This window comes from Daejeonella sp. JGW-45 (assembly GCF_029360805.1).
Taxonomy (GTDB): Bacteria; Bacteroidota; Bacteroidia; order Sphingobacteriales; family Sphingobacteriaceae; genus Daejeonella.
Genome location: NZ_JARKNC010000010.1, coordinates 818,329 through 933,671 on the forward strand (window position 1 = coordinate 818,329; position 115,343 = coordinate 933,671).

Below are 115,343 nucleotides of genomic sequence, written 5' to 3' on the forward strand. Positions count from 1 at the left end.
TAAAACCAGTCTTCGCTGCCGGCGGATCTGTGACTGCCGGAAATTCGTCCCAAACTTCTGACGGAGCAGCATTCGTGCTTGTGGTTTCGGAGAGTATGCTTAAAAAGCTAAATGTACAGCCTATTGCGAGATTAGTAAGTTATGGTGTTGCTGGCGTACCGCCGAGAATTATGGGTATTGGCCCGATCGACGCGATCCCGTTGGCACTCAAGAAAGCTGGAATGAAAAAAGAACAGCTGGACCTGATTGAGTTAAACGAGGCATTTGCATCACAGTCCCTGGCCATCATCAGGGCCCTTGATCTGGATCAGGACATACTGAATGTGAACGGCGGTGCTATTGCATTAGGCCACCCGCTTGGCTGTACCGGTGCAAAGCTGTCGGTGCAATTATTTAACGAACTGAAAAGAAGAGAGAAGAAATACGGTATGGTAACGATGTGTGTAGGAACCGGGCAAGGAGCAGCGGGGATATTTGAGATGCTTTAGAGAGCAAGGAATATGGAGCAAAGAGCAAGGACTATGGCCGTTAACTATATAATTTGTAGCACGAATGAGTTTGGAGAGCAGATAATAGATTAGAAGATGTATTATGAAAATATTTATAAATGACGTATTTAATTTTCTCTCTATGCACAACTTTAGAAAGCTTGCCGTCTGGGAAAATGCAATGGTGCTTGCCAAGGATGTTTATTCGATAACTTCCACATACCCAAAAGAGGAAAAATATGGATTGGTATCACAAATTAACAGATGCTGTGTTTCAGTTCCTTCAAATATTGCAGAGGGCTCCTCCAGGTCTTCTAGCAAAGAATTCTCACACTTCATCAAAATATCATTAGGGTCTCTATTCGAATTGGAAACACAGTTGATATTATCAAAGGACTTTGGAATTATTAGCGATGAAACACTTGGAACTTTAACACCAAAAGTTGTTTCACTACAGAAAATGTTATCACAATTTTTAAAAACACTTCAGTAAATATACTAACAGAACATGTTGGAGAGATACATTTCAAATTACCTGCATTTATCCTTATTCTTTGCTCTATGTTCCTTAATCAATCAGTAACCAAATGGAAGCATTAAATAATAAATCGATCCGGGGCGGAGAATTCATCATCCGCGAGACTTCTTATAAAGATATCTTTATTCCTGAAGAATTTGATGAGGAGCAGCTGATGATCAGGAAAACCTGTGAGGATTTTCTGGAGTCCGAAGTTTATCCTAACCTGGATAGAATTGACACACAGGAAGAGGGTTTAATGGAAAGCCTGATGAATAAGGCTGGCGAACTCGGATTGCTTGCCGTGTCTATCCCGGAAGAATATGGAGGCTTTGGGAAAAACTTTAACACCTCTATGCTGGTAGCTGATTCCATCGGCCCGGGTTGTTCATTTGCGGTAGCTCTTTCCGCTCATACGGGCATCGGTACCCTGCCTATCCTGTATTACGGAAATAAGGATCAAAAAGATAAATACATACCCAAGCTGGCTTCAGGCGAATGGAAAGCGTCCTATTGCCTTACGGAACCTAATTCAGGTTCTGATGCGAATTCAGGCCGGACAAAGGCGGTGCTGAATGCTGAAGGAACGCATTATCTGATCAACGGACAGAAGATGTGGATCACCAATGGCGGTTTTGCCGATATCTTTATTGTCTTTGCCAAGATAGATGACGACAAGAACCTTTCAGCATTTATAGTTGAAAAGGAATTCGGTGGAATAACAATGAACCCGGAAGAGCATAAGATGGGGATCAAAGGCTCTTCTACCCGCCAGATTTTCTTTAACGATTGTGCTGTGCCGGTAGGGAACCTGCTTTCAGAAAGAGAAAATGGCTTTAAAATAGCGGTTAATATTCTCAATATCGGAAGGATTAAATTAGGCGTAGCGGCAATCGGTTCATCGCGGAGGGTGTTAGACCAGGCCATTAACTATGCTAATGAGCGCATTCAGTTTAATCTTCCTATTTCAAAGTTTGGCGCCATCCGTTATAAACTGGCGGAAATGGCTGCGCGGAACTTCGCCATAGAAAGCGCAGCCTATCGCGCGGGCCAAAACATTGATGACGCCTACGATAGCCTTGTCGCCGAGGGGATGGATCCGTCGAAAGCCAAGTTAAAGTCTACCGAAATGTTCGCGGTAGAGTGTGCTATTTTAAAAGTATGGGGCTCTGAAATGCTGGATTATATTGTGGATGAGGGTGTTCAGATCTACGGTGGTATGGGCTATTCAGCGGATGCTCCGATGGACCGTGCTTATCGCGACAGCCGTATCAACAGGATATTTGAGGGAACAAATGAGATCAACCGGCTGCTTATCCTTGATATGCTTTTGAAGCGTGCGCTTAAAGGCGAACTCGACCTGATGACTCCTGCTCAGGCCGTTGCCGGCGAATTGATGTCAATCCCTGATTTTGGTGAAGAGGATGACGCTCTTTTTGCAGCTGAAAAGAAGATCCTGGCTAATTTAAAGAAAGCGGGCTTAATGATTGCCGGCGCTGCAGTTCAGAAACTGATGATGACACTCTCCAGGGAGCAGGAGATCATTATGAATATCTCAGATATCATTGGCTATGTCTACGTCGCTGAATCTACAATTCTAAGGGTCGAAAAGCTGGTTAGCATGAGAGGTGAGGATGCCTGTAAAGGTCAGCTGGATATGATGCGGATCTATTTGTACCAGGCGGTCGACCAGGTCGCTGTCGCCGGAAAAGAAGCATTATACTCCTTCGCCGAGGGCGATGAATTGAGAATGATGCTCGTGGGACTTCGAAGATTTACCAAAGTTGAACCGTTTAATATCAAAGAAACGAGGCAACGGGTAGCAAAGCAATTGATTGAAGCGAATAAATACTGTTATTAAGTTGAAAGTTGAGAGATGAAAACTGAAAACTGAAAGTGGGAAACGTACCTAACGTGTAAGGTATCGGGCCAGGCCGGATATAGCTAGTCATTTCTACACCATGGTTCGATAGCAGGACACTTTCAGTTTTCCACTTTCAGCTAACAAAAAAGCACCCATGCAGCGCATACCGCGCTGCATGGGTGCTTTTTTGTTAAATAATGTTAATCCTTACTTTTTAAACTTTAAAAGGATAAATTTGCAGCTTGATAAAATTAGCACAGAATTATTATTGCATGAAATTTAGATATCTACTATTACTGATCCTTCCTCTTTTGGTGCTTGCAGCTGCGTGCGGAAAAAAATGTAACGAAGAAAAGCAGGTTAACATTGATGACTCAACTATACTTAAGTTTATAAGTGATAAAGGTATTGTTGCGCAGAAGCATCCAAGCGGTATTTATTACCAGATACTGAGCACGGGCACGGGAAATCTATCCTATACAGCAAATACAACGGTAAGTACCAAATATGTAGGTCGATTGCTGGATGGTTCTGTATTTGACGGACCAACAAGTCAGCCGATCACCTTCCAGCTGGGCGGCGTGATCACAGGGTGGCAGATCGGTATTCCGCTGATCCAAAAAGGGGGGAAGATAAGATTGCTGATCCCGTCAGGCCTGGCTTATGGATGTGATGGCCAGGGGCCAATTCCTTCCAATGCAGTTCTCGATTTTGAAGTTGAACTGGTAAACGCGACAAATTAATATAGACAATGAGGCAATTCTTTAAATATGCATTACCCGGATTCCTTTTGCTAAGCATAATAGTAGCTTGCGAAAAGGAGTACGAAACTATCGAGAGTCTTGATAGTAAAAATGTCAAAGCTTATATCCAGGCTAACAAGCTAAATGTTACTGAATATGAGAATACTGGTATTTATTATGAGGTTACGAGCCCGGGCTCAGGGCCGGATGTCGCATATTCCGATCAGATACCGCTGGTATTCACCATCAAATCTCTTGATGGCAAGTATACTTCAGTTGATACCTTTGCTTCGGGTAACAGGTACTACCAGTATCTTGGATACTTTAATCTGGAGGGTGTGCGTGTAGGTATAAAGGAGGTTCTTAAGAAAACATCCGGTAGTATCCGAATGCTTATTCCATCGCGTTTGGCATTTGGCAGGAATGGCTATGGGAATATTCCTGGCAATGCTTCACTGGATATAACCGTCCGGGTACTTAATAAAAGTAAGATCGCCGTTTATGACGATATAAGTATTCAAAAATACATGACCGCCAACAGCCTGACAGGTTTTACAAAGACTAGCACAGGACTATATTATAAGATCACAGATCCAGGTAATGGAAGTCCGATAACCATAGATTCTACAGTCGTTGCCGAATATACCGGAAAATATTTTAACGGGGTGATCTTTGATAAAACAGCTGTTGGAGCTGGGACAACTTTCGATCTTAACGGAGATATAGATGCCAGCAGTGAACCTATTCAGGGATGGAAGCAAGCTCTGCCTCTGATCAAACAGGGTGGCAGCATTCGTGTGTTAGTTCCCTCGTCGCTCGCTTATGGTTTGGAGGGCACACAATCGGGAGTTCCTGCATTTTCCTGTATGGACTTTGACATAAAAGTTACTGACGTGAAGCAGCAGTAGATTAATTCTGCATCCGGGTTCATGATCTACAAGAAGCACATTTTTATTTGCACCAATCAGCGTCCGCCGGGTGCGCGGGTATCCTGCGGTGAGGAACATGGATCAGCTCTCACTGCCGAGTTTAAGAAGATCATGAAAAATAAGGGGCTCACCATCGATATGCGGGCCCAGCGAACCGGGTGCTGCGAGCTTTGTGAACACGGTCCGATAGTGGTTGTATACCCTGAGGGAGTCTTTTACGGAAAAGTGCAGCTCAGCGACGTAGAAGAGATCATTCACGACCACCTGGAGAATGACCGCATAGTGGAACGGCTGGTAATTAGCAATAGATAATTAACAAATTAGATTAATTAGCTAATTACTAATGTCCGGTTAAAAGATTTTGCTTTTCGACCGCGAAGCAATGTCATTACGTTAAAGGATTCAGGATTTTGGGTGACATTGTTTCATCGAGTGGTCTGTAGATAACGATAGATAGCCGACCCCGAAGGAGTCGCATGTTTATAGATGAATGTCGCTGTTTACGCACGACCCCGAACGTGGTCATATATGCCAGATTGAATGATAATGTGTTTATCACATGCGACCCCGTCCGAACGGTGTTCTCCGGGCGGGCACCTTCGGGGTCTGGAAAACGCACTGAATATTTTTCTATAAACATTTGACTCCTTCGGAGTCAGCGAATCTGTCTTAAGATGTTGCATTAAACAAAAGGACATCAAAATTCTTTAATGGCATTGCACCTTCGGGGTCGGAAATCAGTTTCAACGTTACCCGGACACTATTGATTAGTAAATTGGCAGGGACGGATAAAAATCCGTTAGTTACCTGGAGTTAAATTTGCTCATTTCCAAATTAACTACTGATATAACTCTGCAGCTGCTCGATCGTTTGCTTCTGATCCTCAATGACAAATTTAACGAGGTCGCCGATCGATACCATTCCGCCAACCATTCCGTCTTCAACAATAGGCAGATGCCGGATATGTTTGTTAGTCATGATCTGCATACACTGGTCAATGCTCGAATTCAAGCTAATGGTTTCAAGTTTCGCCGTCATGACCTCTTTGATCAGGGTTTCTTTCGACGACTTACCCTTAAGAATGATCTTCCGCGCGTAGTCGCGTTCTGTAAAAATCCCTTTTAATTGATCAGATTCCATTACCAGCAGCGCGCTGATGTTTTTATCCATCATCACTTGAAGGGCGTCGAGAACCGAGGTAGTGGGGCTTACTGAATGAATCGCATTTGATTTATTCTGGAGAATGTGTTTTACAGTTTTCATAACATGACAATTAGCTTCAAATAAATATAAATAAAAAAAACCAAAAATGTTTGAGGTCAAAATATCTCCGACTTTATACCTCCGACCTCATATTTGACACCTCACACCTCCAGGTGTCATAAGCGTCAATATTTAAAATCTTACAAGAAAATGATCATAAATGTCAATTTTAACAGCGTAATTTGAATAAAATTTAAGCTAAGCCAGGATTGGCTTATTCTCTTCATAACAAATAAGTGCCTGTAGGGCATTTAGCAACATCGGGAGCTATTTGTATAGCTGGAAAATATGAGTGTTAAAACCATTTTAGTTTGGTTTAGAAAAGATCTGCGAATTCACGACAATGAAATACTGGCTGAGGCGGTGCGTAAAGGTGAGACCGTAGTTCCTGTCTACTGCTTCGATCCGCGCCAGTTCGAAACTACTTCCTTTCAAACACTTAAGACGGGTGCTATACGGACGAAATTTCTCCTTGAATCTGTGGCCGATCTTAAACGTTCTCTTCAAAAACTGGGAGGAGATTTGATTATCAGGATAGGAAAACCAGAGGCTATCCTGCCTGAACTGGTTACTAAATATGGAGTTACCGAAGTGTATCACCACAGGGAAGTGGCGTCTGAAGAGACCCGCATTTCTGCTGATGTTGAAAATGCACTCTGGAGACTGAAGATAAACCTTAAGCATTTTATCGGGCATACGCTTTATCATAAGGAGGATCTTCCTTTTCCCATAAACAATATTCCGGACGTGTTTTCTTCTTTCCGTAAGAAAATAGAGCGTGATAGTTCTGTACGAACATGTACTGAATCCCCGGAGGCGGTTATAGTACCTGAAAATATGGAAGCAGGGGAGCTCCCTTCACTGGCCGACCTTGGAATTACAGAGTCTGCGGGCGCTGACGACCGCTCTGTGATGAAATTCAAAGGTGGCGAAACAGAAGCCCTAAAGCGCATGCACGACTATTTCTGGGAAACAGATGCGGTCAGAAGCTACAAGCAAACCAGGAACGGTTTATTAGGTGCCGACTACTCTTCCAAGTTTTCAGCATGGATCGCTCTCGGCTGCCTGTCGCCGCGGGAGGTGTATTGGGAGATAAAGAAATATGAAAAAGAGAGGGGGGCGTCCGATTCCACGTATAGCTTATTTCTACAGTTACTCTGGCGGGATTATTTCCGCTTCATGTTTAAGAAATATGGAAATAAATTCTTTCAGAAGATCGGCTTCAAAGGCATAGCTCCTGAGGAGGGGGCAAATCAGCAGGAGCTTTTTGAGTTATGGAAAGATGGCAGAACAGGTACCCCGTTTATAGACGCAAATATGCGCGAGCTTAATGCCACAGGGTTTATGAGTAATCGCGGGCGACAAAACGTTGCGAGTTTTCTTGTTAAGGACCTGAAAGTTAATTGGATGTGGGGAGCAGCGTATTTCGAAGAGAAGCTGATCGACTATTGTCCGGCCAATAACTGGGGGAATTGGGCTTATGTGGCCGGGGTTGGAAATGACCCTAAAGAATATCAGCATTTCAACGTATTAAAGCAAGCCAAGGAATTCGATCCTCAGGGCGATTATGTGCGTCTGTGGATCCCGGAATCGGATTCAATTGAAGGAGCGGTGATCGGTGAGCAGTGATCGGTAATCAGTGATCGGTAATCGGTAATCGGTAATCAGTATTCAGAAACCGGGCTCCTTAGAACGTACTGCTTACCGATTACCAATTACCATCAGTATTCAGTGATAAGAAACCGGGCTCGTTATTAAGTATCCTACTGCTTACCGATTCCCCATTTCCGATCACCCATTCCCCCCTTCCCGATTAACGTAACCGCTTCACTAAACGTGTTACACGTTATTTTTAAAATACAGAGTACTTTTTCACAATTCTATCCTTAAAATCTTATTTTTGTGTCGCAAAAAAGACTTTGTTTTTAAATGGATAACTTATCATACATCAGTAACGCGAATTCCGCCTACATTGATTCCCTCTACCACTCGTATAAAGAAGACCCTGCATCCGTGGACTTTGGCTGGCAGAAGTTTTTCGAGGGCTTTGATTTTGGCCGCGGTTCTGAGGCAGGCGTAGTGAGTGCGGAGACTCCTGATCATTTTTTTAAGGAAATAAATGTTTTGAACATGATCAACGGCTATCGCCAGCGCGGGCATTTGTTCACTAAAACTAACCCTGTCCGTGAGAGGAGATCCTATTATCCCGGAAAGGAACTCGAAACATTTGGCTTGCAGGAATCTGATCTTAACACAGTCTTTAATGCAGGTGTTGAAGTTGGCCTCGGCCCCGCTAAATTAAAAGACATCATTGCGCTGATCGAGCAGACCTATTGCCAGTCGATAGGGGTCGAATATAAATACCTCCGTAACCCGGAGAAGCTGAAGTGGTTTGAGCAACGCATGGAAAGCGAGCGCAACACACCGAATTTCAGTATTGAAACCAAAAAGCGGATCCTCGGGAAGCTGAACGAAGCGGTAGTTTTCGAGAACTTCCTGGGAACAAAATTTTTAGGGCAAAAGCGATTTTCGCTTGAGGGGGCAGAGTCGGTGATTCCTGCGCTCGACTCGGTTATTCAAAAGGGAGCGGAGCTTGGAATAGAAGAGTTTGTAATTGGCATGGCCCACCGCGGACGTTTGAACGTCCTTGCCAATATCATGTATAAAACCTATAAGAACATCTTTTCTGAGTTCGAAGGAAAGGGTTTTGATGTAAATACTCCATTTGGCGGTGACGTGAAATATCATTTAGGCTATTCAACGGACGTTGAAACTGTAAGTGGTAAAAAGGTCCACCTGAGCTTATGCCCGAATCCATCCCACCTGGAGGCTGTCGATCCTTTGGTTGAAGGTATGGTCAGGTCTAAAATGGATTTTAAATATGACGGCGACTATAAGCGTATTGCGCCGATCCTGATACATGGGGATGCATCTTTAGCCGGCCAGGGTATTACCTACGAGGTTCTGCAAATGGCAAAGCTCGACGGATACCGGACGGGCGGCAGTATTCACCTTGTTATCAACAACCAGGTAGGTTTTACCACAAACTTCAAAGACGCACGTTCATCCACATATTGCACCGACCTTGCGAAGACTACGCTCTCTCCAGTGTTCCACGTCAATGGTGACGACGTTGAGGCGCTGGTATATGCGATAAACATGGCGGTTGAATATCGTCAGAAATACCACAATGATGTTTTTATAGATATCCTGTGTTATCGCCGCTTTGGTCACAATGAGGCCGACGAACCTAAATTCACTCAACCTTTATTATACAAAGCGATAGAAAAGCATCCTAACCCAAGAGAGATCTATAATAAGAAACTTCTTGAGCAGGGCAGTGTTGATGCCAATCTTGCGAAGGAAATGGAGAAGAACTTCAGGGCCTTACTTCAGGAACGGTTAAACGAGGCGAAAGAGGATGAGACCTATTCGGCGATGAATTCAGTTCTCGCGGGATCCTGGAAGGGCCTTCGCCTGGCAAGCAATTGGGCCGGGACTAAATCGGATACTAAAGTTGCATCAGGGAAACTACTTTCCATAGCTAAAAATATAAGCACCCTGCCGGGTGATAAAAAGTTCTTTAAGAAGATTGAGAAGCTCTTTGACGATCGTAAGAAGATGTCTGAAACGAAAGTTTTTGACTGGGCGATGGGCGAGCTTTTAGCTTATGGCTCCTTGCTGGAAGATGGTTTCCGCGTAAGAGTGAGCGGACAGGATGTGGAGCGCGGAACTTTTTCACACAGGCATGCGGTATTGACGCTTGAAGACTCGGAGGAGGAATATGTTCCCCTTGCTCAGTTAAATAATGGCCAGGCGAAATTTGAGATCTACAATTCTCATTTGTCAGAATATGGCGTTTTAGGTTTTGAGTACGGTTATGCCCTGGCTAACCCAATGGCTCTTGTTATCTGGGAAGCACAGTTTGGAGATTTCGTTAACGGTGCGCAGATCATCATTGACCAGTTCATTACAAGTGCTGAAACTAAATGGCAGCGCTCTAATGGCCTGGTAATGCTCTTACCTCACGGATATGAGGGGCAAGGGCCGGAACATTCATCCGGCCGGATGGAACGTTTCATGGAGGCTTGTGCCGACGATAATATCCAGGTTGCGAACTGCACTACACCAGCTAACTTCTTTCATTTATTACGCCGTCAGCTGAAACGTGATTTCCGTAAGCCATTGGTTGTCTTTACACCAAAGAGCCTGTTAAGAAGTCCGCAGTGCGTGAGCAAGCTCGAGGAGTTTACAGAAGGCGGATTCCGCGAGGTGATCGATGACAGCTATGTTAAGGCTGCTGACGTGAAACGTGTCCTCTTCTGTACCGGGAAAGTTTATTACGATTTGCTTGAGAAGCAACGGGCCGACGACAGGAAAGACGTTGCTATCGTTCGCCTCGAACAGCTTTATCCAACCCCTTACGATCAAATGGACGCGATTCGTGCCAAATACAAAAAGGCGAAGGAATATGTATGGGTTCAGGAAGAGCCGGAAAATATGGGTGCATGGCCTTATATTGCGAGGAAATTCCGTAAATCGGAATTTAATTTCGATGTGGTGTCCCGTAAGGAAAGCAGCAGTACAGCCACAGGGTACGCCAAACAACATATTGCACAACAGTTGTTTGTAGTAGGGCAGGCATTTGAAACATCAGCCGGGCCGGAAGTAAAGAAAAAAGTAGAGAAGACAACCCAAAAAGTTGTTAATATTGACTAATAAGAAATAAGCAAATAACCATTATGAGTTTAGTGATCAAAGTTCCGCCGGTTGGCGAATCTATTTCAGAAGTAACATTGTCGCAGTGGATCAAAAAGGACGGCGACTATGTAGAAATGGACGAAGTTATTGCCGAGTTAGAGTCTGATAAGGCAACCTTTGAGCTAACCGCTGAAAAGGCAGGGACTTTAAAGACAATTGCCAATGAAGGCGACACGCTGGAAATTGGAGCCCCGGTTTGCAGCATAGAAGAAGGTGGCCAGGCTGAAGCTAAAGCTGCCCCTGCCGAAGCGGCACCTGCAAAGGCTGAAGCTCCTGCTCCGGCTGCAAAAGCGGACGATAAAGCAGCTACATATGCATCCGGAACGCCATCGCCGGCAGCAGCTAAAATACTGGCAGAAAAAGGCGTCGACCCGGCAACTGTCAGTGGCACTGGTGTAGGAGGCAGGTTAACTAAAGAGGATGCACAGAAGGCTGAAGCTGGCAAGGCTGCAGCGCCAGCCGCCGCTAAAGCTCCGGCTGCTGCGCCGGCTGTGAAAGCCGTTATCCCTGGCTCAAGGGAAGAGCGCCGCGAGAAGATGTCTTCACTGCGTAAGACTGTGGCTAAACGGCTGGTTGCTGTAAGAAATGAAACAGCTATGCTGACCACCTTTAACGAGGTTGACATGCAGCCGATCATGGATATCCGCGCGAAGTACAAAGATAAGTTTAAGGAGAAGCATGGCGTCGGACTAGGGTTCATGTCGTTCTTTACTAAGGCTGTTTGCGAGGCGCTGAAGGATTTCCCGTCAGTAAATGCGCGTATCGAAGGTGAGGAGATCGTATTTAACGATTTTGCGGATATTTCAATTGCTGTTTCAGCGCCTAAAGGACTTGTTGTTCCGGTAATAAGGAATGCAGAATCAATGTCGCTGGCCCAGATCGAAGCCTCAGTGATCGAACTTGCAGGCAAAGCCCGCGACAGTAAATTGACGCTCGAAGAGATGACAGGTGGAACCTTCACCATTACCAATGGAGGTGTGTTCGGCTCAATGATGTCTACTCCGATCATCAATGCTCCGCAATCTGCAATCCTGGGAATGCACAATATAGTAGAACGTCCTGTGGCTCAGAATGGGCAGGTTGTTATCCGCCCGATCATGTATGTAGCTCTGTCCTATGATCACAGGATCATTGACGGACGTGAATCTGTTGGGTTCCTTGTACGCGTTAAGCAATTGCTTGAGGATCCGGCGAGGTTGTTATTGGGAGTATAGTAAGTTTTACGTTGTACGTGATACGTTTTACGTTAGCTGCACGGAGAAGCTATAAGTTATAAGTTGCAAAACGCATAAGGCCCGCTGGATAAACCAGCGGGCCTTTTTGTTGGTGGATTGGTTTGGGTTCCTGGTGCGGTTGACAGGCTGCTCGTAGGCTTTGACGGCAGAGGGTTACGCTTGTTGGCTCCTTGTCTCAGCGCTGGTTCGCCCTTGTTTAACACATGGTATATCGCTATAAGGTCCCTATAAGGACCCTATAAGGCCGCTATAAGGTCGCTATAAAGTTATTGTATTTCATATCCCAGTATCTTACTCCAGTTCCCTTCACTGCGCGACCAAATATCCGCCCCGCATCCTACCATCCTACCATCCTATTCAAACAAAAAGCCCAATGCGTCAGCATCGGGCTTTTCTTAATTGTGCAGTTTGTCTTTATTCTTTGATCTTTGTTCCTTGATCCTAATCAGAGTTTAGAAATCCTCCCCGAACCGCTCTTAGTCGATTTAACGTTTGCATTGCCCCCATATCTGATGTTTCCTGAGCCGCTCATAGTGGCATCAAGGGCTTTGTTGGCGTTTATGGAGATATCTCCCGAACCGCTAACTCTCGCGCTTGCAACGCTGGTGCGAAGATCATCTCCTTCAAAATCGCCTGAGCCATTGACGTTGATCCTGGCATTTTCAGTGTTTCCTTTAACTTCTATCTCACCTGATCCGCTGATCGTTGCCGCGTAATTCGTTGCATCGATGGCCAGAGAAATACTTCCTGATCCGCTTAATGTAGTTGTCACGTCGGCCGATTTTACAACACCTCTCACATCAATGTCGCCTGATCCGCTAAGGGTTATGCTCTTAAGAGATTTAGCATTTACATAAATAGTGACTTTGGAAGTCCAGTTGCGGTTCCAGCTCCCTGACCTTTTTTTATTCCTGATCTTAAGGATGCCCTCTTCGACCACGGTTTCGATCTCGTCGATCTGTTCCGCATCGCCCTGGAGTTTGAGGCCTTCCGCGTTGCCCATGGTGATTATGACGTTGTAGCTTCCTGCTGATGAAAGTCCGTTGAATCCGGAAACATTTCTCGTTTCGTCGGCGGGTTTGCTGTTGCTGGTTATCACCGTGATAAGCGCTGATGAGGCTTCCAGATGTGCACTGGCTATCAGGAATGCGAAAAGTGTCATGTAATTTTTTAGATGTCTCATAACTATGTTATTGGTTTGGGTTTAATGATAAGACGCGGTTTTAGGGAGAACGTTGCACGTAAATGATGATTTTTATTGATGGGTATATATATTCAAGAAATACTTCTTATGAAGAGATTGTTCGTCGTGCCTCCACTATTGACGCCTTGGATATATGGCTACCGTGTACCCACATCTTATATTTTTAATTCAATGCAATGACCCGGAAGGGGTCAAATGTTTATAGAACATCTTTTTAGCCGGAAACCCCGACCCCGAAGGTGGTCGCATGTAACAAAACGACACATGCGACCACCTTCGGGGTCGACAAACTCATTACTAATGCTTCGCTATAAACATACGACCACCTTCGGGGTCAGCTTTGCGCCTGATTTGTACGAGATAAAAGATATGGGTACACGGTAGTATATATGAGCGAGCGAAGCGAGCAATCCCACATTGAAGTCAATTCCCTTCTTAAGAGTTAGTCATAAATGTCGGCGCTAACCTTAATAAAGAAATTCTCGATATCAGGCCTGATCCCGGTTTTCGAATTCATAGTCTTCCATTGATCCGTTGGGAAGATCCATTGCAGCTTATTGCCGGACGTTACCCTCAGCGGCATATTGAAGCCAGGTACTTCAGAGTTCCACCGGTATCTTACACTGCCTTTTTTAGTCGTACTGATCTCTAGAACAGGGATACTGCTATACCGGAGGTACTGATCGAATACTTTAGTCAGGTCTCTTCCGGCTTTTGAATTTATGTAGGCTATAACTTCTTCTGTTGTGGTGGTTTTTAAGCCAAAGTCTTTATTCAGTCCACGTAGTATTTCCCGCCATTTAGTATCATTGCCTATCAGGATTCTTAAGGTATGAACAAGGTTGGCACCCTTGTAATACATGTCCGCCGAGCCTTCTGTATTGACATCATAGGGGCCAATAATCGGAATGTCATTACTCACTTTTGCCCTGACCCCGGCAATATACTTAGCGCCGGCTTTCTTACCGTCCAGGCTTTCCACAAAAAGCGCCTCCGAATACATGGTGAATCCTTCATGGATCCACATATCGGCGATATCCTTTGAAGTAATGTTATTGCCGAACCATTCATGTCCGGCTTCGTGGATAATAATATAATCCCATTTCAGGCCATAGCCTGTGCCGGAAAGGTCGCTGCCCATATAACCGTTCAGGTATTTGTTCCCGTAGGCAATGGCGCTCTGATGTTCCATACCCAGGTAAGGAGCATCAATAAGCTTGAAGCCGTCGCGATAAAAAGGGTAGGGGCCGAACCAATGTTCAAAGACCTTTAGCATAGGCTTTACATTCGCACCAAATTGCTTCTTTGCCTTGTCAAGATTCTCTTTCAGTACATAATAGTCCAGGCTTAGATCGCCATTTTCACCGGCATATGAATCTTCAAAATGAACGTAATCGGCAATGTTAAGCGTGACGTTATAATTGTTTATGGGATAGGAAACTGCCCAGTTGTACCGGGTGTAGTCGTCGTCTAGCTTCTCGGTTGAACGAAGCCGGCCATTACTCACATTCATCAGCCCCCTGGGTACAGAAACACTGATCATCATGCTGTCTGCTTCATCAGACTGATGGTCCTTTGTTGGCCACCATGAACTGGCGCCAAACCCCTGGCATGACACGCCTACCCAGGGCTTTCCCTGCCTATCCCGGGCAAATGAAAACCCTCCTTCCCAGGGTGCTCGTTCTGCAATTGTAGGCTGACCGCTGTAAAAGACGGTAAACTCATCTTTGGTATCCTTTGTGATGGTTGCCGGGAAATCAATAAATACGGCGTTAAACTCCCGCTCAAAAGGAAGTTCCTTGCCGTGATATATGACCTTATGGATCGCCAGGTTCTCAAACAGATCAAATTGCAGGCGCTTCAGGTCACGTGTCGCGGTAAACCTAAACACATTAGAGCCGCTGATAAACCGTTTGTCGATATCGACTTTAACATCGAGGTGGTAATAGTTAATATCATAGGAACTCCGCAAAGGTGTCAGTTTCCCGCGAAGGGTATCAGCTTTTGTAAATACGGGAGCTTTAACCTGGGCGAAGCCTGTATGTATGCTCAGGAATATGACTAAAAATAGTATAATAGATCTTGACTTCATCCTAATTGGTTAGAAAGGAATTATAAAATTACGAATTATTTGCACTACCAATCCTCCACAGCGTCTAGTTCGCTTTCAGTTTTCAGTTTGAGATCCCCGATCAAGTCGGGGAAGAGCCCTGTGTTATGTCCATTTCAGTTTCAGTTTTCAGCTTTCAGCTTTCAGTTTGAGATCCCCGATCAAGTCGGGGAAGAGCCCTGTGTTATGTCCATTTCAGTTTTCAGTTTTCAGCTTTCAGTTTGAGATCCCCAACTAAATCGGGGAAGAGTCTCTCCGCCATGCTCATCCCTCATCCCTCCGACTTCAGATCTCCGACTTCAGATTTCATTTCTATTCCTTAACTTTGCTTCTATACATAAAAAATATCCTTACATGCAATTCGACGTAATAGTTATTGGTAGTGGTCCGGGCGGATATGTTGCCGCCATCCGTTGTGCCCAACTGGGTTTAAAAACAGCAGTTGTTGAGAAATATAGTACTTATGGTGGTACCTGTCTGAATGTTGGCTGTATCCCGTCAAAGGCGCTTTTAGATTCATCGGAGCATTATCATAACGCGCTGCATAATTTCAAAGAGCATGGTATTAATCTGAAGGACCTGAAGCCAGACCTGAAGCAAATGGTTAAGCGGAAGGACGATGTGGTTGCCCAGACTACAGGCGGAATCACATTCTTATTTAAAAAGAACAAGATCACGGCCTATCAGGGCATGGGTTCAATGGTCGATAAGAATACCGTTAAGATCACTAAAGCCGACGGAAAGGACGAGACCATAACCGGCAAGAACGTTATCCTGGCAACAGGGTCTAAACCAACGGAATTGCCTTTTCTCAAAACAGATAAGAAGCGTATCATTACTTCTACCGAGGCACTTAATCTGAAGGACATCCCGAAACATCTGATCGTTATCGGGGGCGGGGTTATCGGGCTTGAACTGGGTTCTGTATATGCCCGCTTAGGTTCGAAGGTCACCGTTGTTGAATTTATGGATTCCATCATTGGCACCATGGACAAGGGCTTGGGCAAAGAGCTTCAGAAGGTTCTTAGCAAGCTGGGAATGGAATTCCTGCTAAGCCATAAAGTTACCGGAGCGACCGTTAAGGGCAGTAAAGTTACGGTGACGGCCGACAGCCCGAAAGGCGAAAAAGTAAGTATCGAGGGCGATTATTGCATTGTGGCTGTAGGCCGGACGGCTTATACAGAAAGCCTTGGACTTGAGAATATTGGTATTACACTTGAGGAGCGGGGCAAGAAGATTCCTGTGAATGAGCACCTTGAAACCTCGGTTGCAGGTGTTTATGCTATTGGTGACGTGGTCAAAGGCGCCATGCTTGCGCACAAAGCTGAAGACGAGGGTACCTATGTAGCTGAGCGCATTGCCGGTCAGAAACCTCACATCAATTACAACCTGATCCCGGGAGTGGTGTATACCTGGCCTGAAGTAGCGAGCGTTGGCGAAACCGAAGAGCAACTAAAAGAACGCGGAGTTAAATATAAAGCGGGGTCTTTCCCATTTAAAGCCAGCGGACGTGCAAGAGCGAGTATGGACTTAGACGGGTTCATTAAAGTTCTTGCTGATGCCGGTACCGATGAGATCCTTGGTGTCCACATGATAGGCCCGCGTGCGGCGGATATGATCGCTGAAGCGGTAGTTGCCATGGAATTCAGAGCTTCTGCAGAAGATATTGCACGGATATCCCACGCTCATCCAACTTTTACTGAATCGTTCAGGGAGGCAGCGATGGCAGCCACGGAGAATAGGGCAATCCATATATAGTTATACGTGGTACGTTTTACGTTGTAAGTTACTAGACGCTGTGCCACGTATAACTTAAATGTGAAGCATCTGCATATAGTTATACGTGGTACTTTACGTTGTAAGCTACTAGACGCTGTGCCACGTATAACTTAAACGTGAAGCATCTGCACCCAGACGTAAAACTTACAACGTAAAACGTACAACTCTCATGACAATAGAGGAAAATGTTTCTTTGAAAAACCTGAACACCTTCGGAGTGGCTGCCTCGGCTCGTTGGTTTGCGGATATTACCACTGAAGAGCACCTTAAAGAGCTGTTTGCCGACAAGCATTTAACAAGTCTTCCGAGGCTGGTTTTAGGTGGTGGCAGCAATGTCCTCTTTACCGGCGATTTCGACGGCCTCGTGATTCATATAAACATAAAGGGCGTCCAGCATAGGAATGAGGGTGACCATATATATGTAAGCGCAGGTGGCGGCGAGGTTTGGAATGACCTGGTTAACTATTGCGTGAAGCATCAATTTGCCGGTATGGAGAACCTGAGTCTTATTCCGGGATCGGTTGGGGCTTCCCCGGTGCAAAACATAGGTGCTTATGGGGTTGAGCTGATGGATATCTTTCATTCATGCCGCGCTTTTGAGATCGCATCCGGCGAAATGATCACCTTTACAAGGGAGCAATGCAAGTTTAGCTACCGTGACAGTATTTTTAAATCTGCTTATAAAGGCCTGTACATAATCACTGAAGTTACTTTTAAGCTTTCCAGGATATTTAAACCTAACGTTAGTTATGGAGCCATCCAGCAGGAACTGGATAAGCGCGGGATCAGAGTACCGGGCATTAAAGATGTGTCTGATGTTGTTTCGCATATCCGGGTAAGTAAGTTGCCTGATCCCGGCATGATCGGTAATGCAGGCAGCTTTTTCAAGAACCCCATTATTCCGGTAGCCAAATTTATACAGTTGCAGTCCAATTTTCCAGACATTGTAAATTATCCCGCCGGAGAAGGTTTTATCAAGCTCGCCGCTGGGTGGATGATTGAGCAATGCGGATGGAAAGGTAAAGCCTCTGGCAATACCGGAACCTGGAAAAATCAGGCATTGGTTTTGGTTAATCATGGAAATGCTACTGGTAATGAGATACTTAACTTTTCTTCTCAAATAATAGACAGTGTCAGATCAAAATTTGATGTTACACTTGAGCGCGAAGTGAATATTATTTAATCGTCCGAAATCCTCCGCCGTACTTATATCAGGCACCTCCGTATAAGTGCTTCATTTTCCCTCAGATTTAAAAAGGGCATACCCTTTGTTTAGTATCAGTCATCTACTTAAAAACACTTTGTTTTTTTGAATTGCGAAGAAATAACTGATTTGTTTAATCTCTAAACCTAAACAAAATGACTACTATCGAATTCAATACAATGGTTACGCGCCAGGCAAGCTCTCTTAAGATGTACGCGTTACATTTCACTCACGATTCTGATGATGCAAACGACCTGGTGCAGGATACCATGTTAAAAGCCATTACTTACTATAATAAGTTTAAGGAAGGAACGAATCTTAAGGGATGGTTATATACCATCATGAAAAATACCTTTATCAATAATTACAGGAGATTCGTAAAGATCAGCTCCTTTGTTACTAAGTCCGATGATATCTCATCAGCAAACCTCATGTATAGTGCTACGAAAAACCAGGGAGAGCCAAAGTTTGTGATGGAAGATATCAAAAATGCACTGGGCAAGTTACCTGATGAATACTACGTGCCCTTCACTATGCATTTCGATGGTCATAAATACCACGAGATCGCAGAACATCTGACCATTCCTATCGGGACAGTTAAGACCAGGATACACGTAGCGAGAAAACTTTTAAAGAAATCTTTGAAACCTTATGACACGGATTGCCGTAATACACAATATGCGGTCAATTAATCTAACGCATTGTAAAAACAAGTTCATCAATAAACTAAATCATATATTAACCTTGAACACCGGGAGCAGTTCCGGTGTTTTTTTGTTGGTGGTTCCTGTTTCCGCTGAATCACAATAGGTTGAGTTGTTGTAAGTCCGGGGTTTCGGTGGGATGATTAGTAGGAGGAGAGTTGATCAGGATGATTAGAAGTAGAGCTGATCAGGATGATTAAAGGGGTAGAGATAGTTAGTATAAGAGGGTTTCTTTTGGGGTTTGCGGCGGTGGCCGCACCGCGCTATCCGCTCCAATCTTTTTTGTGCGGGACACAAAAAAGGATTTTCACTACTATCGCTAACCCGCTCCGATAAAATTCATTCTTTAACATGGTAATTGAGGTTCCTTAGCCCAGGCACATCCGCGCGATCAATACGTTTTCATTCTCCATTCCCAATCGTCAACCCTATATTTGTTCGTACTGATGCACGATATCCCCGAATATACGAAGCAATACCTGGCGCTCAGAAACGGGCAAGACAAGCCCCAGATCTGGATTGCCTATAAAGGTCTCATTTATGATGTTTCTGAAAGCCGTCTGTGGAAGAACGGCAAGCATTACGAACATTGGGCGGGGCAAGATCTTACCCACGAGCTAAAGGATGCACCACATACACAGGCTGTATTTGAGAAATTTAGGGTGATTGGAAGGCTGATATAAAATCTGCGGATTTCGAGGTAGAATATCAGGCATATTGTAAAAAAGACGTGCGTATTCTCGATAGTCATTGCTCTTTCATTATATTTAGTAAGTCAAGTCGCCGATCGCCGGCATGGCCGTTTGGATATATTAACAGGATTTATCTTTATGCTTCTCTCAGCTGCGGCAGTTAATTCGATATTATCTTTATGTTGATTGATCCGAATGTTTAAACTTTAACAACGATATATGAATCGCAGAAACTTACTTAAAAGCCTTAGCCTTCTTCCTCTGGCTGGCGCGGCCGCTATAACAGTTAATCCAAACGAGGCAACGGCCCAAAAGAAGAAGAAAAGCCAATGGACCCCCAAGAAACAGGTAATTCGTAAAAGTAATAGTGGAGGGAACACAAACCCGACAGTAACAGCTACCAAGGGTCCTCCGGCAAGTGTCTTATCGGGTTGTATACGTTCGGGACACCTGTTATTCGTGTCGGGTATTGGCGGCTGGTATCCTGAAAGGAGAGCCGAGCCTGGAGATATTAAAGTCCAGATCAAAAGCATACTTGATACCCTGAAGGAAGTCCTCGAAGGGGCGGGATCGTCCATGGGGAATGCCCTGCGGGTACACATGACCGTTGTTGAGCCCAATACAAACATTGCCCTGCTTAATGAAGCTTATCGTGGTTACTTCCCCGACCCTCCGCCGGTAAGGTCATACACCGGAACCAGTGCCGATCTGATGGGAAGAGACGGGGTATTGGTGCAGTTGGATTGTATTGCGTATGTAGATTGATATGGAATTAGCGCATGCGTTTACCGGATGATCTCACTGACGTGTGTCCTGGTATTCGCGGCCATCTTTTCCAGCGGCAGATCGTCAGGATCCAGACCGAAGGGATCTTCGATCGATTCTGCAATAAGCTCTAAGGAAGCCATTACGTAAAAGATAAAGGGCACGGCAGCAATAACAAAATAACCCATCGAAGAGACATACCCTATAGGCAGGGTAAGTACGTAAATGAAGATGAATTTCTTGATAAATGAGCTGTACGACATGGGAATGGGCGTGTTTTTGATTCTTTCACATGCACCGCATACGTCGGTAAAGGACTGCACTTCATTATTAATAACGATCAGCTGATCACCGCTGATCACCTGCTCTTTATACATAGCATTAACCCTGACCGCTATCATGGAAGCCACCTGGTTTGGGCCATGTTTCTCCTCGTCCAGGTGATTAAACTCCGGGTGGTCAACTTCATCCAGCATAAAGCGGGTCTTGTTAGAACGGAGATGCGTAAACAGGGTATCAGCAAATAACGGTATTGCCTTTTTGAAAAAACTGCGGTTCACCCTGTCTTCTTCAGGAAGAAAGGCATTCATCTTTATAGCCAGGGTACGGCTTACATTTGTGAGGGTTCCCCATTGTTTCCTTGCTTCCCACCACCGGTCATAGGCCGTATTGGTGCGGAAAACGAGGAGTATCGACATAACGAAACCTAACAGGTTGTGTACAAGCGTTACATTCCTGATCCAGCTTATTTCCGAAAGCTTCAGGTACTCCAGTTCCCAATAGGCGATGGCACCTGAATAGGCTGCGAGAGCCATGATAAGCGGGAATAGCTTCCTTGCCGTATCTGAACTGTGCAGGGAAAACGTCGAGTGGAACCAATCTTTGGGATTATAGACGATCATTCAACAAACTTAATGAAATGACGACAAACGGGAAACTTAGCTGATAAATCAGTGTTATAAGATAATCATAGTTCGAGCCGTTATACCAGAACCAAAGCAACTATACTGATGAAAAAATTAGTCCTGCTCCTTGTTTTATTTTCTCAGGTGTCATTCGCCCAACAGGTCAACCAGTGCGGCATACTCATTCCACCACCTTCGTTGATCAACAATTTCATAAGTGTTTATGAAGCGGGCGGATACGTTCGCAGGATCCTGGATAGTATTAATTGGAAGGAAAACTTCACCCTGATGGAGCAGAACGGGATCAACAACGCCTATGCTACGATTATCCGGAACAGACGGGTTATTATTTATGACAACAGATTCCTTACTGCGCTAGATCAGTACTCGCGCACCAACTGGGCCTCTGTAAGTGTGCTGGCGCACGAAATAGGACATCATTACGAGAATCATTTGTTCACTGGTACGGGAAGTACTCCCGCCAAGGAACTTGAGGCGGATTATTTTTCCGGCTATGCGCTTGCAAAGATCGATGCCAGCCTGGCGGAGGCAACTGCAGCACTTGAGCGTATAGCACCCATACAGGGTAACTCTAGTCATCCCGGAAGGGCTGCCAGGGTAGATGCTATACGAAGAGGGTGGTATTATGCAAAGGGCATTAATCCTTCCTCAACTTCAACCGTAAGACCACCTGTCCCGCAGCCGCAGCAAAACCCGCCACCTCCTGCTAATGATGCAGACTGGATACACCTGGCCTTATATGGTAATAAAGAAATGACTGTTTATCTCTCTGATGACGGCCGGAATTACAGCCCGGTGCAGCTTAACACCAGGCAGCCTTTTGTTTTTAAGTATGAGATATACAATTACGGCTTCATTCGTTTGGTAAACAGCAGCAGGGCCACCACTTATAAACTCATGCACGGTAAAGATTATTCAATTATCTGGAACCGGAAAACGAATAACTGGACGGTGGTGGAAGTGCCTTAGGTGAAGGTGAAAGTGGCGTTGTCGCTTTTTCATTTCTTACTTTTTTGTTAGTGCCTAATAGTTAAATTCGGATCAAACGGTAAGTTTAATTCCTATATTTAGTTTATTAAGCTACGCTAACCTCATTCTATGGCACTATTTGGAAGAAAGAATATCAAGGTTGTTTTAAAAATTGCTGCGATAGTTTTGATCGCGTTCTTTACTTTACAATTTACTCAATCAAACCCTCCCTCCCTGCAATTAAAAAAGGGCTCTCATATTGTGCTCATTGGCAATAATCTGGGTTCAAGAATGATGAATTATGGCCATTTCGAGACGGAGATGCATTTGCGTTATCCTGACTTTAACCTCCATATTCGTAACATGGCTGATGGCGGGAATACTCCCGGTTTCCGCCCCCATTCCAGCAGGGTCTCACCCTGGGCTTTTCCGGGAGCTGAGAAATTCCAGACAGAGCTTGCAACTTTTTCGGATAGCCAGGGCCATTTCCCAACGGAAGACCAGTGGCTTAGTAATCTAAAGGCAGACGTCATTATTGCCTTCTTTGGTTATAATGAATCGTTTGAAGGGCAAAAGGGCCTGGCGAATTATAAGGCTGAATTGGATGCGTTTATCAAACATACCCTCAAGCAGCAATATAATGGTACAGCAGCGCCTCAACTGGCTATAGTATCTCCAATTGCCTTCGAAGACCTTTCCAAACAATTCGACCTGCCGGATGGGAAAAAGGAAAATGCCAACCTGGCTTTATATACCGAAGCCATGAAAGAAATAGCGGCCATGAATAAGGTACACTTTGTCGATGCTTATTCTCCGACAAAAGGATGGTTTGCTTCTTCTACTAAACCGCTGACCGTAGACGGTTCACAACTTAGCGATGAGGGGTACGCACGCTTCGCACCTTTACTTGCTGATCTTATTTTTGGTAAAGCTCCCGTAAAAGCCGAAATGAATAGGAGCCTTGTTCATGCTGCGGTCCTGGAGAAGAACTGGATGTGGCATAATGATATAAAAATTCCAAATGGTGTGCATGTTTACGGGCGGAGGTATAATCCTTATGGACCGGATAATTATCCTGCTGAAATAGCTAAGATCCGGGAGATGACGGCGATCAGGGATACAGCAGTCTGGCGTGCTGCTAAAGGCAAAACAATGGATATAGCTGCAGCTGATAAAAAGACAACGCCGATCCCTGAAGTGAAAACGAATTATAACCCTGAAAAAAATGGCAGCCTGGAGTATTTGTACGGCCAGGATGCACTCAATAAGCTGAAGGTAGCCCCTGGTTATAAAATAGACCTCTTTGCCTCTGAACAGGAATTTCCTGCTTTGGCTAAACCTTTTCAGGTATCTTTCGATAATAAGGGACGTTTATGGGTGGCCACCATGCCGAGTTATCCTCATTACAAACCCGGGGATCCTAAACCAAATGACAAGCTTATTATTTTGGAAGATACAGATAATGATGGTAAAGCTGATAAACAAACTATTTTCGCAGAAAATCTGCATCTTCCCATAGGCTTTGAAATTGCTCCTGAAGGTGTTTATCTTACGCAAGGCACAAATTTCGTGCTTTTGAAAGATACTAACGGCGATGATAAGGCAGATACAAAAGAAATTCTTCTGAGCGGCTTTGATGATCATGATACCCATCATAATATTCATGCATATACTGCCGATCCGTCAGGGGCACTTTATATGGGTGAAGGTGTTTTCCTGCACACAAACGTAGAAACTTCTTATGGACCGGTCCGGGGCACTAACGGGGGGTTCTACCGTTATAACCCCCAGCGCCATCAGCTGGAACGCACTGCCCAGCTTTCCATTCCTAATCCATGGGGTATCGCTTTTGATGAATGGGGAGAGAATTTTTTTGCTGAGACGTCGAGTCCTGATGTCCGCTGGATGATGCCGGGATCAATAAAACCGCGATATGGCGTGGCTACTGATAAGGGGAGGGATTTAATTGAGCCTGCGCACCGTGTCCGCCCTACCTCCGGACTTGAATTTGTATCGAGCAGGCACTTTCCTGACGATGTACAGGGCGATTTCCTGATCAACAATACGATCGGCTTTTTAGGTACTAAACAACATACTTTAGCTGATGATGGGACCGGATATAAAAGCAGGCACAGGCAGGATCTTTTAGTATCGGACGACAGGAACTTCAGGCCGGTAGACATGGAGTTTGCACCTGATGGCTCTTTATATGTCGCAGACTGGCACAATATCCTGATCGGGCACATGCAGCACAATGCCCGTGACCCGCTGCGCGACCATATGCACGGCCGGATTTACCGCATTACTTATCCTTCCCGCCCTTTAATCAAACCTGCTAAGGTTGCTGGTGCGACCATCAACGGGCTTTTGGATAATTTAAAGTTGCCTGAGTACAGGACCCGCTACCGTACCCGGAGAGAGCTGCGAGGGCGTAAAGCTTCCGAGGTGCTCTCGCAAATTAAAACCTGGACAGCTAAACTGGACAAAAATGACCCCAGGTACGAGCATCATTTGCTTGAAGCGCTTTGGGTAACCTGGGGATTAAATAAAGTAGATCAGCAATTACTTAAACAGTTGCTTAATGCGAAGGATTACCATGCACGAGCAGCTGCCGTACGGGTACTCAGGTATACGGGGCATCAGGTGCCTGATCAGGAAGATTTGCTTATGCAAGCCGCACACGATGAACATGGCAGGGTCCGCCTTGAGGCAATAGTTGCTGCCTCCTGGCTAAGCAAGGAAAAGGGATTGCCAGTTGTTTTGGAAGCTGGTAAAATGCCGCTGGATGACTGGATGCAGGCAGCCCATGAAACAGCTTTGGCACATCTTAAAGGGGAGCGGGTAGTAAAGAAAAAAGAAGAAACAATCTTAACGGATCTGAAAGGTGGGGAACGGGATCTTTTTACAAAAGGGAAAGCGATCTATATGAGGGATGGATTTTGTGGTACCTGTCATCAGCCCGACGGCAATGGCCTTCCGGCATCCGGCTTTCCGCCTCTCACAGGAACACAGTGGGTGACAGGCGCTGAGGAGCGTTTGATCAAATTAGTATTAAAAGGGATGCAGGGGCCAATTGAAGTGAAGGGGCGCAGCTATAGCGGACAAGTGCCGATGACTCCTTTCGGGGGGCTTCTGAAAGATGATGAAGTTGCAGCAGTACTTACGTACGTCAGGAACTCATTTGGCAATAACGCTCCTGCTGTTACCGCAGAGAAAGTAGCAGCAATTCGGGCAGCTACGAAGGGTAAAGCAGGATTCTATTCACCAGTGGAATTGCTCAGACAGCACCCTTTAGAGAATTGATTTGTGTTTAGAGTTTGGTTTGATCCGGCTGGTTAATGCGACTGTGGAGGCTTAGTTCCTAAGTTCGTACCCCTGCGGAAACTCAAAAGCCCTTGCATTTAATTTCATCGCCGTTATCTTTTCTGCCAGCACCGTCCATACGTAACCCTTTTGCGGATTTGTAATGATGTATTTAAGAGAAAGCGCGCCCCTGGTTGTTTCGAGGTAGTTATTCCATTCGCCGAAATTGTGTTTTGCATACGCTTTATAGTCGATCCGAAGCAGGGGAGAATAATAATAGATAGTACTCGTATTATCTGTTTCTACCTGTATGGCTACGCAGTCGTAGCCCAGGATCTTTTCTTTTTTGTTAAGCCTGGTTACCTTGTATTGCTGTGAGGTGCGGGTCAGGGCATCTATCCGGCTGGCAGTTTTGTCTTTCCAGAAGCCAAAATAGGTATTTGAGCGGCTGTTATAAAGCTGTGTAATCGTATTTGTTTCATCATAAGATTTGTAATTACTGTCAGATACGAAATAATGCTGCTCGCGCCCTAAAAGAGGAGCAGCCCTATCTGTAATATCATTTCCCTGAAGGTCGGTGAAAGAGTACCTGTATTGGATCTTGCCGGTAAAGGTTGCTGCATCCGGTGTCGCTGAAATGGTGCCGATACCAAGCAGTAGTAATAAGATAATTTTTTTCAAAGTGAGAGAACTTGATCCAAATTAGCTAATTCTTCGTCATCCGGCAAGAGCTGTGCGTTAAAAATGCCGGAGCCAGCTAACAAACACGGCGAGGGGCTTTTTGGGTGGAGCGGCAGAAGAGCTAACTATGTTTCAAAAAAAGCCGGACAATTGCCCGGCTTTAAACAAATCTGCAGCACTACTTTTTCCTGGGTGTTACAACGTGATCTATTACATGGATCACACCATTGCTTTGGTTAACATCAGCAATAGAAACTTTAGCCATGGCTCCGTTCTCGTCTTTCAGGACAATGTTCTTGCCTTTCATCATTGCCCATAATTTCCCGCCGCTTACCGTGGTAAATTCGGCCGTACCTTTACCTGCTTTTATTTTAGCAGCAAGGTCTGCTGAAGAATGGTTTCCGGCAAGGACATGGTAAGTTAAGATTGTGGTCAGCATACCTTTGTTCTCAGGTTTTAGCAAGGTAGCTACCGTGCCGGCTGGCAGCATGTCAAAAGCTGCATTGGTTGGCGCAAATACTGTGAAGGGTCCTTTGCCTTTCAGGGTCTCTACCAATCCGGCTGCCTTAACTGCAGCTACCAGTGTGGTGTGATCTTTAGAATTAACCGCGTTGTCAATAATGTCTTTGGTTGGATACATAGCTGCGCCGCCAACCATTTTTGTCTGGGCGGATAAGGACGGAACTGTTAGTGCAGAAACTATTAATGCAATAACGAAATAGGATATTTTTTTCATTTGTTTTGAGTTTGATGAAGGGAATTACGAATTAAAACTCAAGGCGGATTTATCCAGGGAAAATAATTTTCTCCGGTATCCATGGGATGGGGAGTCACACGCTCAAACCAGGTGCGGGCCAGAGACAAGCCCGCTTCCGCCGGGGTGGTTTAGAGCGGCGAAAATAGTACATTTGGGTAAGTGATCACGCAATAATATTAATGATGGAAGTTAATAAAGAGACGCCCGGAAGCAGCCCTGGGGAGATCCGCGTTGTAAATTACTCTGCGGCATACGCGGAGGCTTTTAAGCAGCTTAACGAAGACTGGATAAAAAAATACTTTCAGATGGAAGAAAGCGATTATAAGGCGCTTCACCATCCTGAGGAATATATTATAGATAAGGGAGGACATATTTTAATAGCCCTGTACGAAGGAAAGCCAGTGGGCGCCTGCGCATTGATCAAAGCAGAAGATAAGGTGTTTGAACTGGCTAAAATGGCCGTTTCTGACGAATTAAAAGGGAAAGGCATTGGGTTCGTGCTGGGTAGCAAAGCAATCGATAAGGCCCGGGAGTCGGGCGCAACGAAAATTTATCTGGAGAGCAATACTGTTCTTGAACCGGCCATCCGCCTTTATCGTAAATTAGGCTTTACGAAGGTCAGCGGGATCCCTTCTCCTTACACAAGATGTAATATCCAGATGGAGCTTCAGCTGTAATATCAAGCTTCAGAAAGCCCCGACGCATTAAATATACTCTTCGGTTCAGGCTTTCCCCCAGTAAGAACAGCAACAACATTTTTTACTGTAGACAGGCACATATGCCGGTAGGTAGAGGCAGTAAGGCTTCCCGAATGCGGCGTGATAATAGCTCGGGGATGATGCACAACAGGGCTGTCCGCCGCAGGTGGTTCTTCCGGCAAAACATCTGCACCGAAGCCCGCAATCCGTCCTTCACTTAAGGCGTCGACGAGAGCATCATGATCTATAAGTGCTCCCCGTGCGGTGTTGATTAAAAATGAACCGGGTTTCATCATCGCCAGTTGCGGTGCTTGTATGATAGTTCCGGTCTCGGATGTAAAGGGTAAATGCAGGCTAACCATATCCGACTGCTGTAGTACCTCTTCCATCGATAAAAAAGTATAGGGCACATTCTGAGCTGACCTGCTCCAGTATAAAACGTTCATTCCGAAAGCCTCTCCGAGCAGGGCTACCCGTTTACCTATATTCCCCATGCCTAATATTCCCAGGGTCTTCCCATGAAGCTCATCACCAGAATAATTATTTCTCCAATTCCAGTTCCCGTCTTTGACTTGGGAAACAGAAACATACATATTACGCATCAGCATCAGCATCAGCGAAAGGGTATGCTCTGCAATGGTTGCAGCATTAGAACCGGGAGCATTGATAACCATGATATTCCTGGCTGTTGCTTCCTTTACATCCACATTATCCAAGCCAACCCCGCAGCGTGCAGCTACCTGCAAAGCAGGGCAAGATTCCATCAATGCTTTGTTAACCTGTCCTTTCCCGCGAACAATTACAGCATGTATTTCTTCAGTACTTAATACTTTTTTCAGAGAAGCTTCATCATATCCGGTAAAGACATTAGCACTGTCGCGAAGAACAGCCAAGGCTTCATCAGTAATGGTTTCAAGCAATAGAACGTTCTTCTTCACTGGTTACTTGTGATATAAAGTAGCATTGTCAGATCTGTATCCTCTGAAATCATTCCTGTTTGACACATATAAACCCTCTTCGTAAAGCTCGTCCTCCAGGATCCGTGGGTCAATTTCATCTCCCGGCCTTGACGACATCTCGACGAGGTTGCCGGCAGGGTCACGTACAAACATCTGCATAGCTCCGTCAGGCAGCTTTCTTACCTTGCCCCAAGGCTTTACATCGATCACGTCAAGTTCCTTCATGCGGAAGAAAATACTGTTGAAGTCATCCACCTGGACACAAATGTGACCGCGGAATGAGGGGGTATCGTCCCATTCTGAAATATGCAGCTGCTGCTCCTCGTTAAACTTGAAAAACATAACAGGGTAGTCGAAGCGAAAAGCAGCCAGGGGTTCCAAACCAAGTTCCTGCTGGTAGAATTCGCCGGCTTTTTCCAGGTTGTCCACGATCAGTGTGACATGATTGATTTTGAGTGCACGTGCCATAATTAGTTTAACCTGATGTTTATAATTTCTGTTTGAACTCCTTTACGAAGTCCCAATTTGGTGTTAAGCCTAAACCCGGTGCTGACGGGGCTTCGATCATACCATCCCTGACTTCTATTTGTTCCTTTACCAGTTCGTACATCATTGGATTCCCTCCCAGGGAGAATTCAATGATCGTTGCCGAAGGCGAGGCAAAAGCTACGTTAACACCTGCCATAAAAGAAAAAGCAGAGCCCCAGCAGTGAGGGGCCAGCTCAAGCTGGTAGGTATTAGCGAGATGTCCTACTCTCATGGCCTCAGATATACCTCCAATTATAGCTGCATCCGGCTGTATCACATCGAGGGCCCTGACCTCCAGCAAATCGCGGATATCAAAACTGGTATACTCGCTTTCGCCGGCAGCAATCGGAATGCATGTAGAAGCCCTTACTTCGGCGGTTCCATGCCTGTTGTCCGGGCTTATGGGCTCTTCGAACCAGTACAGGTTGCAATCCTCTACCCCCCGGCAAAACTGCCTGGCTTCAGGGACGCTGAAAGTGCCATGCGCATCGGCCATTAATTTAATGTCAGGACCTATTGCCTTTCGTGCGGCTTTTACTCGTTCGACACTATTTAGTACCGTTCCGTCCATAATGCCTACCCGCATCTTTACCCCGGAAAATCCTTTAGATATATAGCCATTCAGCTGTTCGCCGATGTTGTCTGCGTCGGCCCACCCGCCGCTGGCATAGGCAGGCATCTTATCCCGGCAGGCTCCGCCCAGGAGGTCCATCACCGGAACACCGAGTGCTTTGCCTTTCAGATCCCATAATGCGGTATCTATACCGCTCATGGCAGAAACTGTTAATCCTCTTCTGCCGAGTATGGGAAACTTCCGGCCCCGGGCAAGTGCATAATGATCGCGTGTGCCATTATACATTTCGTCCCAAAGCCGGCTTATATTTTTAGCGTCCTTACCTAATAAGATTGGCTTGAGCTCATTTTCTATACAACTTACAATAGAAGCGCAGACTCCTGAAGAACCGACAGCCGCCTTGGCTTCCCCGAAACCTTGCAGGCCGTCTTCTGTAGTAATTACTACAAGGGTCATATCAAAGTTGGTCAGCAGCCCATAATCAGAAAAGTGCTGCTTTTCCTTTGGGATGGGGGACCGTAACCAGAAGGCTTCTACATTCGTTATTTTCATCGGTTTATAATTTCTTTTTTAATGGCGATGAAACCATCATGAGCATATTTATTATGGTTTGTGAGGCGTGCTGATGATGGTTTCATTGGATGTGTTTGTTTTTAGTAGTACTGAGTGTCTTTATCTCCTTTTGAGAGAGATCAGCTCATGCACGTTCATCTATTGTGAAGTGAGTTTAAGATCTTTTAATTAAAGCGGATAAGGTCTCAGACGACTTACCGGTAAGCATGGTGTAAAACTCCTCGGAAACAGAGGCGCTTCCATGATCCTCCAGGAATTTTTTCTGCTCAGCAGATAAGCCCTGAGGGTTTTCATCTATTGCATTCGGGTACGGGTTCGCGGGGGTTCTGTCAAGCGGAGAACAGAATTCTACCGACAGCACACCGTCATATCCCACTTCCTGAAGTGTAGCTACGATCTTTTTCCAATCCAGGTTACCCATTCCCGGCGCCATCCGGTTATTGTCGGCCACGTGGAAGCCTGTTATCTTTCCTTTCGCCCTTCTGATGGCTTCATACATATCATCCTCTTCAATATTCATATGAAAAGTATCCAGGCAAATTCCGCAATTTGGTCCGACAGCTTCGGCCAGGGCCAACGCCTGGTCGCCCCGGTTTATAAAATAAGTTTCAAAGCGGTTAATAGGCTCAATGCCGAGGAGTATCCCGGCAGCTTCAGAGTACTCATAAATTTCCTTAAGAGAATCAACAGCCCACTTCCATTCTTCTTCAGGCCGGCCATCAGGCACAACTTTACCCACCGTGCCAGGCACCACCGAAACCATATGACCATCGAGCTCCTGCACCATCCTTATGACGTCCTTTACATATTGTACGGATTTTGCCCGCTGGGCCTCATCCCTGGCAAGTAAGTTCCGTTCGCCAAGCATCAGCGTAACGGATCCCCAGCAAGCTAAGTTATGCTCCTTCAGTAATCTCCTTACTTCCTTCGTGTCATATTGCTCGGGGCTTCCTGCAATCTCCATTTTGGTGTAGCCAAGCTTAGAAATCCTGCGAATGGTGGTTTCGATCGTTTCAGATCGCATCCAGTTATGTATTGACAATTCCATAGTGTAGTATCAGGTTATGATTATTTATTCAGAATTAACAGTCAATTTAAAAGTAGGATTATTTTAATGAAATAGGAAAGACACGCGGTATCTCGCGCATAATAATGAGCTGATCACGATTTGAAGCCGGCAGAGTTTCGTTATACGATTTAATTAGTCAATTTAAAAGGCTTAAGACATATCCGAATACAATTCCTCCCAAAATGATGTAAGCTGTATTTATTTTCTTAAAGAAAAAAGTCAGTAAGAAACTTAGGGCAGCTATCAGGATAGTTTTCCAATTCCATACAGTTGTTTTTCCTATCTCTGCCAGTACAGCTATTATAATAGCTATCGATACCATATTTACAGCATCTAAAAACGAAGTAAAAATCTTCGACTTTCTTAGTTTCGGGATTAGCGGGTTTAATAAAGCTACAAAAAGAAAGGAAGGTAAAAATATACCTATCGTGGCTGCAACTGCGTAAGAAAAACCTCCAATTTGCCAGCCGATAAAAGTAGCAGATGAGAACACGGGCCCTGGAGTGAACTGTCCCACGGCAATAGCATCGGCCAGTTGTTGTTTAGTAATCCATCCTTTCGAAACGAGCTCTGCATCTAAAAAAGCAAAAAGCACATACCCGCTGCCATACAAGATCGCCCCTATTTTTAAAAATACTGCAAAGAGTTTAAAGACCGAATAATCTGGATAGAAGTTGTTTTGAAGTAAAAACAGAGGAAGAACAGCCTTTGTGTGCCGTATCGGTTGTTTTAGCTGTGCAACAACGACCCCTAAAATACCTCCCCCAAAAAGTACATATATTTCGTTGTAACCTGATAATACTGCTATAGCGGCAAGTATACCTATGACGCCAAGCTCTAAGCTTTTAAGAGCCTTTCTGCCCAAACCTATCATTAAAGACACTATTACAGCGATAATTGCTGGTTTTATGCCATAAATAAAAGGTTGCACCTGAGGCAGCTGACCGTATTGCTGATATAGCCAGGCAAGAACGCCGGTTATAACCACGGCTGGAAATATAAAACAGGCTCCGGCTACAATCAGCCCTTTCCAGCCAGCCCTTTCATGACCGATATGCATAGTCATTTCCGTTGAGTTCGGTCCGGGAATCAGGTTGGTGGCACCGACAAGGTCCAGGAAATGCTCCTCGGTTAGCCATTTTCTTTTCCTTACAACCTCTTCTTCCATCATGGCAATATGGACAGCCGGACCGCCAAAGCCAACAAATCCTAACCAAAAGAAGAGTTTTGCAACTTCAGCTATTCTTGTTTGCTTTCTTGCTTCCGTCATAAGAAATTATTGATAGAACATTTACCTCGATAACCAAAGATATAGTGCATGGCAACATCGGCCAATAAAAAGGTGTTAACATTTAATGTACCGTTCTGAAGCTTGCAACCGGGTGAGCTTACATTTGATATTGTGAAGTAGGAATTCAGGAGGCGAGAGGAATATAAACAAAAAAGCCCCACAGACATGTGAGGCTTTTGCTCCCCTTACTACCCAATTATCGAACCTCTTTTATGAGGATTTGGCCCGTATCTATGAATTAAGGCCATTTATACCGTTGACAGGAAAATAATAATCATAGACTTAAAAGGTCTCTAGACATTGTCATATATAAATACCTCCCTTAATATTATTAAACCAGTGTATAACAGGTAATACATTATCCAGCTGTACAGCGTAAGGAATAAAAAGTAACAAAGATTAGAAATAGGTTTATACGTCAAGATCAATCATTAAAGTAACTTTAAACTGCTTGCTAGAAAAAACAGATAATGTTATAAAAATAAGTATGTAGATGGCCTGCAATGTTTCAGGTCTATATAGACGATATAAAGCACTTCAGTAAGAAGCTCCTCCCATTATCAACTTAATAAATATCTTTAGTCTATCGGCCTTATTGTATACTAAAACTATAATATAAGACAAGGGGATGGTAATTGCACTAAAGATCAACTAACTATGAGATATTTAGCACAGAGAATTGTTAATGAGAATGGCGACCTAATTGATCTCCTAATAAAGTTTTTCACCGCGGAAGTAACCGATCCTACTTCATTTGCGGATATCCAGCAAATCTGTATAAAAAAGACAAAAGAATTAAACAGACCATACGGCGAACAATTCATTACGTTAGGATATCTATCAGCGTTCGATTTTCACATGTATGTTACAGAGAAAAAAATGGGCATTAAAGGTGGTATCCCATCCACAATAGTCGATATAGTTTTAAATAGTTTGACCGAAGCCCATGTATTACATCATTTGCCAAGTAATTTAGCTAGTAATTCAAGGGATATCAGATATAAAGCAGGTGGTGAGTATTGTAAATTTTTATATGAACGGCATGCAATATACAACGTTTTAGGAGGGTGGCAGTTTATTGTCCAACGATATAGCCAGTGTGTCTTTAAGATTGTAAACATAAACTCAGAGGGCGATCATTCTATTGGAACTGGTTTTTACTATGCAGCAGGTAACTCAGAGATAGCTAAATATTTGATAATTACTAATAGACATGTTATCGAGAAGGCAAGCAAAATAGAAATCTACTCTGTGGACGACAAGGAAGTGTCATATGAAAAGATCATACCGGATACAAAGAATGATTTAGCTTACATTATTCTAAAAGAGAAATTGGAAATAGAAACATTTCACCTTTACCCGGAACCAGAAGTACTTTCTGATATCATTACGATCGGGTACCCATCTATACCTATGACCGCTCAAGCTTATCAAATTAGCCACAAAGGAGAGGTCAACTCATTTGTTGAAACCTATAATAAAAATAGATTTTTTCTCTTCTCCGCCAAAACCTCCTCAGGTAATAGCGGTAGTCCTATTATAAATAATTACGGAATGGTGGTAGGAATTGTGGCACAAGATTTTTTTGAGCAAGCAGCATTTTTTGAAAAAGGTAAACCCTCCTACTATGCTGGTATTCCGGGAGTTGAGATAATTAATTCTGCCAATGAGTTAGTATTTGGGAGTGCACGGATTTAAAAACAAAGAACATATCGGGTGTAGTACCGAATTGGATCATTGCGAAAAAAATGAGATTGCATCTAAAGCACAATCCCATTTTTATGTAAACTACTGAACATCAGTGACTAAACCAGGCAATTATTGCCACAATTCAATTTACAAATCACACTACAAATGTTACGATAATGCGTTAGGTAAGAAATTGATTATCAATTAATTATGTGCGTTTAAGTTGCAAGCTTCTGTGGTAGTGTGTTGAAAAGATGTCATTACGGCTCATTTGGTTATAGTACTGTATATGTTGTTAGCAATATCATTCGAAAAAAAAGTAATAACTCGCCTTTAACAACCTCTTTATTAAATACTTACCTCTAAAGTACAGTACTGTTTTACACTAAAGTGGAAAAATAGTACAGTACTCACATTATAATACGCTGGTTTTTTATAATAAAATTTTGCTTCTCACCTGCTTATACTAGATTTAAGCATGAAACAAATAACTGATTATCAAATATTTACAGTTGGTTACGGAAATCGAAAAATAGATGATTTCTTAAAACTGTTAAAAAAATACCAAATCAATCTATTAATAGATGTCAGATCTTATCCGTTTTCTCGCTTTCAACCTGCCTATCGGAAAAATTTATTAATACAATATCTTAACTCTTCTGACATCCAATACTTATTTATGGGTGATAGCCTCGGAGGTAAGCCTAAAAACAAGGAGTTATATATTGGTGATAAACTTGACTATAGCAAGGTCAATCAAAACTCTCACTATCAATTTGGTTTGCAAAAACTTAAAGAAATCACAACCACGGGCATTCAAGTAGCTTTAATGTGTTCCGAACTTGACGAGAATCACTGTCATAGAAAAAATTTGATTGCCGAAAGCCTGATTGCTACTGAAAATTTTTCAATCCATCATATTGATAAAAAAGGCCAGTTGATTCAACACGCGGTTTTTCATCCTAATCTTTTTTGATGGTAACATCTTACAAACATCCCTTTAAATAATGTTACCTTCTCACTATTAAAATGAATTATATAGCATATTATAGGGTTTCTACGCAGAAACAAGGCAACTCTGGCTTAGGCCTTCAAGCTCAAAAATCAGCAGTCAGAAATTTTTTGAAAGGATCAGAACCGGTACAGGAGTTTATGGATATTGAAAGCGGTACACGCAAGGGCAATAATAGAGAAGCGCTACAACAGGCTATAAAGATGTCAGCCGACATGAATATGACCTTGGTCATCGCCAAGCTTGATCGACTCGCAAGGAACGTGAGATTTATTACTACTCTAATGGAAAGTAGCGTCGAGTTTATCATATGCGATATGCCGCAAGCAAATAAATTTACCATACATATTTTTGCAGCTTTAGCAGAACAGGAGGCTGAGATGATAAGTCAAAGGACAAAGGCCGCATTAAAAGAGGCGAAAGCACGTGGAGTTAAGTTAGGTAAGCCGGAAAATTTAACACAAAAGGCCATAACTACCGGCAGGCAGAAGAGGAATCAGAATGCTCTTGACAATGAGAACAACAAAAAGGCCGGCGCATTGATCAAAGCTTTGAGACAGGATGGAAAATCCTTCTACGCCATATGCGAGGCACTAAATAATTGTGGTTTTAAAACCCGACGTGGGAAGCAGTTCTTTATTCCACAGGTAAAAAGATTGTATGAACGGTATGTTTAAAGTAACTTTAATCACTCATTTTTTTAACTAAACAACGAAATTATAGGAACAAATCAGGTGTTGTACATATAGAAACTGCTTTTTGCAGTATATCTCTCTACTCGAATACTGGTAATATTTATCCCGGAGAAGATGACTGTAGGATGCCCCGTATGGGTGTGTCTTGCTTCATTTTTCCGGGAGGTTATACCAGTAACCTGAGTAGGGAATGTTGCAAGTTCACGCCCTATTTTTTTAATCAGCATTATGAAACAGTCTCTATCAAATCTTTTTACTACCCTAAAAAAAGTGTTTGCCATCACCCTATTCTTCACCTCTTTAATATTTCTTTTCAGGCTAGACTTAGCACCGATGCTCGCATTGCTGATAATGGGATGCTTAATATTACCCTCTTTTGAAAATTTCTGGAAAAAGCATATTCCCTGGTTACAAAGTTGGTTACCGAAAAGTTTAACAATCATAGCTTTATTTGTGGTCGGCGCGATATTTTCATCGACAGAGGAACCTAAAAGAGAGAATGGTGTATCTACCTCCAAAACTCAAATGGTTGACTCGACCTTACAAGGCGGATCGGACACACTTTTCCTAGCTGAACCGCAATTAACACGAGCTGCACAAACAGAAAGGTTTGAAAAGGAATGCTTAAGTAGCTGGGACGGCTCATGCCCAGCGTTATCTCGGTATGTTAAAAAATATATGGATGATCCTGAAAGCTTTGACCATGTTGAAACCGGGTATCGTAACATGGGCGACCATATGTATGTTGAAATGAGTTTTCGAGGCAAAAATAAATTTGGTGCTTTAGTTCGCAATACGGTAACAGCAAAAGTTAGTTGGAACTGTGAAGTATTAGACGTAAATAATTAGTCTAGGATACTCTGAATGCTTATTTGTCGTTTTTTACATTTATGAGTAGCAAACTTATTGCTAAGTCCGGGATATTTCTCTTTCAAAGTAAGATATTAGATTGGTTTGAGCTTTCCGGCCGTCATTACTTTTCTTGGCGCAGAAAAGGACTAACTCCTTATGAAATTGTGATTGCAGAGGTACTGTTGCAACGTACCAAAGCAGAGACTATCGAAAAATTCTATCCTGGATTCCTTATTACATTTCCTGATTGGGAGACTATAGCACGAGCCGATATAGCTTTTCTGGAAAAGCAACTTCAACCTGTTGGGTTATACCGACAACGTGCTCGGAGACTTCAAGACCTAGCTATAGAGATGGTTCGGTTGAGAGGCCAGTTTCCAACAGAAAGGAAGGCCTTAGAACAAATACCATTTCTAGGACAGTATATTGTTAATGCTATAGAACTACAAATATTTAACAGACCCAAGCCCTTAATAGACGTTAATATGGCCAGGTTGTTAGAACGGTATTTTGGGCCTAGAAAATTAGCGGACATTAGATACGACCCATACTTACAAAATTTGGCTGCGGAAGTTGTCAATCACTCGCTTATTAAAGAGATTAATTGGGCAATTCTAGATTTTGCTTCCATGATCTGTAAATCAAGTCGACCATTATGCATAAATTGCTTGTTATCAGACACTTGTGATTTTAGTAAAAAAACACTAAAATGATTAGTTTTGTATGTAAAAGTATTTTTAGGGGTAATGCGTACATATTCTTATATCGATTTATTTGCTGGATGTGGTGGGTTGTCTCTCGGCTTGCATAATGCGGGCTGGAAAGGTCTGTTTGCCATTGAAAAAAACCCTGACGCCTTCAAAACCCTTAAACACAATTTAATTGATAATAGGAGTCATTTTGATTGGCCGAAGTGGCTGCCACAGGAAAATCTAGAAATTGATAAAGTTTTACAGGACTACGAACAACAATTAAAATCACTCAACGGAAATGTTGATCTAGTGGTTGGTGGTCCCCCCTGCCAAGGTTTTTCCACCGCTGGATTGCGTAAAGAAGATGATGTAAGGAACGGCTTAATTCGCTCCTACCTAAAGTTTATAATGTTCACCAAGCCTAAAGTTATCTTTTTCGAAAACGTAAAGGGTTTCACGTTAGAGTTTAAAAAAAACAAGGCAGAAAGTAGTAAAGCCGCGAGAGCAAAGGGAATAGCATATTCAGAATATGTATTGCGTGTGCTTAGATTTTTTGGTTATAAGGTCGAGGGCCAAATGGTAAATTTCGCTAAATATGGCATACCTCAAAAGAGAACAAGATTCATCTTGGTTGGTATCAGAAATGATCTGGCTAATGAAAAGCATTTGAATGCAAAATTTTTCTTTAAGAGTCTGGCTGCAAACAAAAAGCAATTCTTATCTGCCAAAGATCTTCCACAAAGCCCAAAGCTAGAAGACGCAATATCAGATTTGTTCAAATCAAATGGATTAGTTCCAACCCCAGATAGAGATAAAAGATTTTTCAACGGCAAGTATCTAAATGCTCAATCAGCATTTCAAAAACACTTACGTATTGGGAGTACTGGCATCTCGCCTAATAGCCATAGTTTTCCTAACCATCGCAAAGATATTATTGAGAAATTTGCTATTTTTTTGAAAGGCCCTAAAGGGAAAAACTTAAATAGCAAGTTCAAAAAATCAATGAATATCAATAAGCATGTAATCATTCCGCTTGCTGCAAAAAAACATGCGCCTACTATCACAACCTTACCGGACGATTATATCCACTACAAGGAGCCACGTATATTAACAGTGAGAGAATATGCACGTATCCAAAGTTTCCCCGACTGGTATGAATTTCAAGGAAAGTATACAACCGGCGGAAAAGACAGGGTAAATCAAGTGCCACGTTACACGCAAATTGGGAATGCCATACCACCCTTATTCGGAGAGCAAAGTGGCGTTATCTTAAAAGCTTTGGTTCATATTAACGACAATGGTTGAATACTTTAAGGTTAGCTCCGGCTTAAAAAATCTTATTGGAAGTGAACTCATTACAGATAACTATATTGCTGTATTTGAACTAGTTAAAAACGCCTTCGATGCTAGTGCAAAAAAAGTAATCGTTCGTTTCGAAAATAATTATTCAGGTGATGCTAGAATAATTATTATGGACGATGGGAAAGGAATGGATTATTCCGATTTAATTGATAAGTGGTTGTTTGTAGCTTATTCTGCAAAAAGAGATGGAACAGAAGATTATCGAAATAATTTAAAAGGTGCCCGCTACTATGCCGGAAACAAAGGTGTGGGTAGATTTTCGTGTGATAGATTAGGGTCTTCTTTAAGATTAATTACAGTCAAAAATGCCAAACAGGCTAAGATTGAAAGTCTAAAAGTTAATTGGAGAGATTTCGAGGTTGACCAGAAAGAGGAATTTTATAAAATCGCGGTAATACACGACACTCTTGAAAAGAATCCTTATCCATTAAAACACGGAACAATTCTAGAGATATCCGGGGTGAAGGATGGGGAATGGGATCGTGATTCATTCTTAAAATTAAAGGACAAACTTTCTAAGCTTATACAGCCAAATATTAATGTTTCAAATAAGGGTGAAGACTTTCAAATAATTCTGGAGGTGCCTGAAGAGGAAGAGGCTGATAAACATTATTTGGAAGAATGTAAAAAAGAAGGCAAACAGCCGATATATAGAGATATTGTAAACGGCCAAATTCAGAACTTCATTTTCGGTAGCTTAAATATCAAAACAACGAAAATTATCTCTGAGATTATTGAGGATAGAAAATTCGGCTCTGTCATCAAAACTAAATTGATAGACCGTGATATTGCAATTTATGAGGTAACGGAAAATAATACTTATGAGTATTTACGCAACGTTGATATACATTTATACTTTCTTAATAGGGCTGCTAAACGGACTTTTACCCTGCAAATGGGCATCGAGCCGGTAAACTTTGGAAATCTGTTTGTATACAAAAATGGCTTCAGAGTCCATCCGTTTGGAGATCCTAGAACTGATCCTTTCGGTATCGATTCTAAAGCCACCCAACATAGATCCAATTTACCTTTGAGGAATTTAATAGGCCAAGTTGACATTTTTGGTGACAACCCGTCACTTAGGGAAACAACAAGTCGTGATGGCGGCCTCATTAAGAATAACGCTTACATTGAATTAGAGGACTATTTATTTGAAAAGGTCTTAAAACGCCTTCAAAAATATGTTGTTGATGTAACTGAATGGGGCGTAAATGATGAAACGCTAGAAAATTTGTCAGGGGATGATTATAAAAAGAATCTGGCAAAATTTATATCGAATGTCACCACAGATAAAGAACTTATTGATATCTGGTACAATAAAGACATCCTACAACTTGTCGAAACGAAAGAGGAAAATAGCGCTAAAAAACTTGTTAGGAACTTTAAACGTATTGCCAGCGAAACAAACAATAACGAATTACTAGGTGAAGCTAATAAAATAGAAAAACGATTATTAAGCCTTCAGAATGCGAAAGCAGTAGCAGAGAAAGAAGCCGGAGTAGCTGTAGAAAAAAACATCCAGCTTACTAAAGAGCTTGAAGATCAAATAACAGAAACATTATTCGCTAAATCGATTCTAGGAACAGATACAAAAGAAGTTATAGGATTACAGCATCAAATTGACAGATCAACAGATCGAATTAATCGCAGAGTAGTTGATCTGGTAAATGCCATAAACAGGGGTGAGCATAAAAACGAGCTATTGAGTCTTGTAGAAAAAATAGGACTGGAGAATAAAAAAATCGCAACAATTGCTCAATATGTCACAAGGGCAAATTTCAACTTACAAGCCTCAGAAATAACAGCCGACCTAATTTCATACATTAAAGAATATGTTCACAATGTATTTAAAGAATCAGCATCATACCGTCAAAATCATAGACATGTTGCTATCGCCGTAGATAGCGGCAAGAATAAATTTAAAACTACTTTTCGTCCACTTGAAATAATTATCATACTTGACAACTTATTTAGTAACTCTGTTAAGGCTGGGGCAAAAAATATCAATATCATCCTTGACATAAAAAATAATGAATTAACTCTACGTTTTATCGACGATGGCAAAGGTGTGTCTGATGATATCTTACCTAAACTTTTTACGTTGTTGTTTACTACTACCAGGGATCAGGGCGGATCAGGGATAGGTTTATATCAGGTTAAACAAGTTATAGAACGAATGAAAGGGAAAATTTCAGTAAATAATAAACTTTCAAAAGGAACAGAATTCTTAATTAATGTCCCTAAATGAGAATACGCTATAGAATTCTGTGGTTCGAGGATGATGAACAGTACTTTGAAGAGGATTTGCAGCCCGAAATCAAATCTTTCGTTGAATCAAAAGGCTTTATATACGATTGTACTCATCGAAAAACTGGCGCAGATCTCGACACTTTAATCTCTTCAAGTGTTTACGACCTTATTATTTCTGATTTGAATCTTGGAGCAGATGAAACTGGAGAAAAGCTTATCGAATATATACGTGATGACAAACATGTGCTAACCGAAGTACTTTTGTATTCCGCTAATGAAGCGGCGTTACAACAAATTGTATCTAATAAAGGTTGGATAGAAAGGGCGTCATTTTCTATCGGCCTTGGCAATCTTCCACCTAAGCTTAAAAGTATTATTCAGTTTAGCATAAGAAAGGTTGAAGACGTTAACAATTTAAGAGGACTTGTTATTGCAGAATCTATCGACTTAGAGAAAAAAATTGAAAACGTATTGCAAATGTTTTTTGAAGCCGCCGAAGATTTAGTTAGTGCGTCGACAAAGGAAGAAGTACTTAGTTCTATATATACCAAAAAATTGGAAAACCATAACGAACATGCTAGTTATATAGAGAAGATAAAATTAGGTGATATAAAGGAACTTATTGACCAAGATGTATTAACAACTAATAACACCTACGAAGCGGTTCAAGGTATATTGAAAAATCGATTAAAAGGAGTTAATGCTCGGCTAAACGGTGGAGGTATTTCAAATGAAGATAAAGCTGTCTTAGCTGAAAAACAGGCTCAACTTACACAGTTAAGGACAGAATTCATAAATTTTAAAAAGGAAATTATTGACATAAGGAATATTCTCGCTCATGTCGAGGAGAAAACAGACGAGGATGGGAAACCCTACTTGCAAAGTATGATGAGAGGTAGAGATCCTATTAAGTTTGATGACGGAAAGTATATCGAAGTCCGAAAAAATCTACAAAAACACTCCAACAATTTGAATTTAATAACTGAGCATATTCTGCAAATCATTTGATAAAATATTAATTCAATTCAAATGCATTTAGGTTAAAGTAACTCCATTCTTATCACAACATTTACTTAAATATTACAACTATGTAATATTTTTATATCTTTACAAATATTACATAATTGTAATATTTGCATATGATTACACAGAAGCAGTTATTAGATTTCCGAAAACATAATTATCACGTTCTCCCCCTGCCAGCTTCTTTTGTAGAGGATTTCAACTTATTATTTTACAGTGGGGAGTTGGGAGCGATGTTGGAATTCTTTAAAAAGGAATACAAAGGCAGATTCGGAACTGAAAATATAGACATCACAGACCGTGTCCTTAACCATTGGCAAAATCTCAAAGTAATACCTGCAAATAGGACTGTAAAGCGGGGGTGGAGAGTTTGTGGATACATGGACCAAGTCTGGACCCTCATGGTCGCACAGCTCCGCTCTTTTGGTTACTCTCTAACATATCTAAAAGATATAAGAGAATACCTAAATATGTTTTCTGATGGCGTTAATGCCGACTATCCATTATTAGTACTATTTTTTGGCTATGCAGTTTCTTTCAACGACCTAATATACTTCTTAGCGTATGAGAAGGGCGGACAATTAATATTACGCTCGGATTATGTTATAGCATTAGCAGAGGGTAAAGATATCCCTGATCACATAGTAATTAATGTGACAGAAATAATGCGATCTGTTGACGACATTTTTCCAGATAAATTAAACACAACCGTACCAAACCTGAAACAATTAAATGAAAAGGAAGGCAGGATAATTGATGTTTATAGAAAAAAGGAAATTACCGAGATTACGATAAATAAGAGCGCAAATTCAGATCGGATGACTTATAGTTATAAGTTAAGTCCCAAAGATCGTGCGCTATTTAAAAAGCTACAGAAAGTCGATTATGGCCAACTAACTGTCAAGAAAGCCGATGGACAGATCGTAGCCAATGAAATAACAACTACAGAAAAATTATAAGCTATGAAATAAGTTCAAGCTATCTCAGATCAGTATACTGACCGGACAAGCCGGAGGTGTAGTCATTGAGATCAAAATGTTAACTATTGATGAATGCAACAAAACTTTAAATAAGACAGGTAAAAAATACAAGCAGGAGGATGTCAAGTTGATAAGGGATTTTCTCTACAACATGGCGCAATTAACTTTAACAGGCTTTTCAGATGAAACAAGAAAGAGCGGTACTTTATACGAGAGTGTCAACAGACGAACAGGCTAAACATGGCCACAGCCTACCACATCAACTTGAAGTGCTAACCCGGTACTGTGAAATACGAAATATAGAAGTTGTTGCTCACTTCCAGGAGGACTATTCGGCTAAGAATTTTAATAGACCGGAATTCATAAAAATGGAAAAGTTCGTGAAAGCTAATAGGAAAACTATAAATAAAGTGCTCGTTCACAAATGGGATAGATTTTCAAGGAATGTGGAGGAGGCTTTTACGCAAATTAGAAAATTTAAGGAGATAGGTGTCGAAATCAATTCTGTAGAGTCTGCCGTCGACTTCACAAATCGCGATAGCAAAGCTTTGCTGGCGTTGCATTTAGTTCTTCCTGAGATTGAGAATGACAAGAATAGTGATAGAACAACAGAAGGTTCACGCAAAGCAAGAAGAATGGGATGTTGGACAGGTCCACCACCATTCGGCTATGTAAATGCTAGGGACGAAAATAATAAGTCGACTCTTGTCCCGAACGAGCATGCAGTATTGGTCAAAGAATGTTTCGAGCAGCTTGCGACAGGGCTATATTCAGCAGAGGAAATAAGGAAACGGTATTATAATAAAGGGTTAAAATTACAAAAGCAGGCTTTCCTAAATCTCATAAGAAACTTTGCGTACACTGGTAAAATCTTTATTAAAGCATGGCGCGACCAGCCGGAAGAAGTTGTAAATGGCCTTCATGAGGGTATAGTATCCGAAGAACTCTTTAAAACTGTTCAGGATAGGCTTGATGGACGAGTAAAATTCCGAGGTATACCGTCTACTAAGAACGAAAGGTTTCCCCTGCGCGGCTACCTTAAATGCAATATCTGCGAGAGTAAATTGACAGGTAGTAGATCAAAAAGCAGGAATGGAGATTATCATTATTACTACCACTGCCAGAATGGGTGTAAAGAACGCTTTCGAGCAGACATCGCACATGCAACTTTTGAAGAAGGCTTAAAAAGGCTTCAATTTAGTCCAGAAGTTCGAGAATTATTTCTTCAAATTTCTAAAGACCTATATCAAAAAAATCAAGGAAATGTGACAAATGAAGTAAATAAGTTACTAGACGAGATAAAGGAAAAAGAAATATTAATTGAGTCCGCTGATGACAAGTATTTAAAAGGTGAGCTTAACAAAGAGCGGTATGAAAGTGCGATCAGTCGATATCAGAAAATCATACTCGAGAACAGAGTCACAATTCAGGAACTTAAAGCGGAGAGTACAGAAATTATTAAATACTTAAAATACAGTAGTAGCCTACTTACGGATATCGCATCTCACTATGAAAATAGTTCATTGGAAATTAAGCAAAAGCTAATCGGTTCGATATTTCCCGAAAAACTCATATTTTTTGAAAATAAATATCGAACCAAGAGACTAAATTCTGTAATTGGCCTTATTACTATAAGTAATAACGCTTTTGAGGTAGAAGAACCAAAAAAGGCCAGCTCGAAAGCTGGCCTATCCACTAAGGCTCCCGAAGCTGGGCTCGAACCAGCGACCCTCTGATTAACAGTCAGATGCTCTAACCAGCTGAGCTATTCGGGAATCTTTTACGCTTTTGGGCGTCTGGTTAATAATTCCTTCATGAATGAAGGAGCTCCCTGCCTGCGCAGTGACTGCGCCTTTCGGGAGTGCAATATTCGGGATTTTAAATTATTAATCCAATATTTGCATCAAAATTTTTTTAAATAAATATGAGCCTGATAATAATTGGTACCGTTGCCTTCGACGCAATTGAAACTCCTTTCGGAAAAACAGATAAAATTGTAGGTGGTGCGGCTACCTATGCAAGCCTTGCAGCTTCTTATTTCTACAACAAAGTAAAGATCGTGGGTGTAGTCGGAGAAGATTTCCATTCCGGTGATATTAAGAGCTTTAATGATCATGGAATAGATACCGAAGGCTTGCAGATCAAGAAGGGCGAGAAATCTTTCTTCTGGTCGGGCAAGTACCACAACGACATGAACAGCCGCGATACCCTCGTTACAGAGTTGAACGTACTGGCTGATTTCGACCCGATCATTCCGGATAGCTATCAGGACTGTGAATACCTGATGCTGGGTAACCTTACGCCGCAGGTGCAGCAGACAGTGATCAGCCGTCTCAGGAAACGTCCTAAGCTGATCGTGCTGGATACTATGAACTTCTGGATGGATATTGCACTTAACGATCTTTTAGACGTTATCAGGAATGTTGATGTGTTAACTATCAATGATGCCGAAGCCCGCCAGCTTTCCGGTGAGTACTCGCTGGTGAAGGCTGCTAAGAAGATCCTTAAAATGGGACCAAAATACCTGATCATCAAAAAAGGGGAGCATGGTGCACTTCTTTTCCATGACGACCTGATCTTTTCTGCTCCCGCATTGCCTTTAGCTGATGTTTTCGATCCAACAGGTGCAGGAGATACTTTCGCGGGCGGTTTCATTGGATACCTCGCGCAGGCAGGTACTATTAACTTTGCGAGCATGAAGAATGCGATCATTTACGGTTCCGCACTCGCTTCTTTCTGCGTTGAGAAGTTCGGAACGGAAAAGATCAAAGACCTCACAAAAGAACAGATCACCAAAAGGGTTCAGGAGTTTGTAAACCTGAGCAGCTTTGTGATTGAGAAATAATTCATTGCCCGGCTGTTGAGTATTCAGCATGCCGGGCGTTCCAGTATTTAACGGGGTGGCACACTGGCCACGATGAGGGAGTCCATGAAGCTTTTGTATAAAATCTTTAAATATGTCATGATCACCTTAATCTCAATTGCAGTGCTTCTTATCGCGGTTGCCATAATTTTTATGCAGCAGCCACACTTCGGCAAAGCGGCCTCCGGCGAACGCCTCGAGCGCATGAAACTGTCGAAGCATTATCGTGATGGTGCCTTTTCTAACCTGAGTTTCACGCCAAGTCTCACAGAGGGTTATACGTTTACGGGGGTGCTGTACGATTTTATATTTAAGAAGAACCCAAGGCAAAAGCCGCTGAATGCCATCCCCTATATCCAGACCGACCTGAAAAGCCTGCCTGCCGACAGCAATGTGCTTGTCTGGTTCGGCCACTCCTCGTATTATATGCAGGTTAATGGCCTGAAAATACTGGTCGATCCGGTATTCAGCGGGAACGCTTCTCCTGTTCCGGGAACCACCAGAGCGTTTGCCGGCACTAACACTTATGGAGTTGAGGATTTACCTGAAATAGATTACCTGCTGATCAGTCATGATCATTATGACCATCTCGATTATCAGACAATTAAGGAACTGAGCGGAAAAGTGAAAAATGTGATCTGCGGTTTGGGGGTCGGTGCCTACTTCGAGCAGTGGGGTTACAGGCCTGAGATGATATCGGAGCACGACTGGGATGAAACCATTGCTGTAAATAAAGATGTAAAGATCCACACACTCACCGCGCGGCACTTCAGCGGGCGTTCCTTCAAACGTAATAATACATTATGGATGGCTTACCTGATAGAAAGTCCCGGTCAGAATATCTTTATTGGCGGAGACGGGGGTTACGACAAGCATTTCGCGGATATCGGCAAACGTTTTGGGAGCATTGACCTGGCGATACTGGAAAATGGCCAATACAACGAAGCCTGGCATGCTATTCATTGCCTTCCCGAAGAGGTGGTTCAGGCAGGTAAAGATCTGAATGCTGGGCGGATCATGCCCGTACATTCCGGCAAATTCTCCCTGGCCCAGCACAGCTGGGATGAGCCCTTTATTGAAGTTTCGCGTCTTGCAAGGCTTCAGAACATCCCGCTTGTTACGCCTGTAATAGGAGAGGTGGTTTGGCTGGAAAACCGCGATCAAACCTTTACAGAGTGGTGGCAGGGAGTAGAGAAACTCAGGCTTCCATAATAGCCGCCCTGATCCTCATCACCATGTTGGCATAACCGTTTATCATGGCAGCTTTGGTTAGTTCAATGAACCGGGCTGATGAGCGGTCGTCCCTTATTGCACCTATTACTGTGTTTTTGTTCAGGAAGAATGCCTGGGTCAGTGAACTAATATGGAAGAGCGGCACTTTACCTTCATGGAAGTTTTGTCTTAGTCCGGCAACGCCAGCTACCCTATCCGTGAGATCGATGTGATAGTTGTCGGCATACACTTGCGTCATAAAATCCCATATCCCTTGAATCTCGGCATTTTTATCCTGTGCCTCATGGTATTGTGAAATGGAAGTGAGCCAGAATGCAGTGACAAATGGATCGGGCGAAATGCGCAGTAAGGAGTCGGCGGCAACTACTGCCCTTATTGGGGCCAGGATAGTTTCGAGGGCACCATCGGTATCCAGGTTCATCGTCCGGAATCGTTGTGCCACTTCATCTCCAAGGGCCAGCTTATCCATCACACTCATGGTATGGGTTTGTGCTTTCAGCCAGGCCGGCACCATACTCTGGATATTGAAATTGGGTATTTCGTTTGCTGCAGATGCTGTTGCGTAAGTATTCCAGGCGGTTGAGTCGAGCAGGAATTCTGCGTCGATGATATGCTTGGTCGCTGATCTGCCGTCGATCACGTTAGAGTCGTGCAGGTCGCCGGTGCCTGTCAGAGAAGTGATAGCTGCTGTCCTGGCGGCCGAAACCCAGCCGGCCCTGATCTCTTCCGGCCCAATTATAGCGGGTGCCACCGCAGGCCCAACATCGCCGGCCATGTGCTGAAGGCCATTGCTCACGAAACTGTGTGTGCCAACCTCTGAAGCGGCCGTTGTAGTTGCTGCGCTTCCGAGGGCCGACACGCTGCGGGCGGCACTTACGGCTGAACCGACGAGTGCGTTCTCAACGCTGCCGTCGCGGCCCTTAAAATATAGAGTGCGGCCGCCCGGGAAGGTTACTTTTGCGGTAGGCAGCGTGTTTGGATGGGCTTCCGCCGGATCGGCCTTGATCTCCGTAGGCGCATCTGTTGCCAGATTGATCATGTTGCTGGCAGCAAGGGCCGGTCTCGTGTTATTCAGGGTTGTTTCGATCTGCTGCAGGTCTGCAAGTGTTTGAGCGCCCATATTAGCGCCGTCTGCGCCGCGAAAGGCCCGGATAGCGATCAGGGTTTTATTGGAATCCTGATCAAGTGCGGGGCTGTTAATCCCGCTTATTGCTGTACTGGCTTCCACCGCAATATTGTGGAACTCCTGCGGGTTATATTGACGGGTGTACCAGCCAGCTGTACCCTCGCCGCCACCGGCACCCCAGTCCATCGCTTTTGTAACACTTCCGCTGTAATTTTGCACATTAAAGTAAGTATTTACGGCATCTGTAGGCCAGGTGAACGTATTGCCCGAGCCGATCTCAGTGATCACTTTCATTTGGTCCATAATGCCGTCGGGGTGCCTGCCTGTGTTGTTTATCTTGCCGATCTCCTTATTCACCAGCTGAGCCACGGGCTCTCCTCCTCCACCTGTTTCGCTTTTCATCTGCACAGTGGGCTTAACCCTGCCCTGTTTTTGTTGTACCACATGCCATGCTTCATGAGGAAGATGCTTTTCCTGTCCTGAGGCAAGATGTATCTCTGTTCCCTGCGCATAAGCATGAGCATTAAGCTGTGCAGGTTTGTCGGAGTTGTATTTTACCCGCACGTCGTCCATCGTTTCGCCCGATAAGCTTTCAATGCCGTCTTTCAGTTGGTCGGGCATGCCTGTTTGGTTGGGTGTATCCGCTTTCCCGCCAGATTTCAGCTGGGCTGCGGCAGAACCTCCGCCAAAAGCGGGCACTGCTGGCAGGGTAAGTGGCCCTTCGCTTCGACGCCCTTCCCCCGATGGGTGATTTCTGGAATCGAATTGTATATCTTCACTATTTCTCTCAGACTGATGTGCAGCCGGGCGAGTGCGGTCAGGATCTTTGTCGGCGTGTGTGTTTGTCATAGGAGAAAGTATTGATGCACCTGTTTATACGCAAAGGTTTTCCCGAAAGTTATCATGCAGTGGGCTTCACCGCCAGACAAGCGTCACACAAATCTTGCGATCCGTTATCCTGGCAGCCTCATCTCGTAATAGAACGAAAGCCGCAAGAAAACCGCAAACTTTACACCTATTTCCCGGCACAGCCTTAACACTGTTTAAGCACTGTCTTAGCACTTCCCAAGCACTTAGATAGTAGCGCTTGAGATTTGCGACATTTTGCTGTTCTGGTTTGGGAAGATGCGACATTTGCGGCTTTTATGCACCGGTTTAATGTACAAAGAAAATCATTTTGAGAGTGAAATTTCACTCTCAAAAATTTGGAATTCTCGTCCTAATTTCGTATCTTTTAATAGGCAGGATAGCCTGCCCGTTCTTTGACATCTTGTAAATAAAAGGGGGTTATAACACTGGTTAACAGCCGGTTCTATTATATATTTTATTACCGGGAGTGTCCGGGCACTCCCGGTAATTTTTTGGGTACCTTTAAGGGGAGGCTACCACTACGATCTGGTTAATAATTTAATTATTAAGAAATATACGAGCATGTAAAACTTGAGAAATGTGAGTGAACGGATAGTGAACCCTTAGTGAACCCTTAGTGAATAGATAGTGAATGAATTGTCCCAGCCTTCCGTTTTCCGTTTTTACCGTTCAAACTGCTCAATCTGGTACTTTATTTGCTCTAAAGTTAAAACATTTGTACTTTTTCAAAAAAAGAAGACACACGTTAAAATGATGTTTCGTCACTTGTATTACTATATATGCAATCAAAATCGTTTTGGATACCTGTTGTTTTCCTCTTATTCGGCTTCTTATGGGCGGTAACAAGTGAATGGGGCATTAATTTGCTCTACACGTATTATAGTTCTGTTTCACCTGTAGTTATCCGGATGCTAAGCAGGATGGGTTTTGTATTGCTTACAGGAATACTGCTGTTTTTACTGATCAGCAGATCACAACGGAAGTTACAAGACTCGGATCAGCAGTATCGCAACCTTTTCTTCTCTAACCCCAATCCCATGTGGATCTATCAGCTCGGGGCCTTCAGGATTATCGAGGTGAATAATTCCGCCCTGGCAAAATACGGATACAGCCGGAAGGAGTTTCTGCAGATGTCGCTCAGCGATATACTTCCACGCGATTATCATGATAAACTGGTCAGCTATATTGAAGCGGGTAAAACACAGATTATTGAGGGTGCCTTGTGGAAACACAAATTAAAGTCGGGCGAGTTGATAACAGTCTCGGTAGCAACGCACCGTCTGACCTTTAATGGTTTGGAATGCAGCATGGTCATGATTACGGATGTAACGCAGTTAGCCGAAAGTAAGCAACAACTGGCGGAGGCGTTTCGTGTGGAGAGGCAATTGAATGATAAGCTGGACCAAAATCTGAAGCTGATTGAACGAAGTCATGAAGAAAGCAGGAAGATGGCAGAGGTGATCGACAAAGTAAGTAATCTCGTGATCATTTTTAATGCGGATCATTCTATCTCCTGGGTCAATAAGGCCTTTACCGAATTCACCGGATATACACTGGAAGAGAGCATCGGAAAGACTCCCGGTGATCTCTTAACAGGCTCGCTGACCAGTGCGGGCACTATCAGTGCGCTTATCGAAGCCTTAGAAAAACGAAAGTTTATTACGACCGATATCATTAACTACAAAAAGAGTGGCGAACCCTATTGGGCCGAATTGAATATCTCCCCAATTTTTGATAAGGAGGGTGAGTTCGAGTTCTTTGTTTCCATAGAAACCGTTATCAATGACCGGGTGGAAAAGCAAGAGCTGCTGGACAGGCAATACCGGGCTTTCCGGGAGATCGCCTGGACTAATTCTCATGAAATGAGGCGCCCGCTGGCAACGCTTCTGGGTCTTGTAGACCTCCTGAAGCAGGCCGGGAGTGAAGATGAGCGGGCTGAGTATATAGCTCTCCTGGAAAAGTGTTCGCAAGAGCTTGATCAGATCATAAGAGACAGTGCATTGAAGATAAATGCCCTGGAGGATGAAGTAAATCCTTCCTCAGAATAGCAAGGAAGGAAGAAAGAATGTTAAGCGACATTCCCGGGTAAATCAGGGACCGACCCCTGATTAATTATTGCCGATCTGCCGGCTGATAAAAGCCAATTCTTCGACGGTCAGCGCTTTGCCGGTTTTATTTTGCCATCGTCCGTTAAGGTGCCTTTGTATAACGGATAGCAGTCCGCCGTCTTTTAATAAATGAAATTCAGAGTATTCTTCCTGGTGCTCAGCGCGGACACTGATGCGGTCACAGGTGTGGAACGACCGCGGGCAGTCAATTTCAAAAGAAGTCATAATGGTATTATTGAGCGTTAACTCAATGATACAGAAATAAAATATCAACAGACGGCCCGGTTCGGAAAAGTTTTACACACTTTATTCACTTATCCGGCAATCAGGTTAAAGCTTAGTCGACGTATGCGATGCATCCCACTTGTACAAGAATGCCATCTCGTCCCATCTGCGTTACTTTGGAACTGCTGAATGAGCGCACCGGAGGGTTTTCGGGGAAGAATTCATGAAAAGCCTCGTTAATGAGGCCGAGGTTCTTTTCAGGTTCAGCTATCGTCATAAAGATCTGAAGTACATTTGACATGTTGGAGCCTCCTTCTTCGAGAGATTCTTTCATGCTGGCAAGGGCACTTCTCACCTGTACTTTCGCATCGCCGGGTATTGCCCTGTCTGCTTCGTACCAGCCGCCAATCCCTGCTACAAATATCAGGTGCCCTGAACGCAGGCATTTAGAAATGAGCGAGCCATTGCGTGAGGCTCCGATCAATTGTTTCTTGGGTAACCACTCTTCAGCTTCCGGTACTTTGGTTGCATTTGATGGAGAGGACAATGCTGCTGCACCTGCTAAAGGAAGTAAGGTTAAGCCTGAGAGGATCTCTAGTCGGTTCATGAAATAAATGTTTCTTAGAGTAAATGTAATAATCAGGAAATTATATTGAGAGTACTATCTGCTAATTCACGCCTTTATTACAAAGAAGAGGTCATGGGGAGAAGAGGGCTTAGTCACAAACAGCCACATCACCCTTAGGGGGAACAGGCGAAGTAATATATGGGACATCCACGTTTAATGCGCGGATGATAAGCAGCGATCCGGCGATCACGAATAATGCCGGCATCATTAATCGTGGTGCACGAAAGCGTTTGACAACGGATGAGAACAGCGATACAGCAATAAGCATAGGCGTGGTACCCAGTCCAAAATAGAGCATGAATTCAGCGCCCTGCAGCGTTGATCCGGCGTTGAGCGATCCGGCGATTGCCACATACACCATTCCACAAGGGATAAGCCCATGCAGGAAGCCGGCAAAAAGGGAACCATAAGGTCTGCTCAACATCCTGCCGAGTGATGTTACCAGCGGATTGAACAGCCTGTTGTAAAAGCCGTTAAGCGGGCGCCATGTGCTTTGTTTAAAATGTGATACAGCAACACCAATCAGCAGAGCACCGGTGACAAGGCTTAGCGCCTGCTGCCAGCCTGCAAGGGTAAACAGGCCCCCAATTGATCCGGCGATGGCCCCCAGTAATGCATAGGTAAATACCCGGCCAGCCTGATAAATAACTTTTTGAAAAAGGCTGAACCACATTCCTCCCTGAAAAGGGATTGACATAACCAGGGGCCCGCACATGACCAGGCAATGCAGGCTGCCAAACAAACCGGTGAAAAATGCAAGGCTCTGGTAACTCATGGCATTAATATCTTGTCCTGATAAAGGTATTTCTCTTCGCCCGCCTGATAGCGGATCCTTAACAACCAGGAACCGGATTCAAGTTCATTGGCCGGAATAAATACTTCTTTCGTAGCGAGATCGGTTTTAAACGACCTGTCAAACTTCGAATCCGATAAGCGGCGAAGCTCTATTTGATAAGTAATCTCTTTTTGGAATCTGATGCTCAGACCCTTACGAGCGGTACTGATTGCCGGGAGCATCCCGTCTTTTTCTGCTGCTTGCTTCTGATTAAAATCAATATCAAAAGCCTGGCCTTTTTCATAGTAGTCGGCTTCTATCAGCGAGTCAGCCTGATGAGGGGGGATCATCATGATCACCAGGGTGACAATGAATCCCATAAATAAAAGCAAGCCGGTGATGATCTTTGTTCCCCAGTTCATAGTTTTTAATTTGGCGGTGCAATAAATGTTGTTTTTGCGCTGGAAATCGTCCTTCCCCCTGCTGCTATTTCCAGGGTGATCCGGCTCTTATATTTTTTCACGGCGTGTTGAGGGCGGATCAGGAAGAATGTAAGTTTGGCGCTTTCTCCCTTGTTAATGATCCCGGGCTTGTTAATGTATTGTATTTTGGTGTTGTTATCAGGCATTACCAGCGAGAAGCGGATAGGAGCAGTGGTTTTGTTGATCAGTTCCGCATTGTACAGGTTGCTAACCGTGCCGTCGTCCCGCATCTGATACAGTGTGCCGCCGGCGCGCAGAACCGTTGCACTGATATCCGACCTGGTAATAAGCAGGAAGGTGAGCGTGCCAAAAAGCACGGCAAGGATAGCAGCATACGCGTAGATTCTTTTGCCGATGGAATGCGGTTTACTTTCAGCTACTCCCTCCTCTGATTTAAAACCGATAAGCCGCAGCGGCCGGTGTGTTTTTTCCATCACCATGTCGCAGGCATCAATGCAGGCAGTACAGTTTATGCACTCCATCTGAGTGCCCTGGCGGATGTCTATACCGGTAGGGCATACATCTACGCATAGATTGCAGTCTACGCAATCGCCCGTTGGTGCTTCCGAATGTTTATTAATATGGCCGCGGGGCTCGCCCCGTGTGTAGTCATAAGCAACTACCAGTGTCTTGCGGTCGATCAGTACTTCCTGCAGGCGGCCGTATGGGCAGATCACCGTGCATACCAGCTCCCGGACTTTTGTAAATACCAGGTAGAAGGCTGCGGTAAATACTACTATAGCAGCGAAGCCAACAAGGTGCAGGCCTACGGGTTCCGTGATTATTTTCAGAAGTGCATCCGAACCAATGAAATATGCAAGGAATATATTGGCTATCAAAAAGGAAATCAGGGCAAATATCACATGCTTACTGGCTTTCTTCACAAATTTCGATGCTGATAAAGGTGCAGCATCAAGTTCTTTCTGCTTTTTGGCATCCCCCTCGATCCAGTATTCGATCTTGCGAAAGACCATCTCCATAAAGATGGTCTGCGGGCAGGCCCAGCCGCACCAAACCCTGCCGAAAACTGAAGTGAACAAAACAATAAAAACAATAAATGACAGGGTCGCTAATACGAACAGGTAGAAGTCCTGAGGCATGAACACCACGCCGAACACAACGAACTTTCGCTCGAGGATATCAAAAAGGAACAGTTGTTCGCCATTTAGCTTGATGAACGGCCCGGCGAACAAAGGGATCAGCAACAAATAGCTCACCAGGCTCCTGTATTTATACAATCTGCCTTTGATCAGCTTGGGATAAATCCACACCCGCTTATTACCGGGCAGATCTGTTTGCTTGATTACTTTAGCTGCTGACATTGTGAAATGGTATTAACTTTCTTCCTGGCCTTGCGGCGCTTTAGCATTAGGTGGATTGCTGCCTTTGAGGGACATGATATAGTTAGCCACATCGGCAATCTGTTTGGGGCTTAGGGTTTTTTCCCAGGGGATCATTCCTTTTTCGGGAACTCCGTACTTTATTGTTTTGAAAACATTATTTACAGTACCGCCATGCAGCCAGAAGGTGTCTGTAAGGTTTGGCCCGACACTTCCCTGTCCCTTATCACCATGGCATGCTACACAATTGGTATTATAAATGGCCTGACCGGCGCTGGTTACTTCCGGTGCGAGGTTTTCTTTCACCGAGTTTTCATCAATGTTATTCCCCGCTTTTGCCAGATAAGCGTCCTTGGCTACCTTGGCCTGGGCCATTTCGATCTCGTACTCTTCTTCCTGCATTTTGCCGTAGTCAAGTACATGAAAATACATCATGTAGCTGAATGCAAAGGCGATTGAGCCGTAGAAAAGCCACATAAACCAGGCAGGAGTCGGGTTGTCGAGCTCGGCGATGCCGTCAAACTCATGGTGCATGATCAGGTCTTTCTCTTCAGAGATCGGTTTTAAGCCAAGAAGCCTGGCCCATATTCCGGGTTTAGATTTTTGCTTCTCCAGCCATGCTTCGTAATCGAGCGGCTCGGGAGCCTCCGCGGCAACGACGAAAGGGGTAGGGTTGCGCATTTCTCTGGCAATAACCTTGAAGGCTTTGAGCATTGCTAAAGAGGCAATAAGAATGATCAGGGCGGTAAGAATGAATACCACGACCAGTATCTCTGTATAGATGTTGCCGGACGATTGTCCGGCCGGAAGGCTTTTCTCCTGTGCTGATGCAGACAGGGATAGTAAAAGTGCAGGTGAGAGATATAATAATTTCTTCATTTTGCAATGATGCTTAGAGTTCAGGAGATAAGTTAGCCGGCGTTAGTGATCGATGGACTATCAGAACGGTTGGTTTCGTCATCGGAAAGGGGCAAATTGCTCATGTATTCGATGTGTTTCTTTTTCATACGGATCAGCATAACAGCTACCAGAATGAAAAATATAAGAAACAGCCACAGTGACGAAATAAGATAGATGCGGCTATCGGCGAAGTTTTGTATGAATTGCTTGAACATGTCTTTGAGTTATAAGTCTTGAGTTGTAAGTAATGAGTTAGTGATACGTTGTACGTACAGCGTAGCACGTAAAACGTACTACTTTATATCTGTTCCCAGCCTTTGCAGATAAGCGATCAGGGCAATGATCTCGCGATCGTCCTTGACTTTGATATTGTCCTTTTTCAGGTTATCAGCAATTGTTTTCGATTGTGTTGTTAAATCCCTGTTGGCAATCACTTCATAGCCCGGGGCATATGGCACGCCAAGCGATCTCATCGCTTTGACTTTGGATACCGTAGTTGTAGTATCCAATTGCTGCTCGATCAGCCAGGGGTAGGGCGGCATGATGCTTCCCGGGCTCATAGTTGTGGGGTCGAGCATGTGGTTAAAGTGCCATGCATCCGAATATTTCCCGCCTTCGCGATGAAGGTCGGGTCCGGTTCGTTTGGATCCCCAAAGGAACGGGTGATCGTATACAAACTCTCCGGCTTTACTATAGTCCCCATAGCGCTCGGTTTCAGACCTGAAAGGTCTTACCATTTGTGAGTGGCAGTTCACGCATCCCTCACGGATATAGATATCACGGCCCTGAAGTTCCAATGGCGAATAAGGCTTCACGCTGGCTATGGTTGGTACGTTGGATGAGATAATAAATGTTGGCATCATCTCGACCATTCCACCGATCAGAATGACAATGACGGAAAAAACCATGAAGGTCATTGGCTTACGCTCCAGGGAGCGGTGCCAGGTATTTTCACCTTTTCCTGCTACAAACACGGGGCTGAGGGCAACAGCCTCGGCAGGTTCGTTAGCAAGCAGGCTGCCTTTTTTCATTGTTTTTACCAGATTATAGGTCATGACAATAACCCCGGTCAGGTACATTACACCTCCTACAGCACGGAACATATGCATAGGAATGATCTCGATAGTAGTTTGCAGGAATGCAGGATATTTAAGCAAGCCATCCGGTGTAAATTCCTTCAGCATCAGTCCCTGGGCAAAGCCGGCCAGGTACATTGGGATCGCATAGAAAAGGATTCCCAGGGTGCCGATCCAGAAATGGAAACTAATCAACTTCTTCGAGAAGATCTCTGTCTGATAAAGACGTGGTACCAGCCAATACAGTATGGCAAAAGTTAAAAAGCCGTTCCAGCCCAGGGCTCCCAAGTGCACGTGTGCCACGATCCAGTCGGTAAAGTGAGCTATTGCATTCACCTGCTTCAGGGAAAGCATCGGACCCTCGAAGGTGGCCATACCATAGGCCGTAAGACCTACTACCATGAATTTCAGGATGGCGTCATCCCGTACTTTGTCCCATGCCCCGCGCAGAGTCAGCAAGCCATTGATCATTCCGCCCCAGCTTGGCGCGATGAGCATGATAGAGAAGGCAACTCCCAGCGATTGGGCCCAGCCTGGTAATGAAGAATACAGGAGATGGTGCGGGCCAGCCCAGATATAAATAAATATCAGCGACCAGAAGTGGAGAATGCTCAGTTTATAGGAGTAGACCGGCCGATTTGCCATCTTGGGAAGAAAATAATACATCATTCCCAGATAAGGTGTGGTTAGAAAGAATGCAACGGCATTATGCCCGTACCACCATTGTACAAGGGCATCCTGGACACCGGCATAGATATAATAGCTTTTGAATGCAGATATAGGCAGCTGGGCCGAATTTACAATGTGCAATACCGCTACAGTAACAAAAGTTGCAATGTAGAACCAGATCGCCACATACATATGGCGCTCGCGGCGTTTGATGATCGTACCAAACATGTTTATTCCGAAGATCACCCAGATCACCGTGATGGCTATATCTATGGGCCATTCCATTTCCGCATATTCATGGGAGGTGGTGAACCCCAGAGGAAGTGTAATAGCCGATGCCACGATGATCAGCTGCCATCCCCAGAAGTGGATCTTACTCAAAACATCGCTGAACATCCGGGTTTTTAAGAGCCGCTGAAGGGAATAATAAACACCCATAAATATACCGTTGCCGACGAAGGCAAAGATTACGGCATTGGTGTGAAGGGGACGGATCCTGCCAAACGTAGAGTACTGGCTACCCAGGTTCGCTTCCGGCTTAAAAAGCTGGAATGCTGCGAGGATCCCAACGGTCATACCTATTATTCCCCAGATGACGGTGGCTATTCCAAAGTTCCGGACGATCCGGTTGTCATATTGAAATTTTTCGAGCTGCATATTTATGTATCGGTTTGTTTTACGTGTGCAAAATTACTTTTGGATGACTCAACAGGGAGTGACGAGGATTAATTGAAAATGTGATGTTCGTCACTTTTAACTGGGGCGTGAATTTTATTGTCAACGCCCAATTAACTATCAACTTCTCCGGGTTTGTCCTCATCGAAAAGTATCCTCACTGCTGGAGTATGCATATCATCATTCTGTCCGGTGTTCATTGACCAAAAGAATGCTGCAAGAAAGATCAGCGCAAGTACTATACTGCAGCCGATAAGGAGATACAAAATGTTCATTTATGGTCTTTTGATCTATAACGGGGGTAAACGATGAATACAGCGAAAAGAATGATTCCCAGCACCAATGGGGCACCAAGAAGGAGGTTTGTTATGGTCATGACAGTTTGTTTTTAGCGGCATAGTAACGTGTAAGAGTTGATGTAAACAGGATAACTGAAATGGTGCTTAGCGGCATGAGCACAGCGGCCAGCAGAGGTGAAAGTAATCCCTGCACTGCAAAATATACTCCCACGAGGTTATAGCTTCCCGAGATCACAAAGCTCATCCGGATAGTTTTCAGGGCATCTTTTGACTGCCTGATAAATGCGGGTAGCAGGGAAGTCGATTTTCCGTTCAGGATAGCATCACATGCCGGACTGAAATTATTGATATTGTCGGTAACTGCGATCCCAGCGTCGCTTTGTTTTAGCGCCCCTGCATCATTCAAGCCATCGCCAAGCATCATTACGTTTTTACCCTGCTTCTGGAGATCCTCTATATACTTGAGTTTGGACAAAGGCGATTGCCGGAAATGCATACCTGAACCTGCGGGAAGGAGCATAGACAGCTTTTTCCTGTCTGCTTCATTATCACCAGATATAAGGTGCAGTTCTTTGTCTGCCGACAGCTCATCAAAAAGGGATTTGAGGCCCGGGCGCCAGAACTGTCCGATTCTAAAGCAACCTTTGTAGTTTCCATTGATCTCAAGGTGCGAAGTAGCTGTGCCGTCAAGGTTCCCGTGTTCGCGGACGTAGTCAGCCCCCAACCTTACCTCATTACCACTTATCCAGCCATGGATCCCTTTGCCGGGTGTCTCTGTAAAGCTGGAAACGGGCATATATTGCCCTGAGCCTAAATGTTTAATAATTTTTTGACTTAGGGGGTGACTAGAATTTCTCGCCAGCGACGCTGCCAGTACTTTTTCTTCGCTCGAAAGCTCTCCCGTAAAGTTAACTTCGGCCGTGTCCGGAGATGTGATTGTGCCTGTTTTGTCAAAAACCAGGGTGTCTATTCGGGCAAGTTGTTCAACAGTATGTGGACTGCGGAGGTAGAACAGATGCTTGTCAAAGAGCGATAGCACTGCGGACAGGGTGAAGGGTGTGCTTAGGGAAAGCACGCATGGGCAGGCCACTATAAGTACGGCTGTAAAGGAAGTCCAGGCGCGCTCTGAATCTAAAGAAAGAGCCCAGTATGCCCCGGCCGAAAATGCGATGATCAGGGTAACAACGCTGAAATATTTTGCGATCGAATCATTGAAGTTTTTTCCTTGCGTTTCGCCTCTCGCGAAAGCCTCATTGTTCCATAGAGTAGTGAGGTAGCTTTGCGATACAGGTTTAACCACTTCCAATTCTATAGCTTCGCCAAGCTGGCGTCCGCCGGCATAAACAATCTCGCCAAGGACCTTACGGACAGGGGCGGCTTCGCCGGTGACAAAACTGAAATCAACCAGCGCATCACCTTTCATTAATATAGAGTCTGCAGGGATGATCTCGTTATTACGGATCAGAGTCCTGTCGCCCACTTTCAGTTCTTCGAGCGCAATGGATTTTTCAACCGTCTCTCCGATCACTGTAACAGCTACCGGAAAATACGAGCGGTAATCCCGCTTGAAAGAAATATGGCTGTAAGTACGTTGCTTGACCCAGCGTCCCATTAATAACAAAAAAACGAGTCCCGTAAGTGTGTCGGTAAATCCCGGTCCGCTGGAGGTGATGATCTCAAACGCGGATCTCAGGAAAAGAACGGCGATGATCAGAGCCAGCGGGATATCCAGGTTTATATGTTTGTGTTTTATGCCAGTCCAGGCCGAAGTGAAAAATTCACGGCCGCAATAAAAGGTGACGGGTAAAGCGAACGCCAGGTTCATCCATCCGAACAGAGACCGGAATTGCACTTCATATGATGACATGCCAAAGTACTCGGGAAAACTCAGCAGCATCACATTACCCATACAGAACCCGGCTACGGCAATTTTTTTAATCAGGTCGCGGTTTACAGTGTCTTTTTTCTCCTTTACGACATCCTGCAGGCTGATAAGGGGCTCGTAACCAATCGAGATCATCAGGATCACCAGCTTCTTGAAAGACAATTCCTTATTACGGAACGTTATAAAGACTTGTTTTTTGAGAAAATCTATGCGTGAGTGAACTATGGCCGGATTAAATTTATGAAGGTGTTCGAGGAGCCAGATGCAGGAACTGCAATGAATAGCTGGTACATAGAAAGTAACCGTACTCACCTTTTCGTCCGTATAATCTGTCAGTTTGGAGATAATGGAGGGCTCATCTAAATAGTCCAGGTGCTTGACGGATTGTATCTGTGCCTGACCCGGATTGTCATTGTAAGCATAATAGCTGCACATACCCGTTGAGGAAAGTACTTCGTACACACTTTTGCAACCAATGCAGCAGAACTTTTTGTCATCGATTACGTAGCTGCTACCGGGTGCTTCGGTTCCGCAATGGTAGCATTTTTCTGTTACTAAAACTTGAGTATCCATTGATCTTAAATTGTGGTAAAGGTTAGGGAATCAACCTTAAGGTCAAATGACACTGATTATTGCAAATAGTGATTTATATCACGAATACAACCAGGTTTTAAATCGAACTCATGACGAAGATCATTTTTTTTAATGCCCGTTTATAATCGAGATCATAGTTTACGATAAATTGTATACCGTCTTTTGTAAGTATAACAATAATATTTTAACCATGGAAATTTTAGATATTCTCGATGTAACTCAGATAGAGCCCAGGCTTAAGCACCCCCGGATCTTTGAAAAATTTGATTCTTTAAATGCCGGGGAAGGCTTTATTATAGACAATGATCATGATCCCAAACCTTTGTATTACCAGTTAATCGGTGAACGTGGGCAGGTATTCACCTGGGAGTATCTTGAAAGTGGCCCGGAATGGTGGAAAGTTAAAATAACAAAGACCGATCCGCAGGATTCGACCGAAACTATCGGTGAGATGGTGTCTAAGGACTACCGTAAAGCGCAGATCTTTAAGAAGTTCGGCATCGATTTCTGCTGTGGTGGTAAAAAAACCGTTGAGGAGGTTTGCAGAATTAAGGGGCTGGATGCCAAGTTGGTGAAGGCAGAATTAGGCGGCCTGGGCGATCAACTGCAAAGCAGTGGTCATAATTTCAACAGCTGGGCGCTTGATTTTCTTGCGGACTATATTGTAAATACTCATCACGACTACGTAAAAACAAACGTACCCTTTGTTACCGAATTGGCGAATAAAGTGGCCCGGGTACATGGACAAGCCCACCCTGAAACCATTAAGATCGCCTTCATATTCAACGAAACCGGTAAGGATCTGCTTCTGCATATGATGAAAGAGGAAAATGTAGTATTTCCTTTTGTCAGGGATTTGGTTCAAAAAGGCAAAAATGGAAGAGGAACTCCCGCAGCAACTTTTGATAGCATTGAAACCCCTACTCAGATGATGGAGGTTGAACATGAACATGCCGGAGAAGCCATGGCTGCCATACGGGAATTAACTTCAGATTACACTCTCCCTGAAGGTGCGTGTACTTCTTACACGCTGTTGTACAAAAAGCTCGAGGAATTTGAAAATGATCTTTTCAACCATGTACATCTGGAAAATAATATCCTGTTTCCAAAAGCGATCGCTCTTGAAAAAGAATTGAACGGTTGAGCAGATATGAAGTGCCCGTGCAGGATTGCTGCCGGGCTGACTTAGCAAAGATGATGAACATGCGGATAAACGAAAGAACAAAGATCTCGGAACTGATAAAAGCTGATCCTGGGGTTATTGAAGCTCTGGCGTCTTTTAACCCTCATTTCAATAAGCTCAGAAATCCTGTTCTTAGAAATCTTCTCGCTAAAAGGGTCAGTATTTCAGATGCTTGCAGGATCGCGGGGTGCAAACCCCGTGACTTTCTTGACCGGATGGCGAGCATGGGGTTTGAAACAGAAGGGACCGGAATCTCATTAAAAGCTGCTCGCGCAAACCATGCAGCGCCGGCATCTATCGCCGGCATGCCTACAGTGGAGCTAGACGTAAGGCCTGTTCTGGCGCGCGGGGATGATCCTCTTAAACTTATCCAGGAAACAGTGCGGGGATTGAGAGCAGAAGAATGTCTGAAGATCGTCAATACATTTGAACCAACACCCCTGATCAACTTGCTTGCTAAGCGGGGTTATGAATCATGGATTGAACGGCTTGCGGAAGATTTGTACATAACGTGGTTCGTCAAAAGTGAACCCAGCTCAAATAAGCCCGGTGTATCTGCTGGTATTGAAAGTGTTTTAGAAACAACGGGCGAATTTGAGCAAATCTTGCAGTCTTTCGGTACGAGTAAACTGCATACGATCGATGTACGGGATTTGCCTATGCCCTTGCCTATGAGGCATATTATGGAATGCCTGCCTAAATTAAAGCAGGATGAGGCCCTTTTTGTTTATCATAAAAAAGTGCCTGTTTATCTTTTGCCCGAGCTCAAGGAACTCGGTTTCAGGTACTTTATACAGGATTTAGGCGATGGCAGGGTAAATATGCTTATATGTAAAATATGAATACTTCGGAACGTCCGGCCCTTGATTTATACAAACTGGTTGTAGTACATTACCTGGTCTCAGCTTTGTGTTTTGTCGGCTTAGCTGTCATGTTAATGATAACTGCAGGAAATTTAACCGGCCATTATTTTCATCCTCAAATACTTGCGGTCACACATATGGCAGCTTTAGGATGGGGCACACTGATCGTTTTTGGAGCGATTTATCAATTGCTGCCGGTAATCTTGGAAACAGAGCTCTATAGTTATAAACTCGGCTGGCTTAGTTTAGGGCTTTTCATACCGGGTCTTACTCTGCTCGTTTGTTCTTTTTGGCATTTCCAGCCGGGGCTGTTGATGCAGTGCGGAAGTATCTTACTTTTAAGCGGCATTACTTTATTCGGACTTAATGTATTCCTGACCGCAAAACAGAACCGGGATGATATTCACCAGGAGTTTATTATCACCGCATGTATATGGCTGATGGCTACAGCCCTTTTAGGAGCCCTGCTGGTTTTTAATTTCCGTTATGCCTTTTTGCAAAAAGACCATCTGTTGTTTCTGAAGCTTCATGCTCACATGGGGTTAGCAGGCTGGTTTCTGATACTTATAACCGGGGTTAGTTCGAAATTAATACCGATGTTCCTGGTGTCTAAAGTACAAAAGAATAGCTTGTTGACCTGGAGCTACTACTTAATGAACGCCGGCCTGTTACTGTTTATAACAGATACGTATTTCTTTGGGCTCAATTTAAAAAGCTACGTAGCGGCCGTCATCGTGTTCGCAGGCATTGTATGCTGGATGCTTTTCCTTTCCCGCTGCTTCCGCTCACGGATCCGGAAGACTATAGATCTGCCAATGAGCCATTCGGTACTGTCATTTGTCATGCTGGGCGCTGCCATTATTATACTTCCTGTCATTATTTTTAACGCAGTTAAAGCAGATCAAAAGGCGGTTGACTATACAACGTTATACGGTACCTTGCTTCTGATGGGCTGGATCAGCTCACTCATATTAGGGCAGACATTTAAAACCTTACCCTATATCGTATGGACTAGACACTACCAGCATCTAACAGGAAGCGCCATAACTCCGATGCCGGCTGATCTTTTTAACCACAAGATACTCCGCGCTCAGTTTATACTGTTCCTTTTTTTTACAGTCATGTTTTATGCAGGCTTGTTTTATAAATCGGTCGTATGGATCGTCGCCGGACTAGTGTGTATTTTTATGGTAGCCATACTATACTTCATTAATGTCATTGCGGTTCTGCTTCATTCACCGTCCATAAAAAAATGAATATGCCCCCAGTAAATATCAGAGAAATCAGTATCCGTTCGAGGGTAATGGAAGTGTTACGGCAGGTTATCGATCCGGAACTGGGCATTAATATCGTAGACATGGGCTTGATTTATTCTGTGCAGATCGATGAAGACGCCAGGGAAATCCACGTGTCACTAACGCTATCCACAAAAGGTTGCCCCATGGGTGCAGCGATATCGGGCGGAGTGGAGAACACGTTGAAGCTTCATTTTGCGGATTATTCCCAAACGGTAAGTATTGTGTGGGAACCTGCCTGGTCTCCCCAATTTATTTCCGAAAACGGCCAGAAACAGTTAGAACGGTGACCCATATCATGGTAAGGATGTAAGGTTATCCTAAGCGGAGATTGGTTCGTGTAATTCACGGGTATCGCTTCTTAATAGAAAGGGCGATTTGAGTCAGAAAGGCCTAAAGTTATTTATTGCAATAAAGCGGCCACCTTATTAAGAATTTCAGGACTGCAGCTATGTTCGATAAGTGGAAAGATTTCCCGTTCTTCTGTCCTCACATGTTTTTCCAGAGTTTTGCCTAATTTATCGAGCTGGGATACCAGGTCGGCGGCGGCTCCTATCTCGCCAAATAAGTAGTGAAGGAGCCCATGTTCTTCTACCATCACGTGCAGCATGCGGTCTAGTTCGGGATTCACTCCGTTTAGCAAGGGCAGGATCATTTCTTCGCGAGCAAAGTGCTTTACCAAATCCTGCCGGTAAAAATCCAGGGCGTATTCAGCTTTGCCCTGAGGTTCTGTAGGCAGCCCTTTATAGGGTGGAGCGTCCTTTTGCAGCAACCTGGCTAATATCAGGGCACCATGGTGCTCCCGTGATAATGGTGTGAGTGATAAATGCCTTTTCATTTCAGAGATCCTTTGATTTGAACTTTTTTGTGGAGAGCCATATTGGCAATGCAATCCAGAGCAACAACACGGCACACGAAAATACTAAACCGGGATAGGTTCCAAAAAAGTCCTTGAATACCGCCCCTGTATATCCCATCATTGCAGATACATCAAGCTGCAATAAAATGAGTATGCGCGTGAGATCTATAGGATTCAGTGCACTTATACCGATCATTGGCTTTTCCAGCGGATAGTCGGAGAATTGGAATAGAAGGAAGAGAACGAGCCCGTCGAACAACAGTGAAAAATATAGCCACAGCATGATTGCTGCGCCTATTCCCTTTGCCTTATCTCTCGTTTGAACAGCAGACAAGAGGGCTATCGCTACGAAGATGACGCTAAGCACGGTTCCGGACAGTATCATGGTAAGGCCGATCATATTTGCCTGATAAAGCAGGATGGGAATCCCTGCTCCAATGAAAAAGGCCAGTGCGAGCGAGGAGGCCAGTCCTGTGAAGATGCTCAGCCAAATCGACTTTCGTCTCAAGGGCTGGCTGACCAGCAGTTCAATGAACTCTGCGGAATTGTAAACATAGATCGTTGAGAAAATAATGCTTACCAGCGGAACTACGATCAGGATAATATTGAGCAGGCTTAACAGTCCTTTACTGCTGTTGTCTTCCAGGCTGAATACCGTTAAGGCGGAGGCCAGCAGAAACAAGGTGTAAATAATTATGATCCTGTTCCTCAGGATATCGGTGATCACGTACTTAACTATCTTATTCATAATTCATGGCCATTACCTGAGCAATCGATTTTACAAGACGCTCCTCGCCGGTATCGCGGCGTAATTCTTCGATGCTTTTGTGAAAGATCAGACTACCTTCCTGCATGTATATTACCCGGCTTACCAGGTCGTCAAGGTCACTGAGAATATGTGAAGTGATCAGCACCAGTTTCCCCTTTTCCTTCTCTGCCAGGATCTTTTCTTTAAACAGTTCTGAGGCTATGGGATCGAGTCCTGCAGTGGGCTCATCGAGAATAAGAACTTCCGGGTTAAACATAAAGGCAAGTGCCGCGCTGACTTTTTGAACTGTTCCGCCTGAAAGTGTCCTCATGCGTTTGTCCAACAGTTTGTCTATGGAAAAGGCGCGGACAAGATCTTCGTCAAGCACAGTTTCCGGACTGCGGATATCCGTCATCATATTTAACACCTGCCCGATGCTCATATTGTCGGGATATCTTCCGATCTGGGGCATGTATCCTATCTTGCTTCTGTACTGCCAATCGCCGGAGATGTCTTTCCCATTAAACGTTAATGTACCGCTGTCCGGCAACACCATACCGAGAATACACTTGATCAGGGTAGTTTTGCCGCTCCCGTTCGGGCCGATAAGGGCGATGCATTCACCTTTATTACACGAGGTGCTTATATTATTCAGAGCTTTTAGCTTCCCAAATTGCTTACTTATGTTTTTTACGATGATCATAGCTTCTTAGAAGGCCCTGTGCATGAGCGGTTCGTTATCTTTTAGGTTCTCGGGGGTTAAACTTGGCAGGATTTTCTCTGTTTTATCTAACAGGGTCGTAATAAAGGTCCGGAATAGGATCATGGCAACAGGAAACTTCTCTACGATAACGGAATACATGCTTACAGGCCTGAAGGGAATATCGCCGATCTTATCTTTGTTCAGGTCGTACCCTTCATATTTGTCCCAATAGTTATTTCGAAACGTATTGAGCACGAGCGAACCGTTTGTGCCGACATCAAAAGTGTTTCCAATAAAGTTATTTCGCTCCAGTACAACGTCCATACAGTTTGCCTGAATTTTTAATGCCCAGCCGTTGTCCTTAAAGGTATTCTGTTTCATAGAGATCCGGTTGGCGCCTTCCATATAAATAGCACTCGTGTTCTTAGTAAAATAGTTGCCTTCCATCGTTCCATCGGAGATCTCTTTAAGCAAAATACCGTAGGCTGCATCCCCCCAGTTCTCTTCAAAATGATTGCTAAGCATTTTTATTCTCTTGGAATACATCACAGACACGCCCGAACCATTGTTTCTGAAAACATTGTCTAAATAGCTGTCATCATTTGAGAACATAAAGTGGAGTCCATAACGAAGGTTGTTTGCAGCAGTGTTCTTCAGGATAACGGAATTCTTAACAAACTCAAAGTAGATCCCGTCCCGGTGGCCGCTGATACTGTTTCGGGCGATGTGCATATTTTCGCTCTTCCAGCAATGGATTCCATTTCCACTCCTCTGTTCTTCCAAACTGGTTCCCCTGAGCTGGTTGTTGATTATCCGGCTGTTCGAGCCGTTCTGTATGTATATGCCAAAGAATGTATCTTCCAGGATATTGTTTCTTATAGTAACATGGCTGCTGTTAGACACCTTGATTCCGCTCAGGTCTTCCAGACTTGACACTCCGGAATGGATTAATTTAAAGCCCTCAATAGTAACCCCGCTGGTGAAAACAGAAATGATCTCATACTTGCTTTCTCCGTCGAGAATTGGCCGGTTATTTCCTTTGAGGGTTATCCTTTTATTGATCACGAGGTTTCTCTCGCGATAATGTCCCTGATCCACGCTAACCGTATCGCCGGCTGCAGCTGCGTTTATCCCGGCTCGCACGGTTTTATGGGTGTGTTTTGAACCAACCCGGATAATTCCAGCAGAAACAGAGACAGCTATAAATAATGCCACGATCATTGAAGCCAGGTACTTCATTTTTGCATGTCTTTCCAGGTGGTTATATTGCCGTAATGGTTAAGAACCGCCTTCTCAAGTGTATCCTGATGTGTAAATGCAGCAATATTACCATTCATAGGACTCCTGAACGAAGGACTTTGTAGAAAATGTGCTTCTTTCGCATCGATCAGGTTGTGTGGTTTATTGAAATTCGCAAAGTACACAGAAGCAATATCGTCCCTTTTAATCCTGTCTTCGTTTATAAATGTGATTAAACAATGAGGATCATCGAACTTATAGATCTTGCTTTTTATGGTGATGATCTCAGCACCGAAACGTTGGTCGCTAATGGTCATTTTACAGAAGCTGCAGTTATCCTTACCTATTGCAATGGGTTCAGGAGCTGTGCTGCATGCGCTCAGCATCATCATGCAAGCAAGGATGGCCAGACTATTTTTGTTATAAACCGGATTCTTTTTTTTGGCTTTCCACTCTCTAATTACCAGTGTTAATGATACTGCTCCCACAGTAATAAATATCCATCCGCCTATGTCAGGTATTGAATAAGCCCCGAAATTCAGCAACTGCTTAAAGCCAATCAGGGGGGGCTGATAAGCCATGCCGGGAACAATAATGGCCGCATTCGGATCAAGGTTATGGCCGTAGTCATATTCCCAACGCCAGAAATCGACCATCGCCAGTACGCCGAAGCATACAAACATTGCAAATAAGATATTCATCAATTTTCTTTTTGCCAGAATTGCCGCGCCAATGAAGAGAATGGCAAAAAAGCTGATTATAAACGGAAGGACTTTAAACTCGATGAAATCGCCGGTATGCAGGGTTTTCATGCCGATATAATGGTTAAGGCCGTTAATGATATCTACATTTCCGGCTAACTTATCAGCATAGATGAGCAGATATAAGCCTTCAGGATATTGAGGCGCTGTTAAATCAATTCTCCATATTGGGGTAAATAAGACGGCGAATAAGCTTATACCACAAATCGCAAGCAGGATGCGTGATGAATTAGCTATTTTATCATTCATATGGCAGATGGAAAAATGGACAGGGAATATTGTCCCTGTCCTTGAGTTGATGAGTTAATTTTTTGCTTTGTCAGCCTGAGTTTCATTCTTAGGTGTATTTGTTCCCGTGCTGAAACTTATCGGTACATTACTGCCTCTAGGTGAAACCCTCACGTATCCTGACATTTCCTGATGCAATGCGCTACAGAAATCTGTACAATACATCGGATACATACCGGCCTTGGTTGGAATCCACTTTAACGTAGTAGTTTCTCCTGGCATCACCAAAAGCTCGGCATTTAATGCTCCTTTAATAGCAAACCCATGAGGTACATCCCAGTCCTGCTCTAGGTTGGTGGTATGAAAGTATACTTCGTCCCCCACACGTATACCTTCAATATTATCGGGCGTTAAGTGTGAGCGCATCAGGGTCATGTTAACATGAACTTTGTTCCCTTCGCGGAATACCTTGGCATTTCCCTCGCCTTTTGTTACGTAGGGGTGACTATTTTCTTCGATTTTGAAGAATTTGGCTGAATTGTTTTTAATCCGATCAGCAGCTACAGCCTGTGCATAGTGAGGCTCACCAATTGTCGGATAATCGAGAATAAGCTGCATTTTGTCGCCGCTGATATCATATAGTTGCGCACTTTGTGATAATTCAGGTCCCGTAGGTAAATAGCGATCCTTGGTGATCTTGTTATAGGCGACCATATATTTTCCAGTTGGCTTTTTGCTGTCGCCGCCAGGTATCATCAGGTGACCAACCGAGTAATATGTAGGAACGCGGTCTAAAACTGTCAGGTCTTTAACGTTCCATTTTACTACCTCACTGGATACGAACATAGACGTGTAAGCATTTCCCTTATCGTCAAACTCAGTATGCAATGGGCCCAGGCCTGGTTTCTTCACCTCGCCATATAGAGCAGCTTCGTATTTAATAACAGGTATGCCGTCATATTCACCATCGAACGATTTGTTAGCAATGGCTTTCTGAATTTTGTCGAAACTGAAGACAGGGATCAATGCAGCGAGCTTGCCGCTTCCTACGATGTATTCTCCTGTCGGATCTACATCACATCCGTGTGGTGATTTTGGGCATGGGATCATATAAACCAACCCTGGATGCTCCCGCATGTCTAATACGGTCACCTCGTTTTTTATGGTAGATGTAGCGGTATGGGTTTTTTCGTCGAAACGGTTGCTGGCATACTTAACTGCTTGTTTGCGACCTTTACCTTCTTTAATAAGCTTCTCGGCCATCTTCCAGTTTACCGCCATAATAAAATCCTTATCGCGTTTAGAGGCATTGACTTCCAAAAGCGTATTGGCCTGTTCGGTATTATAGGTACTGAAGAAGAACCAGCCGTTAGATTTACCTTTGCCCGCATGGCTCAAGTCGAAGTTGACCCCCGGCCCCTGGAGCTGGAATGCCACATCCATATGCCCTTCTGTTTTATCAACACTAATGAAACTGATCGTACCTCTAAAATTCTCTTTATAGGTATTAATAGGAACGTCGCCATTTTTGTCGTCGGGAGGTATACTAAATCTTGTACCTGCAACAATGTATTCTGAGTTTTCAGTAATGAAAGGAGAGGAGTGGTTGCCACCACTGTTTGGCAGCTCCAGGATTTCGGCTGTTCTGAACGTCTTCAGATCGATACGCGCAACACGAGGGGTGTTGTTCCCGTTTGCAAATACCCAGCGTCCATCGATCTCTCCATTCGTTTGCGACATAGAGACATGGTGAAGGTCATCCCAAGGCACCTCTCCGTGTGATGTGTTTAGCATCGGTTTAGTTTCTTCAGAATACCCCCATCCTTTTTCAGGATCGACGGAGAAAACGGGAATGACCCGCAGGAGCCGGCCGCTTGGCAGGCCATACACCGAAAGCTGCCCGCTGAAGCCTCCAGATACGAAATTGTAGTATTCGTCATAATTGCCCGGCGCTACGTAGGCTTTAGCGGCGGCATCGCCACTTACAACCGAGCCAGCGTTCTTTGGTTTGCAGGCGTTGAGGCCCGCCAGTATTGCCAGGGCAGCCATGCCATGTGCAAATTTTGTGTTGATTTTCATTTCTGTGAGTTGTTTTAACTGTTAATTCTCGTTAGGGTCGGGCAAAGTCGTCCTGGTAAGCACCTTAAACAGATGCTTTGGAACTGAGCCTGATATTTATTGGTTAACTATTTAGCCCCGTCGTTTTTCCGCATGAACTCTAAAAGATTTCTTGCGTCATCATCAGAAAGGTTTTGATTCGGCATACGCACAAGGCATAGCTCCAGTTGGGCCTGCAGTTCGGGATCTTTGTCTATCATCACATCTGTGTTGGTGATAAAGTTCATAAGCCACTCAGGTTTGCGGCGTTCTGTAACTCCAGCCCAGCCTGGTCCTACAAGTCGTTCGTCGGTTAACTTATGGCAACTGCTGCATTTTACCTGGTAAACCTGATCTCCTAGTTCGGCTTTCTGAGCATCGAGCGGACCGATTTCCACGGTAGTGAACTTTCCTTCGCCACGGTTTGGATCATAAGAAGGGTTTTCTGTATTGACTTCGGTCTCAGCGGTAGAAGCAGTGTCACGAGTTGTTTTATTATTACCTCCGCAGGACGCTATGAACCCTATGGCGGCAATTAGCATACTTAAAACAAGGAACTTTTTCATAATGGTCTGTTAGTTTTGGATTGGTTTCTTATACAAGTTTAGATATCCTCTTCAGATCCTTTTATGCGTTGAATCATATATGACTAAAGTCATATATTTCAGTAATGGATGTCACGGCCCATGAGTGCTCCCATTGATATTTTTGTTTATAAATCAGACAAAAGATGATAGACATTAATTTGTTGCTGGCATGGGGAGCTGTTTATAAGAAAATAAAGGCTGGCGAAACGATATTTAATGAGGGTCAATTATGTAACTATTACTTTCAGGTAGTTGAAGGAAGTGTCAGCTGGCTAAATATTGATGAAGACGGTAGAGAGTGTATTCATGCTATAATAGGGGCAGGAGAATCTTTCGGTGAATTTCCGCTTTTTGATGACGGGCCATACCAGTCTGATGCTATAGCTAATTCTGAAACCACCCTGATTCGTCTTTATAAGCCAGCATTTTTGAACCTGCTGAAAGAGAATCCGGATATTCTTTTTCAACTTACCAGGCTGCTAGGTAAAAGGCTCCGGTATAAATTCTCTCTTATTCAGTCTATGTCCACAAGCAGTCCTGAAGTCAGGGTAGCTAATCTGCTAAACCAAATGAAGGCTGAGCATAAAAACTTTTGTCCTGACTGTGGGCAATTAACCCTTACCCGGCAACAGATTGCCGGTATGACAGGCCTCCGGGTAGAAACTGTGATCAGAACTATAAGGAATATGCACAGCAGGGGCGATTTAGATATTGCGAGGGGAAAGGTTTTTTGTAAGGATATGATTGAAGTCATATCCGGCTGATTTCCCCTTACCTAATTTTAAAGATGAATTTTTTGTTGCACTGGATAAGAATATCTTTTTTCAATCTGCTTCTTGTCTCGTTTCTTGGTTTCCTTCTCCGTTATAAAATAGCTTTCTCGTTGCCCTGGCTTGACCAGAAGAATGTTCTTCACAGTCATTCTCATTTTGCTTTCTCGGGTTGGGTAACACAGGTTTTAATGGTGCTCCTTATTTATTACCTGAGCAGGAAGCTTGGCGATAAGATATTTGCCCGGTATCGCTGGATCTTATATGCTAACCTCAGTACTTCCTATGGAATGTTAGTTAGCTTTATTGTCCAGGGTTATGCCCTATATTCTATTGTTTTTTCGACGCTGTCCATTATCGTATCCTTTTTCTTTGCTGTTTATTTCTGGAGTGACCTCAATAAAATACCCGGGGCAATTGTGAGCCATTTATGGTTCAGATGGAGCCTTATCTTTAGTGTGATCTCTGCATTTGGACCGTTTAGCCTGGCATGCCAGATGATGGCAAAAACAGCCAGCCAGGATTGGTATCTGGCATCGGTTTATTATTATCTGCATTTTCAATATAACGGTTGGTTCCTATTTGCCGGTATCGGCTTGCTGGCGGATCAGTTTGCGGGCCTGGAAGCCGTGCAGAGGAAGCTCAGAAAGGCATTTTTTCTGTTTTGCGGAGCATGTATACCGGCCTATTTTCTTTCAGTGTTGTGGCTGCCGGTTGCTGCAAATATCTACTACCTCCTCATCGCCGCGGTAATTGCTCAGCTCATCGGATGGGCGTTGATCCTTGATGCTGTTCGAAAGAATATGTCTTTTATTAAGCAGCAATTTTCCGGGTTCGGAAATGTATTGCTCATATTATCTGCTATAGCTTTTACTATAAAACTGATTCTCCAGACAGGATCTATTCATCCTGGGCTTAGCCAATTGTCATACGGCTTTAGACCCATCATTATAGGATATCTTCATTTGGTGCTTCTTGGAGTGACTACGATCTTCGTAATCGGGTATATCCTGTCTTTACGGCTGATAAGGGTTTCAAAAGTGTTAACGCTGGGTGCTGCGGTCTTTGTTGCAGGCGTTATCATTAACGAATTACTGCTAATGGTGCAGGGAGTGGCGGCTTTAAAATATCAGGCTGTGCCTTATATCCAGATATTTTTGTTCGGAGCCGCAGTAATCCTGATGTTGGGTTTATTGATCATGTTTATAGGCGCTATGAAGCGCCAGGTAGGTGATCACGTAACACCAGTGTCTTAACACAGGCAAATATGTGAGATATCTAACCCACAAAAAACGGCTGTTGGAATGACTAAATCATTTCTATAATTTGATGCCGCCAGCACATTTTTTGAACCATAATAAAAAGCGGACTAAAAAAGGGGCTTAGAAGGGCTCTCCTAGGGCTCTTGTTGGGCGAAAACCGCGTTTTTATACCATTTAGCGCAATCATCGCCCAACAAGAACCCTTTCAGACCCCTTCTAAGCCCCTTCAAGGATAGGCGCTGGGCCCAATGTCAATCAGCCGACAAAACTGGGATCCAAAGGCGCTCTGCCATCCGGCGTACCTGTTTAAGGTCGGTCTCTAATCCCGCCCTGATGTTTTTCTGATAATTGATCAGTTCGGGGAGCAAGGATTCATAATATCCAATGCCATTGAGTAGCTGTTCTTTGAACTTTTCAATCTGTTTTGCCTTTTTGTCGCTCATATCACGCAGGCTGTTGTCGATATCCTTTTTAAGATAACTCAGGTACAGTTTAATTTCGTTAACGAACATATTGGGACGATTAACCCCTTCCAGCAAATTGAGCTTTCCGTAGATATGTTTAATCATTTCATCTAATGAGTATGTGCTGGAAAAGTATGCCGTATTTGGTCCCGGACATATAGTTACAGCCGGGTTTTCCTTTGGCTTGATCATGCCGTTCTTTATATATGTCGATGAACAAAGCCCTTCGCAAAGGCATACTTTCTCAGTGATATCGTTAAACTGTTTTTGATAGTCTGCCGGAGAACAGGCTTTGGTTTTGAGTTCCTTTATTTTTAAGCTCTGATATTTTCTGGAAGCTGTGCAAATGGCTTCTTTTGTGAACTCGGTGTTCGAGACGAGATATTTTTTCGTGCAGGGGCTTCCAGGGCGGCCTTCTTCTATACGTTTGAGTCGTTGGGTTTCGGCAGAGCTATGGCGGAAATTATTGAAAGGTATGCCGAGAGGCGATGAACCGCTGATGTAAAAGTCATCTTCTCCCGCTCCGGCCAGCTTCTGCAGGGTATCGTTATCTACATTGGTAGCTTCGGGAACTAATAAAAAGGGACTTCCCCAGCCGGTGCCGTCAAGCTGATAATGATGTCTCAGAAATTCGTTCTCTTCGGCTGTTCCGATGCCGCCCTGAACTGTTATCCGGGTTGCCGGAACCGTAATGTTTTCGAATCCCTTATCTGCCAGGGCAGATCTATAACCATTAAAGAGCTCCACGACCATCTCTGCACGTTTTTGTTTAAACTCCTCCAGGATTGGTCCCAGAAGGTAACCTTCAGTAGCAAATGCATGTCCGCCGCAGTTCAAGCCCGATTCTATCCTGAATTCATGGATCCAAATACCTTTTTTAGCAAGGAATTTGGCCTGAATGAATGCCGAGCGATAGTCACTGACTTTGAGTATAACCTTTTTACGTGCAGGCTGGTTATCAATGGGAAAGAAATCTGGGAATTCGTCCAGGTAACCATACAAACGGGGGTTCATTCCGGCCGATAAGATCAATGAAGAACATAAATTGCTTTCTGCAAACCCTTTTAGTGCTGCAAGCGCGTCCGAAAGCTGGTCTGCACCGGCTGCCCCATTCTTTACATGATTGATCTTGTCGACCTTCGACATGATATTAACATCTATCGCGCCTTTCCTCACCATAGTTCTGAGTCTGTTCTGAAGGAAGCTTTTCTTATAAGGATTTGGCTCCGACAACATCTGCCTGTAAGCAGTGGCTTCGTGTGTATGATCCGGAAGCAGTTCAAAATACCTGGTGATATCAGATTTTGGGGTAAAGCCTAGTTTCTTTAATTCATGGTGCTGTTTGTCGACCAGTTGATCCAGTAAATTTAAATACGCAGTTATGCGGGCTGGTCTGAAGCCGGGCGCACTCATTTTTATAGGAATGAAGGTCTCATCCTTGGGGTAATGAAATTCCCTCATTCTTTCGACCAGCTGGTCATCGACAATGGAAACAACCGACGATATCCCGTAACGGGCGACTTTTAGAGGAGTATCTATTGAGTACCCGAGACCGAGTACCGGAATGTGAAAAGTGTGGCTCATATTGGTTGTTAATTTAAACTGCGGAACTGAAGATCTGGTTCAGTGGTTCTTTTAACCATAATTTCTGGTCGAAGCACATGCATATATTACGCAGAAATGCTTTCCCTGTACTGGTAACGAGAACCTCGTCGTCTTTTATGCGAACGAGATCATCTTCTTCGAGAGGCTTGAGCCTTTCCATAAAGTCGTTATAAGACGAATGCTGACTTGAAATAATTGCTTTTCCCCGGCACATGATATCTAAAATGATCCTTCGGATTAAAAGGTCATCCGGAGTCAGGATATGCCCTTTTATTAGTGGAAATTTGTTGTTGTTAATACTTTTCAGGTAAGCTTCAACCTGTTTGACGTTTTGCGCAAATCCGTACCAGCTATCGCTGATAGAAGAAATGCCAAGCCCGATCAGGAGCTTAGTATATTCATGGGTATAACCCATAAAGTTCCTGTGCAATTTACCGTTGCGTGATGCGAGATAGAGCGTGTCGCCCTCAAGTGCAAAGTGATCCATGCCGATATCATGGTATCCAGCCTGCTGAAGAAGATTCCGTCCCTGTTCGTACAGGGTCCTTTTTTCATCATCCACAGGAAGGTCTTTTTCCGTGAAACGTCTCTGTCCGGGCTTTATCCAGGGCACATGCGCATAGCTATAATAAGCGATCCTGTCGGGCTTTAGGCGGATCACCTCAGAGATCGTATTGATAACACTGCTCAACTTTTGCAAAGGCAGGCCATATATCAGGTCATAATTGACTGATGTATAACCTATTTCCCTGGCTGCGGATGTTACTTTCTCCACCTGCCCGACACTTTGCCTGCGGTTGATTATCTCCTGAACAGCGGGATCGAAATCCTGGATACCTAAACTAAGTCGCCGGAAGCCACATTGATATAACGTTTTTAAATGTTCTCCAGTAGTATTGGCCGGATGGCCTTCGAACGACATATCGGCATCCGGAAGGAGAATAGCATTCGCGGTTATGCCATTTATGAGCCTTGCGAGATTTTCTGCACTGAAGAACGTGGGGGTACCTCCTCCAAGATGGATTCCGCTAATGCATGGTTTGCCTCCCAATACACGGGTATACATGTCCCACTCTTTTAATACGGCATCAATATAAGGCCCCTCTACATGATGGTTTTTGGTTATGCGTGTAGTGCAGCCGCAATAAGTACATAAGTTTTCGCAAAACGGCAAATGAATATAGAGACTAATACCATCCCCGCTGCTTTCATAATATGAATTCCGGGCTGAATTAAACCATTGATCTTCGTCCCATAGCTCCTCGTTCCAATAGGGTACTGTTGGATAGCTGGTGTACCTGGGGGCAGCTACGTTATATTTTTTTATCAGAGTAGTGCTGCTCATAAAGCAATAGTTGACCCGCTGACTGGGGGCGTTTGTAAAACAGCAGCTTCTTTCACCGGATTGTTCGCGGTCCATTCGTCAAGATGTTCAATGGTATTCTGCGCGATAACACTTAATGCTTCTTTGGTTAGAAAAGCCTGGTGCGGGGTGAGGATCACCCGTGAATGTTGAATGAACGACTTTAACAACTTATCGTTTACACGCTGGCGACTATGATCGAAGAAGAATATTTCGTGCTCAAACTCGTAAACATCCATCCCTATCTTGCTGATCCTGTTGCTTTGCAAGGCATCGTAGACATCTTTTGAATTGAACACTGCACCACGGCTGACGTTGATCAGTATCACTCCTGGCTTCATTTTAGCGATGCTTTCAGAATTAACTAAATGATGCGTTTGTTCCGTCAGCGGGATATGAAAGGAAATTATATCAGACAGGCGGAGAATATCTTCGTAACTTACCTGGATTGCGCCCAGCTGAATGGCTTCTTTTTGTACATCTTCTACATCGCTTATAAGTACATTGGCACCAAATCCCGACAATATCCGGGTTAATGATCTCCCGGTTTTCCCGAAACCGACTATGCCTATGGTTTTGCCTTTGAGGGTAAAGCCCAATAGGTTATCCAGGGTAAAGTCGTATGTCATGATCTGCCTGTGCCCGGGGATGAGGTTACGGGCAAGGGCAAGCATCAAAGCCAGCGCATGTTCCGCTATCGATTCGGGCGAATAGGAGGGGATATTAGCCGTTTTGATACCTAGCCTGGCCGCCTCGGCTAAATCTATATGATCAGTGCCTGTAGAACGGGTGCAGATATATTTTATACCTCTTTTGTACAATTCTCGGATCACCGGCGCAGAAACATCGTCAGAAGAGAAAACGAGTACCGCCTCTTTACCTTCGGCATATGATACCGTGTTAAGGGTCAGACGGTTCGAGATCAGGGTGATATCGTGCTTTTTTTTATTGAAGGTGATAAGCGGCTCCTTCTCACACGACTTAATGCTGTATGCGATTACTTTCATTGCTGGATTCTTTGTTACAAAAATACCAGCACGCCGAAAGCTACTCTATGAGCTTAATCAGCAAGGAAAGTGATCTTGGTCACTTATTGTTTTACTTTCCGGAGTTTGTCGATGGAAAGAATTTTGATTGAGCTCGCTTCCTTTTCAATAAGTTTCTCATCTTTAAAATCAGAAAGGGTGCGGCTTATTGTTTCATTTGCGGTACCAACCATAGCCGCAAGGTCGTCTCTTGAGATCTTAACCGTCGCCTGATCCTGCCCCCCCGGATCAACTTTCCCTGTCAACGCTACCAACGCATCAGCAACCCGTTTGCGGACGGAGTTATACGCCATCTTCAATAGCTGATCCTGTTTCTCCTGCAAATTGCCAGACAGTAATTCGATGAATTTCTTAGATATCCCCGGGTTTTTAAAGATCACCTCTTTAAAATCATCCCTGCTTATCAAATGCAGTTCGGTATTTTCGAGTGTCTCGGCATTGTCGGTAGACGCTTTGTTCAGAAGTACGGAGTCATATCCGAAAAACTCGCCAGGGCCATACATGCCGGTTGCTATTTCACGTCCATCCTGATATACCATATAGGATCTTACTGCCCCGGCCTTTATCATAAAGGCATGAAGCAGATGGTCGCCCTCTGAAAAGATCACCTGTTTCTTTTTGTAAGTGCGCACCCGGCTGCTCTCTACCAGCTCTGTGAGGATGCGGGCAGTTTTTGTTTTATCGTCAAAGGATGAGTCGTCGGTATTTTTCTTCAGGCCTTCACCTTTTTTTAACCTTGTCTCTACGGTATTAAGTAACTCCATATCGCCGAAAGGCTTGGTAAGGTAATCATCCGCGCCCATTTCCATTCCTTTACGGATGTCGGCCCGCTCCGTCTTCGCTGTGATAAAGATAAAGGGAATGTTCGCGGTCTGCTCATTCTTGTTCAGCAGGTAGAGCACGCCATATCCATCAAGCTCAGGCATCATGATATCGCAAAGGATCAGGTCTGGCAGCTGCTTGGCAGCTATTTCCACTCCCTTTCTGCCATTTTCAGCAGAGTATACTTCATAGTCAGCTAATTCAAGGATTTCAGCTGTGCTTTCGCGGATATCCTGGTTATCTTCAATGATTAATATAGATTTTGCTGCTTTAGACATGTCTTCTGAAAATTAAAGTTATTGTAGTTCCCTGGTTCTCCCTGCTTATAAAAGAGACTTCTCCGCCCATTAAACCTACGTAACGTTTTACGATATTCAATCCAAGGCCCGTACCGGGAATGTTCCCGGTATTATGGGCTCTGAAGAATGGCTCGAAGAGATTCTTTTGTTCTTCGTCAGGGATCCCGATACCGTTGTCTTTCACAGTGATGATCAGCCTGGAATTATCCAGTTCACTGTTAAATTCAATAAAGGTGTTCTCTCCTGAATATTTGATGGCATTAGAGATCAGGTTAATAATTGAATTCTTTAAGAGAGCAGGATCAAGATTTACGCGTGCGGATGTACCCGTATGCTGGTAAACAATATTCTGGTTTTGCTTTGCGATAAGCTGCATCTCCTCAATGAGATCTTCCGAAAATTTAACAATATCAAATTCTTCAAACCGGGCCTCAGTTTTACCCGCCTCAAGCTTCTCGAGCGACAGGAAATCGTTTAATATCCCTGTGAGCTGTCCAACTGAGTTTTTGATCTTCCCTGTATGCTTGATCACATGTTCAGGATCTTTCTTTTGCGTATATTTTTCAATCAGGGATGCAGAAAGCTGCACGGAGCTCAGGGGTGTTCTGAACTCGTGGGAAGCCATGGAAACAAACCTTGTTTTTAACTGGTTCAGTTCCTTTTCTTTTTCCAGGGACATACTGACGTCCTCTTTGGCTTTTTCCAGTTCATTGACCAGGGTTTGCAGAACCTCAGTTCTTTCCTTTATTCGTATTTCCAGTTCTTCCGTATACTCTTTTAACGACCTCTCTGCAGCTTTTTCTTTGGTCAGGTCGTGAACAAAGCCCGTATATATCTGTCTGTTTCCGTATTCTACCTCACTTACCGCGAGCCTGAATGGAAAAGTTGTTTTATCCTTTTTCAATCCGAGAACTTCGCGGCCGATCCCTATGATCCTCCGCTCGCCGGTAGCCTGGTATCGCTGCAGGTAAGAATCATGAGCGCTTTTGTCAGGTTCAGGCATGAGCAAAGAGATGTTCTTTCCTATCACCTCTGATTCAGCATAACCAAAAAGCTGGCAGGCAGCCGGGTTTATCGATTCAACAATACCCCTGTTATCGATGGTAATGATGCCGTCAATTGCCGTATTAATGATCGCATTTAGGAGGTTTATCTTTTCCATATCGCTGTTAAATTATAAAATCCTGCGCACTTTCCGTATCAGATTTCCTTCCGGCAAGGAATTTGGTGCAAGATCAATATTTTCTGTGATACAGATCATTTTCTTCAGATCATTTGATGAGGAACTTTGTCATAACAAAACACAAAGATCATGGCAACACATAAAATTTCAACTTCATTTATTTCAAATTCTATTCCGGCTCATACTCAAAATGAAGGATTTGCATCAAAATACCTGGATTTTGTAGATGGTCAGAAAGCTAATTCTATCGCATGGTGGCTGGGTTCATTATTGCTTCACGGATGCATATTGGTGCCGCTTACCTTTCTTTTTGTTTATTCAACCGGCGGCCCTACGGGATTGTTCTTAGCGATTAGCATGTTAGCTTTTTTCGTGAACGTTATTGCTAATATGGGAGGCGCAGGTTTCCGGTTTACATTTAACTCCCTGGTGGTGAGTGTTATTATTCACCTGGTTATGATAGGCTTAACTATTATAAATATACTTTAATGGTTAGTGTGCACCGGCTGCCGGTGCACACTGATTTATACCCCTTCCCTAATTCTAGCGTTTCGATATGCTATCATGCCGAGCCTTTCCCCGGCTGAATCGTAAACCTACCCATCTCCAGTCTATAATTATTAATCTGTAACACAGGCATCTTATCCCGATCAAACAGGTTAGATCAGAATTTGAAAATAATTTAAAATGTTTTCAATAGCTGCTCGTCTTCTTTAATAAACCTGATATTTTGATCACAGCAGCAATGCCCAAAGAAAAGAACAGCCACATACTCCAAACGATAAGATCGTATGGTAAAGGGCTTATGGGCTTCATTCGCAGCAGGGTTAAAAGTGAGGAAGATGCGGAGGATATTATACAGGATGTCTGGTATCAGTTAAGCGCTATAGTGAATTCTGAGCCTATTGAGCAAACAGGCGCCTGGTTATACCGGGTGGCTAAAAATAAGATTATCGACAAGCATAAAAAGAAAAAGGAAGCGCTGTATGAAGATAGTTTTAACGGAGAGGATGAAGATGTTTCTGATATCCGGGCCATGTTGCTGACAGAGGCAAAGACACCCGAAACTGAATTTATCCGAAACCTGTTCTGGGGACAATTATTCCGTGCACTGAATGAGCTTCCTGAAGAACAGAAGCAGGTGTTTATCTGGCAGGAACTGGATCATATGTCATTCCAGGATATCGCTGAAAATACCGGGGCGAATATCCAGACCCTGGTCTCACGCAAACGGTATGCTGTTCTGCATCTCCGGAAAAGGTTAAAACAATTATATAAGGAACTTAATGATTATTAGATTTTACGATTATGAAAGAGATATTTTATAAAGGACGGTTTATATTTTTTCCGCTTATCGGGGCTGCGCTTCTCTCATTGGTGAGTTTCGTGGTGATGCTGCTCTGGAATAACTTGTTGCCGGAAATATTGAATGTAAACGCGATCACTTTTTGGCAGGCAATGGGAATATTCATTTTGTCCAAGATCCTTTTCGGCTTTGGGGGCAAGGGAGGCAAAATGGGCGGTAACTGGAAACGCCGGAGAATGGCGGAGAAATTTAAAAATATGACTCCCGAAGAAAGGGAGTTGTTCAAGGAAAGAATGCAGCAATGGAAATGCTAATCTGATTTATATAATACGATATGGAAGTATTAGTTTTTAAAACCAGTGTTGCAGAGCAATCTGAAGTAAACAAACTTTACGCTTTATTGATGGGCTTTGCTGATATCAAACAGGTTACTGTCGACCTGGAAGATTGCGACAGGGTACTGAGGATTGTTGGAGAGAACCCGTCGGCCAGTTTAATTAAATCGCTGGTGCGTTCGCTTGGGGTGTCGTGCTCTGAATTGGAGGGATGAGGTCGGAAGTCTGAGTACCTCATACCTCATCTCCTCGGGCCTCCGACCTCATCCCTCCTGCCTCACAAATCTTCACAAAACAATAAATACTAAAAATATTAGTATTATGTTTGTAGTAAATATTCATCATGAGTATGCTGCAGACAAAAAAGGATATCATCAACAAGCTCCAGAAGAGCATTTTGTTGTTGCAGGGATTAAGACCTGCAGCAATAAATGGGGATGAATCTGTTGGCCTGGGCCCTGTAGAGTCTGCTTTCCCAAACGGCATTTTCCCAGTTGGCGCAATTCATGAATTTCTTAGTGTTGAACCTGAGCAGGCGGCAGCCAACGGTGGCTTTATAGGTGGGATATTAAACCCGCTGATGCAGCGTGGGGGTGCTTGTTTGTGGATCAGCATGTCGAGAAAGCTTTTCCCTCCTTCTCTCAAAAGCTTTGGTATTGAACCCGACAGGATCATCTTTGTTGATCTGAAACGTGAAAGGGATGTACTGTGGGTTACCGAAGAAGCGCTTAAGTGTCAGGGTCTGGCTGCCGTTGTCGCCGAACTTAAGGACATCAGTTTTACTCAATCAAGAAGGCTGCAGCTTGCAGTTGAGCATAGCCGGGTAACCGGATTTATTCTGCGCAGCGATCCGCGTAAATCAGGTGCAACAGCCTGTGCTGCGCGATGGAACATTAGCACATTGCCAAGTGAACTGCAGGATGGAATGCCTGGCATAGGTTTGCCCCGCTGGAAGGTCGAGCTTTTAAGAGTACGCAACGGTAACCCGGGTTCCTGGAAAATGGAATGGGCAGCGGGCCGCTTTAGTCAAATTGCTGAACTGACCGGGATACCGGTATTAACAAAAAGCCTGAAGACGGGATGATATGCAGAAACGTTATGTTGCCATATGGTTCCGTCATTTACTGACTGACTGGCTGATCCTCCGCCGGCCTGAACTTCGTGAGATACCTTTTGTTCTTACGGTCAAGGATCATAACCGGCTGCTGATCACCGCAGCTAATAGTCGCGCAGAAAACCAGGGAATATTTCCGGGGATGCCGGCAGCCGACGCAAAAGCGCTTGTTCCGGTACTGGAGCTTATAGACGAAATTCCCGGAAAGAGAGCAAGGCTTCTCCGCAGTTTAGGTGAATGGTGTATTCGTTATACCCCGTATATCGCAGTGGATGCTCCCGACGGCCTGCTGCTGGACATTTCCGGATGCGCACATCTCTGGGGCGGGGAACTGCCTTACCTGAAGGAAATCGTTAAACGCTTAAGAAGCAAGGGTTATGATGTACGCGCTGCAATGGCTGATACAGTTGGTACGGCCTGGGGAATAGCCCGTTTCGGAAAAGTAAGTCCGGTCATCGGTAATAATGCCCAGGCTGAAGCTCTAATGCCTTTGCCGCCAGCTGCTTTAAGGCTGGATCCCAGCATACTTGAGCGGCTCCGGAAGCTTGGGCTTCGTACCATCAGCAGTTTTATTAGCATGCCACGGCCGGTGCTGCGCAGGCGTTTCGGCCAGGATCTGATCAGGCGGCTAGATCAGGCCCTGAATAATGAGGAGGAATATATTCAACCTATCCATATCCTGGACCCTTACCATGAACGTTTACCCTGCCTGGAGCCGATCAGAACAGCTGTGGGGATCGAAATTGCGGTGCAAAAGCTACTGGAGATACTCTGCCTTCGCCTGCAGAAGGAGGGTAAGGGAATCAGAACGGCTATATTTAAAGGTTATCGCCTGGATGGCAAAGTTGTGCAGATGGGAATCGGCACAAACAGGGCATCACACAATACAGATCATCTTTTTAAACTTTTTGCACTCAAGATAGCTACGTTTGAACCGGCGTTGGGGATAGAGCTTTTTACGCTTGATGCTCCGAAAGTGGAAGATGTCCAACCCGGACAGGAAACATTGTGGGCAGAAGATGCCGGCCTGGAAGATATAGCCCTGGCAGAGCTGCTGGACAGGCTTGCAGGGAAAGTAGGGGCCGATGCAATTCGCCGTTATCTGCCAGCGGAGCATTACTGGCCCGAACGATCCATCAGGGCTACCTCTTCTATCCGCGAAAGGGCTCCTGTAAAATGGCGAACAGATAAGTCCAGGCCAGTTCAGCTTCTGACTAAGCCGGAGCTTATTGAGGTAACCGCCCCAATACCAGATTACCCGCCAATGTTATTTCGCTATAAAGGGAAAGTTCATCAGATAAAAAAAGCAGATGGGCCCGAACGTATTGAACGTGAATGGTGGCTGGAGAAGGGGCAGCACCGGGATTACTACCAGGTTGAAGATGAAAATGGCAGGCGTTACTGGCTGTTCCGTTCGGGGCATTATAATGCTGAAGGGGCTAATGAATGGTTTATACATGGATTTTTTGCGTAATGAGCTATACAGAACTTCAGATAACGAGCAATTTTAGCTTTCTTCGGGGTGCTTCACATCCCGAAGAACTGGCAGAACAGGCTGAAGCTTACGGTTATTCTGCATTCGCTATTACCGACCGGAATAGCTTTGCCGGCATTGTCAGGGCCCATGCTGCTGTTAAAGGAAAGGATATCCGTTTGATCCCGGGCTGCCGTTTAGATCTTCTCAACGGTCCGAGCTTATTAGCCTATCCAACAGACCAGGAAGCATACAGCAGGCTATCAGGATTATTAACTGCCGGAAACCTGCGCGCGGAAAAAGGCGAATGCCATTTGTATAAAGCCGATGTGTATGAACACAGCAAAGGCATGAAGTTTATTGTGATCCCTCCTTCATCTTTGACGGAAGCTTTTGAGTTTGATGCATCCTTTCATCAGGACCTTAAAGAATATCATGAAGCGCTTGGGACTGAACTTTATATGGCAGCATCCCGTTTGTACCTGGGGAATGATCAAAAGAGGCTCTTCCGGCTTTCCCAGCTCTCATCAGAATTTGATGTTCCTCTGGTTGCCACTAACGATGTGCACTATCACACCCTGGCACGCCGTGAGCTTCAGGATATACTCACCTGTGTGCGGGAAAAATGCACCATTCATACAGCCGGCTTCCGTCTGCACCAGAATGCCGAAAGGCATCTCAAACCGATAGATGAAATGCTGCGGCTGTTCCGTCTGTACCCGGATGCTATTGCCCGAACGCAGGAAATAGCTGAAGCATGTCAGTTTACCCTTAGCAGCCTTAAATATGTTTATCCTGAAGAGCTCACCAGGGAGGGTAGGACACCTATGGAGGAGCTGGAAATGCTCACCTTTGAAGGTGCTAGGGAGCAATTCGAAGGAACTATTCCTGAGAAAATAGAGAGCCAGATCAAGGACGAGCTGAAATTTATGAAGGAAAAGAACCTGGCAAGCTACTTCCTGACCGTTCATGATTTTGTGCGCTTTGCACGGAGCAAGAACATCCTGTGCCAGGGCCGTGGTTCCGCGGCTAACTCGGTGGTATGCTATTGCCTGGGTATCACTTCAGTTAACCCAGCCAAATTCAACTTGCTTTTTGCCCGCTTTATGTCGGATGCCCGGGATGAACCGCCTGATATTGATGTCGACTTTGAGCATGAACGCCGGGAAGAAGTGATCCAGTATATTTATAAGAAGTATGGGCGGGACAGAGCGGCTATTGTAGCTACAGTAACCCAACTGCATTTTAAAGGCGCGGTAAGGGATGTTGCCAAAGTTATGGGCCTGTCGGTCGATACAATTAACCGTTTATCTTCCACTGTGTGGCATCATGAAGATGCCTTCGATGAACATCATATTGCTAAACAAGGCCTTAACATTCATGACCCGCATTTACGCAAGACGCTCGAACTGACCAACCAGATGATCGGCTTTCCGCGCCAATTGGGCCAGCATACCGGCGGCTTCGTGATCACACAGGGCAGCCTTTCAGATCTCTGCCCCATTATGAATGCCCGGATGGAGGAGCGGACTTGCATTGAATGGAATAAGGATGATATAGATGCCCTGGGCTTTCTGAAGGTGGATGTGCTTGCTTTGGGCATGCTTACCTGTATCCGCAAAGGGTTTGATCTTGCAGAAAAGCATTATGGTGAAAAATATACGCTGGCTAACGTCCCTCAGGATGATCCAAAAGTTTATGAAATGATAAGTCATGCCGACACCATCGGCGTGTTCCAGATCGAAAGCCGGGCACAGATGTCTATGCTGCCGCGTCTGCGCCCTAAAGAATTCTATGACCTGGTTATAGAAGTGGCTATTGTTCGCCCGGGGCCTATACAGGGGGATATGGTACACCCTTATTTAAGAAGGCGTAATGGCGAAGAGCCTGTTGAATATCCTTCACCGGAATTAGAAAAGATATTAAAACGCACATTGGGTGTTCCCTTATTTCAGGAACAGGCTATGGAAATAGCTATTGTGGCTGCTGGTTTTACTCCTGCTCAAGCGGATGGGTTAAGACGCAGCATGGCTACATTTAAAGCTCACGGACAGGTTACCCGTTATAAGGAGATGCTTGTTGAAGGGATGATCGCTAAAGGCTATGAAGAAGCTTTTGCCCAACGCATCTTTAAACAGCTGGAGGGTTTTGGCAGTTACGGCTTCCCGGAAAGCCATGCTGCCAGTTTTGCCTTGCTGGTTTATGTTTCTTCCTGGATGAAGTGCCATTACCCGGATGTATTTGCCGCGGCCCTCCTGAACAGCCTGCCTATGGGATTCTACCAGCCTGCACAGATCGTGATCGATGCCCGCAAGCATGGGGTGGAAGTGCGGCCTGTTGACATCAATTATTCTATGTGGGATAATATACTGGAAGAAAAGGCAGGGAAGTACCACGCACTAAGGTTAGGCTTCCGGCAGGTAAGCGGTCTGTGTAAGGATGATGCTGAACTATTAATTAATGGAAGGACCGGCTTATACGAACAAATTACAGCGCTTCGCAATGCAGGTGTTTCACAAGCCACACTTGAAAAGCTGGCTGATGCGGATGCCTTTCGTTCTATTGGTCTCGACCGTCGTCAGGCATTGTGGGAAGTGTCCGCACTGGCGGATACACCAGAAGCTTTGTTTGCCGGTCAGCCATCGGAGAGTGTAATGGAGGGTCAGATCGAGCTTCCTTTCATGGCTGACTCAGAACATGTTATCCAGGATTATGCCGCTACATCTTTGTCTTTAAAAGCCCATCCGGTTAGCTTTGTACGCGAAAAGTTAAGCCTGCTGCACGTACGTTCTGCAGAAGACCTTGCAAAAGCAAAGGATGGTGATCTGGTAAAAGTAGCAGGACTTGTGCTGGTGCGGCAGCGGCCCGGAACTGCCAGCGGCATTTGTTTTATTACCATCGAGGATGAAACAGGCAATACCAATCTGGTAGTCTTTCAAAAGCTTTTTGATCAGTACCGCAAAGAGATCCTTGGAGCAAGGCTCCTGATGGTGGAAGGGAAATTGCAAATAGAAGGAGAGGTGGTCCATGTGATTGTTAAGCGCTGCTTTGATCTTACCAGGCTGCTCAGGGATTTAACTCCGTCGGATAGTGAAAACCTGCCGGTGTTAACGTTATCCAAGGCCGATGAACGCAGCGAACCGGTTTCGGGAGGCAATAAAGGAGTAGAAGAGATGCGGGCAGCGCGCGCGGGCAACGGCAGGAAGGAAGTATTTTATAAGGGGAGGAATTTTAAATAAAGCACTTCGCCCTAAAGATCAATCATAAACTGATTTCTGTCGCTGAAAAACCAATCCTATGATCATGTCCTTTAAATGTCAAGTCTGACATTCCATTACCTTATCTGCAATAAAAGCATTATGTTTGTAATAGTCAGACGTTTGTTTTAGAAAAAGACATGGAACTATTAAATTTATTTTCAGCTTATATGAGGCAATTTGCATCAGACGTGCAAACCGCTGCCCGTTTAACGGCTGTAATATTCTGTTCTGGCTATTCCTTCGGCTTTTCTTTCCAGTCAAGCAGCAAAGACTTTATTAAGTAAGCCCCGGCGTATTACGACCGGGGCACCCCGGTCTTTCTTATTGAACAGGATCAATGTTCCTGTTAATACTCGCCTTAAATAATACCTGAGTATCCTCCCTCTAAGATCCGCCGGATAACCACCAAATATTTCTAATAACATTTAACGATACAGCCAGGCAGATGCGCACGTGCGATACCTGCCAACTGAACGTTACTCAAAAAATTTATAATGAAAATAATGTGTCCAGAACATCAGGGTATCGTCGAGGTAACGGGAACACCCTATACGAATGTAAAAAATGTATTGTTTGAAGATCTTGTAGTTGAATGCCCTGTTTGCGACGATGAAGTGATCATCAATGGGAAGTTTGATTACGATGAGAACGGCAATCCGTCAACTATGTAATAAATAAATTAAATGAAACCTGTTGGCCGACAGGCCTGTCCGGCCGAAGCCGTTCTGACGGGCTTCATTGCTATTAAAAAAAACAAAATATATAAATGAAAAACGCACAACTTATTCTTTCAGCAAGTGATTATGAGCTTTTGAAGAATCACCTCAAATTGAGTGCTAATTTATCCGAATTCAATAAGTCAAAACTTAGTATTGAATTAAAGACCGCGCGTGTGGTATCGACAGAAGATATGCCGGACGATGTCGTTTCTGAAAACTCTTATGTAGAGATACAGGATATTGAAAGCGGGAGAACATTTGATTTTCATCTTGTGAATCCCAAGGATGCAGATGTTAAGACTAACCGTTTATCAGTTCTTGCTCCGATCGGAATCGCCTTGTTAGGATACAGGCCAGGGGTAGAAGTCGAATGGGATATGCCGAACGGCCTAAAAGTGTTTCGCATCATGCGTGTTGAAAGACACGTTAAGACGGTTGGCTGAATTTAAACGAATTTGTATATTTATTCGTTTTACTAAAGTTAGACAATGAATCCCTGCAACGTTTATCTGCTATAGTCTTTAATATGGAATATCAAGATCTCTCAAAAATTCACACTCAGATAAGTGATATGTTCAGGTGGCCCGAAACGGCTTCTCAATGGAAGCAATACTTGCTTACGCCTGAGCAGGTAGCGTCTTACAAAGAACTGGGGTATGTCAGTAACATTAAGTTCCTGAATGACGAGCAGGTAGATTTTCTGAATGAAGAGCTTGCCGGGCTGGTCGATCCGCAACATCCCGGGAATTCATTATTCCATGAATACCACTCGAATGAGTCATACGACCCCAACGTTATCCTTTTCCATGCCTTGGGTGCCTGGCGGGTTACGCCGGGCTTTCACGACGTTCTATGGAACCCGGCTTTCGTCATGGCGGCGTCGCAGCTGCTCGGCGATAAAGCCGTACGTTTCTGGCACGATCAGCTGTTTTATAAACCTGCCCTGCATGGCGGCGTTGTGGCCTGGCACCAGGATTACTCCTACTGGACACGTACCATCCCCATGCACCACCTCACTTGTTGGGTGGGGCTGGACGATGCAACTGTTCAGAACGGTTGTTTATATTATGTCCCGGGGAGCCACCGCTGGGGCTTGCTCGATAAGCCGGATCTTGCCGGTGATATGGAAGGACTGATGCAATACCTTACTGAGGAGCAAAAGGCAGAGTTTAAACCTGTGCCGATAGAGCTGAAGAGAGGGCATGGAACATTCCATCATCCCCTTCTCGTTCATGGCTCTTATGAGAACAAGTCTGAGAAGATGCGGCGTGCCTTTGTGCTCAATGTATTTTCAGATGGTACGCTGTCTGATACCGACAATGAACTGATGCAGGGAGCCGCTCCGATACCAAAAGGCCAGAAGATGGGCGGGCAATTTCATCCGTTGTTATTTGACCCTCAAACGGTTGACGCTTTAGTTTAACCGGACCTCTGTCAGAATAGCATGAAGATTTCTTATTTCTGCACTACCTGGGGCCAGAAAACCGATAGCTGGGACGCTTTCATGATGAAAGTCAGGAATGCAGGGTATGATGGAATAGAAACCAGCTTCCCACCTTCGGGCGAGGAAAGCGAATTTCTCGAATGCCTCAATAAATACGGGCTTTATTTTATAGGCCAGCACTGGGAAACCAGCAGCGCCGATTTTGAGCTTCACAGGGCTGAATACATTAACCGTCTCCGGTCGCTGACATCATTGGCCCCCATTTCTATTAACTCGCATACAGGTAAAGACTACTTTAGTTTTGAGCAGAACAAGGCTTTACTCGATGTTGCTGCTGAGATTGCAGCCGAAACAGGTATCCCAATATTTCACGAAACTCACCGCGGCAGGTTTGCTTTTGCCGCTCACATTACCCGTTCTTATCTTGAACAAACTTCCGTGGAGCTCACTCTGGACGTTTCACATTGGTGCGCTGTGGCAGAAAGCCTCTTGCAGGATCAGGCGGGAGCGCTCGGCGCGGCATTAGATCGTACACGGCATATTCACGCAAGGGTAGGATTTGAACAAGGCCCCCAGGTGCTGGATCTTACTTCTCCTCAATACAATAGCGCTTTGCAATTTCACCTGGAATGTTGGGACAGGGTAGTTCTGCAGCTAAAGGACCATGGCAGGCCTATGCTTCCCGTTACCGCAGAATTCGGTCCTCCGCCTTATATGCAGCTCTATTCAGCTCCTGAGGCGGCTGACAGGCAATGGCAAATGAATGTTGATATGATGAACCTGCTGAAGAGACGATATAGCGCAATTATTTAAAGGTCAACGGCGGTTAACGACTTCATCTAAACACATGCCGGCAAAATGCGTTCTTATATAGAAACTGATGATTTATGCCAGACTGGAAAAAGCTCTTTAACGACTCCACATCGCTTGTAGAAGGTAAATTCGACGATCTTTTTTTCAAACTGCGGAAACGTTTGAAGTTAAATGATCCGCTGCAGATCGTTACCTACCGGAGTTACGGTACCGTGAACCGGCTTTATATTAAGGGGCGGGTACTCGAAGATAAAGGGATTAATGCGGCGACCGACCGGGATACAATTCTCAATAACCTGGTTAACATGTATCATCGTTTCCAAAGCGATGAGATACCTGGCGCCTGTTTAAAGGTCAATTTCCAGGATCAGCAGCACATGATGATCACCGATGATGAAGGCTATTTCATGCTGAACCTGGCGCCCGGCACTCCCATAAGTCCCACCGATATGTGGCATGAGATTGAGGTTGAGCTAACGGATGCGCCTGTCGCATTCCCACCGGGACTGAAATGCATGGCACAGGTATTGGTGCCTCCTGCGGATGCGGAATACGGCATTATCAGTGATATTGACGACACCATTATACATACCAGCGCTACCGATATCCTGGCCATGTCCCGTAAGGTTTTTCTGCATAACGCCCGCACACGGCTTCCCTTTGCCGGTGTTTCTGAGTTTTATAAGTCCTTGCAGCTCGGCCGTAATGGGAAGCGGAATAATCCTTTCTTTTATGTCTCCAGCAGTCCCTGGAACCTGTACGACCTGCTGAAAGATTTTCTGGACCTTAACGAGATTCCCGAAGGACCACTACTGCTTCGTGATTTCGGCCTTCAGGATAATAAATTCATCAGCTCGGGCCACATGGGGCATAAGTTCAGCGAGATAGAGAATATCCTGCTTACCTACCCCTTGCTGAATTTCGTATTGATCGGCGATAGCGGGCAGGAAGACCCGGTGATTTACCGCGAGATCGTAAAAAAGTTCCCTGGCCGTGTACTGGCAATCTATATCCGTGACGTACAGCTCGCCGACCGGGAAAAGATAGCAATAGATATCTCCGCCGAATTAAAGGACCATGTAGACCTGGTGATAGTAGACAATACTGTCGAAGCAGCTGAACATGCCGCTAAAACCGGGCTGATCTATACGGAGGCAGTTGCTGATATCGAAGAGGATAAGAAACAGGATAAAGGAGAAGCTGCGGGGAAAGAGGAAGCAAGTATTGTCTAGCTGAAAAAGATCATTATGGTGATGTTGCGTTTCTGCTGATCTCTTCGTATTGTTTATAAATTATCCTAAATCTGGACATATGAAACTGTCAAAAGCATTAATAGGGGCCATGCTGATCGGAATTACCATTCAGGCCACGGGTTGCGATAAGGACGACACCACTAAACCCGACAAAGAAGGGAAGAAAAAGAAGGCTGTATATAATTGCCCTGCGTGCGGAATGGGATAAGCCCCGGCTATGCCTGCAATAATTCCTTCTATAGCGTGTAACCTGGATGCAGATATCCTGTCTGCCTCATTACCCTTATTTTCCGAGCACAGGGTGGGCGGCATCGAATGGTCTTTCGACGCCCTGTACGGGATTGAGCAAGTACCGGAATGGTTCACCGAGTTATTGACGGCTTATAGTAATGAACGCAGGCTGGTAGGCCACGGTGTTTATTTCTCGATATTCTCAGGCAGGTGGTCTGAGGACCAGCAAAACTGGCTGAACGAATTAAAGCTGCTTTCCCAAAAATTCAAGTTCGATCATATCTCGGAGCATTTCGGCTTTATGACCGGAAAGAGCTTCCACCACGGAGCTCCTTTAAGTATCCCATATACCGGGAGCACCTTACGTTTAGGTAGAGACAGGCTTTCGCGGATCTATGATGCCTGCCGATGCCCTGTAGGACTTGAGAATCTGGCTTTTTCGTACTCGCTTGATGAGGTAAAAAGACATGGCGAGTTTTTGGAGAAGCTGGTTGAGCCGCTAAATGGATTTATTATCCTTGACCTTCATAATTTATATTGCCAGGTACATAATTTCTCTGCCGACTTTGAAGATCTGATCAAGCTCTATCCTCTCGATCGTGTTCGCGAGATCCATATTTCGGGCGGGAGCTGGGAGCAGTCGGTTCTAACGGGTAAGCAGGTAAGAAGAGACACCCACGACGAATCTGTTCCGGATGAAGTGTTTGACTTATTGAGAAAGACACTCAGCCGCTGCCCTAACCTGAAATATGTGGTGCTTGAGCAGCTTGGCGATGCGCTGAAAACATCCGGCAGCAGGAAGGCTTTTTATTCGGATTTTATTGAAATGGAAAGTATTATCGCAGCAGGCAGTAAGTCGCGGCCAGACACCCAGACCAACCTGTTTTCCCCGGACTATAACCTGGTCTCCGACCAGGTGGCTGAAGATCATGACCTCTATCTGCAGCAACGTGAGCTTTCTGGGATCCTGGAAACTTCTGGTTCGTATGAGCAAGCCGTCGACCGATTGAAATTATCTTCCCTGCATAATTCGGAGTGGGATACGCAGAACTGGCAGCCATATATGCTCGAGACCGCTATGAACATCGCACAGAAATGGAAAAGTACTGATGATTAAAGCAGTATCAATTCATTCCCTGTGATCTCAATTCCATATATCCACAAACTTTCTGGCAAAATGACCGCAAGCCAGCACTCCTTAAAACCTATCCTGTAAAATGGTGTTATCCAGCATTGAAATCACCGGGATAATAAGACGGATTTATGCGCATAGCTTTATTGGGAGGCGGTCCGGCCGCGCTGTTCATGTATAAGAGATTGACCGAGTCAGGTCACCCCGGCCTGGAGATTGATATATTCGAAAAGAAAGAACATTTGGGGAATGGCATGCCCTATAGTACCGAGGGCGCAAACGACGAGCACATTACCAATGTATCTGACCATGAGATCCCTGAAATAGTTATGTCGATTGAGGACTGGGTAAAGGTTGCACCTAAGGAGCTGCTGGCCCGGTTTGCTATCACTCCGGAGAATTTTAACGAGTTTAAAGTACTGCCGCGTTTGTTTTTTGGACAGTATCTTTCATCACAGTTTAAGCTTTTAATAGACCGGGCAACGAAGGCGGGGATAAAGACTGCCGTTCATCTCAATAGTAATGTAATTGACGTGGCTGACCACCCAGGGCAGGACGAAGTTTCGGTAGAAACTGCGGATAAAGAGGTGATGAGATTCGACAAAGTGGTTATTTGTACAGGGCATAGCTGGCCCGTGACTTATGAGGGCAGGGTTGCCGGCTATTACGACTCGCCCTATCCGCCGGCGAAACTGAAATTGAAACTAAACCATCCTGTAGCAATTAAAGGCTCTTCTTTAACCGCTATTGATGCTGTCAGGACGCTTGCGCGAAACAACGGAATGTTTATAACCGGGGAGAATGGCAGCCTTACATTTCAAATATCAGAAGAGAGCCGGGATTTTAAACTGGTTATGCACTCCATTGATGCGCTCCTTCCCGGCATCAGGTTCCACCTGGAAGATACGCATCTTGCGAACGATTCATTGTTGACGCCCGGAGAGATTAAGGAACACAGGGAGGCCAATAATGGATTTTTGTCTCTTGATTTTGTGTTCGAGAAGAACTTCAAGGAAATCTTCAGGGATAAAGATCCCGCGTTTTACGATCAGATTAAGGATCTAAGCCTTGAGGAATTTGTCGAATCAATGATGGCTCTCCGTCAGCGTCTGGATCCATTTGTGCTGTTCCGTGCTGAATATAAAGAAGCAGAAAAGTCCATCAGGCGCCAGGAACCGGTTTATTGGAAGGAAATGCTTGCTGTTCTGAGCTTTACAATGAACTATCCGGCCAAGTATTTGTCTGCCGAAGATATGCAGCGTTTGACTAAAGTACTGATGCCGCTGATATCCATTGTTATAGCCTTTGTTCCACAAAGCTCTGCCTGTGAGATGCTTGCGCTTTATGAGGCAGGGATACTTGAAATTGTTGCGGTAGACCAGGCAAGTGAGGTGGTGCCTGGAGAAAAGGTGGGGGGTATCTATCGTTACACAAGCGAAGATGGCGCCCGGCGGCAAATCCCATATACGACGTTCGTCAATTGTATAGGGCAACCCCGGCTGTCGTATGAGGACTTTCCTTTCAAAAGCCTGATAAATAGCAACACCATCAGCCCGGCACACGTAAAATTCCAGTCGCCCACAGCCGGTCTGATAGCTCTGAAGGAAGGGAGCGGTGATGTGACAACCGACGGGCAGGGTAATTATTATTTGAAGGTGCCCGGCATTACCATTAACGACAACTTTCAGGTTGTAGATCTCTATGGCATTTCCAGTAAGAGGATCTATATTATGGCGGTGCCTTACATAGGGGGGTATAATCCGGATTATTCAGGACTGGATTTCTGTGAGGAAGCATCGGGTCTTATTCTGGAAAGGATCCTTGATGATACTGCACCCGGTATCTGACAGCAGGGTGCAAGTTGATATCCCTTAAAGGTTTTACTCACAAAAAGCACGAATGGATCTGTTCCGGCTTTACTCGGTTTGGCAGATCGGCGCCGCGGGTATAAAATGCGCTTATTCGTAGTGCTCAGCTGCTTAGGGCATGATCTTCGCGCGGAAACCTCAAAGAATGGGTGGCACCTGGTATTACAGAATTATCCGGGAGCGTATTTTACTCCCGCAGATGTGGAAAACGCTTTCTTGCCACCCTTAATGCTTTCTGTTAGTTTAGCTTTTTAACAAAAAGCTTTTAAATGAGAACTTCCTTTAACAAACTACCGATCCTTACACTTGTAATTGTATTAGCCTTATTCGCTGCCTGTAAACCTAAAAAGCTCATCACCCAGGCGCCGCCTGTTCCGGTTGAAGCTCGTCCTGCACAGGAGCCAGCTAAGCCTGCACCGGTTGCAGAAGCCGATACTGATGGCGACGGGATTGTAGACTCCAAAGATAATTGCCCGAATAAAGCAGGCAGTGCTTCCAACAACGGATGTCCGGAGACAGCAATAGCTGCTGAACCCTCGTTCAACTATAAAAACATTCTTTTCGAATTCAACTCATCCGTCCTTAAGACTTCTTCCTATTTAACCCTGGACGACATCGTACGGGAAATGAAGAAATATCCTGACATGAAATTCGCCTTAAACGGCCACTCATCTTCTGAAGGAACTGAAACAAGGAATATGACCCTTTCTATCGATCGCGCTACTGCAGTAAAAAGTTATCTTATTACGGCCGGGATTAATGGAAGAAACCTTGAGGTAAAAGGCTTCGGTGAATCTATGCCTGTTAATACGAATAATACGGAGGCAGCAAGGCAACAAAACCGCCGGGTAGAAATAAAGAAACTTAATTAATAATAATTAGGAATCTTCATCTGAAATTCATCTTCTGATATCAACTTTATACTATCAAAGTATAAGAGGATGATGTCACTGGTGTTACCTATCGAAGATGCACAAGCCGTCAGTAAGAAAAGAAGCAGGAAGCTTCGTTTGTCTGAAGATATGCTTGTAGTGGGCCTGAAGAATAATGATAGCTTAGCTATGTCGGCCCTGTATCAGATGTATTCAGATTCCCTGTATAAAATTATCTCGACCATTGTTGTTGTTGAAGAGGTAGCTCAGGATCTGTTGCAGGAAACGTTCATTAAGATCTGGAATTCGTTTAAGATGTACGATGCAAGCAAGGGACGCTTGTATACCTGGATGGCCCGGCTAGCACGTAATTTGTCTATCGACTACCTGCGGAGCTCAAATCACAGGAATGCTTCCGTGTGCGAAGATCTGTCGGAGGTGACCCAGCAGGTTGATATGACCTTTCAGACGAATTATAATCCTGAGCTGATAGGTGTTAAGGAAATGACCCGTATCCTCAATAAGGATCAGAAGTCTGCCCTGGAGCTGGTGTATTTTCAGGGATATACCCATGTGCAGGCAGCAGAGGAGTTAAATATTACCTTAGGTATCCTGCGTTCGCGATTGCAGTCATCGTTAAGCGAATTGAGGAAGGCGTACGCTTAACTGCTGCGAATTATGAAATGATATTACAGGTTCTTGTTTAGATGGTAGGGAGGGGCTCAACTTAGTTGAGCCTCTTTTTTGCTTTTAGTCCATGCCTTCATTTCTCAGCTTATACCTTCATCACTCAGCCCCCAAATTTGTCCCTTCAGTTCCCCAACTGGGGAAGAACATCCCGTTTTTGTTTTGGCATTATACACTGGAAAGGCTGTTTTTACATATTTGAGGTGCATATTCCGGTTTGGACTCTCGTTTGTCTAAGTATATCCAAACACAGACAGACTAAAAACTAAAAAAGCATTATAAAACCAGAACATGAAAAAAGTATTATTCCTAATCGCATTCGTTACCGTATCAATTATCAGCAGCAGCTCATTCGCCCAGACGGCGAACGTGAATATCACATTGTCTGATGTATTATCATTCTCAGTAACACAGCCGGGATCGCTTGACGTAAACTTCAACACGGAAGAAAAATATAATAATGGTATCACTTCACTGGCAACGGACCACATCAGCGTGATCTCCTCCAGAGGTTATGTAGTTAAGGCGATCGCAGGAACGGTAACAGGTACTGCAGCATTAGCTCCCGGTTCAGTAAAGTTAACTCCGGCAATCGGAGCTACTAACGGCGGTAACGCAGCAGGCATCACTTACGGATCGTCAGTTACCTTACCGGCAGCAGGCGGAACAGCAGCCACTGTTATCACAGCAACCAACACTTCATGGAACGGTGCAGTATCAGCCAACAAGTTCAACGTTTCTTACCTGATCGGTGCCGGTGGTACGTACGCCGGTAAAGCTACCGGAACAAACGTTATCCCGGTTGTTTATACAGTAACACAACAATAATTCTTAGGAGTAAAAGAATAACGCACTCTTTATTATTTATAAAGGGAAAAGAGCCGCAATAGATTTGAGAAGCATAAGGAAATAACCAGGAAAACGACATGAGAAAGGGATTATTTTTATTTGTATTCATCTCGCTCTCTCTAATGAGTACAGCCATATTCGCCCAGTCTGTGAATATGGCTATTACTTTAATGGACGCACTCAGCTTTACGGTTAACCCGCCGGAGTTTCTCCCGGCAGATGAAGTTAAAAAAAGGAAGAATGATAATCGTTTTGAAGCTATAGCCAGTGATCATATCAGCGTAGTTAGCTCCAGGGGTTATGTTGTTAAAGCAATTTCGGGAGTACAAGCCGGTGCAGGACCCGGCCTCGAAGGACTGGTTCAGCTTAGTTCGCTGATCGGTACAACAAACGGAGGAAATACCGCCGGACTCGTCTTGAAGTCAGATGTGGTTCTTCCCCCTTCCAACGGCAACCCTGCAACGGTGATCTTCGCAGCTAACTGCTCATGGAACGGCCCGGTCTCAGCAAACAAGTTTAATATCGCCTACAAAATAGGCAGCCAGTTTGCTTATATTGATAAAAAAGCGCCCCCCAGTATTATACCGGTTATATTTACAGTCTTGCAACCATGATTAAAAGACAGGCATACCTGGCGTAACCAATCAGACACGAAAACGTAAAATCCAACATAACTCGCATTTACACGTTACAGTACAGGCTTCTGCAAAGCCTTGTTTATATTTACCATATGAAAAAACTAATTTGCTTCTTATTTATCGTAGCTCTTGTCAGCCCCGTAAAAAGTGTGATGGCACAGGCTGGTATGACCGTTAGTCCGGGGAAGCTGTATTATAAGCTTGCACCAGGGGCATCAGCAACTCAGAAAATAGTTATTAGTAATCCTAATAATAAGGAACTTGAGATAGGTGTATCCATGAACGACTGGGATTATGATACACTGGGGAATAACCAGACGCATGATGCGGGGACCCTGAAAAACTCCGCAGCAGCGTGGGTGCAGGTGATGCCGGGTTCATACTTTACTCTTCAGCCTAACGAAAAGCGCGAGCTTGATATCATCTTTACAGTGCCGGCTGGTGCCAATACATCTATACCTGTCAACACTGCGATGCTATTTCTTACCCAGTTAAATCCGGGTGATGCGAAAGCACAGGATGGTACTTCTATCAAAGTCAGCGTCAGAATGGGTGTTAAGATCTATCACAGTTTCACCCAGGCAGAGGAGCGGGATATAGAAGTGACCAACTTTACTGATATCCTCCCCGCTAAAGATGATAAAACAACGGGGGGCTTCCTCGAGCTCAGCCTGCACAATACCGGTAAGACCTGGATGGAAGGTAAGGTTAAGTGGGAGCTGCTGAATACGCAGACCGGTGCCAAGACAAAACTGGATGACCAGGATATCTTCTCACTGCCTGGTGATAAGCGGATTGTGCGGCAATCGTTGCCAGCCAACCTGGCGAAGGGAAAATATACGGCGACAGCTGTGATCAATTATGGGAATAAAGATGAGCTTAAACTCGTTGAGCTGGAGTTTGCCCGATAAAAGAATGAGATTTTTAGAACAGAAATCTTTAAGTAACAAGACGATTTTTACGGTGCTTGTTTTTGCACTGATCACCTGTTATTCAAAGTATAGTTTCAGTCAGTCATTAGATTTTTACAAAGGATCTGATTGTACGATTACAACTTCATCTGATGTGCTCTCAGGCTGTACATCAAACAACTACATATTCGTTCAGTATCAGAACTTTCCGGGAACAGGACTTAATTTATCCGCAGGCTGGACATTAAAAGTACAGGCCAATGGTGATTTCTCGAATGGTATAAATACGATCCCCGCTCAATATGTGTCTATCGGCTTTAGTTCTGTTGATGGCGGACCTTCAGGTGTGAGCGGTACAGGCAATAAGGTCTTGAGTAAAACTACTGCCCAGCCATTAATAATCACCTCGACGGCACTTCAATCGCCGCCGCATTATTATTTTGTACATAAACTTAATATGATAGTGTCAGGCGGTAACCATTTACTGGCCGGCTCGGGAACCTATAGCACTTCCTTGACACTGACCTTGGTTGATGCTAATGGTATAATCGTATCTACCAACAGCAATGTTCCGGTTTCATTTGTAGTAAATTTTAATAATACATGCAGCGGGGCGACGCTGAATTCCTATTTCGGAAACCAGCCCGTGTTTACAGATTATGCGGCACTGATGGCCGGCCGGACCGTTACTGACGCATTAAGTATCCAGTACGCGCCGAATCAGGCAGCCTGTTCAGGCTGGACGCTAAAAGTCAGGGCCAATACTAATTTCATAAATGGAAGTAACTCAGTGCCCGCACAGTATTTTTCCATGCGCTTTAACCGGGTAGCCGCAGGTTCACCTTCAGCAGCGCAAATAGGTGTTACGAATAATATCGTTCCGCTATCGTTTACGGATGCTACGCTCATCGATCAGTCGAACGCCGGCTTTACACCCTATGCGGGTACGGAACATAAGTTTGATATGATAATAAGTGGTGGTAACCATTTGCTGGTACCAAACGGAACCTATACCGCAAACCTTACGTTTACTTTATATAATCAGGCTAATGAGGTCGTGTCGACTAAAACACAGGATGCGTCCTTCCAGATCAATTCCAGCACAAATAGTTATACGGTTGTACTTCAAAATTCTGCGCACGTGGTTGATATGGTATTTAATACCCTGGCAAGTTACCAGACAGGAGTATCGGTTGATAAACCAAGAGGATTGAAAGTTACCGGCTACAACGGCTACCAGATCCTGATAAAAACGAGTGGTGCAAATCTTCAGAATGAGGAGGATGTAACCATTCCTGTTTCGGTAGTAAATGTTCAAACCACAAAGCATACCAATACCTCAGGTAATATCACCACGTTTACAAGGGCTTTATCTGTCGCAGATCAGATCATAATAAATAATCCCGTGAAAAATTCCTCGATGCACGTGGTCGAATATAATCTCCGGTATTATACCACACCCGGTGATGCCAGACTGTCGGGTAAGGGCGGGACCTTTAATACAACAGTTCTTTTTGTGGCAATACCACTATAAAATGATCCTATGTCAATAGGTTCCGGAATGCTGATGTTAAAAAAAGAAAGACATGACTTCGCTCGCTTAACGATATTTCAACGAGGGCTACGTGTGAAGTTCAGTTGCTGGCTTCCAGTGTGTAGAGCTGCATTTCTGTTCCTTCTTTTTTTCTTCGTTCGCGAGAAAGCCAATGCTCAGGCCGGATCGCCGATAGTATTCCAACCCACGGTTACCACGATAAGTTCCTCGAATGAAGAGTTGACGGATTTTATGATTAAGATCGTCAATAAACAGGCAATACCCTTACTTGGTGTGATGAACGTTAACCTCCCGGCAAGCCTGGACTTGATCAGTAAAAATAAAATCGCTGTTAACCTGCAGCCCGGCGACAGCACCTTTGTTCCTGTTAAAATATTTATCACCAAGCGTACTGCTTCGGGTAAAGAGCATATTATTCGTTTTTTACTTACCGATCGGGAAAACAACGCCCTGGCAGCATCCGAAATTCCACTCCGGGTATCGGTGAAAAGAAATGTAAACATGTACTCGTTGCTTACCAATATATTGCTCGACCCGTCTTCTGATTCGATCAAGATACCGATAAGGATAACTAACCCCGGTAATACAGCGCAAAAGATAACAGTTATTAATCGCTACCCGTCTATCTTCCAGGATGATGCATTCCATATTACCCGGCAATTTACTATTCAGCCTTCTGCCGATACCATCATCACCTTTACAAAGCCGATAGTAAAGAAAATGCTCAGTTCTGAAGGTTTCGATGTTACTTTCAGCGGTCTTTACGATAACGGCGATATATTCGGCATGGCCTATATCAGGATACAGAGCGCCAGGAACCAGCGCGCTTACCGGGATGAGTCATTAAGCGACTCCTACAACCTGAATAGTATTACCCTGAGTTCCCAAAGCATGTTCTCGCCAAATCAATCTTACCTTTTAACGGGAAGAGGGAATCTCGAACTGCCCAAGGGCATGGTGGGTTACAATCTGGACTTTACGACGTGGAGGAATTCTTACTCGCCACCCATGGCAAGGAGCACATATTTATCTTACTCCAATCAGAAATTCGGGATAACTGCAGGAAATATTAATAAGAATATTGATATCAACCTCAGTGGAAGGGGTGGCAGCATTTTTTTAAATGATACAGCGTCCAATAACTCCTATGAGGTTGGATTTATCGACGGGAACGCTAACCTGCTGGGAAACAGGTTTAACACTTTCGTGCCCTCGGGAAATGCTGGCTGGGGTAGCTTTACGCATACAGGAGAATCCTGGGAGCTGGCGACGTCGGCAGTTTATGAAGCTAATCCGGTTTTTAATTCGAGAAGCGCGATAGTCGGCAATAGTTTCACATTCACAAAGGTGAAAGGGCTGCGGATGACGGCATCCGCTAGCGGAGGATATACTACCGAATATGAAAATGGTACTACTTTCAAGCCAAGTATTGCGGGAGGCGTAAACATCAACGGTACCCTGAACAAGATCCTGATTAATAGCCAGAACTACTATAGCTCCGCCTATTACCCGGGAATGAGACGGGGTGCTCTGTCGTTCAATGAGCGCATAACCTGGCTGCGGGAAAATTCGAATATCTGGGGCGGTGTCGATTATAATCATTACGAACCTAAGACTCTTTCGTCTTTTCAGACCTTCATGCCGGTATTCAGCACGATGAGGGTGGAAGCGGGAATGTCTGGAACTATTTTCAAGAAGCTTAATGTATCGGTCGCACCGGTGTATACCCGCGAAACTAATAATGCCTACAAGTTTTCGGGTTTGGCGGACGAAAGGCATTCGATGGAAGCCTGGAATGTGAACAACTCCTTTAATTTTTCACTATCAGATAACCAATACGTTTCCCTCAATACAGAGACGGGGTTTTATAGTTCTACCTTTGATTCGCAGAAGCGTTTTCATTTTCGCTCTAATTTGAATTACAGAAGAGGGATGTTTAATCTTAGTTCGACTGTGCAGTCGGGCACGTTTTATATTGGCGAAGCAGCTAATAACTTTCTTCGTGATGTCGAGTCGCCAAGACTGATCAATATTATCCCCTCTTTCCAGAAGAGTTTTTACCGTAATAAACTTCGGACTGAACTAGGGCTGGCATTCATCAATAGCAGTCTTTTTGGCAGCAGCTCATATTTAACTGGCCGCGCGGAGTATGATCTTACTCCTAAAACAAGTGTTTACTCTGCAATTAACCACAACCGCTACGGCGACTATAACCTTAGTATCCTTGAAATGGGTATTACTCAAAAGCTAACCCTGCCGAAAGTCGGCGCTAAAGATAGTGACCTGGAAGTATTTGCCTACCAGGACGCGAACCAGAATAGCGTTTTCGACGAGGGTGATACTAAGGCAGCAGGGCACCTTCTTTATATCAATAATGTCGCATTTATCACAGGTTCAGGGGGGCTGGTCGAATACAAAAAGCTTCCCTATGGGGACTACCGGGTTTCCCTGACAAACGTAAAAGGCTGGTACTCTCCGGATGAAATAATAAAGCTCGATCAGAAAAAGGAACGTCTGGAAATTGCGTTGAAGCGCACGGGGACATTAAGAGGTACCCTGGGCTACAGCTTTAACGAATTCAGCTACGAGATAAACCGGAATCTTCAGGGAATTACCGTGATAGCCATCGACGAAAAGAATATTCGCCATATCACCAAAACGAACAGCGAAGGCCAGTACGTCTTCTACCTGCCGATTGGACGTTATACTGTCAGCGTGGATAGTGGTAACCTTCCCGCAGAAGTTGAGGCAGAAAAGAAGCCCGGTGATTTCCAGCTGAATGCAGAAAGCCCCCAGGTTATAGACTTCAAATTACTGGTTAAGGTGCGTAAGATCGAGACCAAGAAGTTTACATCACCAAATGCTGCTCCAAGGAATTAACAGGCCAATGTTGTTAAATAAGACTTAGCTGGTTTCATAAAGCTGCAGCACCAAACCGGTCTTCCCCGAGCGGTATTGAACCGGTTCTAAACCATTCCTAAGCCATTCCTAAACCGGTGTGAAAGCGGTGCCTCAGCGGTGCTCAAGCGGACATTGAGCGGACCCCAGGCGGACTTCAAGCGGACGGTGAGCGGACACTGAGCGGACAAAATGTACTTTTTATAAGGTTTTTATCTTCTCCTTTAGTTCGGGACTGGTTTTTTATTCTTAAAAATGCAACTAATTTTTACTTGCATCGTATAAGTGTAAATATCTATCTTAATACTTGGAATGAAAATATTAACACTTTGCATTTTAGCGTTATCTGTAGGGATTTCTGCTCAGGCACAGTCTACTACTGCTAGTCTGAACATCACTCTTACAGATGTTCAGAGCGTTAAATTCGGTGAAGTATCATCACAACAGGACCTCGTACTTGCTGTTCATGATGGCAGCAAAAATACCCCCCTTCAGATGTTAAGCCGCTCTACATCTCAGGTGAAAAGGATCGATTCCAAATCGGCTGAGTATGAAAAGCTTTACAAGGAGCTTTCTGCAACACTAGGCTCTGCTGCAACTTATGCCAATGCGCCCGTACCTGCCGTTAATCGCTCTTTAAGAGGGAAAGAAGCTTCCCCTTTCCATATTATCTACCAGGTGGATCCTCGTTAGGTTTCCGAACCTTATTGTTGCCAGTAAGATGTGTTTTTTTGATGAAAAGGTTTTATCTTAATATCTTATTCATTCGATAATTATGTCCTTTTCAGCAAGAATATTTGCTATATTATTGTTTTTTAGCTGTCAGAGTGTTTTCTGTCAAAGTTCTTCTCCCAGGTTTAAAGTGATCGCATTTTATACCGGCAAGAATGATCAGGCTCATATCAGCTATGTCAAAGAAGCCCTGAGCTGGTTTCCGCAGGCTGCAGCGACAAATAACTTTTTGTTTGAGGCGACAAAAGATTGGAACAACATGAATGATGATTTCCTTTCGAATTACCAGGTCGCCGTATTTCTTGACACAAGACCGGAAGATCCGGAGCAAAGAGCTGCGTTCCAGAGGTTCATGGAAAAAGGAGGTGGATGGCTGGGATTCCATTTTTCTGCTTTTGCACTCTCGCCTTCCGCTTATCCCCAAAATTGGGACTGGTATCATAACATATTCCTCGGCTCTGGTCAGTATAAGAGCAATACATGGCGGCCCACGTCTGCGCTGCTGAAGGTTGAGGACAGACGCCACCCCTCAGTAAAGGGTCTTGGGATGAAATTTACAGCTTCACCTAACGAGTGGTACCGGTGGCAAAATGATCTGAAAGCCAATCCTGATATAGAGGTTCTTGTTTCCATTGATCCAGAAAGTTTCCCGCTGGGAACGGGTCCCAAGCCGCATGAGATATGGCATGAAGGTTATTATCCCGTTGTTTGGACAAATACCAGGTACAAAATGCTTTATGTGAATATGGGACATAACGATATAGATTACGAACATAAAGTCGATACTACCAACAGCACTTTGTCGTTTACGTTTGCCAATAAGATACAGAACAAAATGATCACTAATGCACTATTATGGCTGGGAAGCAGAAAAAAGTAAATTGGTTAATTATTCTTTTGCTTTTTATCCCGGGTATGCTGTTTGGCCAGGAAGCTATTCCGGTTCAGTACGGGACGGTTTACGATCCTGCCTTGGTTAGCCCTTTTCTTCATCGCCTTCAGCAGACAAATGCCTATGTAATCTCTTTCCGGACGAGATTTACCAATAAAGCGAATGAAGCCACAGACTATTTTATCCTGACGGCCAATGGAGGAAAGCTGTCTGCTTATACCTATTTGGCGAATGCTTCCAAACTTCAGGAGTTGGATTTGCCGTCCGCCTCCCTGGAGCTGGGATGGAAAACTTTTGTCCAGAACGGCCTTTTTGAGATTCGGGACGAAAAAGAGATCCCGAACTTTTGCCCAGAGAAGTACCATATCTATAATTCGTATACTTATGAATTTATAATCCTTTCAAAAGGAAAGATGAAACGCCTGTCCTATTACAGCCCCGAATATTACGATAATGCCTGTTACGGTATGGAAGAAAGAAAAAAGATAATAAATAGCGTTTCTGTCGTAAATTATATGGTGAATAATAAATAGCCAGCGAAACTTTGGAACTGATTCGATCGTATTAAAAACTGCGCAGCCCGGATGTAACTGGATATAACTGAATAAAAGAATTAACTTTTGAAAACTTTTTTCGTTTCAAGATGTACTGTATCAAAGTATTGCCAAAGGGTAGTGCTTTACATGAGTGCCAGGTGAAGAGAATTTTAATCATAACGCAAAACTGTATGCGAACTTTTTCCTCTTTCTCTGCCGGCGACCAGTCCATCCCGGAACAATTTATACGTAATTAAATCGCTCTATATAAATGGTACTTAAATCCGACACACTGGAAGCTGCCCTGAGCACGCTTAATGGAAACGGTGATCACCCTGACGACGCACTTGACGTTAAAGCACTCTTAAATGTTCTTTCCCTTGTAAAAAATGGTAATCTGAATGTGAGAATGCCTGTAACTCAGGCCGGAATTAACGGCAGGATCTGCGAGGTTCTGAATGAGCTTATCAATATGAATCAGCACCTGTTAAACGAAATATCATCTGCCGAGAATATTATCGGGAAGAAGGGTAATCTTAGCAAGAGGATCGAGATGCCTGAGGCTAAGGGTGAGTGGGCAAAGGGTGTTAACTCGCTTAATAACTTGATAACAGATCTTACGTCGCCGGCCCTTGAGATTGCTGGTATGATCAACTCCGTTGCCAACGGTGATTTGGCAAAGCAGATACCGCTCGAGATTAACGGGCAGCCCCTAAAGGGAGAATTTCTAAGAATGGCAAAAGAATCTAACCAGATGCTTTCCAAGCTGCAGTTATTTTCAATGGAGGTTACCCGGGTTGCGAGGCAGGTTGGATCGGAAGGTAAACTGGGAGAGCAGGCAAAGATTAAAGGCGTTGCTGGTGTATGGGCAGAGTTAACCGATTCAGTAAATCAGATGGCCGGTAACCTTACAGCGCAGGTGCGAAATGTAGCGGCAGTAACGACAGCTGTTGCGAAAGGTGACCTCTCCAGAAAAATTACTGTTGAAGCCAAGGGAGAAATTCTCGAGTTAAAAAATACGATCAACACAATGGTTGATCAGCTCAACTCATTCTCCTCGGAAGTGACCCGCGTGGCGCTTGAAGTTGGTACCGAGGGAAAGCTCGGTGGCCAGGCAAAGGTTCCGGGGGTAGCTGGTACGTGGAAAGATTTAACGGATTCTGTTAACCGGATGGCAGGCAACCTGACATCACAAGTGAGGAATATAGCCGGGGTAACCACGGCGGTAGCGAACGGCGACCTTTCAAAAAAGATTACAGTAGACGTAAAGGGTGAAATGCTTGAGCTTAAGAAAACCATTAATACCATGGTTGACCAGTTAAACTCTTTTGCTTCAGAGGTGACCCGGGTTGCGCTGGAAGTAGGAACAGAAGGGGAACTCGGCGGCCAGGCGAAAGTTAAAGGTGTGGGAGGTGTATGGAAAGATCTTACTGATTCTGTAAACCAAATGGGAAGCAACCTGACAGATCAGGTACGTAATATTGCGGGCGTGACTACAGCCGTGGCCCGGGGTGACCTGTCAAGGAAGATCACGGTGGATGCTAAAGGTGAGCTCCTTGAGTTAAAGAATACGATCAACACGATGGTTGACCAGCTGAATTCATTCTCATCCGAGGTGACGCGTGTGGCAAGGGAAGTAGGATCTGATGGTCAGCTAGGGGGGCAGGCAAATGTGCCGGGGGTTGGTGGAACCTGGAAGGATTTAACGGATTCTGTAAACCAGATGGCGGGTAACCTCACCGGCCAGGTACGTAATATTGCCGAGGTAACTACAGCCGTTGCAAAGGGTGACCTCTCAAAAAAGATCACAGTGGATGTAAAGGGTGAGATGCTTGAGCTTAAAATTACGATCAATACGATGGTAGATCAGCTAAACTCATTCGGATCGGAGGTTACACGTGTAGCACGGGAGGTAGGTTCAGAAGGCCAGTTAGGAGGTCAGGCGAATGTTCCTGGTGTGGGCGGTACCTGGAAGGATCTTACCGACAGCGTGAATAAGATGGCAGATAACCTGACTTCACAAGTGCGTAATATTGCTGAGGTTACCACAGCGGTTGCCAAGGGTGACTTATCAAGAAAGATTACTGTGGATGCAAAGGGTGAGCTGCTGGAGCTTAAGGATACGATCAACACTATGGTGGACCAGCTTAGGAGCTTTGCTTCTGAGGTAACCCGTGTTGCGCGTGAGGTCGGCTCTGAAGGTCAGCTTGGAGGCCAGGCAAGTGTTCCCGGCGTAGATGGCACCTGGAAGGATCTGACCGACAGTGTTAATAAAATGGCCGGTAACCTGACCGCCCAGTTAAGAAATATAGCGGATGTATCAATTGCCGTGGCAAATGGAGATTTGTCAAAGAAGATCACGGTGGATGTTCGTGGTGAGATCCTGCAGCTGAAAGAGACTATTAATACCATGGTGGATCAGCTTAGGGGTTTTGCTTCTGAAGTAACCCGTGTTGCGCGTGAGGTTGGAACGGACGGTAACCTGGGAGGACAGGCTTTTGTACCCGGGGTAGCAGGAACCTGGAAGGATTTAACAGATTCTGTAAACCAGATGTCCAGTAACCTGACTTCTCAGGTTCGAAATATTGCCGAAGTAACTAAGGCTGTTGCTGGCGGTGACCTCTCCAAAACGGTTATAATCGATGTAAAAGGAGAAATGATGGACCTCAAGAATACCATCAATACGATGGTAGACCAACTAAACTCATTCGCTTCTGAGGTAACCCGTGTTGCCCGGGAAGTGGGGACGGAAGGAAAATTAGGAGGTCAGGCTCAGGTGAAAGGGGTGGGTGGTACCTGGAAAGATCTGACAGATTCCGTAAATCAGATGGCTTCGAATCTGACAGGGCAAATTCGTGGTATTTCCAAAGTAGCCACAGGCATTGCAAAGGGTAATTTGAAACAGAGGCTTTCTATCAATGCACTGGGCGAAGTGGCGCAGCTTACAGACACGATCAACGAGATGATCGATACGCTTGCGGTATTCGCCGATCAGGTAACTACCGTGGCACGCGAGGTGGGAGTACAGGGCCGCCTGGGTGGCCAGGCGAGTGTGCCGGGTGCGTCAGGTACCTGGAAGGATCTTACAGAAAATGTGAACCAGTTGGCCCAAAATCTGACAACCCAGGTACGTTCAATCTCGGAAGTTGCGTCTGCGGTAACAAAGGGTGACCTTACCCGGACTATTCGCGTGGATGCCAAGGGTGAACTTGAAGCGTTGAAAGACACTATTAATCAGATGATTGCCAACCTGAAGGATACAACACTTCGGAATCATGAACAGGACTGGTTAAAATCCAACCTTGCGAAGTTTGCACAAATGCTTCAGGGACAGCGTGACAGGAATGCAGTGGCAAACAACGTACTTTCCGAGCTTGCCGAGCTGGTCAATGCACGGTATGGTGCATTTTATATCCTAGAACAGCCTGAGTCTTCGGATGAGCCTAAATTAAAGCTTATCGCTTCGTACGCACACAGGGGCGCGATCGAAAAGAGCCAGGCATTTTCGCTGAATGAGGGTTTGGTCGGGCAATGTGCTTCCGATAAGGAACAGATCAGGTTGACTAATGTTCCCGGTGAATACTTAAAGATCGGATCAGGCATTGGAAGCGCGCCGCCTCTCGATCTTGTTATCCTGCCGGTATTGTTTGAGAATAAAGTGAAGGCGGTAATAGAACTCGCCTCGTTTGAGAATTTTAGTGATACTCACATCGATTTTCTGGATCAGCTCACAGAAAGTATCGCTATCGTACTTAATAACATTGAAACAAATACCCGTACAGAGAAACTATTGAGCCAATCGCAATCGCTTGCAGGCGAGCTTTCTGCCCAGCAGGAAGAGTTAAGACGGGCGAACGACGAGCTTCACGATAAGGGCCGGTCTCTTGAAGAAAAGGCAGAGCAACTGACCCTTACATCCAAATATAAATCCGAGTTCCTTGCGAATATGTCGCATGAGCTGAGAACTCCTTTAAATAGCTTACTGATCCTGGCTCAGCAGCTCTTTGAAAATCATGAAGGGAATCTTAACGAAAAGCAGATCAGCTATGCCAAGACTATTCACTCGTGTGGCGATGACCTTATCCAGTTAATAAACGATATCCTTGATCTCTCTAAGATCGAGTCGGGTGTAATTTCTGCTGATATTATGTCTGTGGGATTCCGCGAAATCGCATCATTTGTTGAAACGACGTTCAGGCCTATATCAGAAGCAAAGAATCTAAAATTTGAGATTGATATAGAAGATGGCTTGCCGGAGGTTATGGAAACAGATATTCAGCGTCTTAACCAGATCTTAAAAAACCTTCTTTCTAACTCCTTCAAGTTTACCGAAAAGGGAAGCATTAAATTAAAGATCTACCGACCCGACCTGGCAAAGTTCAAGCCGATTGCCGGTGCGAACTCGGTGATCGCATTTGCAATTGAAGACACAGGAATAGGTATATCTGAAACCACCCAGGGTATTATTTTTGAAGCATTTCAGCAGGCAGAGGGTTCTACCAGCCGGAAATACGGTGGTACAGGACTTGGACTTTCAATTAGTAAGGGCTTTGCAGAATTGCTTGGCGGAACCATTAATGTGGAGAGCGAACTCGGTAAGGGAAGTACATTTACACTCTACCTGCCGCTTAAGTATAGCGAAGTTCCCCCCGTACTGAACGACCCTAAGATTAAAGAGGATTATGTTGCTGTACATTCAAGAACCCTACAGCCAGAGTCCTTAGAAATGGTAATAGATGATGACAGGCATAATATACTTCCTTCCGATAAGGTATTGCTGGTTATCGAGGACGATCCCCGCTTTACTAAAATAGTTATGGAGAGATCGCATAGCTACGGGTTGAAAGTAGTTGTTGCTACACATTACCTGGAAATATTTGATGCGCTCTCCAAATTCAACCCGATAGCTCTTACACTCGATGTTAAAATGCCCGAATCTAACGGGTGGAAAGTTTTAAAGGCTCTGAAAAACAGTCTAAAGTACAGGCATATACCTGTTCACCTGATATCAGGTGAGGATGACCGCTCGGCGGCAATGAAGCTTGGTGCAAGAAGTTTTCATTTGAAGCCCCTTTCCAATAATGCTTTAGATGAGCTTATTATCGGCATAGTTAATTTCCACGAACAGACTAAGAAAAGAGTATTGTTAATAGAAGATAATGAAGTAGAGCTTGAACATTTGTCCAAATTGTTGACAAATGATCAGGTTGTAGTTGTTCCTGCTACTACCGGCAAGAAGGCGATTTCAATTCTCAAACGTGAGATCTTTGATTCAATCATTGTAGACTATAGTTTGCCTGATGCCAAAGGACTGGATCTGCTGAAGCAGATAAACCTGTTGAAACGTCCCCAGGCAACCGTGCTTCTCCATTCTGCCAGGGATTTTACTTCAAACGAGCTTATTCAGTTAAAGAGACTTACTTATAAGCTGATCACCAAAACACCTACCTCACATGGCATTATCCTGGAAGAGGTTTTGAACCTGCTGCATATTGACGTGAAGACGTTAAGCAGCTCTAAACTCGATCTAATTAATAAGGTTAGGGATAGTTCGGATATTCTGGATGGAAAGACAGCTCTTGTAGTTGATGACGATGTCCGCAATCTGTTTGCATTGACTGCTGCGTTTGAACGGTCTAAGTTAAAAGTGATTACCGCAGAAAGTGGCAGGGAAGCACTTGAGATCCTCGCCGATCAGAAAGGGATCGATATTATACTGATGGACATAATGATGCCGGAGATGGATGGTTATGAAACAATCAGGTGGATCCGGAAAGAAAATAAAAACAAAAACCTCCCGATAATTGCTGTTACAGCTAAGGCTATGATTGGAGACAGGCAAAAATGCATTGCCTCCGGGGCTTCGGATTATATCACAAAACCTGTTAAAACCGACCAGCTGTTATCGCTTATGCGGGTTTGGTTATATTAAAAGATAAAGGTGAATCAGATCAAAATTTTACTCGTTGACGATAATATAGACAACCTCATGTCGATGGAGGTGGTTTTAGAAAAGGATGGATATTCTTTTGTTAAAGCTACGTCGGGAAGGGAAGCTTTGAGTATTCTGTTAAAAGAGGAAGATTTTTCCCTGATCCTGCTGGATATCCGGATGCCAATTATGGACGGTTATGAAACGGCAGAGCTTATTTATCAGCGCGATAAGCTGAGGCATATTCCTATTATCTTTATCAGCGGACAGGATGATGAAGAAGCGGCGGTTTTCAAAGGTTACCTTGCAGGAGCGGTAGATTATATACGTAAACCCTTCAATACCCAGATATTACGTTCAAAGGTCGCTGTTTTTGCCGAGCTGTACAGGAAGAATCAGATATTAATAGCTCAGGAAGAAAAACTTACCCGGATCAATGATGATCTCAGGAAGCTAAACCAGGAGCTTGAAGACAGGGTGAAGGAACGTACCAAAGAACTTGAAAATCTGAATCACGAGCTTAAGGATCTGAATCTCTCGAAGGATAAGTTTCTGTCTGTTATATCCCATGATCTTCGTAACCCGCTGACAGCGCTTTTAGCTTCCTCCGACCGTCTTAAAAAGACTAATAACGAGAACTCTACCGAAACCCAGCACCTCGCTACAATAATTCACCGGACCTCGAATAAAATCCTTGAACAATTAAATGAGTTGGTTAACTGGGCGAAGAACCAGCGGGAAAAGACCTCATTTAATCCTGTAAGTATCCAATTGAGAACCGGTATTGACGTTTCTCTCGAAATACTAAAGACTAATTCAAACCAAAAGGATATTGTTCTCGAGAATAATATAAGAGAGAATGTTTTTGTCAAGGCAGATGTGTTTATGCTGCGTTCTATTATCCAGAACCTGGTGATGAACGCAATCAAGTACTCACCTCAGGGAGGCATAGTAAGTGTTTCAGCCAACTATATAAATAGTATGGTTGAGATCTGCGTTCAGGATACGGGAGTAGGCATGACACCTGAAGTTCAGCAAAATCTCTTTAAGAATATCAGCCCTGTATCGGTAGCAGGTACCGCCAATGAGACAGGGAGCGGCCTGGGACTGTTGCTGGTCAGGGATTTCGTTACTCAGCACGGGGGGACAATCAGCATCGACAGCGAACCGGGGAAAGGCACTTGCTTCAAATTTACTGTTCCTGCAGATGATGTGCCGGAGATGGCATAAGGGAGTGGTACGTTTTACGTTGTAAGTTATACATCTGGGTGGGGATGGCATAAGGGAGTTATAAGTGGTACGTTATACGTTGTACGTGGAAGCGTACCTGAGTGGTTAAGATAACTGTTAATAATTTTAATAATGTATTAATTTAACGGCGTTTAGTAACTTATAACGTAAAACGTACCACGTATAACTTAAAACGTATAACTCATATGGTAAACGGAATAAACTTTATTACAGATGAAAAGGGGAAGCAGATAGGAATTATTCTTGATTTGCAGACCTTCAAAAGGAACAATGTCCAAGCCTCCGAGGTGTTAAATTCGCTTTCAGGACTTCAGGATCTGATTGACCAGGCCGGACCGGATGGCAAGAAGGACAATAATTGGGATGCGGCTAAAAAGAAATTGAATAGCATGAAATCCTGATTGCATATATTGTTTATTAAAATAAAGGTTCTGCTCGATAGTTATAATTTTCCTAATTTAGCCGGCTCATTTATATCGACCGATGACAACAACATTCGATTTTGAAAAACCTATTGCCGATCTTCAATTACAGATTGATAAGGTTAAACAGGTCTCTGATAAGACAAAAGTTGATATGTCAGCTACGCTGGCGGAACTGGAAGCTAAGATCGAAGCAACCCGGCAAAATGTATACTCCAACTTAACCGGCTGGCAGAAAGTACAGATATCCCGACACCCTGAACGTCCATATACGCTTTCATATATCGAAATGATATGTGATGATTTTATTGAAATGCATGGAGATCGTACCGTTAGAGATGACAAAGCGATAGTCGGAGGGTTTGCGAGCATCGCCGGTGAAACGGTTATGGTCATCGGCCATCAAAAAGGTATCAATACTAAGATGCGTCAGTACCGGAATTTCGGTATGGCGAATCCTGAAGGTTATCGTAAGGCTCTAAGGCTCATGAAACTGGCTGAAAAGTTTAATAAACCTATCGTAACTTTTATAGATACTCCGGGGGCATATCCGGGACTTGAAGCCGAAGAGCGGGGCCAGGGTGAAGCGATAGCCAGAAACTTATTGGAAATGTCTGTGTTGAAGGTTCCTGTTCTTTGTTTTATTGTGGGTGAGGGAGCGTCGGGCGGAGCTCTTGGAATTGGGATTGGCGACAGGGTGTATATGCTTGAGCATACCTGGTACTCGGTTATTTCGCCTGAGTCATGCTCGTCCATTTTGTGGCGCAGCTGGGATTTTAAAGAAAAGGCCGCTGACTGCCTCAAACTGACTGCCGGGGATATGTATAAGAATAAACTAATCGACGGAATTATCGAAGAGCCGTTAGGTGGGGCACATCAGAATCCGGAGCAAATGGCAAAAGCCGTTCAAGCCCGTATCATTGAAGACCTCAAAGAATTAAAATCCAAAGATATCGAAGTGGTTATTAACGAACGGATTGAAAAATTCTGCGCTATGGGTGTGGTTGTAGAGTCCTGATAAGTTTTATTGTTTAATCCTGATCTTACGGTATTCCACTTTCATGGGCGGACCAACATGTACTTGCAGGCCCAACACGCCTTTAGATCTACCGTATTTGGTATCATTATCGGTGACATCGCTCATCAAAACTCCGTTGATATAATGCTGCAGGCGATTCCCCCGGGCAACTAAACGGCACGTATTCCAATCCTCACTTTTTATTTTCTGCGATAAGGCATCAGGTTCTCCCAAAGAACCGGTCACGCTTAAACCACTCCAGGAACCATTCTCTACTTTTGCTTGTGCGGAATTTCCGGGATCTTGTGCCTTAATGATCGTCTTTTGACCCCGATAAGCCAGGGTAGTCCTTCCGCGCTCTTCATAATTTTGGCCAATATAACGGTGACTGCCATCAATGTCGAGTTGATATCCTTTAAGCACAAATGGGACATCTTTCAATTCTTCGCTCCGGTAATTAATGCCGCTATTGCCAGCTTTGGTGATCTTAAACTCTAAGATAAGCTCAAAATCGGCAGGCATGCCTCCCCGCCAGATCAAGAAAGTATTGCGTTTGGGCAGGGTGTTGGGAGTAATTTCCCCGACTATATTTCCATCCTCTGCTCTCCAATACTTCGGATCGCCTTCCCAGCCGTCCAGAGTTTTACCGTCAAATATGGTCACAAACCCATCTTGGGGGCTATCAACCATTTTGTAGCTGGCAAGGGTTAAAAGCAGGATGAGAATTACCCATACAAGGGAACCCCGAATCTTATTTATCTTTCGGGTCATGTTCGTTTTTATTTACGATAGTAACTGTTCGTATAACGATTTACCTCGCCTTTGGTTTATAAACCTGGTGATCTTTGTTGGATCCTGAAATCAGGTAGGCCATCAGGTCCTTTAACTCTTCCTTATTCAGGCTATTTATCATTCCCGGATACATGGACGACACT

General features: G+C 44.4%; 101 protein-coding genes and 1 tRNA gene (2 of these 102 only partly in view). 65 read left to right on the forward strand and 37 right to left on the reverse strand.

What is annotated here, in order from left to right; translation table 11 throughout:
* The 6 genes from P2W76_RS17280 to P2W76_RS17305 form a co-directional block, all read left to right on the forward strand.
* Positions 1–488: the end of an acetyl-CoA C-acyltransferase gene (locus tag P2W76_RS17280; protein ID WP_276349153.1), read on the forward strand. It extends 691 nt beyond the left edge of the window; 488 of the gene's 1,179 nt are visible here — the last part of the coding sequence; the start codon falls outside the window, past its left edge; its stop codon occupies positions 486–488.
* 103 nt (positions 489–591) lie between these two features.
* Positions 592–981, forward strand: coding sequence for a four helix bundle protein (locus tag P2W76_RS17285; RefSeq protein WP_276349154.1), 390 nt, complete (start codon positions 592–594; stop codon positions 979–981).
* Positions 982–1,075: 94 nt separating this feature from the next.
* The gene (locus P2W76_RS17290; RefSeq protein WP_276349155.1) at positions 1,076–2,866 is read left to right on the forward strand and encodes an acyl-CoA dehydrogenase family protein; all 1,791 of its coding nucleotides are present in this window, start codon (positions 1,076–1,078) and stop codon (positions 2,864–2,866) included.
* 275 nt (positions 2,867–3,141) lie between these two features.
* The gene (locus tag P2W76_RS17295) at positions 3,142–3,612 is read left to right on the forward strand and encodes an FKBP-type peptidyl-prolyl cis-trans isomerase (protein WP_276349156.1); all 471 of its coding nucleotides are present in this window, start codon (positions 3,142–3,144) and stop codon (positions 3,610–3,612) included.
* Between the two features lie 8 nt (positions 3,613–3,620).
* Positions 3,621–4,520 (forward strand): FKBP-type peptidyl-prolyl cis-trans isomerase, encoded by a 900-nt coding sequence (locus P2W76_RS17300; protein ID WP_276349157.1) that lies wholly within the window; start codon positions 3,621–3,623, stop codon positions 4,518–4,520.
* A 21-nt stretch (positions 4,521–4,541) separates the two neighbouring features.
* Positions 4,542–4,853, forward strand: a complete 312-nt coding sequence (locus P2W76_RS17305) for a (2Fe-2S) ferredoxin domain-containing protein (RefSeq protein WP_276349158.1) — start codon at positions 4,542–4,544, stop codon at positions 4,851–4,853.
* 522 nt (positions 4,854–5,375) lie between these two features.
* Here P2W76_RS17305 and P2W76_RS17310 read toward each other — a convergent pair.
* Positions 5,376–5,804, reverse strand: a complete 429-nt coding sequence (locus tag P2W76_RS17310) for a CBS domain-containing protein (RefSeq protein WP_276349159.1) — start codon at positions 5,802–5,804, stop codon at positions 5,376–5,378.
* A gap of 288 nt (positions 5,805–6,092) precedes the next feature.
* Between P2W76_RS17310 and P2W76_RS17315 the strand changes: the two genes are divergently transcribed.
* The 3 genes from P2W76_RS17315 to odhB all read left to right on the forward strand — a co-directional run bounded on the left by P2W76_RS17315 (position 6,093) and on the right by odhB (position 11,779).
* Complete coding sequence (locus P2W76_RS17315) at positions 6,093–7,433, forward strand: DASH family cryptochrome (protein ID WP_276349160.1); 1,341 nt, start codon at positions 6,093–6,095, stop codon at positions 7,431–7,433.
* Between the two features lie 300 nt (positions 7,434–7,733).
* Complete coding sequence (locus tag P2W76_RS17320; protein ID WP_276349161.1) at positions 7,734–10,523, forward strand: 2-oxoglutarate dehydrogenase E1 component; 2,790 nt, start codon at positions 7,734–7,736, stop codon at positions 10,521–10,523.
* A 23-nt stretch (positions 10,524–10,546) separates the two neighbouring features.
* On the forward strand, positions 10,547–11,779 hold the full coding sequence (gene odhB, locus P2W76_RS17325) for a 2-oxoglutarate dehydrogenase complex dihydrolipoyllysine-residue succinyltransferase (RefSeq protein ID WP_276349162.1): 1,233 nt from the start codon (positions 10,547–10,549) through the stop codon (positions 11,777–11,779).
* Between the two features lie 466 nt (positions 11,780–12,245).
* On the opposite strand, the gene P2W76_RS17330 is transcribed toward odhB, so the two are convergent.
* Positions 12,246–12,983 (reverse strand): head GIN domain-containing protein, encoded by a 738-nt coding sequence (locus tag P2W76_RS17330; protein WP_276349163.1) that lies wholly within the window; start codon positions 12,981–12,983, stop codon positions 12,246–12,248.
* 463 nt (positions 12,984–13,446) lie between these two features.
* Positions 13,447–15,096 carry a M1 family metallopeptidase gene (locus tag P2W76_RS17335; protein WP_276349164.1) on the reverse strand — a complete coding sequence of 550 codons (1,650 nt, stop codon included), beginning with the start codon at positions 15,094–15,096 and terminating at the stop codon, positions 13,447–13,449.
* A gap of 372 nt (positions 15,097–15,468) precedes the next feature.
* Here P2W76_RS17335 and lpdA point away from each other — a divergent pair, with 372 nt between their 5' ends.
* From lpdA to P2W76_RS17360, 5 genes are all read left to right on the forward strand, one after another.
* Positions 15,469–16,872 (forward strand): dihydrolipoyl dehydrogenase, encoded by a 1,404-nt coding sequence (lpdA, locus tag P2W76_RS17340; protein ID WP_276349165.1) that lies wholly within the window; start codon positions 15,469–15,471, stop codon positions 16,870–16,872.
* 190 nt (positions 16,873–17,062) lie between these two features.
* Entirely contained in the window at positions 17,063–18,076 is a 1,014-nt protein-coding gene (gene murB / locus P2W76_RS17345) for a UDP-N-acetylmuramate dehydrogenase (protein WP_276349166.1), read from the forward strand.
* A gap of 176 nt (positions 18,077–18,252) precedes the next feature.
* Positions 18,253–18,789, forward strand: a complete 537-nt coding sequence (locus P2W76_RS17350) for a sigma-70 family RNA polymerase sigma factor (protein ID WP_276349167.1) — start codon at positions 18,253–18,255, stop codon at positions 18,787–18,789.
* Between the two features lie 458 nt (positions 18,790–19,247).
* Positions 19,248–19,484, forward strand: a complete 237-nt coding sequence (locus P2W76_RS17355) for a cytochrome b5 domain-containing protein (protein ID WP_276349168.1) — start codon at positions 19,248–19,250, stop codon at positions 19,482–19,484.
* Positions 19,485–19,712: 228 nt separating this feature from the next.
* Positions 19,713–20,258: a RidA family protein gene (locus P2W76_RS17360; protein ID WP_276349169.1), complete on the forward strand. Its 546-nt coding sequence runs from the start codon at positions 19,713–19,715 to the stop codon at positions 20,256–20,258.
* A 20-nt stretch (positions 20,259–20,278) separates the two neighbouring features.
* On the opposite strand, the gene P2W76_RS17365 is transcribed toward P2W76_RS17360, so the two are convergent.
* Entirely contained in the window at positions 20,279–21,160 is an 882-nt protein-coding gene (locus P2W76_RS17365) for a bestrophin family protein (RefSeq protein ID WP_276349170.1), read from the reverse strand.
* Between the two features lie 108 nt (positions 21,161–21,268).
* Here P2W76_RS17365 and P2W76_RS17370 point away from each other — a divergent pair, with 108 nt between their 5' ends.
* Positions 21,269–22,153: a M48 family metalloprotease gene (locus P2W76_RS17370; RefSeq protein ID WP_276349171.1), complete on the forward strand. Its 885-nt coding sequence runs from the start codon at positions 21,269–21,271 to the stop codon at positions 22,151–22,153.
* A gap of 129 nt (positions 22,154–22,282) precedes the next feature.
* Positions 22,283–25,456, forward strand: a complete 3,174-nt coding sequence (locus P2W76_RS17375) for a PVC-type heme-binding CxxCH protein (protein ID WP_276349172.1) — start codon at positions 22,283–22,285, stop codon at positions 25,454–25,456.
* Between the two features lie 51 nt (positions 25,457–25,507).
* Here the strand turns inward: P2W76_RS17375 and P2W76_RS17380 are convergent, their stop codons facing one another.
* Positions 25,508–26,137 (reverse strand): DUF4412 domain-containing protein, encoded by a 630-nt coding sequence (locus P2W76_RS17380; protein ID WP_276349173.1) that lies wholly within the window; start codon positions 26,135–26,137, stop codon positions 25,508–25,510.
* Positions 26,138–26,315: 178 nt separating this feature from the next.
* Positions 26,316–26,873, reverse strand: coding sequence for a fasciclin domain-containing protein (locus P2W76_RS17385; RefSeq protein ID WP_276349174.1), 558 nt, complete (start codon positions 26,871–26,873; stop codon positions 26,316–26,318).
* A 200-nt stretch (positions 26,874–27,073) separates the two neighbouring features.
* Here P2W76_RS17385 and P2W76_RS17390 point away from each other — a divergent pair, with 200 nt between their 5' ends.
* Positions 27,074–27,571 carry a GNAT family N-acetyltransferase gene (locus P2W76_RS17390; protein ID WP_276349175.1) on the forward strand — a complete coding sequence of 166 codons (498 nt, stop codon included), beginning with the start codon at positions 27,074–27,076 and terminating at the stop codon, positions 27,569–27,571.
* Between the two features lie 2 nt (positions 27,572–27,573).
* On the opposite strand, the gene P2W76_RS17395 is transcribed toward P2W76_RS17390, so the two are convergent.
* The 5 genes from P2W76_RS17395 to chrA form a co-directional block, all read right to left on the reverse strand.
* Complete coding sequence (locus P2W76_RS17395) at positions 27,574–28,530, reverse strand: hydroxyacid dehydrogenase (RefSeq protein WP_276349176.1); 957 nt, start codon at positions 28,528–28,530, stop codon at positions 27,574–27,576.
* A 3-nt stretch (positions 28,531–28,533) separates the two neighbouring features.
* On the reverse strand, positions 28,534–29,019 hold the full coding sequence (locus tag P2W76_RS17400; protein WP_276349177.1) for a VOC family protein: 486 nt from the start codon (positions 29,017–29,019) through the stop codon (positions 28,534–28,536).
* Positions 29,020–29,038: 19 nt separating this feature from the next.
* A complete protein-coding gene (locus P2W76_RS17405; protein ID WP_276349178.1) occupies positions 29,039–30,205 on the reverse strand; it encodes a mandelate racemase/muconate lactonizing enzyme family protein in 1,167 nt (388 codons plus the stop codon).
* A gap of 175 nt (positions 30,206–30,380) precedes the next feature.
* Positions 30,381–31,274 (reverse strand): sugar phosphate isomerase/epimerase, encoded by an 894-nt coding sequence (locus tag P2W76_RS17410; protein ID WP_276349179.1) that lies wholly within the window; start codon positions 31,272–31,274, stop codon positions 30,381–30,383.
* 157 nt (positions 31,275–31,431) lie between these two features.
* On the reverse strand, positions 31,432–32,565 hold the full coding sequence (gene chrA / locus P2W76_RS17415; RefSeq protein WP_276349180.1) for a chromate efflux transporter: 1,134 nt from the start codon (positions 32,563–32,565) through the stop codon (positions 31,432–31,434).
* A gap of 678 nt (positions 32,566–33,243) precedes the next feature.
* On the opposite strand from chrA, the gene P2W76_RS17420 reads away from it, so the two are divergent.
* The 10 genes from P2W76_RS17420 (at position 33,244) to P2W76_RS17465 (ending at position 44,877) form a co-directional block, all read left to right on the forward strand.
* Complete coding sequence (locus P2W76_RS17420; protein ID WP_276349181.1) at positions 33,244–34,284, forward strand: serine protease; 1,041 nt, start codon at positions 33,244–33,246, stop codon at positions 34,282–34,284.
* A 469-nt stretch (positions 34,285–34,753) separates the two neighbouring features.
* Complete coding sequence (locus tag P2W76_RS17425) at positions 34,754–35,251, forward strand: DUF488 domain-containing protein (protein WP_276349182.1); 498 nt, start codon at positions 34,754–34,756, stop codon at positions 35,249–35,251.
* Between the two features lie 53 nt (positions 35,252–35,304).
* Positions 35,305–35,964, forward strand: coding sequence for a recombinase family protein (locus P2W76_RS17430; protein WP_276349183.1), 660 nt, complete (start codon positions 35,305–35,307; stop codon positions 35,962–35,964).
* A gap of 246 nt (positions 35,965–36,210) precedes the next feature.
* A complete protein-coding gene (locus tag P2W76_RS17435; RefSeq protein WP_276349184.1) occupies positions 36,211–36,831 on the forward strand; it encodes a hypothetical protein in 621 nt (206 codons plus the stop codon).
* A 41-nt stretch (positions 36,832–36,872) separates the two neighbouring features.
* The gene (locus P2W76_RS17440; RefSeq protein WP_276349185.1) at positions 36,873–37,547 is read left to right on the forward strand and encodes a hypothetical protein; all 675 of its coding nucleotides are present in this window, start codon (positions 36,873–36,875) and stop codon (positions 37,545–37,547) included.
* 6 nt (positions 37,548–37,553) lie between these two features.
* A complete protein-coding gene (locus P2W76_RS17445) occupies positions 37,554–38,831 on the forward strand; it encodes a DNA cytosine methyltransferase (RefSeq protein ID WP_276349186.1) in 1,278 nt (425 codons plus the stop codon).
* A complete protein-coding gene (locus P2W76_RS17450; protein ID WP_276349187.1) occupies positions 38,824–41,136 on the forward strand; it encodes an ATP-binding protein in 2,313 nt (770 codons plus the stop codon). Before P2W76_RS17445 ends, P2W76_RS17450 begins: the two co-directional genes overlap by 8 nt.
* A complete protein-coding gene (locus P2W76_RS17455) occupies positions 41,133–42,146 on the forward strand; it encodes a hypothetical protein (protein WP_276349188.1) in 1,014 nt (337 codons plus the stop codon). Before P2W76_RS17450 ends, P2W76_RS17455 begins: the two co-directional genes overlap by 4 nt.
* Positions 42,147–42,277: 131 nt before the next feature.
* Positions 42,278–43,120 carry a hypothetical protein gene (locus P2W76_RS17460; protein WP_276349189.1) on the forward strand — a complete coding sequence of 281 codons (843 nt, stop codon included), beginning with the start codon at positions 42,278–42,280 and terminating at the stop codon, positions 43,118–43,120.
* A gap of 203 nt (positions 43,121–43,323) precedes the next feature.
* Positions 43,324–44,877 carry a recombinase family protein gene (locus P2W76_RS17465; protein ID WP_276349190.1) on the forward strand — a complete coding sequence of 518 codons (1,554 nt, stop codon included), beginning with the start codon at positions 43,324–43,326 and terminating at the stop codon, positions 44,875–44,877.
* Here the strand turns inward: P2W76_RS17465 and P2W76_RS17470 are convergent.
* Positions 44,843–44,916: transfer RNA gene (locus tag P2W76_RS17470), tRNA-Asn, on the reverse strand. The two genes, P2W76_RS17465 and P2W76_RS17470, sit on opposite strands and share 35 nt — an antisense overlap.
* Before the next feature lie 149 nt (positions 44,917–45,065).
* On the opposite strand from P2W76_RS17470, the gene P2W76_RS17475 reads away from it, so the two are divergent.
* Both P2W76_RS17475 and P2W76_RS17480 read left to right on the forward strand, forming a co-directional pair.
* On the forward strand, positions 45,066–45,986 hold the full coding sequence (locus P2W76_RS17475; protein ID WP_276349191.1) for a PfkB family carbohydrate kinase: 921 nt from the start codon (positions 45,066–45,068) through the stop codon (positions 45,984–45,986).
* 117 nt (positions 45,987–46,103) lie between these two features.
* Entirely contained in the window at positions 46,104–47,216 is a 1,113-nt protein-coding gene (locus tag P2W76_RS17480; RefSeq protein WP_276349192.1) for an MBL fold metallo-hydrolase, read from the forward strand.
* Here P2W76_RS17480 and P2W76_RS17485 read toward each other — a convergent pair.
* Positions 47,203–49,212 carry a DUF4157 domain-containing protein gene (locus tag P2W76_RS17485; protein ID WP_276349193.1) on the reverse strand — a complete coding sequence of 670 codons (2,010 nt, stop codon included), beginning with the start codon at positions 49,210–49,212 and terminating at the stop codon, positions 47,203–47,205. The genes P2W76_RS17480 and P2W76_RS17485 overlap by 14 nt on opposite strands.
* Positions 49,213–50,012: 800 nt before the next feature.
* Between P2W76_RS17485 and P2W76_RS17490 the strand changes: the two genes are divergently transcribed.
* The gene (locus P2W76_RS17490; protein WP_276349194.1) at positions 50,013–51,281 is read left to right on the forward strand and encodes a PAS domain-containing protein; all 1,269 of its coding nucleotides are present in this window, start codon (positions 50,013–50,015) and stop codon (positions 51,279–51,281) included.
* Between the two features lie 60 nt (positions 51,282–51,341).
* Here the strand turns inward: P2W76_RS17490 and P2W76_RS17495 are convergent, their stop codons facing one another.
* The 10 genes from P2W76_RS17495 to P2W76_RS17540 form a co-directional block, all read right to left on the reverse strand.
* A complete protein-coding gene (locus tag P2W76_RS17495) occupies positions 51,342–51,566 on the reverse strand; it encodes a hypothetical protein (protein ID WP_276349195.1) in 225 nt (74 codons plus the stop codon).
* 112 nt (positions 51,567–51,678) lie between these two features.
* Positions 51,679–52,173: a Rid family hydrolase gene (locus P2W76_RS17500; protein ID WP_276349196.1), complete on the reverse strand. Its 495-nt coding sequence runs from the start codon at positions 52,171–52,173 to the stop codon at positions 51,679–51,681.
* A 109-nt stretch (positions 52,174–52,282) separates the two neighbouring features.
* Entirely contained in the window at positions 52,283–52,969 is a 687-nt protein-coding gene (locus tag P2W76_RS17505; RefSeq protein ID WP_276349197.1) for a sulfite exporter TauE/SafE family protein, read from the reverse strand.
* Positions 52,966–53,391, reverse strand: coding sequence for a FixH family protein (locus P2W76_RS17510; RefSeq protein ID WP_276349198.1), 426 nt, complete (start codon positions 53,389–53,391; stop codon positions 52,966–52,968). Before P2W76_RS17510 ends, P2W76_RS17505 begins: the two co-directional genes overlap by 4 nt.
* Positions 53,392–53,396: 5 nt before the next feature.
* Positions 53,397–54,773: a cytochrome c oxidase accessory protein CcoG gene (ccoG, locus tag P2W76_RS17515; protein WP_276349199.1), complete on the reverse strand. Its 1,377-nt coding sequence runs from the start codon at positions 54,771–54,773 to the stop codon at positions 53,397–53,399.
* Between the two features lie 12 nt (positions 54,774–54,785).
* On the reverse strand, positions 54,786–55,670 hold the full coding sequence (locus tag P2W76_RS17520; RefSeq protein ID WP_276349200.1) for a cbb3-type cytochrome c oxidase N-terminal domain-containing protein: 885 nt from the start codon (positions 55,668–55,670) through the stop codon (positions 54,786–54,788).
* Between the two features lie 32 nt (positions 55,671–55,702).
* The gene (locus P2W76_RS17525) at positions 55,703–55,906 is read right to left on the reverse strand and encodes a hypothetical protein (protein ID WP_276349201.1); all 204 of its coding nucleotides are present in this window, start codon (positions 55,904–55,906) and stop codon (positions 55,703–55,705) included.
* Between the two features lie 78 nt (positions 55,907–55,984).
* On the reverse strand, positions 55,985–58,093 hold the full coding sequence (ccoN, locus tag P2W76_RS17530) for a cytochrome-c oxidase, cbb3-type subunit I (protein ID WP_276349202.1): 2,109 nt from the start codon (positions 58,091–58,093) through the stop codon (positions 55,985–55,987).
* Between the two features lie 131 nt (positions 58,094–58,224).
* Positions 58,225–58,386, reverse strand: coding sequence for a cbb3-type cytochrome oxidase assembly protein CcoS (gene ccoS, locus P2W76_RS17535; protein WP_276349203.1), 162 nt, complete (start codon positions 58,384–58,386; stop codon positions 58,225–58,227).
* Positions 58,387–58,483: 97 nt separating this feature from the next.
* Positions 58,484–60,868 carry a heavy metal translocating P-type ATPase metal-binding domain-containing protein gene (locus tag P2W76_RS17540; RefSeq protein ID WP_276349204.1) on the reverse strand — a complete coding sequence of 795 codons (2,385 nt, stop codon included), beginning with the start codon at positions 60,866–60,868 and terminating at the stop codon, positions 58,484–58,486.
* Positions 60,869–61,079: 211 nt separating this feature from the next.
* On the opposite strand from P2W76_RS17540, the gene ric reads away from it, so the two are divergent.
* From ric to P2W76_RS17560, 4 genes are read left to right on the forward strand one after another with little or no spacing between them, the layout of a single operon-like run.
* The gene (gene ric / locus P2W76_RS17545) at positions 61,080–62,033 is read left to right on the forward strand and encodes an iron-sulfur cluster repair di-iron protein (protein WP_276349205.1); all 954 of its coding nucleotides are present in this window, start codon (positions 61,080–61,082) and stop codon (positions 62,031–62,033) included.
* Positions 62,030–62,914: a DUF2249 domain-containing protein gene (locus P2W76_RS17550; protein ID WP_276349206.1), complete on the forward strand. Its 885-nt coding sequence runs from the start codon at positions 62,030–62,032 to the stop codon at positions 62,912–62,914. The genes ric and P2W76_RS17550 overlap by 4 nt, the downstream gene beginning before the upstream one ends.
* Entirely contained in the window at positions 62,911–64,191 is a 1,281-nt protein-coding gene (locus tag P2W76_RS17555) for a hypothetical protein (protein WP_276349207.1), read from the forward strand. Before P2W76_RS17550 ends, P2W76_RS17555 begins: the two co-directional genes overlap by 4 nt.
* 2 nt (positions 64,192–64,193) lie before the next feature.
* Entirely contained in the window at positions 64,194–64,520 is a 327-nt protein-coding gene (locus P2W76_RS17560) for a metal-sulfur cluster assembly factor (RefSeq protein ID WP_276349208.1), read from the forward strand.
* A gap of 113 nt (positions 64,521–64,633) precedes the next feature.
* Here the strand turns inward: P2W76_RS17560 and P2W76_RS17565 are convergent, their stop codons facing one another.
* The 7 genes from P2W76_RS17565 to P2W76_RS17595 all read right to left on the reverse strand — a co-directional run bounded on the left by P2W76_RS17565 (position 64,634) and on the right by P2W76_RS17595 (position 71,431).
* Positions 64,634–65,068: a hemerythrin domain-containing protein gene (locus P2W76_RS17565; RefSeq protein ID WP_276349209.1), complete on the reverse strand. Its 435-nt coding sequence runs from the start codon at positions 65,066–65,068 to the stop codon at positions 64,634–64,636.
* 1 nt (position 65,069) lies between these two features.
* The gene (locus tag P2W76_RS17570; protein WP_276349210.1) at positions 65,070–65,837 is read right to left on the reverse strand and encodes an ABC transporter permease subunit; all 768 of its coding nucleotides are present in this window, start codon (positions 65,835–65,837) and stop codon (positions 65,070–65,072) included.
* Complete coding sequence (locus tag P2W76_RS17575) at positions 65,830–66,540, reverse strand: ABC transporter ATP-binding protein (protein WP_276349211.1); 711 nt, start codon at positions 66,538–66,540, stop codon at positions 65,830–65,832. The genes P2W76_RS17570 and P2W76_RS17575 overlap by 8 nt, the downstream gene beginning before the upstream one ends.
* A 6-nt stretch (positions 66,541–66,546) precedes the next feature.
* The gene (locus P2W76_RS17580; RefSeq protein ID WP_276349212.1) at positions 66,547–67,779 is read right to left on the reverse strand and encodes a nitrous oxide reductase family maturation protein NosD; all 1,233 of its coding nucleotides are present in this window, start codon (positions 67,777–67,779) and stop codon (positions 66,547–66,549) included.
* Positions 67,776–68,789 (reverse strand): nitrous oxide reductase accessory protein NosL, encoded by a 1,014-nt coding sequence (locus P2W76_RS17585; protein WP_276349213.1) that lies wholly within the window; start codon positions 68,787–68,789, stop codon positions 67,776–67,778. Before P2W76_RS17585 ends, P2W76_RS17580 begins: the two co-directional genes overlap by 4 nt.
* 54 nt (positions 68,790–68,843) lie before the next feature.
* Positions 68,844–70,847, reverse strand: a complete 2,004-nt coding sequence (gene nosZ / locus P2W76_RS17590; RefSeq protein ID WP_276349214.1) for a Sec-dependent nitrous-oxide reductase — start codon at positions 70,845–70,847, stop codon at positions 68,844–68,846.
* Between the two features lie 107 nt (positions 70,848–70,954).
* Positions 70,955–71,431, reverse strand: coding sequence for a c-type cytochrome (locus P2W76_RS17595; RefSeq protein ID WP_276349215.1), 477 nt, complete (start codon positions 71,429–71,431; stop codon positions 70,955–70,957).
* Positions 71,432–71,595: 164 nt separating this feature from the next.
* On the opposite strand from P2W76_RS17595, the gene P2W76_RS17600 reads away from it, so the two are divergent.
* Both P2W76_RS17600 and P2W76_RS17605 read left to right on the forward strand, forming a co-directional pair.
* Complete coding sequence (locus P2W76_RS17600; RefSeq protein WP_276349216.1) at positions 71,596–72,216, forward strand: Crp/Fnr family transcriptional regulator; 621 nt, start codon at positions 71,596–71,598, stop codon at positions 72,214–72,216.
* A gap of 23 nt (positions 72,217–72,239) precedes the next feature.
* Positions 72,240–73,478: a hypothetical protein gene (locus P2W76_RS17605; RefSeq protein ID WP_276349217.1), complete on the forward strand. Its 1,239-nt coding sequence runs from the start codon at positions 72,240–72,242 to the stop codon at positions 73,476–73,478.
* 257 nt (positions 73,479–73,735) lie between these two features.
* Here P2W76_RS17605 and P2W76_RS17610 read toward each other — a convergent pair whose 3' ends face one another.
* The 5 genes from P2W76_RS17610 to P2W76_RS17630 all read right to left on the reverse strand — a co-directional run bounded on the left by P2W76_RS17610 (position 73,736) and on the right by P2W76_RS17630 (position 80,245).
* A complete protein-coding gene (locus P2W76_RS17610) occupies positions 73,736–75,532 on the reverse strand; it encodes a hypothetical protein (RefSeq protein WP_276349218.1) in 1,797 nt (598 codons plus the stop codon).
* A 13-nt stretch (positions 75,533–75,545) separates the two neighbouring features.
* Positions 75,546–76,898: an oxygen-independent coproporphyrinogen III oxidase gene (gene hemN / locus P2W76_RS17615; RefSeq protein WP_276349219.1), complete on the reverse strand. Its 1,353-nt coding sequence runs from the start codon at positions 76,896–76,898 to the stop codon at positions 75,546–75,548.
* Positions 76,895–77,923, reverse strand: a complete 1,029-nt coding sequence (locus tag P2W76_RS17620; RefSeq protein WP_276349220.1) for an NAD(P)-dependent oxidoreductase — start codon at positions 77,921–77,923, stop codon at positions 76,895–76,897. The genes hemN and P2W76_RS17620 overlap by 4 nt, the downstream gene beginning before the upstream one ends.
* Positions 77,924–78,006: 83 nt before the next feature.
* Positions 78,007–79,062, reverse strand: coding sequence for a response regulator (locus tag P2W76_RS17625; RefSeq protein ID WP_276349221.1), 1,056 nt, complete (start codon positions 79,060–79,062; stop codon positions 78,007–78,009).
* Complete coding sequence (locus tag P2W76_RS17630; RefSeq protein ID WP_276349222.1) at positions 79,055–80,245, reverse strand: PAS domain-containing sensor histidine kinase; 1,191 nt, start codon at positions 80,243–80,245, stop codon at positions 79,055–79,057. Before P2W76_RS17630 ends, P2W76_RS17625 begins: the two co-directional genes overlap by 8 nt.
* A 150-nt stretch (positions 80,246–80,395) precedes the next feature.
* Between P2W76_RS17630 and P2W76_RS17635 the strand changes: the two genes are divergently transcribed.
* The 29 genes from P2W76_RS17635 (at position 80,396) to P2W76_RS17775 (ending at position 114,408) form a co-directional block, all read left to right on the forward strand.
* On the forward strand, positions 80,396–80,755 hold the full coding sequence (locus P2W76_RS17635; protein WP_276349223.1) for a hypothetical protein: 360 nt from the start codon (positions 80,396–80,398) through the stop codon (positions 80,753–80,755).
* A 241-nt stretch (positions 80,756–80,996) separates the two neighbouring features.
* Positions 80,997–81,563, forward strand: coding sequence for a sigma-70 family RNA polymerase sigma factor (locus tag P2W76_RS17640; RefSeq protein WP_276349224.1), 567 nt, complete (start codon positions 80,997–80,999; stop codon positions 81,561–81,563).
* 11 nt (positions 81,564–81,574) lie between these two features.
* Positions 81,575–81,886: a hypothetical protein gene (locus P2W76_RS17645; RefSeq protein ID WP_276349225.1), complete on the forward strand. Its 312-nt coding sequence runs from the start codon at positions 81,575–81,577 to the stop codon at positions 81,884–81,886.
* A 20-nt stretch (positions 81,887–81,906) separates the two neighbouring features.
* Positions 81,907–82,122: a hypothetical protein gene (locus P2W76_RS17650; protein ID WP_276349226.1), complete on the forward strand. Its 216-nt coding sequence runs from the start codon at positions 81,907–81,909 to the stop codon at positions 82,120–82,122.
* 134 nt (positions 82,123–82,256) lie between these two features.
* On the forward strand, positions 82,257–82,991 hold the full coding sequence (locus tag P2W76_RS17655; protein ID WP_276349227.1) for an Error-prone repair protein ImuA: 735 nt from the start codon (positions 82,257–82,259) through the stop codon (positions 82,989–82,991).
* Between the two features lies 1 nt (position 82,992).
* Positions 82,993–84,495, forward strand: a complete 1,503-nt coding sequence (locus P2W76_RS17660) for a DNA polymerase Y family protein (protein WP_276349228.1) — start codon at positions 82,993–82,995, stop codon at positions 84,493–84,495.
* Entirely contained in the window at positions 84,495–87,734 is a 3,240-nt protein-coding gene (locus tag P2W76_RS17665; protein WP_276349229.1) for an error-prone DNA polymerase, read from the forward strand. Before P2W76_RS17660 ends, P2W76_RS17665 begins: the two co-directional genes overlap by 1 nt.
* Positions 87,735–88,249: 515 nt before the next feature.
* Entirely contained in the window at positions 88,250–88,426 is a 177-nt protein-coding gene (locus P2W76_RS17670) for a hypothetical protein (RefSeq protein WP_276349230.1), read from the forward strand.
* Positions 88,427–88,521: 95 nt separating this feature from the next.
* Positions 88,522–88,917 (forward strand): GreA/GreB family elongation factor, encoded by a 396-nt coding sequence (locus tag P2W76_RS17675; protein WP_276349231.1) that lies wholly within the window; start codon positions 88,522–88,524, stop codon positions 88,915–88,917.
* 83 nt (positions 88,918–89,000) lie between these two features.
* Positions 89,001–89,897 (forward strand): phytanoyl-CoA dioxygenase family protein, encoded by an 897-nt coding sequence (locus tag P2W76_RS17680; protein WP_276349232.1) that lies wholly within the window; start codon positions 89,001–89,003, stop codon positions 89,895–89,897.
* Between the two features lie 21 nt (positions 89,898–89,918).
* A complete protein-coding gene (locus tag P2W76_RS17685; protein WP_276349233.1) occupies positions 89,919–90,731 on the forward strand; it encodes a sugar phosphate isomerase/epimerase in 813 nt (270 codons plus the stop codon).
* 74 nt (positions 90,732–90,805) lie between these two features.
* Complete coding sequence (locus tag P2W76_RS17690) at positions 90,806–91,963, forward strand: phosphatase domain-containing protein (RefSeq protein WP_276349234.1); 1,158 nt, start codon at positions 90,806–90,808, stop codon at positions 91,961–91,963.
* Positions 91,964–92,042: 79 nt separating this feature from the next.
* Positions 92,043–92,192 (forward strand): hypothetical protein, encoded by a 150-nt coding sequence (locus tag P2W76_RS17695; protein WP_276349235.1) that lies wholly within the window; start codon positions 92,043–92,045, stop codon positions 92,190–92,192.
* Positions 92,193–92,201: 9 nt separating this feature from the next.
* Complete coding sequence (locus P2W76_RS17700) at positions 92,202–93,332, forward strand: DUF692 family multinuclear iron-containing protein (protein ID WP_276349236.1); 1,131 nt, start codon at positions 92,202–92,204, stop codon at positions 93,330–93,332.
* Between the two features lie 146 nt (positions 93,333–93,478).
* Complete coding sequence (locus P2W76_RS17705) at positions 93,479–95,194, forward strand: FAD/NAD(P)-binding protein (RefSeq protein ID WP_276349237.1); 1,716 nt, start codon at positions 93,479–93,481, stop codon at positions 95,192–95,194.
* A gap of 290 nt (positions 95,195–95,484) precedes the next feature.
* Positions 95,485–96,087: an OmpA family protein gene (locus P2W76_RS17710; RefSeq protein ID WP_276349238.1), complete on the forward strand. Its 603-nt coding sequence runs from the start codon at positions 95,485–95,487 to the stop codon at positions 96,085–96,087.
* A 69-nt stretch (positions 96,088–96,156) separates the two neighbouring features.
* Positions 96,157–96,753: an RNA polymerase sigma factor gene (locus P2W76_RS17715; RefSeq protein WP_276349239.1), complete on the forward strand. Its 597-nt coding sequence runs from the start codon at positions 96,157–96,159 to the stop codon at positions 96,751–96,753.
* Positions 96,754–97,065: 312 nt separating this feature from the next.
* Positions 97,066–97,602, forward strand: coding sequence for a hypothetical protein (locus P2W76_RS17720; RefSeq protein WP_276349240.1), 537 nt, complete (start codon positions 97,066–97,068; stop codon positions 97,600–97,602).
* A gap of 98 nt (positions 97,603–97,700) precedes the next feature.
* A complete protein-coding gene (locus P2W76_RS17725; protein WP_276349241.1) occupies positions 97,701–98,237 on the forward strand; it encodes a hypothetical protein in 537 nt (178 codons plus the stop codon).
* A 116-nt stretch (positions 98,238–98,353) separates the two neighbouring features.
* The gene (locus tag P2W76_RS17730) at positions 98,354–99,172 is read left to right on the forward strand and encodes a hypothetical protein (RefSeq protein WP_276349242.1); all 819 of its coding nucleotides are present in this window, start codon (positions 98,354–98,356) and stop codon (positions 99,170–99,172) included.
* A 4-nt stretch (positions 99,173–99,176) separates the two neighbouring features.
* Positions 99,177–100,706, forward strand: a complete 1,530-nt coding sequence (locus P2W76_RS17735; RefSeq protein WP_276349243.1) for a hypothetical protein — start codon at positions 99,177–99,179, stop codon at positions 100,704–100,706.
* A gap of 9 nt (positions 100,707–100,715) precedes the next feature.
* Positions 100,716–103,607 carry a carboxypeptidase-like regulatory domain-containing protein gene (locus P2W76_RS17740; RefSeq protein ID WP_276349244.1) on the forward strand — a complete coding sequence of 964 codons (2,892 nt, stop codon included), beginning with the start codon at positions 100,716–100,718 and terminating at the stop codon, positions 103,605–103,607.
* Between the two features lie 330 nt (positions 103,608–103,937).
* Positions 103,938–104,318 carry a hypothetical protein gene (locus P2W76_RS17745; protein ID WP_276349245.1) on the forward strand — a complete coding sequence of 127 codons (381 nt, stop codon included), beginning with the start codon at positions 103,938–103,940 and terminating at the stop codon, positions 104,316–104,318.
* A gap of 169 nt (positions 104,319–104,487) precedes the next feature.
* Positions 104,488–105,237 carry a ThuA domain-containing protein gene (locus tag P2W76_RS17750; RefSeq protein WP_276349246.1) on the forward strand — a complete coding sequence of 250 codons (750 nt, stop codon included), beginning with the start codon at positions 104,488–104,490 and terminating at the stop codon, positions 105,235–105,237.
* The gene (locus tag P2W76_RS17755; protein ID WP_276349247.1) at positions 105,213–105,782 is read left to right on the forward strand and encodes a hypothetical protein; all 570 of its coding nucleotides are present in this window, start codon (positions 105,213–105,215) and stop codon (positions 105,780–105,782) included. The genes P2W76_RS17750 and P2W76_RS17755 overlap by 25 nt, the downstream gene beginning before the upstream one ends.
* A gap of 274 nt (positions 105,783–106,056) precedes the next feature.
* Positions 106,057–111,717, forward strand: coding sequence for a HAMP domain-containing protein (locus P2W76_RS17760; RefSeq protein ID WP_276349248.1), 5,661 nt, complete (start codon positions 106,057–106,059; stop codon positions 111,715–111,717).
* Between the two features lie 9 nt (positions 111,718–111,726).
* Entirely contained in the window at positions 111,727–112,947 is a 1,221-nt protein-coding gene (locus P2W76_RS17765; RefSeq protein ID WP_276349249.1) for a hybrid sensor histidine kinase/response regulator, read from the forward strand.
* 206 nt (positions 112,948–113,153) lie between these two features.
* The gene (locus tag P2W76_RS17770; protein ID WP_276349250.1) at positions 113,154–113,369 is read left to right on the forward strand and encodes a hypothetical protein; all 216 of its coding nucleotides are present in this window, start codon (positions 113,154–113,156) and stop codon (positions 113,367–113,369) included.
* 82 nt (positions 113,370–113,451) lie between these two features.
* Positions 113,452–114,408: an acetyl-CoA carboxylase carboxyltransferase subunit alpha gene (locus P2W76_RS17775; protein WP_276349251.1), complete on the forward strand. Its 957-nt coding sequence runs from the start codon at positions 113,452–113,454 to the stop codon at positions 114,406–114,408.
* Positions 114,409–114,414: 6 nt separating this feature from the next.
* Here the strand turns inward: P2W76_RS17775 and P2W76_RS17780 are convergent, their stop codons facing one another.
* Positions 114,415–115,179 (reverse strand): DUF1080 domain-containing protein, encoded by a 765-nt coding sequence (locus tag P2W76_RS17780; RefSeq protein ID WP_276349252.1) that lies wholly within the window; start codon positions 115,177–115,179, stop codon positions 114,415–114,417.
* A gap of 40 nt (positions 115,180–115,219) precedes the next feature.
* Positions 115,220–115,343, reverse strand: the 3' portion of a protein-coding gene (locus P2W76_RS17785) for a c-type cytochrome (RefSeq protein WP_276349253.1). Its footprint extends 2,579 nt past the window's final position; only the last 124 of its 2,703 coding nucleotides appear in the window; its start codon lies off the right edge, out of view; it ends in the stop codon at positions 115,220–115,222.

Excerpts from the sequence above, each read along its gene's own strand:
- P2W76_RS17285 (WP_276349154.1), top strand. The coding sequence starts at position 592 with ATGAAAATATTTATAAATGACGTATTTAATTTTCTCTCTATGCACAAC.
- P2W76_RS17290 (WP_276349155.1), top strand. The coding sequence starts at position 1,076 with ATGGAAGCATTAAATAATAAATCGATCCGGGGCGGAGAATTCATCATC.
- P2W76_RS17295 (WP_276349156.1), top strand. The coding sequence starts at position 3,142 with ATGAAATTTAGATATCTACTATTACTGATCCTTCCTCTTTTGGTGCTT.
- P2W76_RS17300 (WP_276349157.1), top strand. The coding sequence starts at position 3,621 with ATGAGGCAATTCTTTAAATATGCATTACCCGGATTCCTTTTGCTAAGC.
- P2W76_RS17305 (WP_276349158.1), top strand. The coding sequence starts at position 4,542 with ATGATCTACAAGAAGCACATTTTTATTTGCACCAATCAGCGTCCGCCG.
- P2W76_RS17310 (WP_276349159.1), bottom strand. The coding sequence starts at position 5,804 with ATGAAAACTGTAAAACACATTCTCCAGAATAAATCAAATGCGATTCAT.
- P2W76_RS17315 (WP_276349160.1), top strand. The coding sequence starts at position 6,093 with ATGAGTGTTAAAACCATTTTAGTTTGGTTTAGAAAAGATCTGCGAATT.
- P2W76_RS17320 (WP_276349161.1), top strand. The coding sequence starts at position 7,734 with ATGGATAACTTATCATACATCAGTAACGCGAATTCCGCCTACATTGAT.
- odhB (WP_276349162.1), top strand. The coding sequence starts at position 10,547 with ATGAGTTTAGTGATCAAAGTTCCGCCGGTTGGCGAATCTATTTCAGAA.
- P2W76_RS17330 (WP_276349163.1), bottom strand. The coding sequence starts at position 12,983 with ATGAGACATCTAAAAAATTACATGACACTTTTCGCATTCCTGATAGCC.
- P2W76_RS17335 (WP_276349164.1), bottom strand. The coding sequence starts at position 15,096 with ATGAAGTCAAGATCTATTATACTATTTTTAGTCATATTCCTGAGCATA.
- lpdA (WP_276349165.1), top strand. The coding sequence starts at position 15,469 with ATGCAATTCGACGTAATAGTTATTGGTAGTGGTCCGGGCGGATATGTT.
- murB (WP_276349166.1), top strand. The coding sequence starts at position 17,063 with ATGACAATAGAGGAAAATGTTTCTTTGAAAAACCTGAACACCTTCGGA.
- P2W76_RS17350 (WP_276349167.1), top strand. The coding sequence starts at position 18,253 with ATGACTACTATCGAATTCAATACAATGGTTACGCGCCAGGCAAGCTCT.
- P2W76_RS17355 (WP_276349168.1), top strand. The coding sequence starts at position 19,248 with ATGCACGATATCCCCGAATATACGAAGCAATACCTGGCGCTCAGAAAC.
- P2W76_RS17360 (WP_276349169.1), top strand. The coding sequence starts at position 19,713 with ATGAATCGCAGAAACTTACTTAAAAGCCTTAGCCTTCTTCCTCTGGCT.
- P2W76_RS17365 (WP_276349170.1), bottom strand. The coding sequence starts at position 21,160 with ATGATCGTCTATAATCCCAAAGATTGGTTCCACTCGACGTTTTCCCTG.
- P2W76_RS17370 (WP_276349171.1), top strand. The coding sequence starts at position 21,269 with ATGAAAAAATTAGTCCTGCTCCTTGTTTTATTTTCTCAGGTGTCATTC.
- P2W76_RS17375 (WP_276349172.1), top strand. The coding sequence starts at position 22,283 with ATGGCACTATTTGGAAGAAAGAATATCAAGGTTGTTTTAAAAATTGCT.
- P2W76_RS17385 (WP_276349174.1), bottom strand. The coding sequence starts at position 26,873 with ATGAAAAAAATATCCTATTTCGTTATTGCATTAATAGTTTCTGCACTA.
- P2W76_RS17390 (WP_276349175.1), top strand. The coding sequence starts at position 27,074 with ATGATGGAAGTTAATAAAGAGACGCCCGGAAGCAGCCCTGGGGAGATC.
- P2W76_RS17400 (WP_276349177.1), bottom strand. The coding sequence starts at position 29,019 with ATGGCACGTGCACTCAAAATCAATCATGTCACACTGATCGTGGACAAC.
- P2W76_RS17405 (WP_276349178.1), bottom strand. The coding sequence starts at position 30,205 with ATGAAAATAACGAATGTAGAAGCCTTCTGGTTACGGTCCCCCATCCCA.
- P2W76_RS17410 (WP_276349179.1), bottom strand. The coding sequence starts at position 31,274 with ATGGAATTGTCAATACATAACTGGATGCGATCTGAAACGATCGAAACC.
- chrA (WP_276349180.1), bottom strand. The coding sequence starts at position 32,565 with ATGACGGAAGCAAGAAAGCAAACAAGAATAGCTGAAGTTGCAAAACTC.
- P2W76_RS17420 (WP_276349181.1), top strand. The coding sequence starts at position 33,244 with ATGAGATATTTAGCACAGAGAATTGTTAATGAGAATGGCGACCTAATT.
- P2W76_RS17425 (WP_276349182.1), top strand. The coding sequence starts at position 34,754 with ATGAAACAAATAACTGATTATCAAATATTTACAGTTGGTTACGGAAAT.
- P2W76_RS17430 (WP_276349183.1), top strand. The coding sequence starts at position 35,305 with ATGAATTATATAGCATATTATAGGGTTTCTACGCAGAAACAAGGCAAC.
- P2W76_RS17435 (WP_276349184.1), top strand. The coding sequence starts at position 36,211 with ATGAAACAGTCTCTATCAAATCTTTTTACTACCCTAAAAAAAGTGTTT.
- P2W76_RS17440 (WP_276349185.1), top strand. The coding sequence starts at position 36,873 with ATGAGTAGCAAACTTATTGCTAAGTCCGGGATATTTCTCTTTCAAAGT.
- P2W76_RS17450 (WP_276349187.1), top strand. The coding sequence starts at position 38,824 with ATGGTTGAATACTTTAAGGTTAGCTCCGGCTTAAAAAATCTTATTGGA.
- P2W76_RS17455 (WP_276349188.1), top strand. The coding sequence starts at position 41,133 with ATGAGAATACGCTATAGAATTCTGTGGTTCGAGGATGATGAACAGTAC.
- P2W76_RS17460 (WP_276349189.1), top strand. The coding sequence starts at position 42,278 with ATGATTACACAGAAGCAGTTATTAGATTTCCGAAAACATAATTATCAC.
- P2W76_RS17465 (WP_276349190.1), top strand. The coding sequence starts at position 43,324 with ATGAAACAAGAAAGAGCGGTACTTTATACGAGAGTGTCAACAGACGAA.
- P2W76_RS17475 (WP_276349191.1), top strand. The coding sequence starts at position 45,066 with ATGAGCCTGATAATAATTGGTACCGTTGCCTTCGACGCAATTGAAACT.
- P2W76_RS17480 (WP_276349192.1), top strand. The coding sequence starts at position 46,104 with ATGATCACCTTAATCTCAATTGCAGTGCTTCTTATCGCGGTTGCCATA.
- P2W76_RS17485 (WP_276349193.1), bottom strand. The coding sequence starts at position 49,212 with ATGACAAACACACACGCCGACAAAGATCCTGACCGCACTCGCCCGGCT.
- P2W76_RS17490 (WP_276349194.1), top strand. The coding sequence starts at position 50,013 with ATGCAATCAAAATCGTTTTGGATACCTGTTGTTTTCCTCTTATTCGGC.
- P2W76_RS17495 (WP_276349195.1), bottom strand. The coding sequence starts at position 51,566 with ATGACTTCTTTTGAAATTGACTGCCCGCGGTCGTTCCACACCTGTGAC.
- P2W76_RS17500 (WP_276349196.1), bottom strand. The coding sequence starts at position 52,173 with ATGAACCGACTAGAGATCCTCTCAGGCTTAACCTTACTTCCTTTAGCA.
- P2W76_RS17505 (WP_276349197.1), bottom strand. The coding sequence starts at position 52,969 with ATGAGTTACCAGAGCCTTGCATTTTTCACCGGTTTGTTTGGCAGCCTG.
- P2W76_RS17510 (WP_276349198.1), bottom strand. The coding sequence starts at position 53,391 with ATGAACTGGGGAACAAAGATCATCACCGGCTTGCTTTTATTTATGGGA.
- ccoG (WP_276349199.1), bottom strand. The coding sequence starts at position 54,773 with ATGTCAGCAGCTAAAGTAATCAAGCAAACAGATCTGCCCGGTAATAAG.
- P2W76_RS17520 (WP_276349200.1), bottom strand. The coding sequence starts at position 55,670 with ATGAAGAAATTATTATATCTCTCACCTGCACTTTTACTATCCCTGTCT.
- P2W76_RS17525 (WP_276349201.1), bottom strand. The coding sequence starts at position 55,906 with ATGTTCAAGCAATTCATACAAAACTTCGCCGATAGCCGCATCTATCTT.
- ccoN (WP_276349202.1), bottom strand. The coding sequence starts at position 58,093 with ATGCAGCTCGAAAAATTTCAATATGACAACCGGATCGTCCGGAACTTT.
- ccoS (WP_276349203.1), bottom strand. The coding sequence starts at position 58,386 with ATGAACATTTTGTATCTCCTTATCGGCTGCAGTATAGTACTTGCGCTG.
- P2W76_RS17540 (WP_276349204.1), bottom strand. The coding sequence starts at position 60,868 with ATGGATACTCAAGTTTTAGTAACAGAAAAATGCTACCATTGCGGAACC.
- ric (WP_276349205.1), top strand. The coding sequence starts at position 61,080 with ATGGAAATTTTAGATATTCTCGATGTAACTCAGATAGAGCCCAGGCTT.
- P2W76_RS17555 (WP_276349207.1), top strand. The coding sequence starts at position 62,911 with ATGAATACTTCGGAACGTCCGGCCCTTGATTTATACAAACTGGTTGTA.
- P2W76_RS17560 (WP_276349208.1), top strand. The coding sequence starts at position 64,194 with ATGCCCCCAGTAAATATCAGAGAAATCAGTATCCGTTCGAGGGTAATG.
- P2W76_RS17565 (WP_276349209.1), bottom strand. The coding sequence starts at position 65,068 with ATGAAAAGGCATTTATCACTCACACCATTATCACGGGAGCACCATGGT.
- P2W76_RS17570 (WP_276349210.1), bottom strand. The coding sequence starts at position 65,837 with ATGAATAAGATAGTTAAGTACGTGATCACCGATATCCTGAGGAACAGG.
- P2W76_RS17575 (WP_276349211.1), bottom strand. The coding sequence starts at position 66,540 with ATGATCATCGTAAAAAACATAAGTAAGCAATTTGGGAAGCTAAAAGCT.
- P2W76_RS17580 (WP_276349212.1), bottom strand. The coding sequence starts at position 67,779 with ATGAAGTACCTGGCTTCAATGATCGTGGCATTATTTATAGCTGTCTCT.
- P2W76_RS17585 (WP_276349213.1), bottom strand. The coding sequence starts at position 68,789 with ATGAATGATAAAATAGCTAATTCATCACGCATCCTGCTTGCGATTTGT.
- nosZ (WP_276349214.1), bottom strand. The coding sequence starts at position 70,847 with ATGAAAATCAACACAAAATTTGCACATGGCATGGCTGCCCTGGCAATA.
- P2W76_RS17595 (WP_276349215.1), bottom strand. The coding sequence starts at position 71,431 with ATGAAAAAGTTCCTTGTTTTAAGTATGCTAATTGCCGCCATAGGGTTC.
- P2W76_RS17600 (WP_276349216.1), top strand. The coding sequence starts at position 71,596 with ATGATAGACATTAATTTGTTGCTGGCATGGGGAGCTGTTTATAAGAAA.
- P2W76_RS17605 (WP_276349217.1), top strand. The coding sequence starts at position 72,240 with ATGAATTTTTTGTTGCACTGGATAAGAATATCTTTTTTCAATCTGCTT.
- P2W76_RS17610 (WP_276349218.1), bottom strand. The coding sequence starts at position 75,532 with ATGAGCCACACTTTTCACATTCCGGTACTCGGTCTCGGGTACTCAATA.
- hemN (WP_276349219.1), bottom strand. The coding sequence starts at position 76,898 with ATGAGCAGCACTACTCTGATAAAAAAATATAACGTAGCTGCCCCCAGG.
- P2W76_RS17620 (WP_276349220.1), bottom strand. The coding sequence starts at position 77,923 with ATGAAAGTAATCGCATACAGCATTAAGTCGTGTGAGAAGGAGCCGCTT.
- P2W76_RS17625 (WP_276349221.1), bottom strand. The coding sequence starts at position 79,062 with ATGTCTAAAGCAGCAAAATCTATATTAATCATTGAAGATAACCAGGAT.
- P2W76_RS17630 (WP_276349222.1), bottom strand. The coding sequence starts at position 80,245 with ATGGAAAAGATAAACCTCCTAAATGCGATCATTAATACGGCAATTGAC.
- P2W76_RS17635 (WP_276349223.1), top strand. The coding sequence starts at position 80,396 with ATGGCAACACATAAAATTTCAACTTCATTTATTTCAAATTCTATTCCG.
- P2W76_RS17645 (WP_276349225.1), top strand. The coding sequence starts at position 81,575 with ATGAAAGAGATATTTTATAAAGGACGGTTTATATTTTTTCCGCTTATC.
- P2W76_RS17650 (WP_276349226.1), top strand. The coding sequence starts at position 81,907 with ATGGAAGTATTAGTTTTTAAAACCAGTGTTGCAGAGCAATCTGAAGTA.
- P2W76_RS17655 (WP_276349227.1), top strand. The coding sequence starts at position 82,257 with ATGCTGCAGACAAAAAAGGATATCATCAACAAGCTCCAGAAGAGCATT.
- P2W76_RS17660 (WP_276349228.1), top strand. The coding sequence starts at position 82,993 with ATGCAGAAACGTTATGTTGCCATATGGTTCCGTCATTTACTGACTGAC.
- P2W76_RS17665 (WP_276349229.1), top strand. The coding sequence starts at position 84,495 with ATGAGCTATACAGAACTTCAGATAACGAGCAATTTTAGCTTTCTTCGG.
- P2W76_RS17670 (WP_276349230.1), top strand. The coding sequence starts at position 88,250 with ATGAAAATAATGTGTCCAGAACATCAGGGTATCGTCGAGGTAACGGGA.
- P2W76_RS17675 (WP_276349231.1), top strand. The coding sequence starts at position 88,522 with ATGAAAAACGCACAACTTATTCTTTCAGCAAGTGATTATGAGCTTTTG.
- P2W76_RS17680 (WP_276349232.1), top strand. The coding sequence starts at position 89,001 with ATGGAATATCAAGATCTCTCAAAAATTCACACTCAGATAAGTGATATG.
- P2W76_RS17685 (WP_276349233.1), top strand. The coding sequence starts at position 89,919 with ATGAAGATTTCTTATTTCTGCACTACCTGGGGCCAGAAAACCGATAGC.
- P2W76_RS17690 (WP_276349234.1), top strand. The coding sequence starts at position 90,806 with ATGCCAGACTGGAAAAAGCTCTTTAACGACTCCACATCGCTTGTAGAA.
- P2W76_RS17695 (WP_276349235.1), top strand. The coding sequence starts at position 92,043 with ATGAAACTGTCAAAAGCATTAATAGGGGCCATGCTGATCGGAATTACC.
- P2W76_RS17700 (WP_276349236.1), top strand. The coding sequence starts at position 92,202 with ATGCCTGCAATAATTCCTTCTATAGCGTGTAACCTGGATGCAGATATC.
- P2W76_RS17705 (WP_276349237.1), top strand. The coding sequence starts at position 93,479 with ATGCGCATAGCTTTATTGGGAGGCGGTCCGGCCGCGCTGTTCATGTAT.
- P2W76_RS17710 (WP_276349238.1), top strand. The coding sequence starts at position 95,485 with ATGAGAACTTCCTTTAACAAACTACCGATCCTTACACTTGTAATTGTA.
- P2W76_RS17715 (WP_276349239.1), top strand. The coding sequence starts at position 96,157 with ATGATGTCACTGGTGTTACCTATCGAAGATGCACAAGCCGTCAGTAAG.
- P2W76_RS17720 (WP_276349240.1), top strand. The coding sequence starts at position 97,066 with ATGAAAAAAGTATTATTCCTAATCGCATTCGTTACCGTATCAATTATC.
- P2W76_RS17725 (WP_276349241.1), top strand. The coding sequence starts at position 97,701 with ATGAGAAAGGGATTATTTTTATTTGTATTCATCTCGCTCTCTCTAATG.
- P2W76_RS17730 (WP_276349242.1), top strand. The coding sequence starts at position 98,354 with ATGAAAAAACTAATTTGCTTCTTATTTATCGTAGCTCTTGTCAGCCCC.
- P2W76_RS17735 (WP_276349243.1), top strand. The coding sequence starts at position 99,177 with ATGAGATTTTTAGAACAGAAATCTTTAAGTAACAAGACGATTTTTACG.
- P2W76_RS17740 (WP_276349244.1), top strand. The coding sequence starts at position 100,716 with ATGTCAATAGGTTCCGGAATGCTGATGTTAAAAAAAGAAAGACATGAC.
- P2W76_RS17745 (WP_276349245.1), top strand. The coding sequence starts at position 103,938 with ATGAAAATATTAACACTTTGCATTTTAGCGTTATCTGTAGGGATTTCT.
- P2W76_RS17755 (WP_276349247.1), top strand. The coding sequence starts at position 105,213 with ATGGCTGGGAAGCAGAAAAAAGTAAATTGGTTAATTATTCTTTTGCTT.
- P2W76_RS17760 (WP_276349248.1), top strand. The coding sequence starts at position 106,057 with ATGGTACTTAAATCCGACACACTGGAAGCTGCCCTGAGCACGCTTAAT.
- P2W76_RS17770 (WP_276349250.1), top strand. The coding sequence starts at position 113,154 with ATGGTAAACGGAATAAACTTTATTACAGATGAAAAGGGGAAGCAGATA.
- P2W76_RS17775 (WP_276349251.1), top strand. The coding sequence starts at position 113,452 with ATGACAACAACATTCGATTTTGAAAAACCTATTGCCGATCTTCAATTA.
- P2W76_RS17780 (WP_276349252.1), bottom strand. The coding sequence starts at position 115,179 with ATGACCCGAAAGATAAATAAGATTCGGGGTTCCCTTGTATGGGTAATT.